Below are 115343 nucleotides of genomic sequence, written 5' to 3' on the forward strand. Positions count from 1 at the left end.
AGTTCGCATGTGCATTTTGTCGACAATAAAATCCTCAGCGTGAATGTGTTAAGTGCCCAGCATCAGCATATTTCTAAAGCGTTCTCATCGAAACTGAGTCCAGAAGAGCGCTTTAAACATGGCGTGTGGTCAGAGCTAGAAACCGGTGCACCTATTTTGGAGGATGCCTTGGTAAATTTCGATTGCGAGATTGAGCAGATTCAGGAAGTGGGAACGCATACGATTTTTATTTGTCGTATCGTCGCAATTCAGCAGAGTGAACATGAGCATAGTCTGGTGTATTTTAATCGTGCCTATCATCATGTCGGGCAGACGGAAACCGTTTAAATCTCCTTCCCCCTATTTTGTGGCTCTATTGATTTAAACCAATTCTTCCAAGAGCTCGTTGCCCGTGTCTCGATGGACACGGCTGGAATCAATTCTGTTTTCAGCAGCTCCGTTTGACCAACCGCCTTTGCCAGTCTAGCCTTGACAGAGTGAATACATTCTCGATCGCCAAACTCACAACGATCTAAACTCGTTCCACCACATGGCCCATTGGCCAAACCTTTCGGGCAGGTTTCAGGACAAATATATAATGTTTCACTTAAACGACATTGCCCACAACTATCACACCCAACCGCATAATGCTTGCTGAAATGTTCAACCTTTAATAAAAGATGGCTGGCTTTGGGGCGCTCCCAAAAAGCGGCTTTAAACACAAAACGGCCAAGCTGCAGCGCCGCATTAGAGCTAAAGAAAACACCATGCAGGAGTTGCATATTTTTATATTTTAAAATTTGAGCGCTGGTTACTTTCTTACGAACAATCTCAACCTTTGGCTGAAACACGCGATGGGTCGTCGTTTGCCACAGCTGATACCAAAGCTGCTCACACTCAGTCAGCGATAAGTGTTGATACTGCTGTAATGCCTGTTCAAGTTGAACCTGTTCTTGCGGTTTATGGCATGAGGATAAATGTACGCCTTTATAACCAAGATGCTTACAGATCAAAATTTGCAAGGCACAACGTGCATATACATTTTTTTCAGCCTGAGCTGAATCGCCCTGATTTTCTTGCTCCAATACCTTTAAGATATGCTCAGAAATCACAATGCCAGCCACCTGATGGCGCAGCATAAACTGTGCTCGACGCAAAGTCAGTGGCATCACACAGGCAATCAAGGGAAAGTCAGGATAATCGGGTGCTAATATGGCTTGAGCGTGCTTGGTCTGCTCTAGGTCAAAACCCAATTGGGTAATTACAAAATCTGCTCCTGCCCTAATCTTTTTATGGAGTTTGAAATACTGTGCATCACGCTCTGCTTCGGTATATTTAAATGGATTAAATGCGACACCAATATGAAACGTCTTGCGTTTTTTCGCTGCGATGACTGCATTCACCGATTCTAAATAGCGTGTCCGATCCGTTGCTAGCCCCTGACCAGAGGAATGCTTTTTAAGCTTATCACCTGTGAGCAATAACAGATTTTGCTGCCCTGCTTGCTCAGCCTGATCCAAGAATGTTTCAAACTCGGCAATATCTCTGCCCTTGCCTGAAAAATGTAATAATTTTTCAATTGTTTCAGGATAATGCTGTGCAAATTCAATCGGTGCAGGATCTTCATCAGTTTGCACCCGATCAGCCAACGTCATCATTGCAGGAAAGCCCGCAATTGATTGTGGTACAGGCAGAATACTTTGAGTAGAACATAAGTATTCGACTAAAATACAGAAGCGATCTTGAGCTAAGTGCTGAGCGAATAGAGACAACATAGAAAGGAGATAAATAACAAGGCAGGATGGCGATCCCAAACTACTAGTATAATTTATCTATTTAGAAAATAAAGTGTCCCTCAATAGGTCTGAAGCGCCGACAAGTACACAAATTTCGAAGTCTGCTTAGGTCATTTTCAAACCTTTCATTGTGAATGGAGCTATTTTACTGAGAACAACGCAGTCAGCATGTTCAACTTTAGCTTGTACAATGATTGGGGTAGGATGGGTGTCGTCTCATCAAAAAGCGAACCTTTTCTCACTGCAATAAGAGTAAAAATATGTCACAACAAGATTATGAAAATGGCTTAAAAGTGCGTACCGAAGTTATGGGTGAATCCTTTGTCAAACGTGCGCAGGACAATACTGTACCCTTCACTCAACCTTTACAGGACTGGATTAATGAGCATGCTTGGGGTTCAACTTGGCAACGTGAAGGTGTACTACCCCGTAAATACCGCTCTTTGGTGACGATTGCATTTTTAACTGCATTGAAGAGTCCAACCGAGCTTAAAGGCCATATTCGTGGCGCATTGAATAATGGTGCAACAGTCGAAGAAATTCAGGAAGTATTACTACACAGCTTGCCCTATTGTGGAGCGCCAGCAACCCAGGAAGCCTTTAGAGCTGCACTGGAAGTTATTAATGAGTTTCAAGAATAGAACCAGCCTCAGTACTTCTAGGTTGATGTATAAAGCCCGTGATCTAGATTTGGGCTTTGTACAGCAGTTTCATCATTGGAAATAATGATTCTTCACAATTTCGATAAACGCATTTGCTTCATCCACACCAATCTGCTGAGACTTGATCACCCCGACTTGCAATGAAAGAGAGAAATCGTTCAGTTCAACAATTTCCAGATCATCATGCTGTAACACAAAGCTATCGAAGAAAGATTTCGGATAAAGTCCCAGACCTTCCCCCCTCAAAATACTTTGCAATTGAAGTTCAATACCAAAAATCTCTTTATTAATATAAAACCCCAGTTTTCGGTCATATAAGAGTTGAGCCAAACTTTCTCTAAAACAGCAACCATCAGGATGAAGGATCCAGCCTCGTTTGCTACACATTTCCAAATTATGATATTTACAGGCTTCACCTTTTCTCGTCACGATCACAAAAGGAAGTGTGCCTAACTCAAAGAATGCTATATCGCTGATTAAACCAAGATTTGATGGAATCATCAAAGCAGCTAAATCCAACTCTCCTTCATAGACTTGCTGTATCAGACTGCATCCCCACCCACTATAAATATCAATCTCATAATACGAGCTCAACTTTTTGGATTCATAAACAACATGATCCAAAATGTCATCTATGAATGTTTGTGTAATACCAATCCGAATCTTTTTTTTAACCTCGCTACTGCCTTCACTACTAAAATTTTGAAGTGACTCTAACTGCTTTAAAATAAAACAGCTTTTTAAATACACTTTTTTCCCTAAACTTGTGAGCTGTAATGGCCTAGTCTTTCGATTAAACAATGTGCCTTTAACAAGCTCCTCGATATTGCTAATACGTTTCGTCACTGTTGACTGATTAACACCAAGCTTTTTAGATGCAATCGTGATTGACTGATGATCAACGACATATATAAAAGTTTTTAAGTCCCTAATATCCAAAACTTTATACCTCAAATTGAATTATTTTAAATATTTTCTAAACTGACAAGGCGAACATCCTGTCCATCCTCTAAATGCACGTGTAAAAGCACTATGCTCTGTATAGCCCAGTGTGTATGCAATATCACACAAACTTACATTTTCGTTTTTCAATAAAAATAATGCCTTTTCATGTCGTATTTGCTTGACCAATAATTTGAATTCTTCGCCTTCACTTCTTATTCTTTTCGATAATACCCTGGGTGTTAGTCTCATTTTTTTTGCGACTTTGATTAAATATGGCTCGCCTTCTGACAAGGTATGACCAATTTGCAGATTTACTTTTTCAATAAAGTCGATTGTTGCCTCGATCTTACGTGGACATGATGCAAAAAAGGCTTGCAAGCAAAGCTCATCAAACTTTTTAGAAACCGTAACTGAATCAAATAGGTCACTGGAAAATAAAGCATATTTATAAAAATCGTCTATGTTTGGCTCGAATATGCAATGCACATTATCCATATTAAATTGAGTAGTTAAGCACCTGATCTCATTGGAAAAATCAAGTACCGCTAAATCTTGGTCGACTATCTCGCATCGATATATCAAAATAATTCTAAAATGCTCGACAGATAGGTTATTAATGAGGGAAAAGAACTTATCAACTTCTAAAAGAAAAAAAATAACTGCGTGTTTTAAATCTTTATTCCCGACCTCAATAAGGTGCAGCTTTATATTTTTCCCATGCTGTGAGAAAGTATGAAACATATAATCCATCTCATATTTCAATTCATTCAAGCTTATCAAACCTTAGTCTTAATTTTTTAACACATTAAACTCTTTAAATAATCATTTTAGGAAAATTAAACAAACAGATCATTTAGAGCTGCTTGTTTAATTAACAATCAAATCAATGAGCCTGTCATACAGATAAAATGACAAGATTTTTGCTTAAAACTAAGTCATTTCCTGCTGGCATTCATGTTCTTTCCAAGATAATTTCTCTACTTTATAGGCTCGATCGAAATCAATGCGTAACTGACAACGTTTATATTGTTGCGTATTAGGGATACGGATATCCAAGACATAATTCCACGTTTTGACCAGCATCACGCCTTCATTAAAATGCGGATTTCCTAAAATATGACGAAGCTGGTCTTTATTCATACCCACACTTAAACGTGCAATATCATCGACTTCATAGCGTTTCACCAATTTAAGATAACTCTGATTGACTGCTGGAAAAGTGACATCCTGCGTATGTTTGGCGTCTACCTTACCATTCGCTTGGCTTAGCAATACAACACTCAATAGTGTGGTCATGATCAAAATCTGCATCTTCTTCATCTTTTTTCTCACTTTATTATGGTTTAAACCAAAGAGAGTCCAGAGGACTCCCCTGAATTAAAATCAATCAAATACACCACTTAGACCGATACGGAAACTCGGATCGCCCTGCGAAGCAGCAGCAACGCCTGTAGTCAATGACCAGCGACCATTATCCGCTGTCTTACGCAGTGTTACACCGACAGCATTTTCACCACCGTGATAAGCCGCTCCAACTGCATAAGTATATTTGCCAGAGATATATGGTGCTGTTTCAAGCGCCATCGCTGCGGCTACCCCAGCATTGGCATGCTTTTTAACATCATCAATCCGTTGATTGGTGTCATAAAATGCTTGCTGCATTTGGTCACCTAGATTGGTAATCCGATCACCGAGGGCCTGATCGGCATTGTTTAAAGCATTGAGTGCATCACCCACATTGTCATGTTTTCCACCAGCAACCTCGTAGTTCGGTGGTGTCCATCCACTCACTGGATCATAGCCTGCACCACCACCCAATGCTTTGCCCACATTTTCATAGGACTGGTGCAATTGACTACCATTAATTGCATCTTTTGAATCTGGCGCAATTGTACCTTCGGAAACACCCGTGACCTTCCGACGTCCGGCATCAATACCAGCTTTGGTCATGCTTGGACCTTCGGCGATACGCACACCATCTGCGGCAATCGTGGTTCCTTCACTCCCCCCTACATTGACTTGATTGGCAGCTGTTACACTATCGACCTTAATATCTTTGGCTAAGCCGACTTCATAGTCCTTGCTACCATCCGCCTTGGTCGTTGGCGTGACTGAAATATTGCCATCCTTATTGCTCACCGTCGATTTAGCTGCTGCAGCCGCACCTCGAACTGAGTTAATCGCATCATTAATGTTGTTTTGACCTGTGCCACCAACATTACTGGTCGTGATTGATCCATCTGGATTCACCGTGGCATTACCACCTACAACGTTTTTGACGCTGTCGGCAACACCATGTAACTGACCACCATTAATCGCATCTTGTGATCCCGCAGCAACCGTACCATCTGCTACGCCTGTGACTTTATTGTCTCCTGCATTGATACCGGCTTTGGTCACGCTTGGGCCACCGGTAATATGTAAGCCATCCCCATCAACTTTAGTACCACCTGCTGTCACACTATCAACATTTATGTCCTTCGCTAAACCAACTTTATAATCCGTACTACCGTCCGCATTGGTACTACGATTAATCGTAATATTCTCATCACCCTCCGCCTTGCTGACCGTGGTTTTGGCTGCTTGTGCCGCTTTACCCACTGCACCAATTGCATCATTGATATTGTCTTTGCCTGTTCCTCCAATGTTACTGGTGTTGATCGTACCGTCCGGATTGACTGTGGTATTGCCACCTATTGCATTCGATACACTCTCTGAAACGCCTTTTAATTGGCTGCCATTGATGGCATCTTGTGAATCAGATGCAACTCGGCCAGCTGCGACGCCCCCTATCACCGTATTGCCTGCATTAATGCCACCTGCAGTAATTCGTGGCCCTATAGGATTGCCAGTTGAGTCAACAAAACCGAGTCCGTCCTGACCAAGAACAGTGGTATTTCCTGCCTGGTCTTTTAGACTTACTCCTTTAGCTGTCAGGATGCTTTCATTACCATCTGCATCTGTTGCTGTCACACTGTCAAATTTCACATCCTTCGCAGTAGCAACCTCATAGTTGCTACTCCCATCTGGATTGGTCGATTTGGTCACAACCATATTGTCACCCTCAGTGACCGTCGTCTTGGCTGTAACTGCATTTTTACGCACTGAGTCAATCGCATCATGGATATTGTTCTGACCTGTATTACCAACATTACTGGTCGTCACTGTACCATCTGGATTTAAGACTGTTTCACCGCCAATTGAGCTTCGAACACTATCCGCAACACCATGTAACTGACCACCATTAATCGCTTCGGTTGAGCCTGCTGCGATGGTGCCATCGGCAACACCACTGATCTTGCCCGTTGTTCCATCAATACGGACTCCATCTACACCACCAACCGTGACGTTGTTAAAATCGACACTGTCTTTTGTGGCAACGTTATAGATATCTTGTCCATCTGTGCCCGTAGTTTTGGTTACGGTGATGTTTTTACCTTCAGTCACTTCGGTTTTAGCGGCTGCGGCTGCATTGTCGAGTTGACCTTTATTCACAGCATCAGTGCCATTAACACCTGCACCAACATTGGTAATTGGGTTACCTGCGGCATTAATCCCCGACTTGGTCATGCTTGGCCCATTGCTGATGGTCACGCCATTGTCATTAATGACGGTATCACCTGCAGTTACACTATCAACTTTCAGATTACGGTTTAAACCATATTGAATCGTCTTGCCATTTTTAGTGACCGTCAGGTTTTCTTCATTGGCAACGGTACCGATATCAACCGTATCACCCGCTTTGATTGCACCTGCATTGGCACCATTGCTTTGTAGATTCCAGCCTTTATCCAACTCAGTGATGGCATCGCCAACATTGCTCAGGTTATTGCCATTGACGCTATAGCTTGGTGCACTGACCGTACCATCTGGATTGACAACTGAGCCACCACCTAAAGCATCCGATACGCTCTTCGCTGTTCCTGCCAATTGACTGCCATTGATCGCTTCGGTTGAAGTCGCAGTCACATCACCTGCGGCAACACCGCTGATCTTGCCCGTTGTACCATCAATACGGACTCCATCTACACCACCAACCGTGACGTTGTTAAAATCGACACTGTCTTTTGTGGCAACGTTATAGATATCTTGTCCGTCTGTGCCCGTGGTTTTGGTCACGGTGATGTTTTTACCTTCGGTCACTTCGGTTTTAGCGGCTGCGGCTGCATTGTCGAGTTGGCCTTTATTCACCGCATCAGTGTTATTGACACCTGCTGCAACATTGGTAATTGAATTTCCTGCGGCATTAATCCCCGACTTGGTCATGCTTGGGCCATTGCTGATGGTCACGCCATTGTCATTAATGACGGTATCACCCGCAGTCACACTATCGACTTTCAGATTACGGTTTAAACCATATTGAATCGTCTTGCCATTTTTAGTGACCGTCAGGTTTTCTTCATTGGCAACGGTGCCGATATCAACCGTATCACCCGCTTTGATTGCACCGGCATTGGCACCATTGCTTTGTAGATTCCAGCCTTTATCCAACTCAGTGATGGCATCGCCAACATTGCTCACGTTATTGCCATTGACGCTATAGCTTGGTGCACTGACCGTACCATCTGGATTAACAACTGAGCCACCGCCTAAAGCATCCGATACGCTCTTCGCTGTTCCTGCCAATTGACTGCCATTAATCGCCTCTGTTGAAGTCGCAGTCACATCACCTGCAGCCACCCCACTGATCTTGCCCGTTGCGCCATCAATACGGACTCCATCTACACCACCAACTGTGACGTTGTTAAAATCGACACTGTCTTTTGTGGCAACGTTATAGATATCTTGTCCATCTGTGCCCGTGGTTTTGGTTACGGTGATGTTTTTACCTTCAGTCACTTCGGTTTTAGCGGCTGCGGCTGCATTGTCGAGTTGGCCTTTATTCACCGCATCAGTGTTATTGACACCTGGACCTACATTGGTAATTGGGTTACCTGCGGCATTAATCCCCGACTTGGTGATACTTGGGCCATTGCTGATGGTCACGCCATTGTCATTGATAACGGTATCACCTGCAGTCACACTATCAACTTTCAGATTACGGTTTAAACCATATTGAATCGTCTTGCCATTTTTAGTGACCGTCAGGTTTTCTTCATTGGCAACGGTACCGATATCAACCGTATCACCCGCTTTGATTGCACCGGCATTGGCACCATTGCTTTGTAGATTCCAGCCTTTATCCAACTCAGTGATGGCATCGCCAACATTGCTCACGTTATTGCCATTGACGCTATAGCTTGGTGCACTGACCGTACCATCTGGATTAACAACTGAGCCACCGCCTAAAGCATCGGATACGCTCTTCGCTGTTCCTGCCAATTGACTACCATTAATCGCCTCTGTTGAAGTCGCAGTCACATCGCCTGCTGCGACACCACTGATCTTGCCCGTTGCGCCATCAATACGGACTCCATCTACACCACCAACCGTGACGTTGTTAAAATCGACACTGTCTTTTGTGGCAACGTTATAGATATCTTGTCCATCTGTGCCCGTGGTTTTGGTTACGGTGATGTTTTTACCTTCAGTCACTTCGGTTTTAGCGGCTGCGGCTGCATTGTCGAGTTGGCCTTTATTCACCGCATCAGTGTTATTGACACCTGCACCTACATTGGTAATTGGGTTACCTGCGGCATTAATCCCCGACTTGGTGATACTTGGGCCATTCCTGATGGTCACGCCATTGTCATTAATGACGGTATCGCCTGCAGTCACACTATCGACTTTCAGATTACGGTTTAAACCATATTGAATCGTCTTGCCATTTTTAGTGACCGTCAGGTTTTCTTCATTGGCAACGGTACCGATATCAACCGTATTGCCTGCTTTGATTGCACCGGCATTGGCACCATTGCTTTGTAGATTCCAGCCTTTATCCAACTCAGTGATGGCATCGCCAACATTGCTCACGTTATTGCCATTGACGCTATAGCTTGGTGCACTGACCGTACCATCTGGATTAACAACTGAGCCACCGCCTAAAGCATCCGATACGCTCTTCGCTGTTCCTGCCAATTGACTGCCATTAATCGCCTCTGTTGAAGTCGCAGTCACATCACCTGCGGCAACCCCACTGATCTTGCCCGTTGTGCCATCAAGATTGATATCACCTACTTTCACTGAATCAAAGGCAACATCATTGGCTGTGGCAACGTTATAGATATCTTGTCCATCTGTGCCCGTGGTTTTGGTTACGGTGATATTTTTACCTTCGGTCACTTCGGTTTTAGCGGCTGCGGCTGCATTGTCGAGTTGACCTTTATTCACCGCATCAGTGTTATTGACACCTGCTGCAACATTTGTAATTGAATTTCCTGCGGCATTAATCCCCGACTTGGTCATGCTTGGGCCATTGCTGATGGTCACGCCATTGTCATTAATGACGGTATCACCCGCAGTCACACTATCGACTTTCAGATTACGGTTTAAACCATATTGAATCGTCTTGCCATTTTTAGTGACCGTCAGGTTTTCTTCATTGGCAACGGTACCGATATCAACCGTATCGCCTGCTTTGATTGCACCTGCATTGGCACCATTGCTTTGCAGATTCCAGCCTTTATCCAACTCAGTGATGGCATCGCCAACATTGCTCACGTTATTGCCATTGACGCTATAGCTTGGTGCACTGACCGTACCATCTGGATTAACAACCGAGCCACCGCCTAAAGCATCCGATACGCTCTTCGCTGTTCCTGCCAATTGACTGCCATTAATCGCTTCGGTTGAGCCTGCTGCAATGGTGCCATCAGCAACACCACTGATCTTACCCGTCGTGCCATCAATACGGACTCCATCTACACCACCAACTGTGACGTTATTAAAGTCCACACTGTCTTTTGTTGCGACATTATAAATGTCCTGCCCATCTGTACCTGTGGTTTTGGTTACGGTGATGTTTTTACCTTCAGTCACTTCGGTTTTAGCGGCTGCGGCTGCATTGTCGAGTTGATCTTTATTCACGGCATCTGTGCCATTAACACCTGCACCAACATTGGTAATTGGGCTACCTGCGGCATTGATGCCTGATTTAGTGATACTTGGGCCATTGCTGATGGTCATGCCATTGTTATTAATGACGGTATCACCTGCAGTCACACTATCGACTTTCAGATTACGGTTTAAACCATATTGAATCGTCTTGCCATTTTTAGTGACCGTCAGGTTTTCTTCATTGGCAACGGTGCCGATATCAACCGTATCGCCTGCTTTGATTGCACCTGCATTGGCACCATTGCTTTGCAGATTCCAGCCTTTATCCAACTCAGTGATGGCATCGCCAACATTGCTCACGTTATTGCCATTGACGCTATAGCTTGGTGCACTGACCGTACCATCCGGATTGACAACTGAGCCACCGCCTAGATGATTAGCTGTGGATTCTGCAAGGTTTCCTAAGGCTTGTTGTGTCGAATAAAGCTGAGAACCATTAATTGCATCGGTACTTGTTTCGCTGACACGACCAGCTGCCACATTGGTCACTTGACGTTCATTACCAGCACTACCCACACTAACCACACTGCTTGGGCTTGTACCTGCATAGTTATAAGTGACACCACCTACCGTACCATTGGCAGTTGGATTGGCTGCATCAGTCACAGAACCCGAGCCCAATGCAACGTCACTGGCATTGGCTGCCGTTGCACCCGAACCAAGCGCTATACCACGCACTGCCTGTGCACTCGCATTATCGCCCAATGCGATTGCACCTGCCGCCGCTGCCACAGAAGTATTCCCTAATGCGACTGAACCCTGACCAATGGCTTGGTTTGCATTACCTACCGCAACCGCACCATTGGCAGCTGTTGTTCCAGCTGTATCTCCGGCAGCGGTATTGTTACGGCCTGTCGCAACAGCACCATCACCATTCACAACATTTGGATCACCAATGGCAACAGCTCCATCTCCAGTCGCACGCTGACCACGGCCAATAGAAACAGCTCCACCATCGCCAGTTCTAGAATTGGCTGTGGTGCCATCCGAACCAATGGCAACATTTTTGCCAGTTGCTCCAGTAGTGACACTATTCCCCATAGCAATATTATCGCCACCCGATCCTGCAGCTGTCGCGGCATTACGCCCAATGGCAATATCATTATTACTTATTCCTTTTGCACCTGTCCCTAATGCAATGCTATCCATTCCGATTGCATTGGGTGCCGTAGCGGTATCATTCTGCGCCCCACCCGTGCTGCTGCCAATCGCAATACCGCGTATGCCAGTGGTGTTAGCAGAATTACCTAAAGCAATACCCCCTGTCGCTCCAGCTGCCACTGTCGCTGTATTACCCTGTGCAATTGCAAAATCAGCCAGTGCCTGTGTACCACGCCCCATGGCAATACCCGTATTACCACTAGCAATATTATTCACCCCAATTGCGGTACTACTTATCCCTTTTGAAACATCATTACCAATACCAATACCTGTATTGTATGCTTGACTTGCCAAGTTACCCTGACCAATCACAACATTATAACCTGCAAGAGCAGGATCGCTGGCCGCCGTAATGCTGTTATTACTCCCTATTGCAGTTCCTGCGCCACGATTGCTTATTTTATTGTTTTGACCAACGGCAGTACCTCGACTGAGTACATTATCTTTACCGTCTGGATATACATTAGTTGCCCCAACTACATTACTGCGACGGTCTGCCAACCGTTGCTGCATGCCAATATCTGTCCCTGTTACTTCACTGCCAGCACCAATTGCAACAGATTCAAGTGTACTTGCATTGGTTCGTGTTCCAACAGCAACAGAGTCCTCTGCCGCATTTGCAGATGTCGCAGGGTCATAGTTCCGAATTCCTGAAGCACTTCCAATTGCTACCCCATGCTTGCCTGAAACTGTAGCTGAAAAGCCCAAGGCTATCCCCCCAGTTGCCCCTCGCTGCACTGTTGCAACATTTCCTTGGGCAATTGAGTAATCTGCATCGGCATAACTTTGACGTCCAAAAGCAATTGACGTTTGCCCTGTAACACGGTTTGCAACTCCAATCGCAATACTGTTAGTACCAACTCCTGTACCATCGGTTTTAGCAGCAGCATCGTCCACAATCTGGTTACCAATCCCCATTAATGTATTATAGCCGCCAGTCCCCACTGTACTATTACCTTGGCCCATAAGTACATTATGAAATTGACTGCTACTCTGAGATACATTTGCCGTCCCAACGACAGTCGCCCCACCTTGACCAAGGATGTTATTTTGCCGTCCTACGGCTGTGGAGCCAGTAAATACCCCATTTTTATCTCCTATTGGTACCTGAGCACCATAAGCAGCATTTCCTCCGCCACGGCGATTCACAACAAATTGCTGCCAAGTTGAATCAGTTCCTGAAATCTTATTACCACATCCCAACGCGACACTATTCCCCCCATCTCCCGTATTCCCATTAGTAATACTCGCTACTCCACCTGTACCGCATTGTGCAATCGTCGGTGAAATCGCCATACTGGAACCATTACTGGAGTCTCCTCCACCTGTATTGACACCAGCAAGCGCCCCTGTACTAAAAAAAACCGAGCTTAATGCAAGAGCAATAAGAGTCGGTTTAAGTTGGGCTTGTTGATCTGTAACAGCAGAAGAGTTGATCTTTGTTTTAATTGAGATATTTGTGTTTACATTGCGTTTTTTAGTTGTACCACGTGCATTTTCAGAAACTACAGTCCATAAATTTAGACTCTTATTCCAAACTAAACGATAAATTTTATTCATAATAAGTACTACTTTAGAGGATTCTAACCTGTACAAATCTAAATAAATAAAACCTACATAAACTTAACAACCAATACACAATTTTAACAATCACATCACATATTTGTTTAATTACATGAATCATTCCTCAAAAGAATATTATTAAACATGATTGTCATAAATCTTTAACAAAATGGGACTTTAAATCTCAAACTCATAAAAATATATTCAGCTGATGTATAAGTATTTTAGATCTATCTCTTAATTTTATTTTTAAAATGTATGAAAAAACAAATGCTTAACATTCACAACGATTATCTAAAAATACTTGTGGATACTGCAACCACATTTGGTGTCCCAAAAGGTGAAGTCATTCGATATTGTCAAATTCCTTTATCTTTGCTAACAGATAATAACAACAATGACCGTATAACTTTTGATCAATGGACCGATATTGTGATTCGGTTACTTGATTTATTACCTAACAAAGGAGTTGGCTATCAATTAGGACTAAATTGTAAATTGACTGCCCATGGTGCGATCGGATTTATACTCTTGAGTAACAGTACAATTGGGAGAGTACTGATTGATTTACAAAAATATTATAGTATGCGCATTCATAAAATGGATTTAGCCATCCTTAACAAAAACAATAAAATTATTATTCGACTTACCCCACTCTATCAACTACCCGATCATTTAAACGAAGCCAAAAAAATATGATCAATAAGTTCTTCATAGAAAGTGCATTGATTGACATTATTACTAATTTACAAATGATCACTAACTTTAATTTAACCGGGATTAATATTCATGTGACATGGGATAAAGAGGAATATCACAATCTCTATGAAAAACGTTTACCTGCTTTTCATTTCAATCGGGATCATAATCAAATTATTTTTGACCTTAAATGTCTAGATCTTCCTCTGACTTTTAGTTCAGATACTGCTTACCAACTTGCAATGGAACTGGTCAATAAAGAGTATCTTTTTATAGAGATCAAGATAATAAAATTATTTTAAAGGTCAATCAGCAACTCAAATTTACACCTGGTCTAGGTTTTCCTAGTCTCGTTGATGTTGCAAATAAACTAAAAATATCAGAAAGAACCTTAAAAAGAGAATTGGCACTCGCTAATACAACCTTCTCGGCATTGCTGCAATCCAAAAAATTTGAATTGGCAAAAAAGTTAATTGATTCAAATCGAAATATTCAAGAAATATCTGATTTATTAGGCTATAGCCATATTAGCGCATTTTCCAGAGCATTTTTTGGCTGGACGGGGAAAAAACCGAGTGACTATATTCGTGAACAAAGGGTTTCTATTAAAAACTATTATCTAGAACCACCACAAAAACCATATTAATCGTTTTTAATTATTCCTTTTTCACCGACTGACTAAACATATTAACTCTTAAAATTAAACAGATTATGCCTTTTCAATAAAAGTCATTTCTTTATTTTAAAAATGAGGTTAGATTATAAATACTCAGTTTCCCCTCAGTTGTCGATACCCCGAATTAGGCAACTGAGGCTTTTATTTTCAGGCATATGGTTTTATAATAGCTATTTAATGCGATATATCTATCAACATAAAGCAAGTCGTTTAAATTCCCTGTAAATGCAGTCGAAATTTTCAAATCTTTATCTTTATATACTCTCAATCGTAATATACATTTCTGGCTAAAAAGAACTAAACTTTTCTAATTCATCAATCAGTTGCTTCTTTAATTCATCATCATAAATTTTAAATTTTAGGTTTTCAGTATAACTTTCCGCAAAAATTAAACGGCTAAACTCACTGTTCGCCAACCCCTTGGTCAGCAAGAATGCCTGATAGGCTGCCAGTAAAGCACTTACACGATGATTGAGTGGCTTTTTATCTCGTGTGTTAACCCTTTCATTCTGCATATAAATATCTCCCTAATCTTCAAAATCCCCATATCCACAGTGATTTAAAGTTCTCAAGATATAGCTTCATCTTTTTATCATTGTTTTTATTATGTAAATTACCATAATATTTTTACATGACATTTTTATGACAACCAACACATTCATAAAAAGCAATTAAGATCAGCTAGATAAGTTTTCTTATATAGACTATGCTGTATAAGCCTCTTATATGTGATCTATAACAATGAGCGATACCAGTCTGTTAATCGAATTGAATCAAATGATTGATTATTATATTTCGCGTAACGGCTATCGTCCGACTCGGATTCTCTTGGGCTATAAATCCTATACTGTACTGATGCAAGATCAACATTTTGCTCAAGATGTTATAAATTCTGCTTTAGATCCGAATAAGCGAAAATATAAGAAGCTAAAAATCAAAGTCACCAAAGATGATCATCAATTAGAACTTGAATAATCAAAGTGATCACTTTTATGTCGAATTCAAAGGATAGAAATCTCTCATAAAATGCTTGAAAATAGCCCCCATAAGACAGCCTGCTTGAAGTGAATCCATGATTATAAAAGCAACCCAACACGATCATTCTACGTTAATAGAAATATGGGAAAAATCGGTTAGAGCGACACATGACTTTTTACCTGAAACCATGATTTCAGAACTCAAACCGCTGATCCTGAATGAATATTTTCATCATGTTACACTGCATAAATATGTGATTGAGCATAAAATTGTCGGCTTTTTAGGCTGTAGTAGCGACAATATTGAAATGCTGTTTATTCTGCCAGAATATCGAAGATCAGGGATCGGCAAAGCTTTACTCGATTTTGCAGTTAAACAACTTCAGATCTATAAAGTTGATGTCAATGAACAGAATCTCCAAGCTGTTAACTTTTACCAAAAAATGGGATTTCATACGGTAAGTCGCTCAGAACTCGATGGCCAAGGTAATCCCTATCCGGTTTTACATCTACAAATGACCCCTTAAGCAGCAATGCTTAGGGGGCTATTCTCCCTCATAGATAAACACTTGTTCAATGCTCAATCCAAAGGCATGTGAAATCTTAAAGGCAAGCGTTAGACTTGGATCATAACGCTCCTTTTCAATCGCATTGATGGTTTGCCGCGACACGCTGACATAATCCCCCAAGTCACTTTGCGACCAGCCTTTGTGTTTTCTCAATTCAGGTAGATTATTTTTCATCTATATTTCCAAGTTCCAACGATGGTCGCAATCGACCAAAGCATTGCCATCATTGGCCAAATGATAAACATTGTGAGTTTTGGAAATCCAACATTTTCCAGAAAACCATAACTAAAGGTGATCAGTGATGTTCCGATAAAACTCATACCCAAGGCTTGTAATTGTATCTTCTGTTGCAGCTCATCAAAGCGCTTGAATTGTTGAATAATCACCCATGCAATGACCAATGCAGGTAACATCGGCGTTAATGAAACAACAATTTTAAGCCATTGTATATCAATAAAATTTAAGGATTTTAAAGAGCCAATCAAAACCACCATATAAATTGAAATTGCGATGAGCAATTGCAACAAGTTTCGAGAATGATTCATACTGCACCATGTAAAGTAAGCTTTACAACAATATATAAACCACTCCGCAAAATGTAAAGTACACTTTACATTATTTTTTATTCAATCCTTAACATTTTGTGTTTATCTCCTTACCGAATTGATCATTTTGAAAGACAAGTTAAGCAAATGAGTCACTGAGCAAATTTATTTTTTCTTCTAATATGCCGCTATTGAATAGCAACCTTCGAGCTTTAGGTTCACATGACTCAATCACCAAAAGTTAAACGCAGTTTTCTTCACAGTCCAACTGCACAAAAAATGCTAAATAGCCGCAATGGACGTCAGGCACGCCAAATTATCGCCAACGCAACAGATCGTATCTTGCGTGGTCCGCAACTGGCACTTTCAGGCAGAACACCTTTTGATATTGTGTATCAACGTGAAATTATTAGCTTACGCCACTATACGGTTGCAACAAACAGTAGCGTCAAGCATCGTATTCCTTTGGTCATCGTGCCACCGCTTGCCGCGAATATGCTGATCTATGACTTATTCCCAAGCCGTAGTCTGGTGGGTTATTTTCTCGCACAAGGTTTTGATGTTTATCTGATTGATTGGGGGACACCAAGCCTACGCCAAGCCAAATATAATCTGGGTACATATGTGAAAACCTTTATGCCAGACTTTATTGAGAAAATCCGTGCGCATAGTGGTCAGCAACAATTATCGCTGTATGGTTGGAGCTTGGGTGGTGCGTTATCACTCTGCTATACCGCGCTGTTCAAAGATAAAAACATTCAGAATATGGTCATCTTGGCATCCCCGATTAATACCCATAAATCGGGTTATATGGGTAAGTTCTACCAACGCCTGACCGTTCCAGCACAATGGATTCGTAGCAATACCAAGTTTCGTATCCATCAAGTGCCTAGTCGCGTGTTTCATATTCATGGCTGGCAAAATACCTTAGGGTTTAAATTGACCGATCCAATTGGCAACTTTAAAAATTATTGGGAACTGCTAAAAAATCTGAATGATCGCCAATTTGTGATTAACCACGCCACTTCCAGTTCTTTTGTCGATCATATGCTGGCTTATCCAGGTGGCGTGATGCGCGATATTATTCTACGTTTCTGGATTGATAATGAGCTATCTACAGGCTCAGTCCAATTTGGTGAGCAAAGTGCCAACCTGAAAGATATTGATTGTTCCGTACTGGCAGTAGGCGGTCGTACCGATATTATTGTAACGGCGGAAGCAGTGCGCCCTCTTATGGATTTAATCAGCAGTACCGACAAACAGTTTGAAATTGTTCCTGGAGGGCATATGGGCTTGGTTTCAGGAAGTCAGGCACCCGAATTGGTCTGGCCTGTCGTCACTCAATGGTTAGCGCAACGTTCTGACTAAAATTATCCTTAAAACAAAAAGGCTGCCGATAGGGGCAGCCTTTAACATAAGCCGATCTTCGATTTATCCATCATGCAAAGTGCTGATAGCGATGCAATACCAGACCTTCTATATTGACGGGCGTACCTAATAAATAGCCTTGTAGTTGATTGCATCCCAAACTGGTCAGGATATCCGCTTGCTGTTGTGTTTCAACCCCTTCTGCTGTCACGACTAAGCCCAATTTTGCAGCCAGATGGATAATACTTTCTAAAATGGCCTCTTCTTTTGAATTCGGTTTCAGATCAATCAGGAAACCTCGATCAATTTTCAATTCATCGACTGGTAAATCTTTTAAATACAAGAAACTTGAATAGCCTGTACCAAAGTCATCAATTGCAATTCGAATCCCAAGTTTACGTAAACGTTCCAAGGTACGAATACTGGAATCAATATGATGCATTGCTGTAGATTCAGTAATTTCAAGAATGAGATGATGCGGTTGGATCTGATATTGTTCTAATAATTGTTCTAATACACTAAAAAGCTTTTTATTTTCAAATTGCAGAGCAGATAAATTAACAGCGATTGGATAAAAAGGACTGCTACTTCGTTCCCACTGCTGAATCTGTATACAGGCCTGTTCAAGTGCCCAATATCCCATCGGAATAATCAATCCAGTTTTTTCAGCACCCTCAATAAACATTTGCGGTGTCAATAAGCCCAGTGTTGGGTGTTTCCATCGAATTAAGGCTTCTACCCCACAGACCTCATAATTCGAGGTAAATTTGGGTTGATAAAACAGCACAAATTGTTGCTCATCAACCGCCTTATAGAGATCATTGATCAGTTTGGACTGACTGCGTACATCTTGCTGATCTGACATTGAGTGGAACATAGTATAGGTGTTACGGCCCTGATCTTTGGAAATCAGCATTGCAACATCCGCATTAATCAACAGGTCTTGAACATTGGTACCATGTTCAGGGTACATTGCAATCCCGACGCTGGCAGAAATATTAATATCTTTTGCCGCAATCAGATAAGTTTCCTGAATGTAATGCAAAATATCTTCTGAAAGCTGCATCGCTTCATTGATATCGGTATTCTCAGAAATTAAGACGAACTCATCTCCACCAATCCGAAACAGCTTATGACTTGAGCCCAGCTTATTGTATAAACGATTCGCCATCTGAATCAGTAACTGATCACCAATATGATGACCAAAGGCATCATTTACTGATTTAAAGCGATCTAGATCGATATATAAAAATGCCGCTTTTTGCTTATTTAAGCGATGATGATTGAAGACCTCTTCTGCATGCTCAGTCAGGTATAAGCGATTGGGTAATTTGGTCAGTGTGTCATGTAAAGACTGGGTGGCTAGTTCTTTATTAATTAAAGTGAGTTGCTCATTCCTTTCTTCAAGTCTAGCCTCCAGTATCGCAACGGCAAAACCAGCAACAAAAACCAGACTGGTAATAAAAATAATCGTAAACAGTAAAACGCTTTGCCCTGTCTGCTCTGAAGTCAAAACTTGCGCCAGACTTTCATCAAAGTAGGTTGCAGCCATCCCTGTATAGTGCATTCCCACAATACTAAAGGCCATGAGTACAGCAACAACCCCCTTGAGCAAGGTACGATATTTGACTGCTGTTTTATATTTAAAAATAAAAAAGAAACTTAGACCTGAACCACTAATTGCAATTAAGACTGAACACAAGACCAGTAAAGGGTCGTAATGCATGGCATGATGTTCAACCGTCAGTGCCGCCATACCCGTATAGTGCATTCCGGATATGCCAAGTCCCATAAACACGGCACCGAGAATCAAGCGCGGGATAGGCAAAGTCGGTCTTGAAGTCAGCCAAACAGCAAAGGTAGAAGCAACGGCCCCCACTAGGTAGGAAAGAACGGTCAAATTAACATCAAAAAGATAGCCTTCTGGCAAATGGCTAGCCAGCATTCCCACAAAGTGCATTGACCATATGGCTAATCCTAAAATCAGCCCACTCGCCATTAAAATGCTTTTTTCAAACTTTTTATAAGCAGCTTTAAAAACGAGTTCTTCCATCGAAACTGCAGCGTAACATGTCGCGACTGCAACCAAAATGGAAACGATGACCAATGTGCTATCATAATCAACGTGAACCATAAAGGACTTCCATGATTATTCAGTACTTTTTTTTATATGATGAGCAAAAATGCCCGAAATCCGAACGACGTTTCACACCCAAAGAAGCCATGAAGACTGGATTCATAAACTTTCCTTAACAATAACATCATCTAGCATAAGGTCAAGTCTTTTTCACTTTATAAATCAATAGAATAAAAGCACATAATCATTTCAAACCAATGAAAAATCTTGTTTTTTATTACATTTTTTTACCAAAAGACTCATTTATTTTTACTAGATCATTTTAATTTTTAAGTCATGACAAATTCTTTGTTTTTAATCGTGCAGATACCCCAAAGCATGCAACACTTTTTCTATTTAATCAGAACCTCTTACAGCAATCAAGCTGATTAAAACACCAACAATATAAGCTTATTTTTTTATCTATATTGTTATAACTCTGTTATTGACTGGCATAAAAAAGCGCGCTTATTTCAACATGTTTTTTTGCTGAAATGAGCACCTAACCTCGTTCTTGTTTTTACCTACGGTTTTGTTCGCTGGAATCCTGAATAGGATCTTTTTCACAACGGTGGTGATATGCTTCGCTAACGCATGTAGCAGCTCGATTATCCAATAAAACCCCCCTGTACAAACCGGGGCTTTTAAAGATTAGAGCAGAACTTAGTTCTTCTCTTTATCTACGATTTTGTTTGCTTGAATCCAAGGTATGAACAAAAATGGGAAGCGTTGCTTCCCATTTTTTGTGTAAGGCACGTAACCTTAGTTCTTTTCTTTATCTACGATTTTATTCGCTTGAATCCAAGGCATCATCGCACGTAACTTGTTACCTGTTACTTCAATACCATGCGCAGCGTTTTGACGACGACGTGCTGTCATTGATGGGTAGTTTAATGCACCTTCTTGGATGAACATCTTCGCATATTCACCAGACTGGATACGTTTCAATGCATTACGCATTGCTTCTCGAGACTGTTCATTAATGACTTCAGTACCCGTCACATATTCACCATATTCAGCGTTGTTAGATACTGAATAGTTCATGTCCGCAATACCGCCTTCGAACATCAAGTCAACGATTAACTTCAATTCATGCAAGCATTCGAAGTAAGCCATTTCAGGTGCATAACCAGCTTCAACCAAAGTTTCGAAGCCCATTTTAACCAATTCAACAGCACCACCACAAAGAACTGCTTGCTCACCAAACAAGTCAGTTTCAGTTTCTTCACGGAAAGAAGTTTCGATGATACCGGTACGACCACCACCTACACCAGAAGCATAAGAAAGCGCAACGTTACGCGCATTACCAGAAGCATCCTGGTGGATCGCGATTAAATCAGGAACACCTGAACCACGTTGATATTCCGAACGTACAGTGTGACCTGGTGCTTTTGGAGCAACCATAATCACGTCTAGGTCTTTACGTGGAACAACTTGGTTATAAAGAATAGAGAAACCATGCGCAAATGCTAAAGTTGCGCCTTCTTTGATGTTTGGTTCAATCACGTCACGATAAAGTTGCGATTGAAACTCATCAGGAGTCAAGATCATCACGAGGTCAGCTTGGGCAACAGCCGCTGGAACTTCAGAAACTTTAAGACCTGAGTTTTCAGCTTTTTTCCAAGAAGTAGAACCAGCACGTAAACCAACAGTTACGTCTACACCAGAGTCTTTCAAGTTAAGTGCATGCGCATGGCCTTGTGAACCATAACCAATGATTGCAACTTTCTTGCCTTGGATGATTGATAAGTCACAGTCTTTATCGTAAAAAATTTGCATCTGTTTTCTCCGCTAAAATTTTTGTCATTTCCCTTGTTCTGCAAGGACAGATCTTTTGTAGGCTCCCCCATGATTACCGTTCTGGGTGATCCCCCCTCTTGTTCAAAGAGGGGTTGGGGGAGATTTTTTAAATTGTTAAAACTTTTTCACCGCGCGCGATGCCTGATACACCAGAACGAACAACTTCTAGAATGGTATTTTCTGCCAGCGCATCAATAAAACCATCAATTTTTTCAGTTGTTCCTGCGATCTGAATCGTATAGGTCGTCGGCGTCACATCCACAATCTGAGCACGGAAGATGTCAGCCGTACGTTTGATTTCCGCACGTGCCGCACCCAATGCCTTGACTTTGATCAGCATCAATTCACGTTCAATGTGTGAACCTTCAGACAGATCAACCACTTTCACTACTTCAACCAATTTGTTCAATTGCTTGGTGATCTGCTCGATTTTGTGGTCATCGCCATAAGTGGTTAAGGTCAAACGCGATAAGGTTTCGTCTTCTGTCGGTGCAACATTGAGGGTTTCAATGTTGTAGCCACGTTGACTAAATAAGCCAACCAGACGAGAAAGCGCACCAGCTTCGTTTTCAACGAGTACTGAAATAATATGTCTCATTATGTACGCTCCCCTTTACCTAACCACATATCCTTCATGGACTGACCTGCAATCAACATTGGATACACATGTTCTGTACGATCAACCATGACATTAATGAACACGCATTTATCATTAATTGCCATCGCTTCAGCTAATTTAGAATCGAGCTCGTCAGCATGGTTAATCTGAATGCCCACATGACCATAGGCTTCCATTAACTTGGCAAAGTCAGGTAATGAATCGACATAAGAACTTGAATGACGTCCTTCGTAGTTCATGTCTTGCCACTGCTTCACCATGCCTAACGCCTGGTTGTTCAAGCAAAGAATTTTCACATTCAAGCCATATTGCTTGCAGGTCGACAATTCTTGGATACACATCTGAATTGATGCTTCGCCTGTAATACACACCACCTGCTGGTCAGGGAATGCCAGCTTTGCAGCCATCGCATACGGTAAACCAACACCCATAGTGCCTAAGCCACCAGAGTTGATCCACTGACGTGGACGTTTGTATTTGTAGTAGTTCGCACCAAACATTTGATGCTGACCTACGTCAGATGTAATGATCGCTTCACCATTGGTCGCACGATCCAATGCTTCAACCACTTGTTGTGGTTTCATCACACCATTTTGACCTGCTTCATAACGTAAGCCATGTACTTTACGCCACTCATTAATTTGAGACCACCATGCCGCAATTGCTTCAGGGTTTGGCTTCGATACATTCATTTGTTTCAATTGCGCCAACATTTCTTGAAGAACAGGCTCTACTGCACCCACGATTGGGATATGCGCCATAATGGTCTTCGAGATGGTTGCCGGATCGACATCAATATGAATGACTTTTGCATTGGTACAGAATTTTGCTGGGTTATTGGTCACACGGTCATCGAAACGTGCACCAATCGCTAAGATCACATCGGCATTATGCATCGCCATATTGGCTTCATAAGTACCATGCATCCCCAACATTCCCACGAATTGCGGGTCGTTACCCGGGAAAGCACCTAAGCCCATTAAAGTATTGGTGACTGGGTAGCCCAACAAGTGTGCAAGTTCAGTCAATAATCCAGAGGCATTACCTTGAACTACACCACCACCCGTATAAATCATCGGACGTTTCGCGGTAATTAGCTCATCAATCGCTTTGCGAATTTGACCCGAGTGACCACGTGAAGGCGGCTGATATGAACGCATCTTCACTTTTTCAGGATATTCGTAGGCAAATTTTTCCGCAGGATTCGTTGCATCCTTTGGAATATCAACCACAACTGGACCCGGACGGCCAGACGCAGCGATATAGAAGGCTTTCTTAATAATTGCAGGTATTTCACTCGCGTGACGCACTTGGAAACTGTGTTTTACGATTGGACGAGAAATACCCACCATATCGGTTTCTTGGAACGCGTCCTCTCCAATCAGATGGCTTGCAACCTGACCAGACAAAATCACCATTGGGATTGAGTCCATATAGGCTGTTGCGATTGGAGTGACGGTATTGGTTGCGCCCGGCCCTGAAGTGACCAGTACTACACCAGTCTTACCTGTTACGCGCGAGTATGCATCTGCCATGTGACCAGCAGCTTGCTCATGACGAACGAGGTAATGGTTAATTTTGTCTTGTTGAAATAGCGCATCATAAATATGTAATACAGCGCCGCCTGGATACCCAAAAACATGCTCTACGCCTTCGTCCGCAAGGGCACGAACGAGCATTTCACCACCAGATAAAAGTTCCAACGTGATTCACCCTAGTGTTAGCACAATTTATGGGAGACATAAATTGTGTGTTATTCATTAACTTTTGCACTTCTTATAAGTGTGCGTATTCTACTCGTTTTTGCTGCAATAGGAAAAATTTTCTGAGACTCATCAGCCGTATAAACTTGATGACATCTCGAATCAAAATGTGCTGGGATAAGCAGATTTCAAAACGTCATTCTCTCGGCTAGAAAGAATGTCCATTGCAAGCCATGACATTTATTCGAAGGGTGATCAAATAAACACATATAAAACTTGAGAAAGCATTCTTGTTTCTTTCATAAGCAATGTCAAGAACAAAGAAAAGGTTTTTAACGAATATTTTTTGGCTGTTGTTTTTTTAAACACATTTCACGAAATATTTTGGTCTTTTTAAATGCCCTTTTATCAAAAAACTATTTTCTTTTTATTGAAAACTAGGCATTGTAAACTACTTGATTAGGCACTTTGGTCGAATATAAATATATTTTCTTGGGGAGATCAAACATGAAGTCATCTTATTTAAAAACAAGCTTATACACACTTACAGCAACTGTACTATTGCTCTGTTCTAGCCAAAACCATGCACAGCAATATTATAAATGGGTCGATGCCAATGGCTCGACCCATTACACCACTACACCACCACCGAAAGGTGCAAAACGGTTGGATAAAGTTTCGACTTATGGCAATAGCCATCAAACCACCACCCCAACCACTCAGCAAGGGCAGCAAGCCAATCCTGAAGCTGCGCCCAATATACCGCAACAGACATCTCAAACAGCACCTGTAGCACCAGCAAACACAGTTAAACCGCAGAGCCCGCCACCTGCCTCTGCTGTATCTGCTAAATAAACACAACGACAATCCTGCAAGGTCATCTTCAATACAGTGGCCTTGTAGATAAAATCCCGATCTAAAAACTGACAATTACTACAATTTTGCGCTATGCTGTGCAGCAATCTTAACTTTACTTTTTTGTTGTATCGCATATCCCTATGACGACTTCTCACATTGACTCCGAATATCAAGCAAGTGCCATTGAGCCCCAAGTTCAACAAGACTGGGACAATCGCAAAGTTTTTAAAGTTGCAGACACTGTAGAGGGCAAACATCGCTATATCCTGTCGATGTTCCCGTACCCAAGTGGCAAACTGCATATGGGGCATGTGCGTAACTATACCATTGGTGACGTGATTAGCCGTTTTTATCGTTTAAAAGGCGAAACCGTATTACAGCCGATGGGTTGGGATGCATTTGGTTTACCTGCTGAAAATGCAGCGATTGCGCATCAGGTAGCACCTGCAAAGTGGACCTTTGAAAACATCGCTTATATGCGTGATCAATTAAAAAAATTGGGTTTGTCTGTGGATTGGGATCGCGAATTTGCGACCTGTACACCAGAATACTACCACTGGGAACAATGGTTATTCGTACAACTTTATAAGAAAGGCTTGATCTATCGTAAGCTTTCACCTGTCAACTGGGACCCTGTAGACCAGACCGTGTTGGCCAATGAACAAGTTGAAAATGGTCGTGGCTGGCGTTCAGGTGCATTGGTAGAAAAACGTGATATTCCAATGTACTACTTCCGCATCACTGACTATGCACAAGAATTATTAGACGACCTAGATACCTTGCAAGATGGCTGGCCACAACAGGTCTTGACCATGCAACGTAACTGGATTGGCCGTTCGACGGGGATGGAGATTACCTTCCCTTCTGCCAATACTGAAATCTATGCAGATGGCTTAACGGTTTATACCACACGTGCTGATACCTTGATGGGGGTGACTTATGTTGCTGTTGCAGCAGAGCACCCTCTGGCCCTCAAAGCAGCCGAGAACAACCCTGAACTTGCTGCATTTATTGAAGAATGCCGTATGGGTTCAGTCGCAGAAGCTGATTTAGCCACTGCTGAAAAGAAAGGCATGGCAACAGGCTTATTTGTGAAGCATCCAGTGACAGGCGAAGACCTCCCTGTTTGGATTGCCAACTATGTCTTAATGTCATACGGTTCAGGCGCGGTGATGGCGGTGCCTGCACACGATGAACGTGATTTTGAATTTGCCAATAAATTTAACTTGCCAATCAAGCAAGTGATTGATGCCAAAGGCGCCGATGATGCTGAATACTCAGCAACTGAATGGCAAGAATGGTATGGTTCAAAAGAAGGCAAACTGGTAAATTCTGGCGAGTTTGATGGTTTAGCATTCCAAGCTGCTTTTGATGCTTTCCTTGCAAAATTAGAACCACAAGCTTTGGCCAACTCTAAGGTTCAATTCCGTTTACGTGACTGGGGGGTTTCCCGTCAACGTTACTGGGGTTGCCCAATTCCAATGATCAACTGTAACAGCTGTGGCCAAGTGCCAGTTCCAGAAGATCAATTGCCTGTGGTATTACCAACCGACGTGGTTCCAGATGGTTCTGGTAACCCATTGAACAAGATGCCAGAGTTTTACGAAACCAAGTGCCCAAGCTGTGGTGCCGATGCGCGTCGTGAAACAGACACCTTGGATACCTTTGTAGAATCATCTTGGTACTATGCACGTTATGCCTCTCCTGATTTCACTGGTGGTATGGTAAAACCTGAAGCGGCGCAAAACTGGCTTCCTGTGAACCAATACATCGGTGGTGTTGAACATGCGATTCTGCACTTACTTTATGCACGTTTCTTCCATAAATTGATGCGTGATGAAGGCGTAGTACAAGGCAATGAACCATTCACCAACTTGCTCACCCAAGGCATGGTGTTGGCCGATACCTTCTATCGTGAAGCGGAAAGTGGCAAGAAAACCTGGTTTAACCCTGCTGACATCGAATTAGAGCGCGATGAGAAAGGCCGTATCCTTTCAGCCAAATATTCAGGTGATGGTCAGGAAGTTGTGATCGGCGGACAGGAAAAAATGTCCAAGTCGAAAAACAACGGTATTGATCCACAAGCCATTATTGACCAATACGGCGCAGATACTGCACGTGTCTTTATGATGTTTGCGGCACCACCGGATCAATCATTAGAATGGTCGGATGCCGGTGTTGAAGGCGCCAACCGCTTCCTGAAACGTGTCTGGCGTTTGGCAGCTGGTTTCTTGGAAAAAGGCAATCAAGCAACGGCTATCGACAGTGCAAACCTGTCGAAAGATGCGCAAGACTTACGTCGTAAAACCCATGAAACCATTCAGAAAGTGGGTGATGACATCGAGCGTCGTCATGCCTTCAATACGGCGATTGCTGCATTGATGGAATTACTCAATGCCAGCAACAAGTTTGAAGCAAAAGATGACAACGATGTTGCTGTTGCACGTGAAGCCATCACCACCTTGTTAACTTTGCTTGCTCCATTTGCACCGCACTTGAGCCAGACCTTGTTAACCCAGTTTGGTTTGGAGTTAACAACGGTTGAATTCCCGCAAGTGGATGAGTCAGCGTTAACCCGTAATACACAAACGATTGTTGTACAAGTGAATGGTAAACTTCGTGGTAAGTTAGAGGTCGCTGTCGATATGTCTAAAGAGGACGTATTGGCTTTGGCAAAAGCATTACCTGAAGTTCAACAATTCTTGACTGGTCCAACCAAAAAAGAAATTGTGGTACCGAACAAACTCGTTAATTTAGTTGTTTAATAATTCGTTCTTGCCTCTCTTTGTAAAAAGAGAGGCATCCCCTCGTGAAACCAGAGGGATAAGAATAGATTTCATTAGAGGAATAAATATGCACTTAGCGCAACGTGCAGCTGCTATCGTTCTCACTTTAGGCCTAAGTGCAGGCTTAGTCGGCTGTGGCTTTCACTTAAAAGGAAGCAACACTACAGCAGCACCATTGGTTTATAACAAACTAACTTTAGTATTGCCTGATAATACCGATGAGTTGGAAAATCGTCTCAGTATCTATCTCAGTGCGACAGGTGTACAGCTCAGTAACGCGAATGATGCTTATGTACTTCGTATTCTGGATTACACGCCGCGTCGCCAATTGTTGAATGGTAAGTTGACCGAAGTATTGCTACGTTTAACCGTGACCTTCCAGATTGAAGACCGTCAAGGCAAGAAAATCACTGAACCACGTACCTTAACCGCCTCTCGTACCTATCAATACGATGTGGCTACAGTGAACACGGATAACCAACAAGAAATCTATCTCAATCGAATTATTGTTGATGATATTGCACAGCAAGTGACTCGTCAGATTGCGGCGAACCGTTTACCCAAAGCTCAGCCATAATCACGCTTTATGAAACTGGATTATGTTCAAGCCTTAAAACGTGTGGGTGAGGCTCGCGGTGCATGGATTATCCATGGACAAGAGCCTCTACTGGAGCAAAACCTGCTCGATGCATTCCGTAAGAGCTGGCAACAGCAAGAAGTTGAACGGCAACGCTATGATATCAATAGCGTGAATGACTGGAAAAATGTCTTTAACGCACTGAATAGTTTATCCCTGTTTTCACAACAACTTGCGATTGAAGTACATGGCAATATCAAGCCCGATGCCAATGGCTTGAAACAGCTGAAAAGCTATATTCAACATAATGAACATAACCTCTTATTGGTTGTTTTACCCAAACAGGACAGTAGCAGCTTAAAGTCTGCCTTCTTCCAAGTGGTTGAGGCCAATGGTGTGGTGGTTCCACTCACCGCAACCTATCCACAAGATCGACAACGTATCTTAGCCTTAGAAGCAGAAAAGCTTGGTATTCAGCTCAATCATGATGCATGGCAATGGCTGATGCAGCATCATGAACATAATCTTCTGGCTGCCAAAAATAGCCTGATGCGTGTTGCCGATACCTTTCCCGATATTCAACAGATTCAGATTGAACAGCTTTATGCCTGCTTGCAGGATCAATCGCGTTATACCACCTATGATCTAAGTGATGCTTTACTGGCAGGAAATCTGGCACAGTCCGTCAAGATTTATCAATATCTGATTGCTGCGGGTGAACCTGATAGTCTGATCTTATGGACCCTGAGCAAAGAAATGCGCTTATTGATGCAATTGTTTGAACAACCGCATAATGCAATTCAACTCGGGATCTGGAAAACCAAAGTTTCACAGTATCAACAAGCGCTACGCCGTTTAAATCCAAGACAGTTTCTGACTTGGTCTGATTTATTATTGCGTATTGATGCAGCAATTAAAGGCATGTCTAAGGAAAACCCAGAACAACTAATGCTACAAGCTTTAGCTGAACTCTGTGGTACGACCTTATTCACACAACCTAGTTAAGCCTAAGCATCCAAAAATAAAAATAAGGGATGACATAATGTCTTTTGATTTAAATCCCCTCTACATTGAGCAGATAAAAAGTCTATTTAAACATGCAGACAGCCTGATCATCAGTGCTGGTGCGGGTATGGGTGTCGATTCAGGTTTACCTGATTTTCGGGGCAATCAAGGCATGTGGCAAGCTTATCCTGAGCTGGGCAAGCAGCGCATCGATTTTAGCGAAATTGCCAACCCTGCTGCGTTTAAACGGCATCCACATTTAGCCTGGGGTTTTTATGGGCACCGCTTGGCACTCTATCGTCAAACCACGCCTCATCAAGGCTTTGCCCTGCTGAAGCAATTGGCTGAGCAATTAGAACTGCCCTATTTTGTATTTACCTCGAATGTCGATGGGCAATTTCAAAAAGCAGGCTTTGCACCTGATCAGATTTATGAATGCCACGGCAGTATCCATTATTTGCAATGTCTGAATGTCTGTCAGCAGCATATCTGGTCAGCGAATGAATTGAGTCCAGACATTGCTCAGCACGATTGCCAATGGCAAGGACCATTACCGCAATGCCCTGCCTGTGGCCATTTAGCACGGCCCAATATTTTAATGTTTAATGATGCGGCTTGGATCAGCCAACGCCAGATGCAACAAGCAAAACGCCTCGATAGCTTTTTAAAAAACCACCATCAAGCTGTTGTGATTGAAGTGGGAGCAGGTACCGCCATCCCTACCGTACGTTATTTTAGTGAGCGATTTGTACCGCGGCTGATTCGAATTAATCCACGCGAATCTGCGATCCCGTCACAAGCAGGTATTGCCCTTCCTTCAAATGCGCATGCAGGTATCTCTAGTATTTATCGGATTTTTATAGAATAACTTTGCCGCAAAAAGGAAAATAATTCTCATTATAGTTTAAAAATATTCACGCTTTATCCTCATTTCACTTTTATACTAGCTCCAGTTTCTCACTTTTGACCTGTTGACATGCCAAAAACAAACACTAAAAAGATTCAGCCTCGTAAAATCATCATGATTGCAATCGGGGTATTGATTATTGCAGCACTCGGCTGGATGTTCTTCAAACCGAAAGCCCAAGCACCTCAATATATTAGTGCCGAAGTTTCTCGTGGCGATATTGAAAACTCGGTCTTGGCAACAGGGGTACTTGAAGCCACCAAAATGGTCAGTGTCGGGGCACAGGTCTCTGGTCAGGTGAAGAAAATGTATGTTCAATTGGGTGACCAAGTAAAACAAGGTCAGTTGATTGCACAAATTGATTCAATTCGTCAGGAAAATGAACAGAAAACTGCCGAAGCCAACATTAAAAACCAGCAGGCACAATTGGCCGTACAACAAGCCAATTTGGCCAAAGTTGAGGCAGAATATAAACGTCAGCAAGCCATGTTCAGTCAAGATGCAACCTCACGTGCCGAGCTGGAAGCGGCATTAGCCAATTTTAAAACAGCACAGGCACAGATCACATCGATTAGTGCGCAGATTGAACAGTCCCGCTTAACCTTGGCAACAGCGAAGGAAAATTTAGGCTATACCCGTATCATTGCACCGATGGACGGAACCATTGTGGCCATCGTGACTGAAGAAGGTCAAACGGTAAACGCGAACCAAACGGCACCGACCATTGTCAAATTGGCGAAGCTCGATACTATGACCATCAAGGCGCAGATTTCTGAAGCGGATGTCATGAAAGTTGAAAAAGGCCAAACCGTTTATTTCACCACCTTAGGGAATAGTGACAAGAAACATTACGCAAAATTGCGTCAAGTTGAACCCGCACCAAATTCAATTAATACCGAAACCAGCAGTAGCAGCAGTTCATCAACCTCCAACGCTGCGGTTTACTATAACGCGCTATTTGATGTCCCAAATGAAGATGGCAAACTCCGTATTGATATGACTGCACAAGTGTATATTGTGCTGGCAGAAGCGAAGAATGCACTGACCGTTCCTGCTGCTGCCATTCAGACCCAACGTGGCAACCGTGGTAGTGGTAAAGGTAATTCAGCCAATGCCAACAAATCAGAACAAGCGAAAAAACCAGATGCTGACCAGACCCAACGTCCAAAACGTCTGGAGTTGAGCGAAGAAGAAAAAGCCTTGATTGCACAAGGTAAAGCATCAACAGGTATGGTTCGAGTCCTACAAGCCGATGGTACAGCTCAACCACAGCCTGTACTCATTGGTCTGAATAACCGTGTTACAGCACAAGTGCTGAAAGGCTTAAAACTGGGTGATCAAGTGGTGATTGCCGATGCATCTGACAGCTCAAATGAAGCAGCCAAACGTAGCAGCCAACGTGCAATGAGAATGTAATATGACTCAAGATCAAATACATTCATCACAGCCACTGCTTGAGGTCAGTCAGCTCACCCGTGAATTTCCGGCAGGTGAAGGAACAGTACAAATCCTGAAAGGGATTGATCTCAAGATTTATGCAGGTGAACTGGTTGCCATCGTTGGACAATCCGGTTCTGGTAAATCGACCCTGATGAATATCTTGGGGTGTCTGGATAAACCGACTGCAGGCAGTTATCAGGTCAATGGTCGGGAAACACGCCAGCTTGAACCGGATGAACTGGCACAGTTACGCCGTGAATATTTTGGTTTTATTTTCCAGCGTTATCATTTACTTGGTGATTTGAGTGCTGCGGGCAACGTTGAAGTCCCTGCCATTTATGCTGGCGTAGACAGTCACATTCGCCAAGAACGTTCTGCGGAACTGTTATCTGAACTGGGCTTGGCTGAACGGTTGCACCATCGCCCGAGCCAGCTCTCAGGCGGTCAGCAACAACGTGTTTCGATTGCCCGTGCGTTAATGAACGGTGGGGATGTCATTCTTGCCGATGAGCCCACAGGTGCCTTGGATAAACATAGTGGTATTGAGGTGATGCGTATTTTGCGTGAACTGAATGCCAAAGGTCATACCATTATTCTGGTCACCCACGATCTCAATGTTGCCAAAAATGCGACACGTATCATCGAGATCAGTGACGGAAATATTATTTCAGACCGTGCCAATACGCCCGAAAATACCGATCCTGACCTAGAACGCCAGCCACTGCAACGCACAACACAGAAGAAAACCTCTGCTTGGCGCTCTTTCTTCGACCGTCTGGGTGAAGCCTTCCGTATGGCGCTGCTGGCCATGAATGCCCATCGCATGCGTACGTTTTTGACCATGCTTGGGATTATCATCGGGATTGCATCTGTGGTCTCGGTAGTGGCGCTCGGCAATGGCTCACAAAAACAGATTCTGGAAAATATCAGTAGTCTGGGAACCAACACCATTACCGTCTATCAAGGACGTGGTTTTGGTGATAATTCACGTGCCTCCCAAGTTAAAACACTGGTTCCCGCCGATGCAGAAGCACTGGCTGAACAACCTTATGTTGATGGGGTCAGCCCTTCAGCCAATACCAGTGTGACCTTACGTTATAAAGATACCGAAGCCTCAGCAACGGTCAATGGTGTGAGTGCTGACTTCTTCTATGTTCGGGGTCTGACCTTTAAATCGGGGCAGCCTTTTGATAAAAGCAGCGTTACCCAACGTGCACAAGATGTGGTGATTGATACCAATACGGAAAAGACCTTCTTTGCAGATGGTACCAATCCTGTTGGTCAAGTCCTGCTCTTGGGGAGCGTGCCGAGCCGTATTATTGGCGTGATTGACGCACAGCAAGGCTTCATGAGCTCAGACAGCCTGAATGTCTATCTGCCCTACTCGACCGTGATGAGCCGGATGTTAGGACAATCCAATGTCCGTAGCATCATCGTGCGGATTAAAGATGAATATCCAAGCAGTGCTGCCGAGAATGCGATTTTAACCCTGCTTGAACAGCGCCATGGCGCACAGGATGTGTTTACCCAAAACTCTGACAGCATTCGTGAAACCATTCAGCAAACTACAGCCACCATGACCTTGCTGATTTCAGCAATTGCCGTCATTTCTTTGGTTGTTGGTGGTATTGGCGTCATGAATATTATGCTGGTCTCGGTGACCGAACGTACACAGGAAATCGGGGTGCGTATGGCAGTGGGTGCACGACAAAGCGATATTTTGCAGCAATTCCTGATCGAAGCAATTCTGGTCTGCTTATTAGGCGGCGTGCTTGGTGTTCTCCTGTCTTTGGGGATTGGACAAATCATTGGCCATTTTGCCAAAGGGGTAATTGAAATGAGTTATTCAACCACCTCCATTGTCGCAGCCTTCGTCTGTTCAAGTCTGATTGGTATTGTATTTGGCTTCTTGCCTGCACGAAACGCAGCACAACTCGACCCAGTTGCTGCCTTAGCGAGAGAATAAGGAATTTGAGTATGTCTTTTCAATTCACAAAATTAGGACTCGCCCTGGTACTTACTGGTTCCTTAGCTGGCTGTTCTGCTGTGGTCAAAACACCCTATAACGCACCAACAGTCCAAGTACCGCAACAGTTCCAATACGATGCACAGAAAAACAAGAGTCTGAATCTAACCGATCAATGGTGGACCCTGTTTAATGACGCTCAACTAAATCAGTTGGTCTCTCAAGTCTTGGCTAAAAACAGTGACTTAAGCGTTGCAGGGATAACCCTCAAGCAAGCACGACTACAAGCAGGTCTGGCTGAAAACAGACAAGGGATTCGAACCAGTTCCAGTGTTTCCGCAGGGCATAATATTGATCTACGTTCCGGCGATGGCTCTGACCGCGGTTTATCCACCAGCGTCGGTGTCAGCTATGAACTGGATTTATTTGGCAAACTGGCCAATCAAACCGAAGCCAGTCGTTGGGAAGCGCTCGCAACTGAACAGGACTTACAAGCAACTGCTCAAAGTTTGGTAGCAACCACAGCCAAACTGTATTGGCAACTGGGTTATCTGAATGAACGTTATCAAACCATTCAGCAAAACTTGGCATCGACCCAGAAAATCTATTCTTTGGTTCAATCACAGTATAAAGCGGGTGCCGTATCTGGTTTGGATTTAACCCAAGCTGAGCAATCGGTACAAAGCCAGAAAGCCAGCCTTAGCCAGATCGAACAGCAACGCGTCGAAGCACGTACCGCGATTGCCGTTTTGCTACATGAACCTGTACAGCAACTGAATATTCAAGAGCCTGCTCAGTTACCTCGCAATGCCCTCCCGAATATTGCTGTTGGCTTGCCTGCCGATATCCTATCGCGTCGTCCAGACTTACAAGCTTCTGAATTGCGCTTGCGTAAGACCTTAGCCAATAAGGACGCGACCAAAGCCAGCTATTACCCATCCATTAATTTGACGGGTAATGTTGGTTCTTCCAGCACTTCTTTAACCCAACTGTTAAAGAATCCTGCTTTGACTTTAGGTGCGAGCCTGAGCCTGCCCTTTCTTCAATATAACGATATGAAGAAAGACATTGCGATCAGTGATCTTGAATATGAAAAAGCCATAATCCAATACCGCCAAACGCTATACCAAGCTTTTGCCGATGTAGAGAATGCGCTATCCAATCGTACTCAACTGAATCAGCAAGTACAGTTACAGCAACGTAATGTTGAGCTGGCAGATAAAACTGAACGTTTAACCGAAGTGCGTTATCGCAATGGTGCGATTGCCTTAAAGAACTTACTGGATGCGCAGGAAACCACACGTAATGCACGACTGAGTTTGGTTGAAACCAAGCAGAATCAATATATTGCTTATGTGACTTTAATGCAGGCCTTAGGTGGCAGCCCAGTAAAAGAACTGCCATAACCCTAATTTAGACTGCTATGTTTTTGTATTCACTCTACAACAGGCGTTGCAGCATTTTGAATGAGCTTGGCACTTTTGATATTGTCTCGATCATCAAAAACAACCTCATATGAAAGTTGTTGACCATTGAAATATATTTCTGTGGGAGAACCAATAATCTCCCACAGACCAATGGTCGCAATATCCGCGGTGGTATGCCACAGTGTACGGCTGATTCTTGCCCCTTTTGAATATCCCTGCTGGAAGGTATAGATCTCTTTTCGTTCACCATTCTGGATTTCAGATGTGACTGGCGCGCCAAGTTCAGAAATCACATTATTTCGATGTTTGCCAACTTCTAAAACCGATAGATTCTTTTTATGCGGTTGGTTACTTGCCATCACCGCAGCACAACCTTGCAGTGAAAGTACAATTACCAGTCCTAAAGCCACATATGTTTTCTTCATGTTTAAATTAACTTCCCCGAACGCTAAAAAATAATATGTTTATCGAGATTCTCTTTAGAATTTTCGACTCAAACAAAACCAGCATTAATTAGCATATAAAGTATTTGATGACAAATGATTAATTATACTTATCGATATATTTTCAACTGATCGCTTATTGTTGAATTGAATATTATGTTAAAAATTATGAAACAAGGCTTACTAGTTTTTTATTGACGTAAATATTACTGTTGCATACGCTAATCAGAATAAATCTAAGTAAGATCGAAAATTTAATTGGTTATGCATAGTCTATGTTTAACTATGCATTTAGGGAGAGGAGAAAAGCAAAAATGCTTAGAAAGTTAGGAGAGTTTCCAAATCGAAATACTGTAGAGTATGCAACCTTACTTGTTCATATAAAAAACGTTCTTTTGCCGCAACATCTCCGCTCTTATCATTGGGAGCATGATGAAGACTCAATGATCATTGTAGGCGTTTCATCAAACGGACGGTTGTGTAGGAAAAGTGTTTACCTTGATTCATTAGAATTAGCCGAAGATTTTGCCATCTACTTACATGAACTATTTAAAAAAAGAAAATATAATTCAGACTACAAAATTGAATTACTTGTTGAGACTGTACTTCTAGCGGTAAAACCGTATCTCGCTGGAAAGAAATTGACTCTAAAAAGGTAAGAGAAGTACTCTCGTCATAAATACACACCAAGACAAAATATTTAAGTAAAATTTGACATGCGTAGCATTCGCCCAAAAATGAGATCAGAGAAAATCCTATGGCAGCATGGCAATTTAAAGTCTGCTTAATTCCCAAAAGCTGGTTCAATGCCAATGGGATAGACGTTTCTAGATTTTATGATGCAGAAGGTCATTATGATGTCTCTTTTACTTGGAAAAATCGTCCAGTAAATAATGTAAAAGATGAAATTATAAAATATTACCCCTTATCTAAATCATGGCATGAAGACTTAGTTTGTTTCGGGGATGAAGAAAAAACTGATGGGCAAGCATGGTATGAAAAAGGTGAATTAGAAAACATTCAGTTTCGAATAGATATGCGTGGCAATTTTGTTTTAGATATTGAACAAATCATTGCTATTGCGCAGAAGCTTTGTTGTGTATTGTTTATACCTGAACAAAAGCGTATAGCTGAACCAAATGTATTTAAAGTAATCAGTCATATTAAAAATCAAATGCGTATTTATTCGCTAAAGATCCTGAACAATGGTTTAACAGTATAGAAAACCATAATAAATGAGTTCAAAAGATGGGTTATAGTTTTTAGAATTCCATCATATTGTTAAAAAACAAAGCCGCTATAAAAGCGGCTTTATCAAATAATTTAGATTAATCTAATTATTCATCATCCATCATTGACTGGCTCATACCAACCGTATTAAAGCCACCATCAACATACATGATTTCGCCTGTAATACCCGAAGCCCACGGTGAACAAAGGAATAATGCAGCATTACCCACTTCTTCAATGGTCACATTGCGTTTCAGTGGCGCAATTTTTTCATTGGCATCTAACATTTTACGGAATGATTTAATGCCTGATGCAGCCAAAGTACGGATTGGGCCCGCAGAAATTGCATTGACACGAATACCGTCTACACCCAAGCTTGACGCTAAGTAACGAACGCCAGCTTCAAGTGATGCTTTAGCCATGCCCATCACGTTATAGTTCGGCATCACACGCTCAGAACCTTGATAAGTCAAAGTCAATAAACAACCTTGGCGCGCTTGTAATAATGGTTTAGCCGCACGTGCCATCGCGATAAAGCTATAGGCACTAATGTCATGCGCAATTTTAAAACCATCACGATCAGTCACGTCAGTAAAGTCACCATCAAGCGTGTGTGCAGGGGCAAAACCAATTGAATGCACTACACCGTCTAAACCATCCCAGTGTTTTGCCAATTCAACAAAGGCATTGTCAATTTCTGCGTCAATCGCAACATCACAAGGGAATACCAGTGTTGAGCCAAACTGTGCTGCAAAATCATCCACACGTTTTTTCAACTTCTCGTTTGGATAAGTAAACGCAAGCTCTGCACCTTCACGGTGGAGTGCTGATGCAATACCAAAAGCAATCGATAATTTACTTGCAATACCAGCAATCAAAAAACGCTTACCAGCTAAAAGTCCTTGTGACATCTTATTCTCACTCGAAAAATTTTCACCACATCATGCCAATATTCCGTCTAGAGCGGAATTGCATAATCCATCTTTTTTACAATCTTGCATAAAAAAATCGCCTTCAAGTGAAGACGATTTGTATTTTTACCTAAATTGGAACTTAATCATCACCACGAAGTAAGCTCAATAAACGCAGGAATGAATAATACATCCATACCAAAGTCGCCAATAAGGCGATGGCACAGGTCCATTCAAATGCTTTTGGCGCACGTTGTGCAGCCGCATTTTCAATCAAGTCAAAATCCAAGATCAGGTTTAAGGATGCAATCACGGCAACAAAAGCAGCAAAACCAATCCCTAACCAGTTGCTTTCAAAGATATAAGGAATGCTTGAACCAAATGCTAAACGCAAAATGATCTGTACCACAAACACCAAGGCAATCGCAATCGATGCTGAAATGACAATGGCTTTAAACTTTTCAGTGGCACGGATCACTTGGAATTTATATAACGCAAATAAAACTAGAGTTGTGACGAAAGTCGCCAACAACGCTTGTAATGGCACGCCCGGATATTTCAACTGAAAAATAAACGACACACCGCCTAAAAATGCCCCTTCAAATAAAGCATATGGAATGGCCAAAGCAGGTGCGGTATTAGATTTAAAGGTAGTAATCAGAGCCAGAATGAAACCACCTACGGCCCCGATGATTGTCGCAGCATAGGCAATGGAAAGGTTGGCGGTCATCGCACAGTAGAAAAATAAAGCCATGCCTAAAACAGCCGCAATCACGGTTAACAGCACTGACTTCTGGATCGCTCCCTGAATGGTCATGGGTTCAGCCAAATCCTGATAAGTTTCTACCCGCGTTAAAATAGGGTTGGTACTTTGCATGTACGCTCTCTTTTTTATAGTTTGCAATTAAAAGCTGAGTTTAAGCGATTTTTTAATCAATCCCAAACTTTTTGGCGCATTAAAAAAGGAGCGGACGCTCCTTTTAAATATTCTATCAATCGATTAGTTATCGTTGTTCATGATAAAGAAGTATTCCCGATAATATTTCAGTTCTGCGATCGAATCACGGATGTCATCCATTGCCAAGTGTGAAGCATTTTTCTTTAAACCGCTCATGATTTCCGGTCTCCAGCGTTTCGCTAACTCTTTCACTGAAGAAACATCCAGATTACGGTAATGGAAAAACTGTTCCAGCTCAGGCATTAAACGATGCAAGAAACGGCGGTCTTGGCAAATTGAATTACCACACATCGGCGAAGATTTTGGACTCACCCATTTCTTGAGGAACTCAAGCGTTTGCTGTTCTGCATCTTCAGCCTTTAACTTACTGCGGCGTACTCGCTCAATCAGACCCGACTGGCCATGTTGCTTGGTATTCCACTCATCCATCGCATTTAGAATCAAATCAGATTGATGTACCGCTAAAACAGGTCCTTCAGCCAAGATATTCAAATGGTCATCTGTAATAATTGTTGCAATTTCAATAATCTTGTCGTTATCGGTATCGAGACCTGTCATTTCCAGATCGATCCAAATTAATCGTGTATCAGGGGTGCTGCTCATGGATGGCGATTCTAATGTGCTTAAAAACATCAATAGTAGCAAATTAATTACATCTTGGCTGTAATTCTATAGCGGCTTCGTGCTATTTTTGCGGTCCTCTAAGTGTGGATTTTTTGGGATATGAATGGCTTTAATTCGTAAGCGTCGTTTAACCGAACAACAGCAACGTCGTATTGAGAAACAGCATAAATCACGTCAAGACGACATTGATACATCGCAAGATCTGGATGGACTGGTTGTTCAGCATTATGGTCGTCAACTCGAAGTACAAGCTTTATCTGTGCCTGAACAGCACCCTGAAAAACCACACGTGGCTGAAGGTGAACCGGAACCATTCTGGAAACCGATCGAGCTCGACAGCATTTGGCGTTGTCACACCCGTACCAACCTAGAACTTTTGGTCACAGGTGATCGGGTTAAATGGCAAGCCGATCCCATTACGGGCTTGGGCATTATCACCGCGATTTATCCAAGACAGTCATTGCTGACTCGTCCAGACCGTTATCACAAGGTCAAACCCGTCGCCGCCAATATCAGTTTGATTGTGATTGTATTTGCCCCGCTGCCAGAACCGGCACCGACATTGATTGACCGTTATCTGGTCGCATGTGCCGATGCCAATATTCCAGCCTTACTGGTGTTAAACAAATCAGACTTGCTCACTGAAAATGATCCGATTCTGACGCTATTAAGTGAGTATGAGGCGTTGGGTTATGAAACCCTGATTTGTCATTCACGTGGCGATCTCTCTGAGCTATCGGCACGTCTGGATAATGAAACAGTGGCCTTCGTTGGACAGTCAGGTGTCGGTAAAAGCTCCTTGATCAATACCATTGTTCCCGATGCTGCGCAGAAAACCAACGTGATTTCAGAGAACTCAGCGCTCGGTCAACATACCACCACCTCCACCCGTTTGATCAAATTTGGAACAAACGGTGCCTTGATTGATTCTCCCGGAATCCGTGAGTTTGGGCTATGGCATCTGAATCTGGAAAAAGTACGAACTGGCTTTCCTGAAATTGAAGCCCATCTCGGCCTTTGTCAGTTCCGTAACTGCACCCATACCCACGAGAAAAATTGTGCGTTGAAACAAGCGGTTGATGCGGGTGAAATTTTACCGCGTCGTCTAGACAGTTATCTGCGCCTATTGGATGAAATTCAGGAAGCACAACAAAAAAGTTAATTTTCTTCGGCTTCTGCCCTTGAACTAACATTTTTGATCACCATTGAGATAAGTTATACTCAGCATCAATTTTGATTTTAACTTTAGGTGACTTGTGGAACGCTGGTTAGAGTTTATGGGGAATCACCCCTTCTTATTTGGTACGCTCGGCGTGTTAATCGTGTTGTTCTTTATTTTAGAAGGACAACGCAATGGTCGTAAAATTTCACCACAATCACTGGGTATTTTGGTCAAGGCAAAAAATGCCATGTTGATCGACCTGCGTGATGGAAAAGATTTCCGTGATGGCCACATCAGCGGTAGCCGTAACATTCCATATAGCCAGATCACCAGTCATATTGATGAATTAAAAGCAAGTGATCGTCCTTTGGTCTTCATTTGTAACTTAGGGCAGGTTGCAGGCTCAGCCTTGCAAAAAGTTGCCCATGCTGACAGTTACCGCTTAGACGGTGGCATTAGCAACTGGAAAGCTCAAGGCTTGCCTTTAGTGAAAAGCAAAACCAAAGCTTAAGGAGCGATAAAATGACTACTGAAAACGTCACCATTTATTCAACGCTGTCTTGCCCGTATTGTGTGCGTGCAAAACAATTACTCGAGCGTAAAGGTGTGGCTTTTAAAGAAATTAATCTTTCCAATGAAGCACCAGAAGTTCGTCTTGAGTTAATGCAACGTACCAATCATCGTACGGTGCCGCAAATTTTTATTAAAGATCAGTTTATCGGTGGTTTTGATCAACTTTATGCTTTAGAGCGTGAAGGTAAACTCGACCAATTATTAGCTTAACAACATCTAAATCCAAGATTTAAGGAAAAACAATGAGCGAAGAACAAGTTCAACCACAACTCGCGTTAGAACGTATTTATACCAAAGACATTTCTTTCGAAGTTCCCGGTGCACAAGTTTTCACGAAACAATGGCAGCCAGAACTCAACATCAATTTATCTTCTGCTGCAGAAAAAATTGATGCGACTCACTACGAAGTGTCTTTAAAAGTTGTGGTTCAAGCAAACAACGAAAATGAAACTGCGTTCATCGTTGATGTGACCCAATCAGGGATTTTCTTGGTTGATGGTGTAGAAGAAGATCGCCTTCCATACATCTTGGGCGCTTACTGCCCAAATATCTTGTTCCCGTTCTTACGTGAAGCGGTCAATGATTTAGTGACTAAGGGTAGCTTCCCGCAATTGTTGCTTACACCAATTAACTTTGATGCTGAATTTGAAGCAAATATGCAACGCCTACAAGCGGATGCTGATGCACAAGGCCAAGCATAAGCACTCTTGCTGTAAGATAAAAGGACTGATTTTTCAGTCCTTTTTTTCTAAGATCAATATACAATCGTTCTAAAGGTTAAATTAATCCGCGCCGCGCTCACTTTCTTGGTGGGAGGCAGACGGTGTAACCAATACGTCTGCGTGGTGTCTTTCATCACCAATAAGCTGCCATGTTCTAAATAGAGTTCGACTTTTTCTTTGCTCTGCTTATGTTTAAAGGCAAATTTACGCTCTGCCCCAAAACTAAACGATGCAATTGCCCCATCTTTTTTTAAATCAGTTTCACCATCACTATGCCAGGCCATGCCCTCATCACCACTATGATAAAGATTGAGCAAACAAGAGTTAAATGTTTCACCCGTTAGCTTTTCGGCCAGTTGTTTTAATTCAAGTAACTCCGTTGTCCATGGCAAGGCATATTTATTTATATTGGAATAGGTATATTCAAAACGCCGATCGCCATACCAAGCCACTTTGCGCTTAGTCGTTAACAACTTGCCAAAGATCATGGCTTGGTCGTTTTCCCATGCAATCGTTTGCATCAGCTGATCAAAATAATGATCAGCTGCCGCAGTCTGCACCACTTTGCCGTAGTACTGTACCGTACCGTCATAGGGCAAATGATTCTGCTCTGGGTCAGCTTCAATATCAAATAGTTGCATCTTTCCACTTCTTATAGGCCTGCCGCATACAATGTCCACAAGGTCGGTAGCCCTGTGCAATCGCTTCATGCTCATCGACAAAAAAGACTCGATTGTTTTTCAGCATGCGCTTCCCTGAGGCACAGGTCAATCTGCCATAGATTTTAAGCTGTGCGTTTCCAGCATACAAAATTTCCTGCTGTTTCAGTTTCAGATGCAGCTCGGTCTGCGCCAGTTCACAATGTCGCCACATCAGACTAACTCAGCGCATCATGAAAAATAATCCCTAAGCTATAACGCTCCCCTTGATAAACTGGGCTGACCCCATGTTTCATATTGACCCGATAATAGCCCTGACTGCCTTTTTCAGGCTTAAACTGAGTCGTGAAAATCAGGATATCACCTTGCTGTGGCTGCATCACCATGGCTTTAGACTGCGCTCGTGGGTTTTGCTGAGTGAAGACCAACTCTCCACCCGTAAAATCTACATTGGGCTGGCTCAGCACAATCACCAGCTGTAAAGGGAAATACACCTCACCATATAAGTCCTGATGTAAGGTATTAAAGCCCCCTTGCCCATATTTCAAGATCAATGGCGTTGCCAACGTTTGCCCATGTTGATGGCACTGCTGTAAAAATTCAGCATGGGAGGATGGAAAGGAACGTTCTAAGCTCAGCACCCGAAACCATGCATTGGCAATCGGTGCCAAATAAGGATAGAGCTCATGTCGTATCCGTCCAATCAGATTTGGTAAAGGGTAAGTAAAATATTTATATTCACCTAGACCAAAACGATAACGCTGCATCTCTACGGTTTTACGATAGCGCTCTGGTTGCGAATACATCTGTTTTAGCAACTCACATTGCGCACTCGATAAGACCTGCTCAATCTTGGCAAAACCATGCTGATGGAGTTGTTCAGTGATTAGCTCCCAATCTCCCGCATGGATTTTACTGATCGCCGTTTCGATTTGAATCTGTTCAGATAGCAGCATGGGTTTGTGCACCTTCCCAACCGATCAGTGCGGTTTTACGCAATGTTCCCCACTCATAGCCACCGAAAGCACCAGTCGACTGAATCACCCGATGACACGGAATCAAAAATGCCACAGGATTACTGCCAATCGCAGTCCCCACAGCACGAGCCGCTTTAGGATGATCAATGGCTTTGGCCAACTGACCATAAGTTGACAGCTGTCCCATTGGAATCTTGAGCAGGCTTTGCCACACTTTCAGCTGAAATTCGCTACCTTTTAAATGCAATTTAATATCAGCCAATTGCCGAGGTGCTTTTTGAAACAAGGCCAAAGCACTTTGCTGCAAGGCATCAATCTGCTCGATAAACTGAGCTTGAGGAAATTGGCTCTTTAACTGCTGCAAAGCATCAGCCCGATTGTCCACAAAACTCAGCGCACAAATGCCTTTATGGGTGGACGCAATCAGCACTTCGCCAAATAAGGTCTCTGCAAATTGATAATGAATCGTCAGGCTCTGTCCACCATGTTTATATTCGGCTGGGGTCATGCCTTCAATCTGGATAAACAGATCATGCAGGCGACTGGTGCTGGACAGTCCTGTAGCAAAGGTTGCATCAAAAATACTGCCCTGCTCCTGCTTTAAAATCTGCTTGGCATATTCAACACTCATATACTGCAAAAATTTCTTCGGACTGGTGCCGACCCACTCGGTAAATAAACGTTGAAAGTGCGCTGGGCTTAAATGGATATGCGCAGCGACCTCATCCAGTTGTGGCTGTTGCTGAAAGTTTTGTTGGATATACTGAATCGCTTGAGCAATACGCTCATAATTACGTTGTTGTGAGGACATATCATCACCTCTCATCATTCATATTTTCACTGTAGCAACTTTGCCATACAGAGAAAATCTGAATCATGCTCAGTCTGCATTTTGTCTTTCTATCGTCTCAAATATCAATAAAAAAGCTGCACTCTTTTAAGTACAGCTCTCTCATTTCGATGACCAATCTTGATAGATTAATGGGTGTAATACTTATGCCCTTGGTCACGTAATTCAGCAATCTTTTTGCCTTGTTTTTTCGCTTCATCCAGCTTACCCGCTTGAACCAGCAGTTTAGCTTTATCAATTTCTACGACAATCTGGTCAAATAAAACGGTCGATGCTGGCACTTTATCTTTGGTATTCGGCGCCAGTTTATATTGTTTTGAATGGGTCGCAGCTGCACGCATATTATCCAAAGCAGCTGTTGCAGCCTGTGGCGTTGCAGCTTGGTTAAACGCTTTATAATTTTTCCCCAGCGTTTTCATATCATCTTCTAAACCCGCAGCCATTGCCGTATGGCTGAAGGCAAAAGCGGATAACATCACAACGGTGGCTAAAGTTTTTTTAATCATTCGGATATCCTATCAAAAACTGTGGCTATGCTTGATTTGTCTTCAGCAAATACCTCGTACTGTGTATTCCGGCGTACAAGAGAAATTGCTGATTTAGCATACATAAAAAATGCAACGATTTCGTTGCATTTTGATAAATGAGATCAGTCCAATTTTATAGACGACGGCGTAAAGCATCCGCAATCGACTCAACCAACTGCTGCGAAATCTCTTGTTTAGATGCCTTTTCCAGCTCACGCTTTTTCATATGATAAGACTGGGCAAAGAATACAGTCATGGCATTTTCATCTGAGGCAAAGCCAATATCTGGACGTGACACATCATTGCAGGCAATCATGTCCAGTTTTTTCGCCACCAGTTTACCTGCAGCGTATTCTTCAACATTTTGCGTTTCAGCAGCAAAGCCAACCATGAAAGGACGCTCATCTTGCTGTGCAATGGTCGCCACAATATCCGGATTTTTAACCAGCGCAACCGCAAGTTCATCACCTGCTTTTTTAATCTTGTGCTCTGCCACTTGTGCCACACGATAATCTGCCACAGCCGCAGTTGCGATAAAGATGTCACAACCGTCTTTCAGTTGATTCATGCTGACATCCAGCATCTGCATTGCAGAACTGACATTAATACGTTGCACACCATTCGGAGTATCCAGACTGACAGGGCCTGCCACCAAGGTCACTTTTGCCCCTGCGGCATAACAGGCTGCTGCCAAGGCAAAACCCATTTTACCAGTACTGTGGTTAGAAATATAACGGACTGGGTCAATCGCTTCACGGGTGGGTCCCGCGGTAATGGTGACGCGTTTTCCAGCCAGCAGACCAAACTTTTCTGCCAAGGCACGTTGTGCCTTATGAAAATAGGCTGCAACTTGACGCGCCAAATCTTCAGGCTCAGGCATACGGCCCAGCCCAACATCACCACAAGCTTGCTCACCTGCATCTGGCATGATCACATGCACGCCATCTTCCACCAAAGTTTGCAGATTACGCTGTGTCGCTTTTGCTGCCCACATTTGCTGATTCATTGCAGGGGCAACCCAAACCGGTGCTTTGGTGGCCAGATATAGCGTACTGAGCAGATCATCTGCCAAACCATTGGCAAATTTTGCGATACTGTCACAGCTGGCAGGTGCAACCAGAACCAAATCGGCCCAACGTGCCAATTCGATATGTCCCATGCCTGCTTCGGCTTCAGGATCAAGCAATTCGGTATGCACAGGATTGCCTGAAAGTGCTTGAAAAGTCAGTGGGGTAATAAATGCTTGTGCGCCATGGGTCATGACCACACGGACATCAAAACCGAAATCTTTTAAACGGCGTACCAAGATGGCACTTTTATAGGCAGCAATACCACCTGTAACCGCTAATATAATGTTTTTATGGGGAATAACACTTAGATCGAAGCTCACAAACAGGATACCTTACTGTTGCAGTGGCGCTCACAATAGCATTAAATAACGGGATACCCAAGTAGCATCCTCAACATTTCAGCGCAGATCACAAACGAGAATTGTGTTGAGATGAGGTCATATAAAAGGAAAAGGCGCGCAATTATTTTTGCCCGTTAAAACAATAATCACAATAAAATCAAAGGGAAATAAACGATTGAATCAATCTATTAAAACCTGGCCTGAACAAGAGCGTCCAAGAGAGCGACTTTTATCCCAAGGTCCACAAAGCTTATCCGATGCTGAACTGCTGGCAATTTTTCTGCGTTCAGGCTCAAAACAGCATTCTGCAGTGGAATTGGCGCGTATTTTAATTCAACATTTTGGCGGGCTTAATTTGATATTTGATGCCAATCTTGAAGATTTATCCCAATTTAATGGCATTGCTTCAACCAAATATGCACAACTGATGGCCGTAAAGGAACTTGGACGGCGTTATCTGAATAATCATTTTCAGCAACAACGACTTTGTCTGGATACTTCAACGCTGGTGCTCGACTATTTACGTTATGAACTGCAAGGTGAAAAACAGGAAGTTTTTGCGGTGCTGTGTTTGGATGCCGAACTGAGAAAACTGCATTTTAAAAAGCTCTTCTTCGGTTCACATCATTCCTGCACGGTTTCACTGAATCAAACCCTCCGTTATGCTTTGCAACAACAAGCCAGCCAAATTGTGGTGGCACATAATCATCCTTATGGAACAGCACAACCATCAACAGAAGATATTTATCTGACCCAACAACTGAAACAAGCCTGCAAACTGCTGGAAATTCACTTGATCGATCATTTTATTATTTCAGCTGAAGGCTATTTTTCATTTTCTGAACAACAACTACTCAACCCTATTCAAACCAAGCAATCTCGCCTTGACAAAGCTTAATTCAAACAGGAATATCAAGACATAAAATTAACGATTCAAATAACATGATTGTCCGTGACCAGCCGAGTATTTTTAAAGTTTTATTCTCATGGCGGGGGACGATTTTACCCAAAATTTTGCCCTCTCTCGGTTTCGTCATGCTGATCTCTGCCATCATTGGTGGGGTCGAGTATGTTAATCTGTATCGTTTCCCAGAAATCCCCTTGGTCGGCTTCACCTTAATTGGTGTGGTACTGTCCATTTTCTTGGGCTTTAAAAATACCGCATGTTATGACCGCTGGTGGGAAGCCCGTAAACTCTGGGGCGTGTTGATTGCCACGGCGCGCCATTTTGACCGTGATTGCCGCGTGCTGACCCAAGCACGTCGTGAACGGATTATTCAAAACGTAATTGTCTTTGCCAATGTACTGCGTGATCGTCTGCGTCATCAAACCGCCAATCCAACCGAATTGACTGAAACCAGTGGACTGAGCCAGCAGGCACTGACCCAACTATATCAACAGCATAATGCGCCGCAGTACACCTTGAGCCTGATTCAATGGGAACTGTTACAAGCCATGAAAGAAGGCGAAATATCGGATATCATTTATACCCAGATGAACCGTCATGTTGCCGCTTTAAGCGAAATGCAAACTGGGTGTGATCGCATTGCCAATACCCCGATTCCATTCGCCTATTCGGTTTTGCTGAATCGTACCGTGTATTTCTTCTGCTTTATGTTGCCATTCAGTCTTGGTTCGCTCTTGGGCTTAGTTACACCGCTGCTCGTAGGTATCCTCGCTTATACCTTCTTAGGTCTGGATGCTTTAAGTACTGAAATTGAAGAACCTTTCGGCACACAAAGCAATGACTTACCGCTTGATGCGATGGTACGTTCGATCGAAATCGAATTATTGGGGACGCTTGGTCGCCCAACCCCACCGCCGATTCAGGCGCATGACCATAACTTACTCTAGTTGCAATGCCCTCCAATGAGGGCATTTTTTTCAGCTTAACATCACTTAAATAAATTGTGATGGGACGATGGACTTAAAGCGTTCGGTAAACTGTCCATTCCAATAGGGATAATAAGGATAGGGCGGATAAACCGCACTGACCTGATTTAAACGTTCAATCTGTTCAAGCGACAACTGAATATCCTTAGCTTTGAGATTGTCTTGCAGTTGCGTTTGATTACGCGCACCAATCAAGACACTGGATACAGTGGGTCGTTGCAACAACCAATTTAAGGCAATTTGCGGAATCGTATAGCCAGTTTCGACTGCAATCTGTTTGAGCACATCAATCACAGCATAGAGATGTGCCTCATTGACTGGTGGTGCAAATTGCGCGGTCTCATGTAAACGGCTCTGTGCTGGAATCGGATTCTCGCGATCAAACTTACCTGTCAATCGCCCCCAGCCCAAAGGACTCCATACCACCGCCCCAATGTGCTGGTCATCATTTAAGGGCATCAGCTCCCATTCATAATCACGGCCAATCAATGAATAATAAACCTGATTGACCACAAACTTTTCATAGCCATATTGTTCGGCAATCGCTTGGGCTTTCATCAGTTGCCAACCTGCAAAATTAGACGCGCCGATGTAACGCACTTTGCCACTCCGCACCAACTCGTCCAAAGTTTTCATTAACTGAGGCAATGCAGTAAAGCTATCAAACTGATGCAGCTGTAATACATCAATATAATCGGTTCCCAAGCGTGTTAAGGACTGTTCAACTGCGGACAATAAATAACGCCGACTAAATCCGACATCATTGAGATAGTCTGAACTACGAATACCGATTTTGGTGGAAATAATATTATGTTGACGTTCAGATGCCAAAGCCTTGCCCAGCATCCGTTCAGACTCTCCATCAGAATAGACATCGGCGGTATCAAAATAATTAATGCCCGCATCTAAACCAGCACGAATCATTTGATTGGCTTCTGTTTGACTGGCTTGCCCCCAAGCCGCAAAGATTTGTCCTTGTCCACCCAAGGTTCCTGCACCAAACCCCAGCGCTGATACTTTTAATCCTGAATTTCCTAAAAAGTGATATTTCATGATCTGTCTCTTCAACCTGTGATGATTTAGATACAAAAATAGCGCTAGGGATTTATTCGAAAAACCACGATAATCAAGAAATACTTTTCTGATTTTATTGATAATGAATACAGAAGATTTTCAGTTTTTTATTCGTGTTGCAGACTTGGGCTCAATCAGCAAAGCTGCTCAGGATGCTAATCTCTCGGTGTCGGTGGCCAGTCAGAAATTGCAGCGCCTAGAACAAAACCTGCAATTACGCTTATTCCATCGCACCACCCGAAAGTTAACCTTAACCGAAGAAGGCAAAACATTGCTTGAGCATGGACGTGGCTGGATCAACGATTTTGTCCATTTACAGCAAGCTCTAACCTCTCCAAATCAAGCTTTATCTGGGACCTTAAGGATTAGCACCTCAACCACTTTTGGTACTCAGGTGTTAATGCCCGTGATTGCCACATTTTCCCACTTACATCCTCAGCTAAAGATTTACTTAGATTTAAATGATCAGAATATCGACCTGATTCAGCAAGGCATGGACTTGGCCATTCGAATTGGTCAGTTAAAAAGTTCAAGCTTGATTGCCAAACGCTTGAGTACCAATCCACGTTTACTCTGTGCTTCTCCAGCCTATTTACAACAATATGGTATGCCAAAAACCTTGTCCGATCTGAAGTTACACCGCTGTATCTTACAGCAGCATGGTCAGGGTCTCACCGATCAATGGCATTTGGTCAATGCAGAAGGGAAAGTTGAACAGGTTCATGTCGAAGGATATTTTGCAACCAACTCAGGTGAAGGTGTTCGACAAGCCGCCTTAGCCGGTCTTGGCATTTCCAATCATTCGATCTGGCATGTGGTGGATGATCTTGCTTCAGGAAAATTAGTACAAGTTCTACCCGACTATTCTGTAGAAACAACCGCAATTTATGCAGTATTTCCGCATCGAGAGCTGATCGCTCCTAAAGTACAACGCTTTTTGGATTATTTAGTCGATTACTTTCAGCAGCGTGAATCATAAAAACTTTAGTCGTTCAGACGAGCCTTAAGGTTGCAGTACTTATTAGCCCCCTCCTGCAAAACCATGAAACATCCATTGCACGCCCCATACAAGCAGCATGAACAAAACAAGGATGAAGCAAAATTCTAATTTTTTTCATAGCGCAGGTGATTTAAAGCGTTCCCAAATCCCTTTCTGCCCCTCTTTCAGGCGTGGTGTCTGTCCCAATTTAATCCACGGCATATTCTCGCCATGAAAATCACTGCCAATTGAAACCGCCAGATCAAATTGCTGAATCATGCGATCGACCATTTGACGTGTCGAAGCAGGCTCGATACTCGGCGGTAGTTCTACTGCATCCCCCCCTGATTCAGCAAAGAGCTCAATCAAATAACGGATATTGGTGGCAGACAGGTCATAACGGGTCGGATGGGCAAGCACGGCGAACCCCTGACTGGCATGAATCACATCAATGGTTTCTTTAAGGCCCATGCCTTCAAACTTTACAAAGGCTTTTTTGCCTTCTTTCAGGAAACGGTCAAAGGCCTGTTGCGGACGACTGACAATATTTTTTTCGACTAAGGCTTTGGCAATATGAGTTCGGGTGACACGATCTGCTTCACCATCCACTTGTGCAATCACATCAGGATAGATATCAAAATCAATACATTTTTCTAAGAGCTGACAAATCACTTTTGCCCGTTCGGCACGGACTTTTTTCTGCTGTTCCAGCATGGCTTTGATCGGCGCATCATCCTGCATATCCAAGGCCACTATATGTACACCATAGCTCTTTTTGGTATTCGGTCTAGACCACTGACTGGAAACTTCTACCCCAGAAATAATTTGAATATCATGTGCTTGAGCATAATTTTGGGCACGTGACAAAGCATCCATGCTGTCATGATCTGTGACGGCCAAAGTATGAATTTTTAAGTCCACCGCAGCCTGTACCAGTTGCTCCGGAGAGAAGGTACCATCGGAAATGAGTGTATGTGTGTGTAAATCGACACCGAACATGGTTTGTATTATGCTATCTGACCTATTTCATCATCGTACTGTAACATGAAAGCGTTGCTCGACTATCTTCCGATTATTATCTTCTTTTATTTTTATAAAACCACCGATCCTAAAGATAGTCATCACCCCCTATTACAACTGGTGGGAAGTGCTGGAAATACTGATCAAAATCATATCCTTGTTGCAACCTGTGCGCTGCTCATTTCAACCTTGGTGGTTTATGGCTGTCTGTTCTTTTTCCAGAAATTTAAATTGGAAAAAATGCAGTGGTTCATCGTGGGTATGTCCGTTATTTTTGGTGGAATCACCCTGATCTTTAGTGATGTGACCTACATTAAAATGAAGGCGATTATTATCAATATCGGGATTGGTTTGGGCTTTTTAGTCACTCCGTTATTCAATAAAGAACGTATGCCAATTATCCAGAAGCTCTTGGGCTCTTTACTCGAACTTAGCCCAAGAGGCTGGATCAAATTGAACTGGGCATGGTGTGGACAATTCTTTTTACTGGCTGCTTTGCATTTCTTCTTTGGTTTTGTCTATATGCAAGGAAAATATTGGGGTGAATTCACGGCTTTTGGCGATATTATCGTTTCTATGAGTTACCTAGCTGCTATACTGTTTTTCTTAAGAAAGCATTTTAAAACCACTGAATAGATTTTAAATCATCGAGCTACTGCCATGCCATATTTTGTGCTGACTTGTACTGATCGCGAAGGTACTTTGGAAAAACGTTTAGCAACTCGCCCGCAACATATTGAACGACTACAAAAGTTAGATGATGAAGGTCGTTTAATTGCAGCTGGTGCGCATCCTAAAGACCCAAATGATCCACAAGCAGGCTTTTTTGGCAGTACCATGATTGTCGAATTTGAAAATCGTGCAGCGCTAGATGCCTGGATTCAGGAAGAGCCTTTTTTAAAAGAAGGGATTTACTCAAATATCGAAGTAAAACCATTCAATAAAGCTTTTCCAAAAGGGTAAATCATGCAAGTTGTTGTAAAAAGTCTATTCGCATTATCTCTACTCAGTTCGACTGCATGGGCAGTTGAATCACCTGCACCTGCTGCTCCAGCCACGGCTGCTGCAACAGCGCAAACCCAAGCCGCGGCCGTCCCCGCTACAGCCACGACAACAGCAGCAAAACCACTGACTGCTGAGCAAATTGCCAAAGCCAAACAGCAGCAAGATGCAAAAGTAAAGGCCATGATTCAAGATCAGGCCAGTCGTTTGAAACAACTTGAACACGCCAACCTCGAAGCGCTCTCTCAAAATCAAGAGTTGCAGTTAAAAAATGATAATTTGACTGTACAGGTTCAGGTGTTGCAAAGTGAACGCAGTGCACAAATGTTTTTATATGGTGCGATGACCCTTGCTGTCGGTGTGATTCTGGGTTTCTTGATTGCCAGTTATATTCACACTAAACGTCGTCGTCAGTGGTAAAACCTTCTCCTTTATTTATGTCTCACTCAGCAAAATTACAAACAGCCGAATTAGACTGGGAACTCATCGATGGTATTGAAGTTCCCATTTCTAAACAGTTCGGCGATGTCTACTTTTCTAAAGATAATGGTTTACTTGAAACACGGCACGTGTTTTTAAATGGCAATGACCTCACTGAACGTCTGTCGCAACTGAACGACTACCAATACTTTTGTGTGGGCGAAACCGGCTTTGGCACGGGTTTAAATATTCTAACCTTGTGGCAACTTTGGCAGCAGATTCGTCCTGACAATCACAGCCATTTACATGTGGTCAGCGTCGAAAAATTCCCCTTGAGCAAAGTCGATCTGATCCGTGCACTGAATGTCTGGCCTGAGCTCAAACCATTCGCCGATCAGCTGATTGCGCAATACCCTTTGGCCATAGCAGGCTGTCATCGTTTAAGCTTTCCAGAAGAACGCTTTAGCATTGATTTATGGTTAGGTGATGCACAGGATATTTTTCCAACGATCCCCAAGACCCAAGCCGTAAATGCATGGTTCCTTGATGGCTTTGCGCCTTCATGTAATCCAGACATGTGGCAGGAAAATGTACTCAATCACATGGTCCGTTTATCCGACTATGGAACGACGTTTGCGTCCTTTAGTGTTGCGGGTGTACTAAAACGTGGACTCAAGCAACATGGTGTGCAAATTAGCCGCCCACGTGGTTTTGGTCATAAACGTGAAATGCTCAAAGCTATCTGGCTTGATCCTACGCACGTTAAAACTGAAGACTTGGATGCAGCAGCAGAAATTAAGGTTCAATCTGAACGAGCACCAATGGTATCCCGTTCAAGACCTCGTCAGATTGCCATCATTGGCGCTGGGATCGCAGGTTTAAGCACAGCATGGGCCTTTGCTCAACGCGGCCATCAGGTCACGATCTACGAGCAAAATGAGCCACTTTCAGGTGCCTCGGGCAATCCTCTGGCTTTACTGAATCCCAAACTGTGCCCAATTGAACAGGCTCATGCGCACTTAATGACTTTGAGCTGGCAACATGCCTTGAATTTCTATTCAAACTTCAAAGCATTTAGACCGATTCAAGTCCAGCAACTGGCTTTAAAAAATGCCGATGAATTACTCGGCTTAGCGGAACAGTACCCTGAAGCGGTGTTATCTGTACCAGATCAACAGAAAGCTACACCTGAAACAGCTTATCCAAGCTTGACGCTTCATCCAGCAGGGGCTGTGTCGCCACAACAATTGCGTGATGAAATTTTGCAACATCCGAATATCCAATACAAAAAAGCAAAAATTTCTCGCTTAAATACCGCAAACAACCAAACTGAACTTTGGCAAGAACAACAACTCATCGCAACAGCCGATGATGTGATTGTTTGTTGTGCCAAGCAAAGTGCTGAGCTATTTGAAAACTACCCTGTGTTAAAGCCGATTCGAGGACAAGTTAGTTGGGTCAATAATTCCATACAGCCATTAACCTTGGATCAAGCTTATAGTTATGGCGGTTATTGCATGCAATTAGATGCAGCGCAATTGATTCTCGGCGCATCCTTTTATCCGAACCGAGATGATGTTGATGTCTTGGCAGAAGATCATGTGCATAACTATGAACTTATCCACAGCGTGTTCCCAGAATATGCACAACAACTGCCCGCTGTAGACACTTGGCAAGGCCGTGCATCGGTACGTGCTCAAAGTTTGGATTATTTCCCTTTAGTCGGAAAAATACAAAATGATGGACAGGTATTTACCTTTGCAGGTCTAGGCTCTAAAGGGTTCTTATTTGCACCCTTGTGTAGTGAAATATTGGCAGCCTTAGTCTTAGGTGAATTATGCCCAGTACCTCAAAACTTATTGGACAAGCTCAATCCACAACGTTTTCAAAAGAAAACTAAAGTGAAGAAGCCTTATTATTCTGCTTAAATATTTTTTTAAGTTTAAAAATGACTGAGATCTAAAATTTTGAATTGGCCAAAATACCCAAGTATTTTGGCCAATGTTTTGAGTGATTTAAGCGCCTTGTTCTAAAGGCAAGCCCGCATCACGCGCTGCGCGTGTGCCACCCATCAATACAACATATTCACGAGAACCATCAATACCGTCTAGAAGCTCTGCTGCACGCGGTGCTTTGCTGCCACCACCACATAGAATATAAATCGGTTGATCCGCTTTAACTTGAGTCAAACTATCCGCAGTTATTTCAGTAATTGGACGATTCACCGCCCCTTTGACATGAGCCTCTGCATACGCTTTGGTATCTCGGACATCCCAGATGACTGCGCCTTCTGGGAACTCAAATGTTGTAATTTCTTGTTTACGGATCATTGTGCACTCCTTTGATGTAAACAACACTTGGCAAATGAAGAAAACCCCCTTAGCATCTCAAATATTCTTTCCCTTTGTAAAGGTCTAACCATGCCTTCTTTTGATATTGTTTCTGAATTAGAGTTATTTGAAGTCAATCATGCTGTGCAAAACACAGAAAAAGAGATTGCAACTCGTTTTGACTTCCGTGGACAAGACGTTTCAATTGAGTTAAATGAGAAAAATAAAGAAATCAAAATCTCAACTGAAAGTGATTTCCAGTGCGAACAAGTTTATACCATGCTTGAAAACCATTTTTATAAACGCAAGATTGATGTACAGGCTTTAGACCCACAAAAAGCCACAGCTTCGGGTAAAAACGTCGTCCAAGTGATCAAGCTCAAAGATGGACTTGACTCAGATACCGCAAAAAAAATTAATAAAGCCATTAAAGAAAGCGGCATCAAAGCGCAATCTTCTATCCAAGGAGACAAAATCCGTGTCACGGATAAAAAGCGCGATACTTTGCAACAAATCATGAATTTTTTACGTGAACAACAATTTGGTCTGCCACTGCAATTTAATAATTTCAAAGATTAAGCAATAGGTTCACTATGGCAAAAGATAACCGCCTTTATAAGCTGGTTAAAACCACCTCTAAATTTCCAAAAGGCATCCGCAGCACACTCTGGAGCAAGGCCTTTGGTCGTGTGGTTCCGATGGTCGGAACAGCGAATATTCGCTATTTAGAAGTCGACAAAGACCACGTGACTGTACGTATTGAAAACCAGCGCAATATGCAAAATCATATTAAGGGTGTTCATGCGGCAGCCATGGCATTACTCGGCGAGACTGCGACGGGTTTTTTAATAGGTTTACATGTCCCTGATGATCGCATCTTGCTGATCAAATCATTGCATGTCGATTATTTAAAAGTGGCTCAAGGTGGTTTAACCGCAACGGCAACATTGTCAGCAGAGCAACAACAGTTCATTGCAGACAATGAGAAAGGCGAGTTATTGATTCCTGTAACCGTACTAGATGATTCAGGCAATACTCCCATCCAATGCCAAATGCTTTGGGCTTGGTTGCCAAAGCGTAAAAAATAGCACTGAATTCCCTAACAATAAGGCCCAAAGTAATTTGGGCCTTATTGTTATCAAGCGGTTAAATAAATTTTTCAATCAACGGCATGAGCTGTTTCAAGTATTGGGCATCAATTTCATCAAATTGATTGAGTTCATCACTATCAATATCCAATACTCCGACGCACGTCCCATTTTTCATGATCGGCAATACAATCTCCGACTTTGAGGCAGAGCTACAGGCAATATGTCCTGGGAACTGATCGACATCGGGTACAATAACGACTTGCTGTTGCTGCCACGCAGTCCCACATACGCCACGACCTTTAGCAATACGGGTACAGGCAATCGGGCCTTGAAATGGACCTAACACCAACTCATGCTCTTTGACCAGATAAAAACCAATCCAGAACCAGCCAAATTGCTGTTTTAACGCAGCGCAGATATTGGCGAGATTGGCAATTACATCGGTTTCATCTTCAATAATTGCTTGAATCTGTGGAAGGATACTTTGATATTGCTCAGCCTTATGGCCGTGCTGCAAAACTAATTCTTCAGCCATACATCATTCCAAATAAAAGAATATCGGCTTGCTCAACAAAACAAGAGCGAGCCGGCCTTGCAATAGATCAACTTGCGGCAAATGTCTGCTTGATCTCTTCTGAGATCAAACGTTTCTTACCATTTACATCAACTGCCACAAAGGTAAACACCCCTTCGGTAATCCGTATAGGTTCACGTGAATTATCGTGACTATTCCATACCTCAATTTGAACTTGCACCGAACTGCTACCGACTTTCAAAATCTTGGTATAACAGCTAATCACATTGCCGACCTTTACCGGTACAAGGAAAGTCATCTGATTGATCGCAATGGTGGCACAGCGGCCTTTACTAAAACGTTCAACATGAATCGCTCCTGCGAGATCCATCTGAGACACAATCCAGCCGCCAAAAACATCGCCACTCCAATTGGTATCAGCTGGCATGGCAATATTCTGTAGTGATAGAGTCCCTTCAGGATGAGTTGGGCGTTCGCTCATGTTAATGTCCTTGGTGTTGCTGTAATTGCTGATCTAGCCATTGCTGTAATTCAGGGCTACGCAATGCCCCGCTAATTCTTGCCAATTCAGTGGTTTTATTCATTAAGACCAAAGTCGGTATACTACGCACGTTAAATGCAGCACTTAAACGTGGATTGGCTTCAGTATCAATTTTGGCAAAAACCACATAAGGATTTTGCTTCGCCACCTGCGCAAAATGTGGTGCCATCATCTTACAGGGACCGCACCACTCTGCCCATAGATCGATCAATACCGGCAGGTCAGAGTTACTGATAAAGTTGCTAAAATTTTGTTCGTTTAATTCAATCGGGGCCTGCGTCAACAATGCTTGATGACATTGACCACAATTAGGATGAACTGCTAATTTTTCTTCGGGTACACGATTTTTTGCACCACATGATGCACAGACAATAATCATCTACATCACTCCAATATGTTGATGTAAAAATTCTAATTGGGTTGTGACTGCTTTTTCAAACCAAGAACCATGATAAATATCAAAATGTTTCATTTCCCATTCATAATAGCTCACAAATGGCGCAATATTGGTGGCAGCTTCACGACTTGATTCAATCGGAATCAGAGAGTCATGCTTGGCGGCGATAAATAAAACCGGGATATTAATTTTTCTTACAAACTGAATCGGACGATAACGCATGAGATTAAAGAACACCCGTGCAGGGACTTCTCCGCTCCAATAGTAGTCAGGGTTCACAATCGAGTGATAACCAAAATAACTATCTGACGTTGGCAAGAAACAGAGTCGATATTGATCGACCACAGGCAGGGTTTTTGGCGCTAAACCCATCTTGGAACCCATATAATCCTGACTAGAACGTTTTAATGCTTCAGGATAGCGCTGTAGCGGATAAAGCTTGGCTGTTTCAGCTCCATCCACATAGGGAACCTGCACCATCACCGCTTGAATATTTTTAAGATCAGTTGCCAAACTGAGTGCATATCCACCACTTAAAGATGTTCCCCATAAAATAATGCGTCGACTATCAATTAACTTGCAGTTAGATGCGTATTGAACGATGGTCTTCCAGTCATCCAACTGTGCGTTCAGAGAAACCAACTCTCGAGGTTTACCCGTACTCCCGCCCCAATAACGATAATCAAATAAGATAACGGCATAACCCGCTTGTGCAAAACGCTGCGCATACTGGATAAGTTTGAATTGACGCAATCCTGCAAAGCCATGCGCCATAATAATCACTGCAGGTCTGATATTGGCTTTAGGAAGATAGAAGTCCGCAGCGATGGTTTCATCACCACTGGAAACATACAACGGCTCAACAGTGTAAGTATGCATGCGCGCTCCATTGCGTTATCTTTTACTTATCATCAGTTATTTAATTTAGACATTTAAACTCAAGATCGAGCTTAATGCTATGATAGAGCATAAAATGTTTTATTTGTTTTTGGAGTGACAAGATGACAGAGAATGTTGGTTTCGCAGGTCAAATCGGCCCTGAGCATATTGGGCAAGTCGTTGAAAAAGGTTTTAAATCGATTATTAATAACCGTCCTGATCTGGAAGGCGGCCCAGACCAACCCACCAGTGCGCAAATCGAAGAATCAGCGCGTAGTGCAGGTCTAGACTATGTTTATCAACCTATTGTTGCTGGGCAGATCACTGAGCTCGATGTCCGTACATTTGCCAATCATTATAATGAACTGCCAAAACCAATTCTGATGTTCTGCCGTACAGGTAACCGTTCAAATAATTTATATCAGATCGCTAAACAAATGGATTTACTTGACGATTAAATCCATTACATTTCATTACCTGATCAAAATAGTGAAATCCCTCTGTTTATAAGATGATGGTTCTTTTTCACGAGATAAAGAACCATGTCAAAACTCGCGCTTATCCTTTTATGTCTCTTCGCGGTTTCGGCTTGTAGCTCACTACAATTTCGTCCGACTGCCTCCGTTAGTGTAGGTACAGCCCTATAAAAAACAGCACCGAAGTGCTGTTTTTTTAAATTGTGATTATCGCGTAAATCTAAACGTCGTCGTTTTATTTGGTGCTGTTACGGTTACAAGAATATTGTCGCCTGTATCACAACCTTTTAGTTGAACTGCGTATCTTGTAATACTGCTATTACTAAATGTAGAAGGTGTCATCAAATTCATCACTGAAGGAACTGGATTATTGCCACTAATAATTTCAGCCGAACATGATAAATTATTAGCATCAGTATTATCTTTAACCGAAACACTGATTGAAGTTCCTGAAGGCATTGGTACCGTTAACATACTATTGCCAAATAATTGGAAAACAAAATTATCTTTAACAATATCACCATTAATGCCAGAGTTTGCAACGAAAGTTGGTGTATCAGAAGCGAAAGAAAAAATCATTTGCTTACGTAAGGTCGTAGCAAGTTGATCATCACAGGTATAAGGGATATTTGGTTGGTCAATTGAAGATGCGGCACAAGTATCAGTAGTATATGGGGTCGTAACTCGTTTATAGAGGAATTCTCCATTGTTACTATCGTAAATAGCATTTTCATTATCATCGCGGAAAAAGTTACCAATATTACTAACGAGGGTATCAACACCGCCTGCACTGATCGGTGTATAAACACCATCCCCATCTTGATCAAGATATGACTTATCCCCTTCAGCATAAGCAAGTACAGTTACACGCCCATTGGCAGGCCGAGGATTTTGTGTTCTCAACGTCACACTACATTGACCATCGACGGTTTTACAGCTACCGTCAATTTTACCGCCTTCTGCCACAAAATTGACGACTGTTCCATCTGGGACACTGTTCGAGTTACGATCTGCCAACATTGCAGTAACCGTTGCGGTATCACCATCTTTATCCGTTTGTAAAGATTGCTTGCTTGCTGACAAACTAAAACTGTTTTGAGTCGCTCGCCCCGTTGTTACTGTTACATTTTTAGATAATGCACTTAAACCATTAGGTAGAGTTGCTTTAATTTCTACTGGGCCAGGAATATTACCAGGATATAATGTTACAGTAACTTTACCAGAGCTATCACTCTTAACGGTTTGAGCCGTACGATTACCTAAACTAATAAAACTTAAATCTGTAGGCGCTTTCTCTAAACTCAATGTAATATTTTGATTTTTAAGTACTGTACCATTTGAATAAACTGTGAATTCAATTTGACCAGACGAAGATGAACCACTTGTATTAATTCCTAACTGAACAGAATCTTTTGTCGTATATACGACAGAGGTTGCAACTGCTTGTGCGATCGACACCGATGTTGTATTTGATGCCCCTGTAGTTGTTGTCGCTATAATTTTTTGATTACCATCACACAAGTTACCTTTTGAATCGAATGCATAATAGGTTGTTGCTACATTTCCTTGATTTGAAGAAGTTACACTACCGTTGCTAAAGCTACCACAATCAGCTGTAAAGTTTACCGCGATATTATTCTGATAATTTCCCTTAGAATCCTGAGTCACTAGACTCACCAATGTTGATCCGCCAGACTCTAAACTCGTACTTGCGGCAACCATATTCGTCAGTGCAATGTCCTGTTTAGAAAAAACTAAATTCCGTGTTGTAGCAGCAGAAGTCACATTATTATAACTAGCGGTTGCACTCAAGGCATACACACCTGTTACCGTTGCGTTAGTAGGTAAAATGGATATGCTAGCAACACCGTCTGCATTTGTCAGTGCTGTAGCATTAGATGTACCAAAAGTCATATTATCGCCAGTGAAAGTTACAACAGCACCACTGATCGCTTTACCACTTCCATCTTTCACAACAACTTGTGCGGTTACACCTTGATTTGTAATAGTTGTCGCAACATTGCCATTTGAGTCAGTTAAAGAAATATTACCAACATTCACTGCTGTGATCGGTGTCTGACCATTTCCACCGGATGTATTTCCACTGCTATCATTTGAACCATAATAACCGCCCCCACCTCCACCACAACTCGCTAATAATATAGAAACAGCAATTGCAGACAACTTTAAGGTAAGTTGTTTTTTATTCATAATCATTCCTTTTAACCCCGATCAAATCCCCAAATGGAATTAGATTTTCATTATAAAAATACGTCTAATGTAACCATAATATAGATTTTGTGTAAATAAAGTTTATCTTCAAGTAAAGGATATTAAAGTGAACCCTATCAAACTATTTTATTAAATCGAGATATTTTCTATAACTTTTAACAAATAAATAATGAATAAAATAAGTTGAGAACCAAACTGAATTTGAGCATACAAAACGAGTCACCTACTTATAATACTTTTTTCTTATTCTTTCCTTTTTTCCCACACATAAAAAAACACCCCCAACGGTTATGTTAGGGGTGTTTAGTATTTAAAAGCTGGCGATGACTTACTCTCACATGGCAAGTGCCACACTACCATCAGCGCTAAGAGGTTTCACTTCTGAGTTCGGGAAGGGATCAGGTGGTTCACTCTTGCTATTGTCGCCAGCAAACTGTTGTGGTGCTTTCGGGTCTTAATCACGATGTATTCATCGTATGCCTTACTTACGGTCCAAAGAGTTATTAACGGATTAGTTAATTGAGTCGGTATTGTAACTAGTTTTCACACTAAATCAAGTTATGTATTGAATTTACCTTGAATACAACAACTGTTTGGGTGTTGTATAGTCAAGCCTCACGAGCAATTAGTATTGGTCAGCTTCACACGTCACCGTGCTTCCACACCCAACCTATCAACGTCCTAGTCTCGAACGGCTCTTTAGAGGAATAAATTCCTAGGAAATCTTATCTTGAGGTAGGCTTCCCGCTTAGATGCTTTCAGCGGTTATCCCTTCCGAACATAGCTACCCGGCGATGCGACTGGCGTCACAACCGGTACACCAGAGGTTCGTCCACTCTGGTCCTCTCGTACTAGGAGCAGATCCTCTCAAATTTCCAGCGCCCACGGTAGATAGGGACCGAACTGTCTCACGACGTTCTAAACCCAGCTCGCGTACCTCTTTAAATGGCGAACAGCCATACCCTTGGGACCTGCTTCAGCCCCAGGATGAGATGAGCCGACATCGAGGTGCCAAACACCGCCGTCGATATGAACTCTTGGGCGGTATCAGCCTGTTATCCCCAGAGTACCTTTTATCCGTTGAGCGATGGCCCTTCCATACAGAACCACCGGATCACTAAGACCTACTTTCGTACCTGCTCGACTTGTGGGTCTCGCAGTTAAGCGCGCTTTTGCCTTTATACTCTACGCGTGATTTCCGACCACGCTGAGCGCACCTTCGTACTCCTCCGTTACTCTTTAGGAGGAGACCGCCCCAGTCAAACTACCCACCAGACATGGTCCTCGCCCCGGATTACGGGGCAGAGTTAGAACCTCAACATTACCAGGGTGGTATTTCAAGGACGGCTCCATTAGAACTAGCGTTCTAACTTCAAAGCCTCCCACCTATCCTACACAAGTAAGGTCAAAGTTCAATGTCAAGCTGCAGTAAAGGTTCACGGGGTCTTTCCGTCTAGCCGCGGGTACACTGCATCTTCACAGCGATTTCGATTTCACTGAGCCTCTGCTGGAGACAGCGCCGCCATCATTATGCCATTCGTGCAGGTCGGAACTTACCCGACAAGGAATTTCGCTACCTTAGGACCGTTATAGTTACGGCCGCCGTTTACTGGGGCTTCGATCAAGAGCTTCGCTTACGCTAACCCCATCAATTAACCTTCCAGCACCGGGCAGGCATCACACCCTATACGTCCACTTTCGTGTTTGCAGAGTGCTATGTTTTTAATAAACAGTTGCAGCGGCCTGGTTTCTGTGGCTGCCAATAGCTCAGGGAGCAAGTCCCATCACCGTCAGCAGCGTACCTTCTCCCGAAGTTACGGTACCATTTTGCCTAGTTCCTTCAGCAGAGTTCTCTCAAGCGCTTTGGTCTACTCGACCTGACCACCTGTGTCGGTTTCGGGTACGATTCCTGTGTAACTGAAGCTTAGAGACTTTTCCTGGAAGCATGGTATCAGCCACTTCACTGTACAAGTACAGCTTGCTATCAGCTCTCAGCATAGAGCACCCCGGATTTGCCTAAGATGCATGCCTACTGCCTTCCACCTGGACAACCAACGCCAGGCTGACTTAACCTTCTCCGTCCTCTCATCGCATTACACAGAAGTATTGGAATATTAACCAATTTCCCATTGACTACGCCTCTCGGCCTCGCCTTAGGGGTCGACTCACCCAGCCCCGATTAACGTTGGACTGGAACCCTTGGTCTTTCAGCGAACGGGTTTTTCACCCGTTTTGTCGTTACTCACGTCAGCATTCGCACTTCTGATACCTCCAGCATACTTCTCAATACACCTTCATCGGCTTACAGAACGCTCCCCTACCACTTGACTTAAAGTCAAATCCGCAGCTTCGGCACATAGTTTTAGCCCCGTTACATCTTCCGCGCAGGCCGACTCGACTAGTGAGCTATTACGCTTTCTTTAAAGGGTGGCTGCTTCTAAGCCAACCTCCTAGCTGTCTATGCCTTCCCACATCGTTTCCCACTTAACTATGATTTTGGGGCCTTAGCTGGCGGTCTGGATTGTTTTCCTCTTGACTACGGACGTTAGCACCCGCAGTCTGTCTCCCGGATAGTACTCATTGGTATTCGGAGTTTGCATCGGTTTGGTAAGTCGGGATGACCCCCTAGCCGAAACAGTGCTCTACCCCCAATGGTATTCGTCCGAGGCGCTACCTAAATAGCTTTCGGGGAGAACCAGCTATCACCAGGCTTGATTAGCCTTTCACCCCTATCCACAAGTCATCCCCTGGCTTTTCAACGACAGTGGGTTCGGTCCTCCAGTTAGTGTTACCCAACCTTCAACCTGCTCATGGATAGATCGCCTGGTTTCGGGTCTATACCCAGCAACTAAACGCCCTATTAAGACTCGATTTCTCTACGGCTCCCCTATGCGGTTAACCTTGCTACTGAATATAAGTCGCTGACCCATTATACAAAAGGTACGCAGTCACCGAACTAGTCGGCTCCCACTGCTTGTATGCATGCGGTTTCAGGATCTATTTCACTCCCCTCACAGGGGTTCTTTTCGCCTTTCCCTCACGGTACTGGTTCACTATCGGTCAGTCAGGAGTATTTAGCCTTGGAGGATGGTCCCCCCATATTCAGACAAGGTTTCACGTGCCTCGCCCTACTCGTCATCATTGTGTGTGCCCTTTCGTGTACGGGAATATCACCCTCTACGTTCGCACTTCCCAGAGCGTTCCACTAGAACACACACAACTTAATGGGCTGCTCCCCGTTCGCTCGCCGCTACTAAGGGAATCTCAATTGATTTCTTTTCCTAAGGGTACTGAGATGTTTCACTTCCCCTCGTTCGCTTCATAAGCCTATGTATTCAGCTTATGATACCCGCCTTGTAGCGGGTGGGTTCCCCATTCAGAAATCTCCGGATCAAAGGATATTTGCCGCCTCCCGGAGCTTTTCGCAGGCTATCACGTCTTTCATCGCCTCTGACTGCCAAGGCATCCACCACATGCACTTAATTACTTGACTATACAACCCCAAACAGTCGTTACACCTACAAGTGGGTGTAGCAACAGAATCAATGTAAACATTAATTCATACAGCTTGTTGTTTCGTGAACTTAATCACCGTACAGCTTCAATCTAAATTCATATACCAAAACGCTTGATTCAGTGTTTTTGCTAGTTCTCAGATTAACTCTTCATCTAACTGAAATACTTACGTATTACCGTTAGTGTCAAATTAATCGAGTTTGAACAATTTATTTCAGACTCAATTCTACTAATCTGTTAATGATTAACTACCACCTCGTCGGTGCGTAGTAAACTGTGATAAATCACAGAGATTAATAAACCAGTCAACTTGGACTGTATTCACTAAACTCTATAATCTTCTTAGCTTTGAATTAATTTCGTTCTTACAAACTCTTTTAATTCATGGTGGAGACTAGGAGAGTCGAACTCCTGACCTCCTGCGTGCAAAGCAGGCGCTCTACCAACTAAGCTAAGTCCCCAGCTTATCACTTAATGAACGACATATCTTTTAATCTAAGCTTCAGCAATCAGATTTGGTGGGTCTGACAAGACTTGAACTTGTGACCCCACGCTTATCAAGCGTGTGCTCTAACCAACTGAGCTACAGACCCTCAGATACATCTTCGAAGAACAACTTGTTGTGGATTCTTACCAGTCACCAATCTTTCGTTAAGGAGGTGATCCAGCCGCAGGTTCCCCTACGGCTACCTTGTTACGACTTCACCCCAGTCATCGGCCACACCGTGGTAAGCGTCCTCCTTGCGGTTAGACTACCTACTTCTGGTGCAACAAACTCCCATGGTGTGACGGGCGGTGTGTACAAGGCCCGGGAACGTATTCACCGCGGCATTCTGATCCGCGATTACTAGCGATTCCGACTTCATGGAGTCGAGTTGCAGACTCCAATCCGGACTACGATCGGCTTTTTGAGATTAGCATCCTATCGCTAGGTAGCAACCCTTTGTACCGACCATTGTAGCACGTGTGTAGCCCTGGCCGTAAGGGCCATGATGACTTGACGTCGTCCCCGCCTTCCTCCAGTTTGTCACTGGCAGTATCCTTAAAGTTCCCGACATTACTCGCTGGCAAATAAGGAAAAGGGTTGCGCTCGTTGCGGGACTTAACCCAACATCTCACGACACGAGCTGACGACAGCCATGCAGCACCTGTATCTAGATTCCCGAAGGCACCAATCCATCTCTGGAAAGTTTCTAGTATGTCAAGGCCAGGTAAGGTTCTTCGCGTTGCATCGAATTAAACCACATGCTCCACCGCTTGTGCGGGCCCCCGTCAATTCATTTGAGTTTTAGTCTTGCGACCGTACTCCCCAGGCGGTCTACTTATCGCGTTAGCTGCGCCACTAAAGCCTCAAAGGCCCCAACGGCTAGTAGACATCGTTTACGGCATGGACTACCAGGGTATCTAATCCTGTTTGCTCCCCATGCTTTCGTACCTCAGCGTCAGTATTAGGCCAGATGGCTGCCTTCGCCATCGGTATTCCTCCAGATCTCTACGCATTTCACCGCTACACCTGGAATTCTACCATCCTCTCCCATACTCTAGCTTCCCAGTATCGAATGCAATTCCCAAGTTAAGCTCGGGGATTTCACATCCGACTTAAAAAGCCGCCTACGCACGCTTTACGCCCAGTAAATCCGATTAACGCTCGCACCCTCTGTATTACCGCGGCTGCTGGCACAGAGTTAGCCGGTGCTTATTCTGCGAGTAACGTCCACTATCCTAGAGTATTAATCTAAGTAGCCTCCTCCTCGCTTAAAGTGCTTTACAACCATAAGGCCTTCTTCACACACGCGGCATGGCTGGATCAGGCTTCCGCCCATTGTCCAATATTCCCCACTGCTGCCTCCCGTAGGAGTCTGGGCCGTGTCTCAGTCCCAGTGTGGCGGATCATCCTCTCAGACCCGCTACAGATCGTCGCCTTGGTAGGCCTTTACCCCACCAACTAGCTAATCCGACTTAGGCTCATCATTTAGCGCAAGGTCCGAAGATCCCCTGCTTTCTCCCGTAGGACGTATGCGGTATTAGCATTCCTTTCGGAATGTTGTCCCCCACTAAATGGCAGATTCCTAAGCATTACTCACCCGTCCGCCGCTAGGTTAGGTAGCAAGCTACCCTTCCCCGCTCGACTTGCATGTGTTAAGCCTGCCGCCAGCGTTCAATCTGAGCCATGATCAAACTCTTCAGTTTAAAATCATTAGTAGCTTATGGCTACAAATCTTGGCTCATCAATTTTCTGACTAAAAATTCGCTCAAATAAACTTCGAGAAATTTCTACTCTTCAATCAATGAAATATTTTCGATTGATCAACTAGTAAAAATCCACACAAGTTGTTCTTCTATTCTCTTAATGATCTTCTCGATGATTCGTCATCATCAAGCTAGGTCGGCTATATTACTCTCAATTTCTTAAAAGTCAACAGGTAATTTAGATATTTAGCAAACTTATCAATCAACTCAAGAATCTAACCTTTTCAGCCAAATCCTTGTTTCTCAACAAGTTTTTATCTGCATCACCGCCGATGGATGTGCATTCTACAGCATTCCTGACCCGTTGCAACTGCTTTATTCAAATTTATTTAAATTATTGCATCGACCGATTATTTTTTACACAAATACGGCTGAAAATGTGCGATTTGGTCGATTATTTGCTCAGTTTTATTTTTTTCTTGCCAGTGTAACGGCCTGCAATCAATATATTCACAGTATCCAGTGCCCTCATAGTTTTCATTTCCCCATAAGAGTTGATAGTGAAAGCTGCCCACATAGCCTGCAGCCAAACCAAATTTATAATCGCCCCGACTTTGAGCTTTCAATTGAAAGACAACTTCATCCTTTTCCGAATATTGCCAGATAAATTCTCGCGGTAAATACATGTCACGTCCATTGGGTGTTTGCACCTTTGGATAAACACGGCTGACATCAAAAATCACTTGATGATCATAAAGTACCGAATGTTGTTCATTCGACTGAATTTCAATGCGAGAAAAAATGATGTTATTCCATTGATTTCTAAGTTCAGACAAGATGATCTGAAAGTCTGAATTTACCTGAATAATTTGATAGGTAAAAAAGTGAAAAGCAATAAAAGGTAAATAGATGGCTCGGGCATGTTTTAAAATTCCTTGCGCCTCAATTTGATATTTTTGTTTTTTATAAATGATTTCACCTTCACATTGGCAACGCACATACCAGTAATCCCCGACTCCCCATTGCAAAGCCGAATGGTTTTCAATGTCCTTGCCAATATTTACTTTGAGTTGGCAACTAAGTTCTTCATCATTACGCTTAAAATAATAATTAGGGAAATCAACCTGGATATGATCGACATCCAAAAACTGATAACGATCTTGCTCTAATTGACACTGCTCTTTAGCGCTATAACTTTTAAGATGTCCAACAGTGGATAAACTACTGGCAACTAGAACCGTCGCAGTGTCGATTGCAGTCGTAGTAATGGCACTGGCGTTATAACAAATCGGAATACGGGGTTGCCCAATCAGGCTAATGAAATTTAAGTAATGAAAAGGTTCAGGCAAATTGGGCAAGATCAACGCTTGATAGACGATCTTAAATAAGCCTTTAGGCGGGTGAAACGTTAAAGCATCTGACTTATTGAGGTTCAGCTGCTTTAATTGATTGTTATTCATCAATATTGGCATACTGAACCTCCATATTTTAAGTTGTTATTTTGGCATCATTCTTTTTGGCAAATAGTGTCGTTACAAATCCTGAAAGGACATAAAGGATACAGACAATCAATATCCCTACAGGAATGTTGTACGTGATTGCAGCAAAAATCAAGACCACAGGTAACATCACGACGAAAGGTACACGCTTACGATCCATTTGTTTAAATGAATAGTACTTGATGTTGGAAATCATCAATAAACCCACCGCAACCATGACCACTGAGTTAATCACCTGAATCACAATATCTTTTAAATCAAAGATGAATGGGTAATCACGCCCTACCCAGACCAATGAAATCACGGTCACCGCTGCAAGTGGACTGGCGATACCAATAAAGTACCGCTTATCGACCACACCAATCTGTACATTAAAACGCGCTAGGCGGAACGCTGCACAAGCCGTATAGATAAAGCAGCAGGCTAAACCGATACGTCCCAGATCATGCAAGCTCCAGCTATACATCAAGATCGCAGGAGCAACACCAAAGGCCAACAGGTCAGAAAGCGAATCATATTGCTCACCGAATGCACTTTGTGCACCAATGGCACGTGCTACACGACCATCTAAACCATCCAGCAATGCAGCCAAGAAAATGGCATAAATCGCTTGGTTAAAATTTCCATTCATGCTGGCAATAATGGAATAAAAACCAGAAAGCAGTGCAGCCGTTGTAATGAGATTCGGCCATAAATAAATACCACGGCGTTTCACTTTTTGTCCTTCGTGCGTATGCTCTTCTTCTTCTACTTCAAAAGTGATTCCATCAAAAGAATGATCATCTTTATTTAACTCAGAATCAGGTTTAAGAGAATTTGTCATTATTTTCAATTCCTCGAGAATATTTGGATGTTGATGGGTTATTCACCCACCAACCAACGCACAGCGGCATGTCCACCAGTTTCATTCATACGTAGATGTGGAAATAACCATTGTAATGCTTGATCCGCATCTTCCGAGAATTTCCAAGGCGGGTTAATTACCAATAAACCACAACCATTTAATCCAACTGGCGTGTCATCTGGCCATACACAAATTTCACAAATCAACTGACGGCGAATTCCAGTTTTAAGCATTTTCTTTTCAAAACGCTCAATCATCGCGCGATCTTTAATTGGATACCATACGGCAAATACACCCGTTGGCCATTTTTTATGTGCAGCCTGGAGTATTTCAACCAATTGTGGGAAATCTTTACGCTCGATTTCGTAAGGAGGGTCGATCATGACCAATCCGCGCTTTTCTTTAGGCGGAATAACGCCCATCAGACCTTCATAAAAATCACGTTCATGTAAGCCCGCACGTTTATCGCGAATATTAAAATACAGCTGTTGAAATACATCACGCTGCATTTCAAATATAGTCGCTTTATCCATCTCACGCATGCCTTCAAGAGCAAACCAAGGTGAACCTGGATAAGCACCTTTACCCGAACCTGCTCGCATATCTTCAACAATTTTAAGATATTGTTTTACACCTTCAGGCGCATTGCGTTTAATCGAATCGTCAAGCTTGACCAAACGATGGATACCCGTTAAGAATTCACCTGATTTTTGTGCTTCAGACGTAGATAAATCATATTTACCTGCACCACCATGGGTATCGATATATCGATAAGGTTTATCTTTAGCATTTAAACGAGCGAGTAGTTGAAGCAAAAGTACATGCTTCATAACATCGGCAAAGTTACCCGCATGGAAATGGTGACGGTAATTCATGTTAACAATTATTCCTCAATTCAGCGGGTAGTTTAACATGAAAGAAAAAAGTATTCTTTAGCGTTGATGTGATCGTCTAAAATTGTCCTGTAATCAAACCGATGCCACTGGAGTGCCATGCAAGCAACCTCTTTTCCCCAAGCATTCAATCTTCAGTCTTGGAATTTGGACCACGTCCTGAATGATTTAAATGAATTTGGTTTTGCCTTGATTGATCAAGTGTATTCAGATGAATACGTACATGCACTTGCACATGAATGTAGCGCTCATCTTGCCGAATTCAGAGCAGCAGGGATACAAAATGGCGTAGTCAGCCATATCCGCAGTGATCACATTTTATGGATTAATGAGCAACTCCCCATTGCACAACAACATTTACAAACCTTAGAACACTTATCGCAAGCCTTGAATCAGGCCTTCTATTTAGGTATTCAAGAAGTTGAGGCCCATTTTGCCTGTTATAACGCAGGTGAGTTTTATGCTTTGCATCGAGATAATCCACAGCAGAAAAATGACCGAATGATTTCCACCGTGTTCTATTTACATGAATGCTGGCAAGAGGAATGGGGTGGGCAATTACGCTTACAAGATAAGCAGGATCAATGGCATATTATCCAGCCACAACCCAATCGTCTGGCTATTTTTCAAAGTGATGTTTTACACGAAGTGTTGCTTTCCAAACAGCAACGCCTGTCAATCACCGCGTGGTTACGTAGTGGCAGTTCAATCTGGAATAACTAGGCTGTATTGATATTTCAGCCTTTAAATTGCTAAAAACAGCCTTATATACCTCGCATAACTGACGATTTTGGATCAATACATGTCGAATGAAACTAAACAAGTGATTGCTCGAATTGGTGAAACTGACCAACGCTTTTTAGAGGGCAATACACCTGAACTTGCTTTAGAACGTGCAGACCTGCGTTTACAATTGGTCATGCTCAGTCATGTTCGTCAGGAACAACTGCATTTCTTACAAGAAGCAATTGTGCTGCTTGAACAGGCGCGCATCGAATATGATGAAATGCCGTTAAGCTTATATTTAAATCTGTCGTTATATTTAGCCAAAGCCTATATGATTTATTTCGAGCTGACCAAGGAACAGCGTTTTGCGCTGATCACTCAGCAAATTTTAAAGCCTTTGGCGCACCATGAGCATTTAGATGTCTATTTCTTTTTGGCTTATGCCTCTGCAACCAAACAGGAACAAGCATTAACTCGCCACTGGTTAAAGAAATATACATCTTGCCTAGACCACGATCTGGAGTTACTACAGCTTCATCCTGCGTTTATTCAACTTCGTCAGGAAGACTGGTTTAAAACCCTCATTCAAAATAAAGCTCACTAATGTGAGCTTTATTTTTGCTTGGGCGAATCAATTATCGGGTACTGTCAACATGAAGTTGCTGATTCAGTTCATCAATCACAATCGCCCATTCATCATCTTTATCCCAATGACTCTTGAGAAAATCACGCTGCCCCGCACTCCAAAATTCAGCTTCATGCAACTTTTGGTCGGCACTCAGTTGATGAGTTCTCACAAAGTTTTCGATTGCTGCCTCATCTGCTCCAAGCCCGAGTTGCTCAAATAAAAGCTCAAGTGTCGGTTGCTGTTCAAACATTGTTATTCTCCAAGTGATGTCCTTTATCAAAATAATCTAACAGTAAATCACCTAGGTATGCAGCGCTAGGTCCATATTTTCTTGTTGTTTTTTGTTTTAACCGGTATAAAAAAAGCACTCTCATCGAGAGTGCTTTTCAATTTATCCAAAAGATAAATTATTTAACCATGTCAGCAATTGCTGCACGTTCTTCTTCAAGCTCATTCAGCGTGAAGTTGATACGCTCACGGCTGAACTCATCAATTTCTAAGCCTTGAACGATTTTGTATTCACCGTTTTCAGTCGTCACAGGGAAACCGAACATTACGCCTTCTGGAATACCATAAGAACCATCAGATGGAATACCCATAGTTACCCATTTGCCGTTTGTGCCCAACGCCCAATCACGCATATGATCGATTGCAGCATTTGCAGCTGAAGCCGCTGAAGACAAACCACGCGCTTCGATGATCGCAGCACCACGTTTACCAACAGTTGGAAGGAACACATCTTTGTTCCATGCCGCATCGTTGATTTTGTCTTTTAAGCTTACGCCATTTGCAGTGGCAAAACGGTAGTCTGCATACATTGTTGGAGAGTGGTTACCCCAAACTGTCATGTTTTCGATGTCAGAAACTGCCACGCCTGCTTTTTGAGCAAGTTGAGTCAAGGCACGATTGTGGTCAAGACGCAACATTGCGGTAAAGTTTTTCGCTGGAAGATCTGGAGCAGATTTCATTGCGATGTATGCATTGGTGTTTGCCGGGTTACCAACAACCAATACTTTAACGTCACGACTTGCAACTTCATTGAGTGCTTGGCCTTGACCGATAAAGATTTCGCCATTCACTTTTAACAAGTCCGCACGTTCCATACCTGGACCACGTGGGCGAGAACCAACCAATAACGCGTAGTCAGCATCTTTGAATGCAACTTTAGGATCATCAGTCCCGATCATGCCTGCCAATAATGGGAAAGCACAGTCATCAAGTTCCATCATCACGCCTTTAAGCGCTTGTTGAGCTTTCTCAAAAGGAACTTCAAGCAATTGTAAAATGACTGGTTGATCTTTGCCTAACATTTCACCGCTTGCGATACGGAATAATAAGCTATAACCAATTTGACCAGCAGCGCCTGTAACGGCAACACGAACGGGTTGCTTCATGTGATATTCTCCAATGAGATGCGTTTGCACGATTGAACGCTATTATTATTCAATCGAATTATCATAAACGGCAAAGATTGTACTCTAAAGCGAATACAGATGCATGTAAAAGAGAATGAATTTCAACGAAAGTCTAATAGAAAATACAAATCAAACTAGGTAAATACCTAGTAACTGCCTTTAATTGTAAATTCACTTGGACAGCCTGTTACAATATGGCTTGCGCATTGTTTATATTGACCATTTTTCTGATAACACACCCGAATTTCGGTCAAGACCGAATCAAATCTCGATGACTGACAAGTAAAGCGAATTCCATTCGGTGGTAATGAAGGATTCAATTTGACAAATTGCTGTCTAAGATTTTCTTTCTGTACTTCAATCGTATTGGGGCTGGTCAAATCTGCAGGAATTTTCAAACGTTCTGCAAAGTTAATAATGGTTCTAAAATATTGGCTGGCATTCATTGGCATACAACCACCCACATCTTGCCATAACTGTATGCGCGCATTTTCATCAGGCATGACACGTGCAACTACTTTTGCCTGCAACGGTGATAACTTGGCAGAAGTTTTAGTTGAGCAATCCCGGTTTAAAGGTACTTCAGGCAATAGGCTGGCAATAGTCAGCGAATAACCTTCCAGACATTTCCGTTGCTTTTGTCTTGACGAGTCAAAAGAGCATGCTGCCGGTGTCATTTGTACATGCATGACATAACCAGCAACATCAGGATTACTCGCAGCGTGCGATGGCGCAGTAAAAGAGAAGATTGCAGCACAGCTTAATATCTGTGCCACGCTCATCAACTGCGTTTTGAGTAACTGGATTGATTTCATCAAATGCAAAAACTTCATTGTTTCACTTAAACATCTGGCTGTGTCTTAAGGCCCACTGCGTACCGGAATCGTGCTCATGCGTTTTTCCAACGATTGTGCACCTTGCCCTAATACCACACCATAATGGGTAGCATTGGTCATGACATGTTTTACATAGTCACGTGTTTCCAGTAATGGAATGGTTTCTGTGTATTGATCCGCTGCCATATTCTGGGCATCAGGTTGCCAGCGACGTGCACGATTTGGGCCCGCGTTATAACCTGCTGTTGCCAATACCGCATTACCGCTCAACTGACTTTGAATCATTGAAAGATAATAGGTGCCATAACGAATATTGGTATTCATCTCACTCAAGGCTGCCGGGTTATAAGTTTCACCCATTTGTCTTGCGATCAGTTTGGCAGTGTTCGGCATAATCTGCATTAAACCTCCTGCCCCAACATGAGAACGTGCAGAAGTGACAAAACGGCTTTCTTGGCGCATTAAACCATAGGCCCATGCTGGATCAATACCGGCATTGTAACTATGGCTAGTCACATTGCTACGATGTGGTGTGGCAAAACGATAGGTGTCATTATGCCGCGATGTGGTACGATCAGCGGCATAAATGGCACGATCATACCAACCCATATCATGCGCACGTTTTGCAGCGGCTAAAAGCAGACCATCGTCGTGTTGCAAATACGCTTGACGCACTGCCCAGTTCCATTCACGGTTGGTATAGTTCGCAGGTGCATTCACATCTCTAAGGGCAAATGCACGTCTAAAATGAATATTTTGATTTAAACGCTGTGTATCTTGCGTACTTGGTTGTTCGTTATATGGCTGATGATTATAGCGCTCACCTAAGCGGTCTTTTGCCAACAGGTTATGGTAATCATCGCCAGCCTGTGCCAGTTTGCGATAGATCTGTTGCGCTGCCTGTTTTGACCCACCGTCAGAACGTTGCTCCGATGCACGTGCTAACCAATACTGCCAACGATCTTCCTGCTTTTGCGTGACTGACATGGCATCAATCGCACGAATCAAACTTTCCCAAGCGCCAAAGCGAATCGCCTGACGTGCATAAATTTCTGCTTCTTCTGGACTTAATGGATAACCATAACTTTGGTCGTAGGCATTTAGGACTTCACGATTAAAGCCATTTTTCATTACGGTAGTACCACCAACATAACCAATGGTACGATACAAATATTGCTGGACTGGCTGCGGCACACCTTGAGCAGCACGCTGTACATTGCCCAAAGCATTGGTTAAATCGCTATCTGCAACACGGCCTAAAGCAAAAATCAAATAGGCATAATCGGCATCATTTGATTTCGGTGCGCTCCACAAATAACCCAATGGATTGGCTTGAATTTGATTGAACTGTGCTAAAGAAAGGTTCAAACCCATGGTTTGAGCAGTGGCAATCGCAGGGCCTGATTGCCCTGCTCGTAGTTGTCCCCAAAGTCTTTGTTGACGATCTTGAGTAGTCATTAAAGGACTAGACAACATCAAGCGACCTAAACCATTACACGCTTCAGGCTGAGAATTAGTGGTAAGCCAAACGTCTTTGTATTCAGCAAAAACCAGACTATCGCCTGTTTTGGCACGGACTTGCGCAACAGCACAACTTTCTTCTTGGTCTGGATTGGTGACATAACTCAGTACAGGCTTGGCATCGGCAAAGCTACCGAGTTTGACTTTTTCTTCGACATAATCCGCAGAGAGTTTTTCTGCCATCGCCGATTGTGGATAGCGCTGCGCATAGCTAATAATTGAAGATGCAGGTTGAAAACCCAGATTGGTATTGAGTTTCCAATATTCAGGGTAGTAACCTAAAACATCATTTTGCATTTCAAATTGGTATTGATCGAGCAATGCCGTATTATTGGCATTAGCAGCACGCAATGCATCATTAAATTGTTCATCTAAAGCATAGACAGACGAGCAGGCGATCACTCCCCCCACTGCAATAAAACAACGGAAGCTCTTCTTGTTATTCAATTTATGAGTTAGGGTTGTTCTAAAATCACGCTGCTTTTTCATCTTCATCAATATCTATGCCTAATTTTGCCCAGCCATTATAGTGTAATAAGTCTCGCCTTCCACTATTGTTGTGTTATGTAAATTACTGATTCATATTCATTAAAATTCACACAATTTTATTCACAAACTGTCCATTTTTGTCAGTTTTTTATTCTCTCCGTTCCGTTTAAAATACTGCTATAATCCGCCGTTTATTTAAATCCACCCTGTTTAGGAGCCTGCATGACGGTTCAAACATTCATTCCCAGTGCTGTAAAAGCTGCTTCAGAAAACACTGTTACCCAGCCAATGCACACCGCTGATGTTTCAATCAAGAAATTGTTTATTGAAACTCAAGGGTGTCAGATGAATGAGTATGACAGTCATCGTATGGCAGATTTATTGGGTGATTCACATGGCTATGTGCTGACTGACAATCCAAATGAAGCAGACATTCTGCTGATGAATACCTGCTCAATTCGTGAAAAAGCACAAGAGAAAGTATTTAGTGGTCTAGGTCGCTGGCGCAAATTGAAAGAACAGAATCCCGACCTCGTGATCGGCGTGGGAGGATGTGTTGCTTCTCAAGAAGGTGACAACATTCAAAAACGTGCCCCTTATGTGGATATGGTATTTGGTCCACAAACCCTGCATCGTTTACCTCAAATGCTGGATCAACACCAGGCACAAGTGGAAAAACCAAAGAAAGAAAAAATCAAATTGGTTGATATTTCTTTCCCCGATATTGAAAAGTTCGACTTTTTGCCAGAACCACGTGTCGAAGGCTTCAAGGCATTCGTTTCAATCATGGAAGGTTGCTCGAAGTACTGTTCATTCTGCGTAGTTCCTTATACCCGTGGCGAAGAAGTATCTCGTCCATTGGATGATGTGTTGGCAGAAATCGCTGGCTTGGCTGAAAAAGGCGTGCGTGAAATCAGCTTACTGGGTCAAAATGTAAATGGTTATCGTGGCGAAACCTTTGAGGGTGAAATTTGTACCTTCCCTGAATTATTGCGCCTCGTTGCAGAAATTCCAGGGATTGGTCGTCTACGCTATACCACTTCTCATCCACTTGAGTTCTCTGATGAACTGATCCAATGCTATCGTGATTTACCACAGATGGTTTCTCATTTACATCTGCCGGTACAAAGTGGTTCAAATGACGTACTTCAAGCGATGAAACGTAACCACACCATTGATGTCTATATCGATAAAATTGCCAAGTTACGTAAAGTCCGTCCGGATATGCATTTATCCAGCGATTTCATTATCGGTTTCCCAGGTGAAACAGATGCACATTTTGCTGAAACCTTACAGTTCATTAAAGATCTAGATTTCGACCACTCTTATAGTTTTGTCTATTCTAAGCGGCCAGGTACGCCAGCTTCTGACTTACCAGACAGCACGCCTGAGCAAGTGAAAAAAGATCGTTTGGCTCAAGTACAGGAAGTGATTAAACGCTCTAGTATCGATAAAACAGATGCCATGCTCGGTAAAATTGAGCGTGTGCTGATTGAAAAGGTTTCTGATAAAGATCCAAATGTTTTAATTGGTACAGCAGACAATACACGTTTAGTGACATTTATCGGTGATGCCGCGTGGATTGGGCGTTTCGCAGAGATTGAGATCACGGAAATTAAAACTTTAAATTTAGTTTACGGAGAACTCTTGAATCTTGAACCTGACGTGGCGTAATGTAAGGGTATTCCTACAGAGCAACAAAAAGGGTTTATCTTGACTGCAGCGATTCGACGTACAGTAACGTTCCCTGAGATTCAATTGGAACGTTTGAAAAGCATGCTCGGTGCGTATAACGGGCATTTAAAACAAATCGAACAACGTTTAGATGTCAAAATTACTCACCGTGGCGATGCCTTTTATCTCGATGGTGATATAGAAGCGGTCGAAAGAGCCGAAGCACTATTGCAACGGCTCTATCAAGAATCAGAAATTTCCTCACAAATTAGTGCCGATGTGATTCATTTGATGATCCAAGGTTCACAGACAGATCGTGAACTGATGGATGATTCAGATCAGGAGCATACTGGTGTCGATAGCGTTTGGTTACAGACCCGCAAAGGGCGAATTAATCCACGCGGTGCCAATCAAAAACGCTATGTACAACGTATTTTACAAAGCGATATTTCCTTCGGTATTGGCCCAGCCGGGACAGGTAAAACTTATCTGGCGGTTGCTGCTGCGGTTGATATGCTGGAACGCAATGAAATTCAGCGGATCTTACTGGTTCGTCCAGCTGTTGAGGCGGGTGAAAAGCTCGGTTTCTTACCTGGTGATCTTACCCAGAAAATTGACCCCTACTTACGCCCGCTTTACGATGCGCTGTATGAAATGCTGGGCTTTGAAAAAGTCGCCAAACTGATTGAACGTCAAGTGATTGAGGTTGCTCCGCTCGCCTACATGCGCGGACGTACCCTGAACCACTCATTTGTCATTTTAGATGAAGCACAAAACACCACTCCTGAACAGATGAAAATGTTCCTGACCCGTTTAGGTTTTGGTTCACGTGCCGTGATTACGGGTGACGTGACGCAGGTTGACTTACCGCGTGGGCAACAATCAGGTTTAGCACAAGCATTACGTGTCCTTGAAAATGTCCATGAGATTCATATCACCCGTTTCCATTCACGTGATGTAGTTCGACATCAATTGGTACAAAAAATTGTTGAAGCTTACGAAGGTTGGGACAGTGAACAGCAACGCCTGTCTGCTGAAGCCCGTGCCGAACGCAAAGCCAAACAAGAAGCGCTGATCGCAGAAAATGATGAGAAAGCGGATGCTCAGTATTAAACAATATTGACCTAATTCGATACTCGGAACCGTCATTCGCAACCTGAGCGAAGATAAACTAAGCGATGCTTTGTCTGAGCGCAAGATGAACAGCTATGCTGTGAAGGAAGGATGCGGATCTGACCTTATAATCATGTAAAATCAGGTTTTACCTACTTTTGCCAAAACAAAAGTAGGTCACGCCGAAGGCTTATCCCAAACATGGATAAGCATGTGGCAGGATTCCACCGTGATCTTTATCTACATTTTTAGATTCAATCTAAGAATGTAGATGTCATTTATATCTAAGGATCTACTTTGAAAATCAATTTAAGTCTTCAACAAGACTTTCAAGCTGCTGAATTGCCACTCAAACGTGGTCAAATCAAAAAAAATATTGAAACTGCACTGCGTCACGTCGGTTTTGATGTCAATTGTGAAATTGGAATTGCCTGTGTTGATCTAGCTGAAAGCCACGAGCTCAATCTGCAATATCGCGAAAAAGATAAACCGACCAATGTACTGTCTTTCCCTAGTGATATTCCGGAGGAAATGCTCAGCTTACTCGATGCAGAGCCTTTAGGTGACTTGGTCATTTGTATTCCTGTGGTTTTACAAGAAGCTGCAGAACAACAAAAAATACCAAGTGATCATTTCACTCATCTACTGGTTCATGGCATTTTACATTTACTCGGTTATGATCATGAAACCAGTGAAGCTGAAGCAGAAGAAATGGAAGCTTTAGAAATTGAAATTCTAAAAAAACTCGGCATTGCCAATCCTTACCAAGCCGATGAAAACTAATTTAGGCTTCTATGTATATCGTTATTTTTAAAGCCACCATCAAACAGCTTGATGCAACTTACTCAGACATGGCTCAGAAGTTGAGAAATAAGGCTCTGAGTGAGTACCACTGTATCAAGTTTGAAGCCTGTAATGAAAATGGCTTTGAAATTGCGTTGTCTTACTGGAACAGTCTTGAAGATATCAAGCAGTGGCAACGCGATGCAGAACATCTGGTTGCTCAGCGCTTAGGTAAAGAAAAATGGTATCAGGATTTTAGTGTCGAAATCTGCACAGTTGAACGTGCTTATTCAAGTCAAAATGGCTTGTGAATAAACGCAAACTTATCCACACATTAAATAAAAAACGGCTAAATCTAGCCGTTTTTTTATTTCTCAAAGTCGAAGAAAGACCAAATGCTCTATGCTACATCACCCTTCAAGAATGCTATTAATGCACTTCAAACTCAGCATCCACAGGATCAAAACGCCAGGTCCGAATAATCCTCAACTCAGAAATATCTTTTTTCATGGCCGCATCAAATGGACCAAAGGGTGCACCACGACGCACAGAAGCCTTTGCCGCCTCATCTAAAATTGCATGACCCGAGCTTTCAATTAAACGAATGGCCCGAATACCCCCTTCAGCATTGAGAATCACCATCAAACGAACCTCACCTGCCAAGTGCTGCTGTTTCGCCTCATCTGGATAGTAACGGTTGCCATAAAGTTCGACTTTTTGACGGAATTTATCCAGATAAGCGGCGGATGCATCTTGCTTGGCTTGAATGCCATCGACGGTTTTAATGCGCTGTTTACGGCTAAAATTCTGTTGGCGTTGTAAATATTGAGCTTCCAAGCTCGCGACCATGGCCGCTTTAGCTTGAAACTGACTTTGTAAATCATCCAAGGTCTTTTTACGTTCACTCTGTTCTGCTTGTTTTTGCCAGCTTAAAACCGTCATCAACACTTTTTCTTCAAATTTTAATTCTCGTTTTTGCTGAATTTTTTCCAGACTTTCTAACTCTTTCTCACCCGCAGTCGCATCGGCTTGCATCGGCGTAGGCATATCACTCGACATCCGATGCGCTTCGCGAAAGTCACCAGAACCGTGTTGATCGGCTTGTGCTAAAAAATCAGCCTCTTTGACTTTTTCTTGGCTCGGACGAACGGTTACTGCAATTTCTTTGGTTGATGTATCAGATGGCGATGGCATGGTAAATTGGATGGCAAGCACAGCAGCATGCATTAGCATCGCTAACAGCACCGCCCCAATAAAAATGGGATCTTGCCACCAAGAAGGAGACAATTCTGAACGAAAATTTATTTTATTCCACATGGTATTTAAGCGACAAAGAATGTCCCATCCCCAACGGTAGCACCGTACAAAACCCAACTAATATTCAATTTTTTACAAAAATGTGATCCACTTATGGTTACAGTGTTTCCATACCATCATTTTATGAAAATGTAGCAATTAATTTTGCTACACTGCAAGTCAGAAATTTATTTTTTATTTTTTAGTGAATACAACGATTGCGGCATTACATGGCTCATCAATTCACTTTCTGGAACAACTTTTATGCAAACGCTAATTTCATCCGTTGCTAAACGTCTACGTAAAGTTTACCAAAAAGCAGAAGAATTCATCGAAGAAGAAAGAGAATTTTCACTTTCCCAAGTTTTTGTAAATGCGACCATGGAGCGTTATGTCACCGAAAATGTCGGCATTATGCAAGACCTGCATGCCGATCTATATGATGGCTGGTTACGTTTATATACCACTTTAGATGTGAAAGGTTTGCATACCACGCTTTCGGTCGATTTGAAGTTGATTCAAATGGAAATGAATCAAAATGTCCAGCTAATGGTATTCGAGCAAATCAGTAACACGCAAGTGATTGAAGCCAAATTCAAAAATATCTTGCAGAAGTGGGGCTTTTATGTCGCGATCTGGTACTACCAAAAATTTCGTGAAGAAGATCCACTCGGTAAAATATTAGAACACTTTGAAGTGGTCAAAGTGAAAGATGACTTGCTTTATCTTGACCTAAACCGCTGGCTGGGTAAAAAAGCCAGCATTATTGAAACGCTGAGCAAAGTCCATGTCAATCGTGCCAGAGTTCGTCCTGCCGAGCTGATTGTTTGGGGCAACGTCAATCTCGCTGCAATTTTATCGCCCTCCAATGATGATGTCCTTGATGAGGATGACTTATCAGACAGTGAAGTCACACCTATCCAGCAAAAAGACGGCAAAAAGTAAATTCGATGCGTTGTGGCATATCTTCAAGGTGCACAATATGCCACTGAAAAATACACATCTTCATGATTTATACGAAAAATTAACACGCGCTTAGTAAAAAACCTGATCTTTTCTACATAATCTACAGGCATAATATCTCTAAATCGTAATGATAAATGAGTGGTTCACTTATCACATCACTCAAAGGATAAAGTGTTATGACAAAGAAATTAATGAAAGTACTGGGTATTACTTCCGCAACCCTTCTCAGTGCAGGCTTATCTAGTCATGCACTGGCAATGGCACCCTTCCAAGCCAGCTATCAATTCAGCTACAACAATAAAAACCTAGGTTCGGCAACACGCACCCTGTCACAGCAAGGCAATAACTGGACCTATCAATTCAGTGCCAAAGCAGGAGGTATCGCCTCTGCTTCTGAAACCAGCCAATTTAGTTTTGCTGACAATAAAATCAACTCCCAAAAATTTAACCGTAGCAGCAAAATCCTGATTCATAGCAATAGCATGAGTATTAATTTCAACCCAAGCACCAAGGTTGTGAATACCAAAAAAGATGATACGGCGCGCTCATTTGCATGGCAGGCTGGAGCGCTGGATGAGCTGAATGCAGAGTTGCAAATCCGTGAGGACTTGAAAAACAATTCGCTGAAAACCAAATATCTGATTGCCGATGCCAAAGCTATTGATGAACGTCGCTTTGTGAAACAAGGTACTGAAAACATCAAGACCCCTTATGGTACATTTAGCACCATCAAAGTGGTGATGCAGCATGATAAACCTGAGCGCAATACGGTGTTCTGGTTAGCACCAAAACTTGACTATTTACCCGTCAAAATGGCGCATAACGATGGAAAATCATCATATGGTCTGCTTTTAACAGGCTATTCAGGTAAAACAAACTAAGCATCTGGTCAATTTTGGCTTGCATTTTTTTTGATGCTTTTTAAAATATGCCTTTGCTTGAACAAGCATCCGTTTAGAGGATTCTCCCGTGTACGCTTTAGAACAGAAAATCTTAAATGAAGGTATCGTTCTATCTGATCAGGTTTTGAAAGTTGATGCTTTCTTAAACCACCAAATCGATCCTGTGTTAATGCAGCTGATTGGTAAAGAGTTTGCCGCTCGCTTTAAAGATGCAGGTATTACTAAAATCATTACTATTGAAGCTTCAGGTATTGCACCTGCAATCATGGCAGGTTTAGAACTTGGCGTTCCTGTCATTTTCGCGCGTAAGTACCAGTCATTAACACTGAAAGACGACCTTTACCGTTCTAAAGTGTTCTCGTTTACCAAACAAACTGAAAGTACCATTGCCATTTCAAACAAGCACATCAGCTCAAGTGATAAAGCACTGGTGATTGATGACTTCTTGGCCAATGGTCAAGCAGCACTTGGTTTAATCGACTTGATTCACCAAGCCAAAGCAGAAGTGGTGGGTGTCGGTATCGTGATTGAAAAATCATTCCAGCCAGGCCGTGACGTACTGCTGGAAAAAGGCTATCGCGTTGAATCCTTAGCACGCGTTAAATCACTGGAAGGCGGCAAAGTTACTTTTGTTACTGAATAAGATTTAAGACCAATCAAAAAAGCGGATGATTACTCATCCGCTTTTTTATTTAACAACAATCCCAGTTATACAGCACTTTGGAAAAATCTCGTTTCTTTAGGTCTTCAGGATGAATAAAGAAATTCCCCACGCCTGAATCTCCCCACATAATCTCGTTTTCCGCATCATCAGTATCCAGCTGGAACAGCAGCACATAATCTTGAACTTTTTCATTATATTGACGTGGATCAGTTTGGGTAAAATAAGGATAACCGCCTAAACGATGCCCACTTGCGGAAGCGACTTCATCATAAGGTTCGATAAAATCATCTTCGAAATCACCACCTTCAAATTGATCTTCAAAATCATAAAGGTCTTCAACCCCTAAAATTTTCGGCGCAAAAGCAAAATCACCCAAACTGATCGACTGAGTGCTTAAAGCAAACTCAATCGAGTATTGTCCGGTAAAGGGCAAATAATCATCTTCGCCCAACTGAACTTCAGCGAAGTCTTGTTTTAATTGTGACGCATCCTCAAGCACTTGATCAAAGTACAACACTTTAAAACCCGATTGCTGCTGTTGGTCATCAAAGTTCATTCCATACAGATCATCAGCAGCGATATAGAACTGTAAAATTCCTTGATTAGGAAAGTCAGGTAAATTGGGGATTTCGGCAAAATTCAATTGCGCCAATAAAGCCAACGGATTGCCATTCGAATCGACTGGATAAGTCACATCCAGCGGTAAGTAAGGTTGTCCCCCAATTTTACTTTGCCATAAAGTTAACTCATCGCTGGGGGTTAGTTGCATGGTAACTGTTGGCAGAATAGTCGCCGAGATTTTTTCTAGGTAGGGCTGCACACTGTTCGGCAAAGTTTCTGGTTTAAAATTCATTCTGTTGGTTATCCCTCTACTTATTTATAGAATGTAATATAAAACAAGTAAATAAATTCAGATAGCGGTTAAACATCCTTCTGCGACAATAACTGACGCTCAATTGCAGCATTATTTCTGACATAAATTCTGATAAGATGAGCCCAGGCAAAATCTGCGGTAGGAATGACAATGCGTACATATTTAGACCTTTTACAACATATCTTGGACAATGGCGGCGACAAAGGTGACCGCACAGGCACAGGTACACGTTCAGTATTTGGTCATCAGATGCGTTTTGATCTTTCTAAAGGCTTTCCACTGCTCACCACCAAGAAAGTCCACTTCCGTTCGATTGTGATTGAGTTGCTTTGGTTCCTCAAAGGAGATACCAACGTTCAATATCTCAAAGACAATAAAGTAAGCATTTGGGATGAATGGGCAACTGCTGAGCAAACCGCACGTTTTGGTCGTCCTGAGGGTGAGCTTGGGCCAGTGTATGGTCATCAATGGCGTAACTTTGGCGCAACTCAAAATGAAGATGGTAGCTATCAACAGAATGGTTTTGATCAGATTCAATGGTTGATCAATGAAATCAAGACCAATCCAAATTCTCGTCGTTTGATCGTGTCTGGCTGGAACCCCAATGAAGCAGGCAAAGTGGCCTTACCACCTTGTCATACCTTGTTCCAGTTTTTTGTGCAAGACAACAAACTGTCATGCCAGCTCTATCAACGCAGTGCCGATGTATTCTTAGGTGTACCGTTTAATATTGCCAGCTATGCCCTGCTGACTCATATGATTGCACAAGTCTGTGGCTTAGGTGTGGGGGACTTTGTCTGGACAGGCGGAGATACTCATCTCTATGCCAACCACTTTGAGCAGGCACAATTACAGCTTAGCCGCGAGCCACTACCGTTGTGTCAATTAAAACTCAATCCTGAAATTACCGATATTTTTGACTTTAAATTTGAAGATATTGAAATTGTCGGTTATGAGTCACACCCTGCAATCAAAGCACCTGTCGCAGTTTAAATTGCTTAGTTAGAGAGAATATAAAAATGGCATGGCAAGGCACTGAAGTAGTCCACGTAGTCGCAATGGATAAAAATCACTGTATCGGCAAAGGCAATGCTTTGCCGTGGCATATCTCTGCTGATCTGAAGCACTTTAAAGCCATTACCCAAGGGGGTGTGGTAATTATGGGACGTAAAACGCTTGAGTCAATGGGCCGTACCCTGCCAAATCGCGTAAATTGGGTGATTACCCGAGATCCCGCTTGGCAATTTGAAGGCGTTAAAGTTGCACATAGTATCGAAGCCGCACTCAATGGCGCACTTACAGACGTGCAACATTCAGAAAAAGCAGCCTTATTTATTATTGGAGGTGGAGAGATTTTTACTCAAACGCTGGCCATTGCCGATCGTCTCGAGTTGACCCATGTGGATCTGGATGTACAAGGTGATGCACACTATCCAAAAATCTCTGAAGATTTTCATAAAGTAAACTCTGAACAGCACAACGATGAAAAATCAAATATTGCCTTTGAGTTTGCAACCTACCAAAAATAAAAACGGATCGCACTTGCCATGCATAATATTGGATCACGTGAATTTTTTATTGCCTTAGGTGTTGGACTATTACATAGCCTATTTACCTTATTCGTGGTTCTTTCCAGTGTATGGCTCTGTCTTGCCTTATGGATTCAGCAGCCACTCGGCACATTGTTTAGCCGAGTCAGCATTATTCTGTGGAGCCTATTTGCACTCAGTTTGCTCGGTGTTTATGTGAGTGGTCATCTGGTCAGTCGCCGCACCGATATTATCATCTACTGTGTTGCGTTTGCCTGTTCACTGATTTGGTATTTCTCCCTCGAAGCCCGACAAGACCGGGACTGGAACCCTGAGGTTGCCGAACAGCTCAGCTATGAAAAGAATGGTGATCTTGTACAACTCCACAATGTGCGTAATTTTAACTGGCATGCGGATGGCAGCTACGACATTCACTGGGAAAATCGCACAATTGATCTGAATAAAATTACCGGGATCAATGTCATTACCTCCTACTGGATGGGACCACAAATTGCCCACACCTTAGTTAGTTTTGATTTTGTCGATCAAAAACCGTTGGTATTCTCGATTGAAATCCGTAAAGAAAAAGGCGAAGACTTTTCCGCGATTGGTGGCTTTTTCCGTAAATATGAGCTCAGTTTGGTGGCTTCAGATGAAAAGGATATCGTGTATACCCGTAGCAATATTCGCCACGAACAAGTCTACCTCTTTCCAATCAGAATGCCTGCAGCTGAACGCAAAGCCCTGTTTATTGAATATCTGCATAAGGCCGATGAACTGCGTGCAGAAGCCAAATGGTACAACACGCTCACCAGTAATTGCACCACACTGGTCTTTGATATGGTACAGGCCATTAATCCACAACGCTTACCCAAAGATTACCGTTTATTGGCCTCAGGTTATCTCCCCAATTACCTCTATGACTTAAAAGCACTTAATCAAAACTACAGCATGAAAGAATGGTATCGCTTGGCGCATATCAATCCACGCGCCGAACAATATGAGCAGCAAGCCAACCAGAGTAGCGAATATTTTTCAACGGCCATTCGTGCCGGGATTCCAAAAAATGAATAATATTTCTACTCATTTTATTAAAAACACCTGAACATTTACAAAAGGATACGCAATATCCTGTTCCACTCCATGTTGTTTTATTCTAATACCAAACATAGAAACACAATGATTTGGACTTAAATTTTATGTTAAAGCCTTTTTTAACAACATGTACTTTGGCAATTGCGGTCGCAATGACGGGCTGTGCAACCACAGAATCGCTCCACACCTCACCGAATGCCTCACAAAAAGAAAGCATCGGCCTCTATAACCGTAATTGGATTGCAACCCAGATCAATGGTGTAGAGATTAAGAGCAATGATCTTTCTGGCAAACGCCCTGCAATTCAGTTCGATGCCAAAGGCAAACGTTTCTTTGGTGCAGACGGCTGTAATCAGATTCAAGGTAGCTTTGAAAGCCAGGGTTCTATCTTACGCCTAGGCCCAATTGCTTCAACCATGATGGCCTGTATCGGCAACGACAACAGCGCCCTCTCTCGCCAATATGCAAATGCTTTGGCTAGTACCACAAGCTATGAGCTCAAAGGTCATGAGCTTAAATTCATGGATCCATCAGGCAAGGTTCTGGTGAGCTTTGTTACGGTGATTCAACCACTGCCGTAATTTACAGATCACAAAAAAGTAAAAGCTCGTTGCAAACACGGGCTTTTACTTTTTAAGCACTTCGTTTACTTTAATAACATTGTTAAAATTAAAAATTGGGGAGTTGTATGCAACAGGCACTATTTGGTGGTGGATGTTTTTGGTGTGTCGAAGCCGTATTTCTACAACTCAAAGGTGTAGAAAAAGTGGTGAGTGGTTATGCGGGTGGAGTCAGTCAAAACCCGACTTATGAACAGGTCTGCCAAGGCACGACTCAACATGCTGAAGTCATTCTGGTTGATTTTGATGAACAGCAGATCAGCTATACACAATTGTTGAATGTGTTCTTTACCACACATGATCCAACCACGCTAAACCGTCAGGGCAATGACATTGGAACGCAATACCGCTCTGTGATTTATTACTTCAATGATGAACAAAAGCAGCAAGCTGAGCAGGTCATTCACAGTCTGGAAAATGAAGGACTAAATATCGTAACTGAGCTCAGCCCAGTACCAACGTTCTACCCTGCGGAAGAGTATCATCAGAACTTCTTTGCACGTAACCCGTCACAAGGCTACTGCAACTTTAGTATTCCGCCCAAGCTGTCTAAACTCCGTGCCAAATATCTTGACCTGCTCAAAGATGAATAAGCATAAAAAAAGCAACTCACCGAGTTGCTTTTTTTATGGGCTATGTTGTCTTAGTTTTCACTGACAAACGCAATATCACTTAAACCTGCTTCACTAGCACGCGACATGACTTGTGCAACCGTATCATATTTTGATTCTTTGTCAGCACGTAACTGAACCGTCGGTTTTGTCTCAGCCTGACCCGCTTCCTGGAAACGCTTCTCTAGCTCATCCAAGCTAATGATTTGCGCATCCCAAGCCACTTCACCTTTACTATTAATACTGATGGTAATGGCTTTTGGTGGCGGATCAACAATTTCAGCAGTTGTTTTTGGTAAACTTAATGGAATTGATGGGTTAGCAACCGTAGCTGTGACTAAAAAGATAATCATCAATACCAACATAATGTCGATCAGAGGAATGAGATTCATCTCATTCATGCCACTGTCGTGGTCTTCACCCAATTGAAAGCCCATCTTAAGCTTGACCTCCAACTAAACTTTGTTGAGTCGCTTTAGTTTCTGTTTTTGTCGCTGTTTCTTGCTGCAACATGGTATCAATTAACAGGCCATGCGCTTGATCTTGTAAATCATGTGCCAAACCACGGTTAAAACGTACACAAATGTTATAAGCCATTACCGCTGGAATCGCCACTGCAAGCCCTAGCCCCGTCATAATCAAGGCTTCACCTACGGGTGTTGCAACCTGAGCTAAACCAGCCTGTCCGCTTTTACCTACTGCAACCAGCGCATGGAAAATTCCCCACACAGTACCGAATAAACCCACAAACGGTGCCAGTGAAGCAATTGTTCCAAGCACAGAAACGCCTTTTTCTGCTTGAGATTTCTCAGCAGAGATCTGGCGAAGCAAGGCTTGTTCAGCCACAGCTTTACGTTGTTCAAACGATAAAGGTTGTAACTTTGATTTAAGTGCCACCAGCGCTTGCACAAGTTGGTTATAAGCCTGTTGTTTTAATTGGCGTGTTCCTAATAGGCGCAGAATGAAAATAGTCCACGTCGCAATCGACATTGCTAATAGGATGAAATACAGTGTTTTACTTACTGCATCTGCATGTTGCCAATAAACTGAAAAGTTCATATACGAACTCCTGATTTAATCTGTCGCAAGGACTCAAATTTATTAAGGACTAAGATCAAACGGTTGCTCTGCTCGAATTGGGTAAGCAACACCATTTTCCATATACGGTTTAAATTTCGCACTTCTGACAGCACGTAAAACTTTTTCATCTAAACTCGGTAAACCACTGCTACGAGTTACCCGAGCATTGGTAATTTTACCTTTTTCATCCGCTTCAATCAGTACCATCACGGAACGTGCCTGATTATCTAAATCTTTTGCTGTTACAGATAATTTCGGTGAACGACTCCACTGTACGCCTGAACCACCAATCGATACACGTTTTGGCGATGGATCAGCAGCTGGTTGCGGTTTGGCAACTTCCTGAACAGGTTGCGGTTTTTCAACCACTTTTTCAGTTACTGTTGTCGTAATTTTGGTTTCAACTTTTGGCTCAACCTTGGGTTCAGTTTTCTGAAGCACAGGTTTTGGCGCTTCTTTAACCTGTTGCACCTTTTCAATTTTTTTCGGTGGTGGCAACGGTTTTTCAACAACCTTCACTTCCTTCACTTCTTTTTTAGGTTCAGGCTTTGGCTTTTCTTTCGGTTTTGGTGGTTCTGGCTTAGGTGGCTCTTTAATTTTAACGAACTTTACCTTAAGCGGCTCTTTCTCGACTGGTTTTAACTCAATCGTTTTCATGTGGCTCACCGCCCACAGAACGCCTACATGTCCAATCACAACTGCAACTAAGGCAGCGATGATCTTCTTTTTCATCGGGTGTGGCGTGTTGAATGTAGCAGGAGATTGACTCATAAGAATCTAAGTACCTAATAGATGGTGACGCTTTGAAAAAAACGATTTCACTCATCGGATAGAACAATGAAAGTGCCGTAATAATAAATGAGAAGTGTTTTCATTTGCAACCGTTTTTTCTTGTATATTTGCTAAGCTTTTAAAAATAGACATAAAAAAACATGCCTTTCGGCATGTTCTGTTTAAATAGAATCAAGGCAGCGATTTAGAAAACAACGGTCTTGTTTCCGTCGACAATAATACGGTCTTCTAAATGCCATTTCACAGCGCGCGCCAAGACATTACGCTCAACGTCTTCACCCAATTCACGCAGCTGTTCAACGTTGTAATCATGGCTCACACGTTCTACATCTTGCTCAATGATCGGGCCTTGATCGAGATCAGCCGTGACATAATGTGCTGTCGCCCCAATCAACTTCACCCCTTTCTCATAGGCTTGCTTATATGGATTTGCTCCTACAAAAGCCGGCAAGAATGAATGGTGAATATTGATAATTTTCATTTCCCATTGTGATACAAAGTCCTCACTCAGGATCTGCATATAACGTGCCAAGATCAACAGGTCATTGCCTTGCATCATCTCATTGATCTGTGCATAGGCTTCAACTTTATTGTCTTTATTGACAGGGACCACATGGAATGGGATACCAAAATTTTCAACTGATTCACGTAAATCTGGATGATTTGAAATCACTTGGGTAATTTCACACGGCAATGAACCACGTGCATGGCGCCATAACAACTCCAAGAGTGCATGGTCAACTTTAGAAACCAGAATACCAACTTTTTTCAGTTCACCGACAAAATTTAGTTTCCATTGCATACCATAGCGTTCAGCAACATTTGCAGCAAAGGTCTGCATTAATGCTTCTTTACGCGATTGCAAATGATCAAGTTCAAACTCAACACGCATAAAGTAACGCCCGCCTTGAGCTTCTGTCGCGTACTGATCAAGTGCGGTAATGTTTGCTCCCTGATGATACAAAAAGCTCGATACGGCTTGCACGATCCCCGGCTTGTCTTCACAAGTAATCAGTAATCGTGCTGTGTGGGCTGTAGTCGTGTTCATTTGGTTAATATCACTTATTCGAATCAAATTAAAATCAAGCCGAGCATTCTAACCCTTTTTTGCGGTTGACTAAATAGCTGCTGTCGATCTATTCATCATCATTTTTAAGATTAGATAAACTGGCAAACAAATCTGATGGTCCCAGTGATTTCAATAATTGCTCATAAGTTTGACGGCTTTCACCCATTAAATATGGACCTTCCAAGAACACCATTTGGCGTAAGGCCTGCCAGACCCACTTTTCTTCAAGACGATTGTTATCGCTAATATGCCCCGACATATATAAGAAGTTGGTCCAGTTAGTCAGTACAATCCACAAGTTGATGATCAAGGCTTCAATTTCCGAGTCAGTCATGTTCATCAAACCGGCATCCACGAAGGCACGATAAATTTTCTGACCCTGCTGCATGACCTGACCAGCAAAACGCGGGTAAATCTTCCGAAAGTCGTCATTATTTTCAACAAGATGATAAACATCACGGTGAATAAAGCGGTAAGCCCAAAGCTGATTACTCAGCACCTGAAAATAACTGATTTTATCGTTGGCATTTAACGGACGATCTGTTGGTAAAGCCAACATTTCCAAAGTTTCAGCCTGATACTGCTGTGCCAGTTCCTTAATAATTTCCTGCTTATTACGGAAATGATAGTACAGATTGCCAGGACTAATCCCCAACTCAGCCGCAATGTGATTGGTTGTAACCGAACGCTCTCCACGCTCATTAAACAACTGCAAACTGATTTGCAAAATTCTATCTTTTGTTTTGTTCGGTTTAGCGTGCGACATTGATTGTAACCATCTATAACATTATCAATAGGTTATAAAACAAACCTATAAAGCGACTTGACACTTTAGAGTATTTACTCTAAAAATTAAAAATAATAAGCTTTCTTTTGGTCCACTCCTATGAACAGTCAAACAAAAACAACCGCTATGACACCTCATGCTGATGTGAAACGGCTACATGATTTGCTTGAGCAGCAAAAAGCAGCTTACCAACGCCATCCTGTGCCAAGCGCCAAAGAACGTATTGAACGCTTAGCTCGACTTAAAAGTATCTTGGTAAAATATCAAGATCAATTTGCTAACGCAATTAGCCAAGACTACGGCAATCGCGCCGTGATGGAAACCAAAATTGGTGAAGTTCTGACGTGTCTAGAACATATTAAATACTATAGCAAGAACTTAACCGAATGGATGAAACCATCTAAACGCCATATCAGCATGTTACACCAACCAGCAAAAGGGTGGGTAGAATATCAACCGCTGGGCGTGATCGGCATCATTGCACCATGGAATTATCCTTTATTACTTTCATTGGGCCCGTTGATTTGTGCCTTGGCTGCAGGCAACCATGCCATGATTAAAATTTCGAGTGCATCCTCAAACTTTGGCTATGTACTTGAAAATGCATTGGCAGAAGCCTTTCCTCAAGAGTTGGTTGCGGTTGTCAACGGTGGTGGTGTCATTTCAGATGCATTCAGCCACCTTGCTTTCGATAAAATGATTTTCACAGGCTCAACCTCGGTGGGGAAAACTGTGATGGCTGCGGCAGCAGAGAATCTTGTCCCAGTGATTTTAGAATTAGGTGGCAAGTCCCCTGCACTGGTTCATTCAGCCATGAACATTCGTGATGTGGCACAACGTATTGCTGTCGGTAAACTCTGGAATGCGGGTCAAACCTGTGTTGCACCAGACTATATGTTCCTGCCTAAAGGCAAAACTGCCGAGTTCACCAAGCATTATAATGACTTTGTGACCACCATGTATCCAAGCCTACGTGACAATAACGACTATACTTCGATTGTGAATGACAAGCAGTACAACCGGCTACAAGGCTATTTAGAAGATGCGCGCGATCAAGGTGCGACCATTGTTGAACTGAATGCCAAAAATGAATCTTTAACTGAAGTTCGTAAAATTGCACCAACCTTATTAACCGGTGTGACCACGGAAATGGAGATTATGAAGAATGAGATCTTCGGTCCAATTCTGCCTATTTTAGAGTACGAACATATCGAAGAAGCACTTCAATTTATTAATCATCGTCCACGTCCACTGGCTTTCTATTATTTTGACATTGATAGTGCGCGTGCAGATTATGTGGCTAGCCGTACCCATTCAGGGCACTTCGGGATTAACCAGACCCTGACTCATGTGGCACAGGATGACCTCCCATTTGGCGGCATTGGTGCATCAGGTATGGGCAAATATCATGGTAAAGAAGGGTTCTTTAGCTTCTCACATGAACGCTCAATGATGTCGAATCCAGTCAGCCCTAAACTTTACAGTTTAAAATTCATCCTTCCGCCATATAATAAAGCCACACATAAACTGCTTTTGAAAACACTATTTCGCTAAGCTGGTTAAGGCATGAGCTATCACACCAGTTCATGCCTTGTTTTTACCAAATTCGCTTGTCTTTTAATCGTATTTTTGGTATAAAACGCCCCTTGAATGATTTCATCCGTTTACTTGAATGGCTAGTTGCACGAAATTGTGCTGTATAAACTAGCAATGGAGTTCACCATGTCTAAGGTTTGCCAAGTTACCGGCAAGCGTCCTATCGTTGGTAACAACGTGTCGCACGCAAACAACAAAACCAAACGCCGGTTCGAGCCGAACCTGCACCACCACCGTTTTTGGTTAGAAAGCGAAAAGCGTTTTGTACGTCTTCGTTTAACCACTAAAGGTATGCGTATTATTGATAAATTGGGTATCGAGAAAGTTGTTGCTGATCTCCGTGCTCAAGGTCAAAAGATCTAAGGAGTCTGAACAATGCGTGATAAGATTCGCCTCGTTTCTACAGCTGGTACAGGTTATTTCTATACCACTACTAAGAACAAACGTACTATGCCGGAAAAAATGGAAATCAAAAAATTTGATCCAAAAATCCGTCAACACGTCATTTTCAAAGAAGCTAAAATTAAATAATTTTAGTTCTTTAAAAAAAGCGGCTTCATTTGAAGTCGTTTTTTTTGCCTAAAAAAACAGCCATAATAAAAAACATGAAAGCACGATTTACATGATTTTTTTTGATAAATAAAAAAATTGTCATCAACAAATTCGATTTTAGTTGCTACACTTTATTCGCTGTTTTCTTGGCATGTTTTATGCTCATTTATTTCTACCTTAACCGCAACGATTAAGGAGCTCGAATGCCACATGATGTTGATTTAATTATATTACTTGCTGTTGGTTTTGGTATGGCCCTTATTTTTGGCTATATCGCAGCACGTTTACGCTTACCTCCTTTGATTGGTTACCTCGTTGCAGGCATTATTATTAGTCCAAATACGCCTGGTGTGGTTGGTGACATCCAACTCGCTAACCAGTTGGCTGAACTCGGGGTCATGTTCCTGATGTTCGGCGTAGGGATGCACTTCTCCCTCAAAGATCTACTGCAAGTACGCCGTATTGCCTTACCTGGCGCCATTTTGCAAATTGCGGTTGCAACACTGCTCGGTATTGGCGTGTCCATGTTTTGGGGCTGGAGCTTTGGCTCAGCGTTAATCTTTGGCCTCAGCTTATCCTGTGCCAGTACTGTAGTGCTGCTGAAGGCATTGGGAGATCGCGGTTTACTGGACTCGGTGAACGGCAAGATTGCGGTTGGCTGGCTCTTGGTTGAAGATCTGGTGATGGTTCTGGCCTTGGTGCTTTTACCTGCAACAGCCGTGTTACTGGGTGGACAAGCACTACCGGGCACAGATACCTCACAAAGTATCTGGATTACCATTGGCATCACCTTGCTTAAAGTCACAGGCTTTATTGCCTTTATGCTGATTATTGGTAAACGCTTAGTACCAATCATCATGCAATTTGTGGCTCGTTTAGGTTCGCGTGAACTATTCACCCTTACTGTCGTTGCCGCTGCAGTATCCATTGCCTACGGTTCTTATGCCGTGTTTGGGGTTTCAATGGCACTGGGTGCCTTCTTTGCGGGAATGGTGGTCAAAGAGTCTGACTTTAGTCACCGAGCGGAAGAAGAAACCCTCCCCTTACGTGAAATCTTCTCGATTTTGTTCTTTGTTTCGGTCGGTATGCTGTTTGATCCGAGCATTTTAGTTGAAGAACCATTACGTATTTTAGCCGTGGTTGCCATCATCATGGTCGGCAAAACACTTGCTGCAATGGCACTGGTGCTGTTCTTCCGTTACCCAATCAATACCGCCTTAACCGTAGGTGCGAGTTTGGCACAAATCGGTGAGTTCTCCTTTATTTTGGCAACATTGGGCTTATCACTTGGTTTACTGACACCTGATGCTCAAAACCTGATTCTTGCCGGCGCCCTATTCTCAATTACCCTAAACTCATTTGTGTTCTCTGCAATTGAGCCTGCGCAACGCTGGATTCGTGAGCGCTCGCATTTGGCCCGTTTACTAGAGCGTAGTGGTGACCCACTGGCCATGCTCCCAGATGAGGTCGATCAGGCTTACCTGCGCGATCAGGTGGTGATTATCGGCTATGGTGGCGTTGGTCGACGTATCAGCGAAAATCTGATGCAACAGAATATCAAAGTGGTAATTGCCGAAGAAAATCGTGAAATCGTTGAAAAATTGCGTGCCGAAGGCATTGCTGCTGTGAGTGGTGAGGCAACCGAACCGAATGTCTTGATTCAGGCCCACATTCAACATGCTCGTCTGCTGGTGATTTCACCAATGGACATTTTAGATATTCATCGTATTGTCGATATTTCCAAACAGCTTAATCCCGAAATTCAGGTGTTGATCTGCGCAGAAACGAAAGAAGAAGCAGCGGTGATTCGAGAAGAAAATATTGGTGAAGTCTTCTATGCCAAAGAAGAAATGGCCAAGAATATGAGTCATCATATTCTGAACCAGATCGAATTGGCGCATCAGTCAGAAACCCACTAATTCATTGTGGAAACATAAAAAAAAGCGTACTTCAAATACGCTTTTTTTTATGTGTTTGAATTAGCTCAAATGAGTCGGCTGTACGTCCATGACTTCCGCTTGCCATTGGTTCATCTGCTTTTCTAAAAGACCAAACAAAGCTGCCTGAATCATGTGTTGCGCAACCGTTGGGGTCTGATCACCCAAAATCGCTTTCACTTCATCACTAAACTGAATCTTGACTAAAGGCTCATTTTCTTCAGAACCCGCATTGCGCAAAGCCAGCTCACCACCCTCGAGTTGAACCAATTCAAGAACGGCTTCTTGATTACCAAATAATTCTTTTAACTGTTGCATTGACATAAATTTTCTCCATGCTTCAACATGGTGGCAAAGTATTTTGCGCTCACGTCTTATTTATATAAGTACTGTTGGCAAAGATTTCAAGTCATCTTCAAGATTTGACTTAGAACTCCACCATTTCATTACGAAAACCATCAATTAAATGACTTAACTCGCGATGCCATTCACGTAGAATTTTGGCATCCGGCAACCACGCCTGTGGGCTTTGGGTCACTTTAATAATCAGATTGGAAGAAGTCTCGTTTTCCGGTTCTGGCGCTGTTGGCTCAGGCGCATATTGGCACATACGATAAGCACGCTTCAATTCAGCCACAAAACCATCTTTTGCCAATTGCTGCAACACCAGCACCTCAGGTGACACCTGCCCTTTATCTGCCATGTGCTCTTCAATGGACTTAAAGGTTGGCTGTAAGTCATTGAGACGGTAATAGCGTACCAATTCTTGTAAGAAAGCTAAAATTGCACCATGTAAATGAAACACTGCTGCTTCACGATAAGCTTGTGCCTGCTGGATATGTTCAGTTTGCTCCGCTTGTTGACATGCCAGACGAGCAAAATACAGTTTTTGATTGGTGCGATCAGCATGGTAACGAGCAACACGGGACATAATATTTTCCTTCAAGATCCTTTCGCTTGGATAGCTTAAGATTAAATGCTTTAATGATAAAATCAATATCTTTTGAGCCTGCCCATGCATCATATTCAACAAGCCATATTGAGCTTAATATGCTGTATGGCTATTCCCCTCTCGCATAGCTGTGAACCTACTGCCTTGGATTGGGACAAGCTCTATGCCGATTACGATCTCAATCATGATCAAATGATTGATCAAAATGAATGGAAACAACTGATTCACTTAAAAGACCAACCCGTTTCTTGGCAGAAAAAAGCTTTCGCAATTGACCCCAACCGAATGAAAATTTTTAAAGCACTCGATCAAGATCATAATGGTTTAATTGACCAACAAGAAATCAACAATATATATGGCTATTTCATCAATCCTTGTCTAGGCTGGGGTTCGACTTGGGGTAAATGAGACAAGGTCCATGAGCGAATCTCAAGGATTTTAAGCCCTTATACAATCCGCTCAGCACTTGGAGCGACAATTCGATAAAGCCTTATATTGCTTGCGCATTTAAACTTAAGCGTTATCTTCTGCTATTTTCACACGGATGCCATAACCTTTGACTTTCAAGGTATTGAGACCTTTAACGGCTTTGATCGCTTCACGTGGATTTGGCATTTCGACAAAACCAAAGCCCTTGGACTTACCTGTTTCAGCATCTTTGACCACCACGCAAGACTCGACTTTGCCATAGGCTTTGAATAAATCGAGAATCTCCGCATCAGTCACGCTACGATCTAAATTACGAACTAAAATTTTCATGCTAAAACCTAAAAGATGATTCATTCTGTCATGGAAGAGTGCTGTATTTACTGCCCCACAACATCAATCAAGAAATTGAATCTGCTTAGTCTAATCGAAATCAATGCCAAAACCTAAATTGATTGCGGTTTGATGCGAACGCTTGGCTTGCGCATAAGCACGTGGGACATCGCGATGGATCTGCGTATCCACTAAATGTTGAGGTAAATCATTTAGAAAATAGCTTTCTATTTTTCTACCCAGTTCATCATATTGATCATGTGACCATAAATTTAAATTTTGTTTGGTCAAAATCAATTCATTCTCGGCACGGGTTAACGCCACGTACAGTACACGGCGTTCTTCTTCGACATCATCAAAATCACCTTGCGCACGTGCATGTGGATATTGATTGGGAGAGACATGCGGTACATAACAGACTTTTTGTTCCGCTCCTTTGGCGGAGTGGATGGTAATCAACGTCACTAAATCTTGATCAGGACTTTTATCAATTTCTGACACTGAAATTGGATCGAGTACATATTCCTCCAAAAACTCTCCGAGTGAACTATGCTTTCGCGCCAGTTGCTTGACCAGATCAAAGTCTTTGATCCGACGCGTCCAGTCTTTGGTCTTATAGTTATTTTCTAACTGCTCGTTCAAGGCATCCAAGGCTAAACCAATACAGGCTTCAACATGTTGCTGCAGCACATCCAGTTGCATCAAGATCAAAATTGCCTGTTGTGGTACTTTGCCATGTCGCTCTAATCGCTGACAACGTGCCTCAATATCAGGCAGTTGAATCAGCTCCTGTGCCAACTTGCTGGCACCAACATCCCCTACGCCATCCCACAGCGTCAGAAAACGCATCCAAGCCAAGTCATCCTGCGGATTGACACTGACCCTGAGCAAGCTCAAAACATCTTTAACATGCGCTGATTCTAAAAGCTTCACCCCACCAATAAACCGATAAGGGATATTCGCGGCAATTAAAGCCCCTTCCAAATAGCGACCACTAAAACCTGAGCGCAGTAACACCATATGTTCTGCCCAAGCCGCACCTTGCATATGGCGCCGATTCAAATCTTGGATAATCCAATTGGCCTCTTCAAACTCATTGCTCAGAATATGCAGTTGTGGTTTTAAACCTGTGCCACGATAAGCTTGCAAATGCTTGTCATATTCAATCTGACTTTGATCCAGCAACCAATTGGATAAATCTAAAATGCCTTGCGTAGAACGGTAGTTCATTTCTAGTGTCAAGACTTCAGCATCAGCTACACGTTCTTTAAAATGATGGATATTTTCAAAATCTGCACCACGGAAACCGTAAATCGACTGTGCATCATCCCCTACACAAAACAGTTTTACCTTCCCCACCAAGGGCTGTAAGAGTGCCCATTGCAAAGGGTTGGTATCCTGCATTTCATCGACCAATAGCGCCGAACAGAAACTGGTGACCCACTTCACTAACTCAGGTGAATTCTGCAAATGCACTGCCACGATAGACAGGATGTCATCATAATCGAGAAAATTACGTTCTTGCTTACGTTGCTCGTATGCTTTCATCAACTCGGCAATCTGCGCCTTATACTCCACTGCTTGCGGTAATTGCTCAAGCAAAGCATCCGACAATTTGGTTCTGGTATTGCGCGCATAGGAATAGAGATCGCACAGCTCCGCGGCTTTCGGCAACACATTGCCCTTATCTTTGCCACGCAACAGACGGAACATCAACAATTGATCATCTCGATCAATAATACTGAACTGACTCAGACCAAAAGCAGTTGGGTTGCGACGTAATAGATACATACAGAAAGTATGAAAAGTTGAAGCACGCAAGCCTTTGGCCTGTGATCCCATATGCTGTTCAACACGGGTAACAATTTCACTGGCCGCCCGACGGGTAAAGGTCAAAATTTGAATCTGCTGTGCAGGCAAGCCCTGATCAATTAAATAGGCTGCTCTGGCCACAATGGTCTTGGTTTTACCACAGCCTGCCCCTGCCAAAACCAGACAATTCTGTGCAGCCGTTGTGGCTGCTTGTTTTTGTTGCGGATTCAGTTCATCAATTAGCTTGGCAAGCGTCATACAATCGGTCAATTAGAAATGAACCGCTATTTTAGCAGACTCCAGCGATTGAATTGTTCTCGACTACAAAAACAAAAAGAGCATGTAAATACATGCTCTCAGGTTTAAACCAAGACTTTAGACTGTGGTTGAACTATGCGGCAACTGTTTGATTGCACCTGCAAAAGTAAGATAGTTAATCCCTTGAAACAAAATATCAATCGCAAGGAACATGCCCAACACCCAAAATGGTGAATCAGGCGATGATAAAATCAGAATACCGGTTAATAGAGTCAAGATCCCTGAAAACAGTACCCACCCCCAACCTGAAATCGGTCTCAGGATAAAGGCATTTACGGTACGAATAATTCCGGCAACAATTAAGGCAATGGCCAAGAAACTGGTGAGCACCACCGCAGTAATCACTGGTGTGGTAAAGGCAAAATAACCCGCGGCCAGATACAACACACCAAATAGCGCCCACAACCACCGTGTGCCCCCTTTAAACACCATAAATGCGGCCACAAAATGCAGAATACCACCCAACATCATCAATACACCAAACAACAAGACTGCTGATAATGTTGCAAATGGTAAGGCAGCTAAAAGAACCAAGCCGAAAATCACCAAGAGTACACCTAAGAACAGATACCATTTACGATCGGCATGCAGTTGGTTGCGAATCAGATCATTACCCACTGTTTTCATCATTATTTACTCTTTTATCATCAATGTTATATCTCTATATTGATCGTGTTTATCCGCAAGTTCTGTATAAGGCATGTTGAAAATTAATGACGGAATGTCAGAAAACAGATGTTTTATTTGATCTTTTTTCAGTTGAATGATTTTTTCAAAGATAGGGATAAGTCAAAACTTATCCACAATTTACTTGATCCAGCCGACTTCTTTTGCAGTCCGTGTACCAATAAGTGTTTGTTCTAAATCATCGGGCATTTTACTTTTATGTTCGGACAGCGCAATCCGTCCACCCATAATTTCAGCTTCGGTTTGCGGATAGAGCGGCTGTTTATCTGCCTGTGCATAGCCAATCGGGAAAATAGGCTCGCCATTGACTAAGTTATATTTGTCAGTCGCGCCAAAACCATGCAGTAACTCATGTACCAATACCACATTATTTTGTTGGGCCTGTTTGACTGAAGCAAATAAATTAACGGAACCGATCCGCCCACGTTCCAACGCAGTGGAATGCTTGAGTTCCCGGCTTTGCTTCGGATCATAGTAATTCAGATACAGGGTTAAACTTGGTGCACCATCAATCGATTGATGTTGTTTCCATGCATAGAATCTAAACTTTAAACTCCATAGAATATTATTCAGAATACTGGATTGCTCTGACATCTTCGGCGGTGCTTGATTTAACTCACGCCCAATTTCAATGATAAAATAGCTGCTCTGTCCGCGATATTGCTGACTATTTTTTTCCAGATATTGTTTCACCCCAACAAAATCATCTTGCTGTAAGTGCTGAATATACTGTTGCGTAGCGGCTGAACCATCGGCATTAATCGGATGCAGCAGAACACGAATCGGCTGATTCCAATCTTGATTCTGATCCCGATAGGCATTGATCGCAACAATCAACAGCACCACCAACAAGCAGGCAATTCGGATATTTTTCCACATGTTGCTTCCCCAATTTAAAAATCATTGTTGTTTTTCTTTCTTCAATAAAAAATGCCAGCAATCGCCAGCATTTTTTCAAACTTAAAGGGTTAAGCCTCTACCCATTTTCCATCCTGAAACACCAGACTCCACTTGGTTTGTTTACCTTCAGCGGTCTCTGAACCTACATATTGCGCTTGGTTCTTACGGCTGAATTTCACGACCGTTGGGTTGCCTTCAGGATCCACATCGGGTGCTTGCAACAAGAACTGATATTTCGGATCAAGTTGCTCTGCCACACTGCGTAGTTCAGCGACCTTCGGTGCACGTGTTTCACGAATTTTCGGGAATTTGCTTGCAGCCAAGAATAACCCTGCAGCACCATCACGTAACACAAAGAAATCATCATGTTTAGCAGAACGGAGATGTTCCATTTTGATTGGATCCACACGTGGCGGCGCAGGTTGCCCACTCTTCAATACTTTACGGGTATTGTCACAGCTTGAACAAGCGAAATATGGACCAAAACGCCCTGTCTTCAACTGCATTTCACCATCACATTTATCACATGGAATGGTTGGACCATCATAGCCCTTGATCTTGAATTCGCCTTCTTCAACTTCGTAGCCATCACAATCTGGGTTATTACCACAGACATGTAATTTACGACCACCATCAACCACATAGCTGTCCATTGCGGTACCGCACTTAGGACAACGATGTTTCGACATGAGGTCAGCCGTTTCAGCACCATCATCATCAGACAAAGCAGCCAAAGACTCGACTGGGGTTAAGTTGAGGGTGCCTTTACACCGTTCTTTCGGTGGCAAGTTATAACCTGAGCAACCCAAGAATACGCCTGTCGTACCGGTACGTACCTGCATTGGACGTGAACATTCAGGACACGGCACATCAGGCACTTCCACAGGCTGATTGCGACGCATGCCGCTTTCACCCTGTGCGTTGGTTAAACGATTTTTGAAATCACCGTAGAATGTATCCAACAGCTCTTTCCAGTTTCGCTCACCCATCGCAACGCGGTCGAGCTGACCTTCTAAATCCGCAGTAAATGCATAATTCATCAGGTTATTAAAACTTTCATCCAGACGATCAGTGACAATCTCGCCCATCTTCTCGGCAAAGAGACGACGGTTTTCCAATTTGACATAACCACGTTCTTGAATGGTCGAGATAATCGCCGCATAGGTTGACGGACGACCAATGCCTTTTTTCTCTAATTCTTTCACCAACGATGCTTCGGTAAAACGTGCAGGTGGCTTGGTAAAATGCTGACTTGGATCAAGTTTTTCCAGCTTAAGTACTTCACCCACTTTCACCGCAGGCAATAAAATATCATCATCGGACTTGTTGGCCCCGCGCACGCGAGTAAAACCATCAAATACCAAGGTACGGCCTTTGGCCTTTAATTCAACATTTGACGCTTCAACCGTTAAGGTTGAAGACAGATATTCAGCGGGTGTCATTTGACAAGCAACAAACTGACGCCAGATCAAATCATATAAACGCTGTGCATCGCGCTCTACGCCAGCCAGCTTGTCACCGGTTAAGCCAACATCAGATGGGCGAATGGCTTCATGGGCTTCTTGTGCCCCCGCCTTATTGCCGTAACGATTTGGCTTGGCTGGTAAGTATTTATCACCAAAGTTTTGCTGAATATGATTACGCACCATATTCACGGCGTCATCGCTCAAAAACGTTGAGTCGGTACGCATATAAGTAATAAAACCACCTTCATACAAACGCTGCGCCAACATCATGGTTTTCTTGACTGAGAAACCTAAGCGTGTACTGGCCGCTTGTTGTAAGGTTGAAGTGATATAGGGTGCACTTGGATTAACCTTGGTTGGTTTATCTTCGCGTAATGCAACTTTATATTCCGCATCTTTTAATACGTTCAATAACGCATCAGTTTCTGCTTTATTTTTTAGTTTAAGGGTTTTGCCCGCTTGCTTAACCGCTTCAAGGCGAATGTCATCTTTCTTGGAAATCGTGTCTGCAAACACTTGCCAGTATTCTTCAGGGATAAAGGCACGGATTTCACGTTCACGCTCGACCACCAGTTTCACTGCAACCGATTGCACACGACCTGCCGATAATCCACGAGCAATTTTTTCCCAGAGCAATGGCGAGACCATAAAACCCACTACACGATCAAGGAAACGGCGTGCTTGCTGTGCATTAACTCGGTTTAAATCGAGGCGTGTGGGCTGTTTAAACGCTTCCTGAATGGCATTTTTGGTAATTTCGTTAAACACCACACGGTGATAACGACTGTCATCGCCACCAATCACTTCTCTTAAATGCCAAGCAATGGCTTCCCCTTCTCTATCCAAATCCGTTGCGAGATAAATGGCATCGGCATCTTTGGCGAGTTTTTTGAGTTCAGCAACCACATGTTCTTTGCCTGGCAGTACTTCATAATGCGCAATCCAGTCATGCTCTGGATCAACCCCCATACGGTTGATGAGTGCAGACTGTGCTTTTTCAGCCTTCTGTTCATCGGTCAGTTTGGCGCGGGTTGCAGGCTTCTTTTCAGTGGATTTTGCCCCGCCTCCTGTAGGTAAGTCACGGACATGCCCTACAGATGACTTCACCACGAATTGTGAACCCAAATATTTATTAATTGTTTTCGCTTTTGCAGGCGACTCCACAATCACTAAGGCACGTTTCTTTGCAGCAGATGCGGAAGCTGCTGTGCTTTCTGAAGCAGAGCGTGGAGTTTTCGCCATAATAAATCGTTTTTCCTGTGTTCAATCAAATAATTAGCGTTGTGCTAGTTCATGTAAATAAGCTTTCATCGCTTCAAGCTGTGTGGCTTTTAAGTCAGTTTCTTCATCCCAATATAGCCCGACACAGTTTGCCTGCATATCAATAGCATAAACTCCTTTTAATGCAATGGTTAAATCATTAAATTTCTGATCACCTTGCACCACCTGAAGCTTGCCATCCACCACTCTTGCGCGCATTAAACTTAAACGAGCATCTGGAATCAATACACTATAATAGGCCACCATGCTGGCACGCTTTTCCGAGGCCATTGGGATCTTGGTCCATTCTGGCGCGGCAATTAAACGTGGATGCAACCCCATCTTGCGAGCTTGATCACGCATCATGCCCAATGCTTTTTCTCGTGGACTGACACGTAAGCCAAAAATTGAGCCAAGTACAAACAGTACAATCGCAACTGTGATCCAAATTCCAATATTACTCATAAGGCCGTCCAAAACTTCCTTTTATTAGCGTTACATAAGTTGAATCCAAAAGGCAAGTTTTCCTTACATGTAGCTATTCAGGACATTGGTTTAAAATTCAAACTTGAATATATCGCCATAATCTAACCTTATTATTCTAAAGTTTAAAATATTATTCATACCTTAAATACATAATAAATACATCACTTAATTTTGACTGTAAACCATTCATCAAAACAGTCACAGTTTGAATGGCTTAATAATGCGGTGGTTTATCACTCATTGGGTCAAACGGAGCAATACCTTCGGATAAATCTGAAGCCTCGACCCGTTGATAAAGTATCTGCATTTGTTTTTTCAAATCTGCAATCTCTTTGGCCTGAATCGCAAGTTGATCATTCAATTGTTCAACTAATTCATCCAAAAATGCAATTCGGACTTGCAAATCTTCAATGGGTGCGGAAAATGACGCGTGATCATCAAAATTTTGTGGTTTAGTCATTTCAGACCTCATCTGAACTTTTAGGAAACATTATGGCCTATATTACTTTAAGGGATGTCCATCTCGCATTCGGCGGACCTGCCTTACTCGACGGCGCGAACTTTAACCTGGAACGTGGCGAACGAGTCTGTTTAATTGGTCGTAATGGCGAAGGTAAGTCTACTTTATTAAAACTGATTGAGGGAAGCTTGTTACCCGATAACGGTGAAGTTTCGATTCAAAATGGTTTAACTGTTTCAATGTTAGCCCAAGACGTGCCAATGGACTCGGGCAAAGTTGCCGACATCGTTGCCGATGGTGCCGGTGAAGCTGCCATTGTGTTAAAAGAATACCATGAAGCAAGTGATGCCTGTGTCCTCGGTGATATGGATGCTTGCGACCGTATGGGCATGCTACAGCACAAACTGGATCAACTGGATGGTTGGGCATTAGAAAACAAGGTTAACTCCATTCTAAGTAAAATGGGACTTGATCCCAATGCCGATTTAGCCGATCTCTCAGGCGGTCGTAAACGCCGTGTACTGTTGGCGCGAGCCCTGCTCACGCAGCCAGATGTGTTGTTGCTGGACGAACCAACCAACCATTTGGACGTTGAAAGTATCGAATGGCTAGAAAAGTTCCTGCTCGATCAAAACAATCTCACGTTATTGTTTATTTCACATGACCGCTCATTTGTCGACAGTATTGCGACCCGCATTGTCGAACTTGATCGTGGTATTTTACGTGGCTACGAAGGGAACTATTCGCGCTATCTCGAACTGAAAGCGCAGCAAATGGAAGCTGAAGAAAAACAAAATGCTTTATTTGATAAAAAGTTAGCGGAAGAAGAGGCTTGGATTCGTCAAGGCATTAAAGCGCGTCGGACCCGTAATGAAGGTCGTGTCCGAGCCTTAAAAGACTTACGTGAGCAGTCTAAAGCCCGTCGTTCACAACAGGGCAAAGTCAGTATGGCAACGCAAGAAGCCAACCGCTCTGGTAAGTTGGTGTTCGAGATTGAAAACCTAAGTGTCGGTTACGACAACAAAGTTCTGATTCATGATTTCTCGGCAATCGTGTTACGTGGCGACCGTATCGGTCTGGTCGGTGACAACGGTGTCGGTAAAACCACCTTGATCAAAGCCATTTTAGGCGAGATTGAACACGGCGGGTCAGTGAAAACTGGTACGCAACTGGAAGTTGCCTATTTTGATCAGTTGCGTAATGCACTCGATCTGGAAAAAACCGTGATGGCCAACGTGTCTGAAGGTTCCGACTTTGTCGATGTGAATGGTAACCGTCGTCATATCTATAGTTATCTGCAAGACTTTTTATTCTCCCCAGAACGTGCCCGTACACCAGTTAAAGCCCTGTCTGGTGGTGAGAGAAACCGTATCCTGTTGGCAAAACTGTTACTCAAGCCATCAAACTTGATCGTCATGGATGAGCCAACCAATGACTTGGATATGGTGACACTTGAGTTGCTTGAAGAAATGTTGTCTGACTACAAAGGCACTTTGCTACTGATCTCGCATGACCGTGCCTTCATGGACAATGTCGTGACCTCAACTTGGGTGTTTGATGGTAAAGGTCAGATTGATGAATACATCGGTGGATATCAAGATTACTTGGAACAGCGCCCTGACCAAAAAGTGGTTGATCAAAAAAGTGATGTAAAAAAAGCACAAGCCAAAGCTGAAGCAGCGGCTGCCGCAGCAGCACCGAAAAAAGTGAAGCTCAGTTATAAAGATCAGCGTGAGCTTGAACAACTGCCTGCTGAAATTGAAAAACTGGAAACTGAACAAGCAGAGTTGTCAGCGAAACTGGCGGATGGTTCATGGTTTGTTTCGGATGCCAATGCCGCAACAGCAGCCAGCCAACGTTTAGCAGAAATTGAAGAGTTACTGTTGGAAAAGCTAGAGCGTTGGGACATTTTAGAAAATATGTCGAAAGGCAGCTAAGCAGAGTAAGCATTTACCCTTTCGAGGGTAAATGCTTATTTCCCATATATTCGATTTACTCTAAATTAAAATCATCTTTAATTTGTTGGTAAATATTCAAGTTTTCATCATCAAAACAAACAAAAATCACTTCTTGTACAAACTGGCTTTGACTTAATTCTTTACTGATTGTAGTTAAGGCAATTTCGGCAGCAAGTTGCTTAGGGAAACGATAGATTCCTGTTGAAATATTTGGAAAGGCAACATGCTCCAGTTCCAACTGCTCTGCCAATTTAAAGCAATTCCGATATGCATTTTCGAGCAATCTGGCTTCCTGATGTTGTCCATCTACCCATGTTGGTCCAACAGTATGAATCACATATTTTGCAGGTAAATTTCCAGCCGTCGTCACCACAGCTTCTCCAACAGCACAGCCCCCTTGCTTAGCACGAATCTTCTGACAATCAGCCAAAATTGCAGCTCCACCCTGCCGATGAATCGCCCCATCAACACCCCCACCGCCTAATAGTGAAGTATTCGCTGCATTGACAATCGCATCGACAACAATTTGAGTAATATCACCTTTTATAATATTGGTGCTTTTCAATCTTTTCTCCTTTTATTTTAGCTAAACAATTATAAAAACCAACTTCATTTAATATGACATTTAAAGTCGCCACCCACACTTCATGCTACACTGCTGCAAAATTCAACGTTATTCATTTTTCGCATTTATGAGTCAAAAACAGCCTTATACCCCTGGCGAATTTCAATGGGAATTTCTCTTACCCAAGTATTGGAAAATCTGGATCGCCATTACTTTTTTAATGCTATTGGCCGTCTTACCTTGGGCAATTCAGTGGCGCTTGGCTCATGGCTTGGCGGCTTTGTGTTGGCGCCTCCTTAAATCACGCCGTAAAACCACACTTCGGAATTTAGAACTCTGTTTCCCAGAGTGGTCTCCTGCGGAAGTTGAAGCACAAGCCAAACAGGTGTTTGTGGATATGATGCTGGGGGTATTTGAAACCCTGAATGCATGGTACTGTCCAAAGTGGTTTAAAGGTCGCCACAGTGTTGAAGGCTTAGAACATATCACCCATGCACAGGCGCAAGGCAAAGGCGTATTATTACTCGGTACACACAGTACTTTGCTCGATGCAGGCGGTTATATTTCAGCTCAATACTTTGAACCTGATGTCGTATACCGACCACAGAATAATCCGCTGTTAGATATGCTGATTTATCGTTGCCGCGCGACGATTTATCAACATCAGATTGACCACGATGACATGCGTGGCTTAATTCGTCGCCTCAAAGACGGCGGTGCAATCTGGTACAGCCCAGATCAGGATTTTGGTTTAAAACAAGGCGTGATGGCGCCCTTCTTTGGAGTGCCGGCAGCAACCGTAACGGCCCACCGCCGTTTGTTAAAAATATCAAAAGCCGTCGCAGTTCCCTTGTATTTTTACCGTTATGGCGATATTCGCAATCCGCAATATAAAGTGTTGATTGAGCCAATGGTGGAAAATATGCCAAGTGAAGATGAAGTGGATGATGCAGTTCGCGTCAATCAGATTATTGAAGCACAACTGCGCATCGCACCCACCCAATGGATGTGGTTCCACCGTCGTTTTAAAACCCGTGCCGAAGGTTACGACAAAATTTATTAATGCATTAATGCAAAAAGAGCCGCTTCATTCTTTAATGAAGCGGCTCTAGATTCAATCAAGAACAACAATTAATTCGGGAAAATCACACCGGTATTTAAATCAAAATAGGTTGGCGTGTTGCTATACACTGAACCTAATTTAACATTAATGAACCAGCCTAAATTGCCCTGATCTTGTAAACGATTTTGGACTTCACTTGGCAGATCCAGTTTATAAATCGCATCTGCTTTAAAAACTTTTGATTCAATGCTGGTTGTGCTTTCACTATCGCGTTCAAATAAATAGCCTTTAGTATTGAAGAACTGAATCGCATTGTCCTTATCAATTAGGTGATAACCTTCAGCAGCTTGTTGCTTCAGCAATACATCCAGCTTGGTTGGATTGTCATCATAAAATCCCGCATCGGACTTGGGCATTTCAAAATAACGATAACTATAGGTTCCATTATGAGCACTACTGTTGACACAGGTAGGTACATAGAATGTTCCTGTGGTCGTTCCATTATTGGTAAAAGTACTGCCTGCATAAATCAATTTACAACCTTGCGCTCCGAGTTCATTGAAGGCTGCCAAAATATTGGTGCGATTTGCATTACCACTCACAATAAAGCGATTATCATAACTATAGGTTACTGATTTTTTATCGTTTTTCACGAATAGATATTTATAATTATTGCTTGGATCTTCACCTAATGAAGACTTATAGGCAAAACCAGACTCGCCTTGCTTTTTAATTTCAGCCAACCAGAACAAATAAACATTGGCGACCACATTAGTTTTAACATCCGCAATTTTATAACTATAAGTATCGGTTGAAGCATTATTTTTTATATATAAATTCTTCGGCTCAGGGAAATCACTATTGGCTTTTTTCACATCCAAAGACGTAGCTGCCAAAGCAAAACCTTGACTCCCCTGCTCATTGGCTTGCGCCAAGAAGTTTGTCCACGCCGCTTGATTATCGAGTAGACGATAACTTGCGGTTGCCTTAGCCACCGTCGGTTTCAATAAGCTATAGCCTTCAACATTGGTACGGGTATAACACGTGACAACTGTAGATGGATCGACTGAATCCATATAGGTTTGAATATCTTTGATACTCGCTGTTTCACTCACAGCACACATGCCGTCACCTTTAAAGGCATAAGCTGAAGCAATCCCATTTGGTCGGTAGCGATCACTATATTTCACTCGGTTCGCTGTAGTTGTGCCACTGGTTTCAGTCGCAGCAATCTCCGTCAGTAATGCATCATCCGTAGCAACTGCATAATTTTTAACCACAGCCCCAGTACAGTCCTGTTTTTCGAACTGACGGGTTTCCGTGGTAAAGCGAACACTATTATCTGAAGCCTTATAGACCGTCAAATTTGAACGACGCCCTTCAAAACAAAAGCCTCCCAACCAAGATCCCACAAAACGATCCGCCACAACAGGCGTTGGAGTCGGTGTTGGGGTTGGCGTGGGAGGCGTTGGGGTCGGTGGTGTCGGCGTAGGTGGTGTTGGGGTTGGTGGCGTTGGAGTTGGGGTTGGGGTTGAATCCCGATCATTATCAGATCCACAACCAACTAAAAGTGCGCAAGTTACGCTAAGTGCAAGTTGAGTCCATATATTTTTCATTGCATCACCCTCTGTGTGATTTTTTCACATATTGTGTATGTGAAAATTTAACACTTTTATTCTTGAGTGCAAATATGTTTCTGCGTAAATTAATAACGAAAGGTCAAAATCATTTTGTATGGATGGTTCGAATGTATGGATGCTCAACAGAACTTAGCAAGACAATTCAGTGCTTTACCTGAAGCATGGCGTGCATGGTTAGAGGAGAATTTAGCGCGCGGTTGTGCTCCGATCGACTTAGTCAATATTTTGTTGCGTGAAGGTTTAATTGACCTGAATAAAGATTTCTCTGCTTCAACACAGGCTGAAGAGCAACATTACAGGGAACTTGAACAGGCCGCAGCAGCAAACCCAACCCAACTCAACAGTGTGTTTCCTCCTGAACAAAAGAAATGGCTGGCTCAGGCGGTACTCGATGGTTTAAGTAAAGCGGATATTTATCAAACTTTAAGCCAACAAGGACTGAGTGAAATTGATATTGCGCTGGAATGGGTGCAACTCAAGCAACATCCTTATTTTCAAATTGCTCAAGAACAACATTTTCTGCTCAAAAAACGCAATTGGCTCTTGGATACCCTCGATCGTTTTGCCCGTTTAAATCCTGACTATCAGCAGATTAAGCGAATTTCAAAACCTACCTTCTCAGAATTTATTCAAGATTATTACAGCCGTAACCTCCCTGTGATTTTGACCGATGCCATCCAACATTGGCCTGCTTTGCACAAATGGTCGCCCCAATATTTCAAACAAACTGTCGGTACACAAGAAGTCGAAGTCCAATTCAATCGGGAACAAGACCCTTTATTTGAACGAAATTCAACTCAACATAAAACCAAGATGCAGATGCATGACTTTGTCGATTTAGTCGAGCAGAGCCAACATTCCAATAATTTTTATATGACCGCAAACAATGCCAAGGCCAGCCACGCCAGTCTAGCAGCTTTGTTTCAGGATATTGATCATTTTCATGGCTATACTGACCATACTCAGGTCTATGATCGTAGCTTCATCTGGTTCGGGCCCAAAGGGACATTTACGCCTCTACATCATGACTTAACCAATAACGTTCTGGTGCAAATTTATGGGCGGAAAAAAGTTACCCTGATTCCAGCCTTACAAACACCGCATCTCTATAATGATGTGGCCGTATTTAGTAGAATTGCCGATCCTCATCAACCCAATTTAGTTGAAGCATTCCCTGATTTTATCCATAGCAATAAAATCGAATGCATCCTGAACGAAGGGGAATCCTTGTTCATTCCGCTGGGTTGGTGGCATTGTGTCGAAAGTCTAGATATTTCGATGAGTGTTTCTTTTACTCATTTTAATATCGATAATGGGGGCGCTGAATCGTTCCCATCTCCAAGCTGATGCTTAAAGTAATTTATGTCGAATCCATTGTTAAGGTGATTTAATGGTCAAACCCGCAGCCCCAGTCATAATAAACAATGAGCAACCTCTGCCGAATGCATCTGGCGTGATTCCACAAGATGCAGAAACCACATTGGAAAGCATTTTTCCAATGATGCAACATATTGCGCGTTGGCTGATTCATTCGGGGGTCGGTTATACTGATTTTGTTGCTGCACTGAAACCGATTTTTTATCAACAGGCATTGGCTGAGTTAGAACGCATCAAACAAAATAAAACCGATTCAGCGGTCAGTTTATTATCAGGGTTACATCGCAAAGATGTCAGTGCCTTTAGACAGCAAGCCAATCAAGCCAGCACTGAAGCCCCTAATTTTGCCATTAGTGTCCCTGCCCGTGTGATTGCACGCTGGATTGCCTTGGATCTTCCTCATCAAATTCCAATCTCTGGTGAGGAAAATAGCTTTGAGGCGTTGGTGAAACATATTTCTACTGAAAAACATCCTCGTTCAATTTTATTCGAATTACAACGCTTAGGTGTCGTTGAGCAAATTGATCAGCAAGTTGTATTACAACAAAATAGCTTTACTCCAGATAATCAGATGCAAGAAAGCAAAGCCCTCTTCTCTGCAAATCTCAGCGACCATTTGGCCGCAGGGGTTGATAACTTTATTAGTGAAAAACCTTTTACCCATCTCGAACAAGCCGTACATGCCGAAAAATTAACAGCAGCATCGGTTGAAGCACTTCGACAGTTGAGTATCCAACTTTGGCAAGACATGGCAAAACAACTCTTAAATGCGGCGATCCAGCATTGTGACCAAGACCAAGAAAAAGATGATGCGGATTATCAATTTCGCTTTGGTGTCTATCAGTACGATACTCAGATAACACTACAAGTGCCTTATATTTTTAAGGATAAATAACAATGAGAAGCTTATTGCTCGTTACGATTTCTTTCATTTCAGTGGTTGTGTTAACTGCGTGTGGAGAAAACTTTTCTGTTGCCAATGTCAGTCTGGGTGGGAGCGGTTCCGGTACACAAAAACCATTGCCCGGTGGAGGCAATGGTGGGGGTTCTAATCCTTCGACCGGCGACAAAGATGAAGCTTATGAATATGTGGTCACTGTTCCACAAGAAACCCAAAATACCTGTATGGGAATACAGCGCAATTTGCGACTGATCGATGCAGAGTCAAAACAACCTCTGCCTCTTGGTCATGTTCAGCCACTCAACATCACCCCACTACAAATCGAAATTAAAAACACCACACCGAATTATGTCTATCAATTGACTCCGCTCTGTCGTCCAATTGAATATCAAATTGATCAAACTACAATGTTTCATGGTCAAGCTCTACGGTGTGGCGCAGATCAAGACGAACTTCAAGTCTTGCGTCCATATGAAACACGTATATATGAGCTCGATCTTAACTTTGCACAAACCGAACTTCCCTTCACTGTAAAATATAATGCTTTTTATCAGACTGAATTGCCGAAGAATGATATCCCTTGGGAAAAATGTGATGTAGCCAAAATTACTGTTCCTATTCACAAACGCCGTATTTCAAAAGATATTGGAACAGAGCAACCTCCTATCACACTTCCTGAAGTGCCAAATGGTGAACACCCTGAAATACCGAAGGGAGAAAAACCCGAATAGAATATTGTCATATCACAAAATTAAAACCCGAGTTCTGCATCCTGCAAAACTCGGGTAAATGAGGTTGTGCTTTCACTTTATTTTTATTTTCCTGCGTCCATCGCATGCATCATATCCATGATGACTTTTCCATCTCAGCGTTGCTATCCTTAAACGGAAATCCATTCCTGCATCCTTGTGCTGATGTATTTAGAATAAACCTTTTAGGCATGTCCGACTATTCGTTACAGACTTAAATCTATGTACGAAATAACGTACATTAATTAGTTAAACTTTAAAATCAAGCCATTGCCCAAGTCCCTCTCGGATAACATCAGTTTTGCATGCGTTGCTTATGCGGTTGAGCTAAAGAATCGGTCACTGCTTTCTCTTCTTGTTCAGCCTTTTCAATCCCCTCCTGTATCGCTTCTTGCGCCTCTTGTTCATCCTCAACAGACTGCTCCAACGCCTGTTGTTGTTGCTCAAACACCCGCCCTGTTTGTAAGACCACATATACGGGGAAATGATCTGAACCAATATGAGCGACGCGTTTCATTTCCACCAACCCAAAATCAGTGCTATGAAAGATATGATCCAGCGACCATCTCAATAACGGATAATCTGCATGAAAGGTATTTATAAAATAACGCCCGACGCGTGGATCAAGCAAACCACTGATGCGCTGAAATAAACGGGTTGTTCTGGACCACGCCACATCATTTAAATCTCCCATCACAATACAGCTCTGATCAATATCTTTGATCTGATCCCCTACAATCAGCAACTCGGCATCTCTTAAAGTTGAGTCTTTGGCTTCTGTTGGACTCGGTGGTTTGGGATGTAAACAATACAACTGCACTTGTACGCCAGAAGGCAATGTCACCGTGGTATGAATTGATGGAATTTCATCACTCAGAATAAATTTAACTTCCGTATCATTTAAGGGCAAACGACTATACAGGTGCATGCCATATAGATTTTCTAAAGGTACAGGGACACGGAAGGGATAATCAGCTTCAATTGGACTAAGGGCTTGCTGCCACGCTGCATTCGATTCAAGCGTCAGTACCAAATCGGGTTTCAAGCGATTAATCTGCTCAATCAAAAGATGGTATTGATGGTTTGGGGTTAACACATTCGCCACCAGTAAAGAAATTTGTTGCTCAGGATTGAGTTGTGCCTTTTTGACTTTCTTCACCTGTTTGCGCCATAACGGTGTATAAGGCAATACCATTTTGAGTTGATAGGCAATTGCCGCCACCAAGCCTATAAACAGCAACTCGGTACTTAAAGTCCAATTGGGGAGTACAAATAACATCAGAAAAAATACGATGATCCCCAATGCCAATATTTGTAATCTAGGAAAATCTGCTCCTCGAATCCACCATTCATCTCGGGGAATCAAGGACCAAAATGAAAGCCATATCACCAGCACCGCACCAATCTGAATCCCGATCATGTTGTTTTTTCTCTTTGGGGTAGCATACATTTACAATAAAGTTTTCGCTTTATCAATTTTCTATCTAATATAAACAAGTTATTTCACTCAATAAACGCACTGTTTTATTTCAGTAAAGCTTGCAGTTGTGGGCACTTTTGATACACTCAAACCCCTTTTAATTTTTTTACATACCGAGGCACAATGACATGAAAGTAGGTCTGGTCGGTTGGCGTGGGATGGTGGGTTCTGTCCTGATGCAACGTATGGTTGAAGAGAATGATTTTGCTCATATTGAGCCATTCTATTTCTCTACCAGTAATGCAGGTGGTGAAGCACCTTCATTTGGTGGTAAGACTGCCCCAGCACTTATGGATGCAACGGACATTAACAGTCTGAAGCAAATGGATGTCATTTTAACCTGCCAAGGTGGTGATTATACCTCTGAAGTTTTTCCAAAGCTGAAAGCTGAGGGTTGGAATGGTTACTGGATTGATGCAGCATCAACACTGCGTATGGCAGATGATGCGATTATCGTTCTTGATCCAGTCAACTTAAACGTGATCAAAGATGGTTTAGTCAATGGCACTAAAACTTTCGTGGGCGGTAACTGTACCGTTTCATTGATGTTGATGGGCTTAGGTTCACTGTTCCAAAATAATTTAGTGGAATGGGCAACCTCAATGACCTATCAGGCTGCATCGGGTGCAGGTGCGCAAAACATGCGTGAACTGATCACAGGTATGGGCTATTTGTATAACAATACTAAAGAATTATTGGATGATCCTAAATCTGCAATTCTTGATATTGACCGTCAAATCGCAGATTTGCAACGTGGCGAAGGCTTCCCTAAAGCTAACTTTGGCGTGCCACTGGCAGGCTCATTGATCCCTTATATCGACAAACAACTCGAAAGCGGTCAATCGAAAGAAGAATGGAAAGGTCAGGTTGAAACCAACAAGATCTTAGGCAACCAGCAGATCGTTCCGATTGACGGTCACTGTGTTCGTATCGGTGCAATGCGTTGCCACTCTCAAG

109 protein-coding genes, 3 tRNA genes, 3 rRNA genes and 2 pseudogenes (2 of these 117 cut by a window edge) are annotated in these 115343 nt (G+C 42.8%); 56 read left to right on the plus strand and 61 right to left on the minus strand.

The features are described 5' to 3' along the window. On the plus strand, window positions 1-327 hold the 3' portion of the coding sequence (locus NQU59_RS00520; protein ID WP_257064522.1) for a flavin reductase. It extends 165 nt beyond the left edge of the window; only the last 327 of its 492 coding nucleotides appear in the window; its start codon lies beyond the left edge, outside the window; it ends in the stop codon at window positions 325-327. Here NQU59_RS00520 and NQU59_RS00525 read toward each other — a convergent pair. Beyond that, the gene (locus NQU59_RS00525; protein ID WP_257064523.1) at window positions 324-1754 is read right to left on the minus strand and encodes a methylenetetrahydrofolate reductase C-terminal domain-containing protein; all 1431 of its coding nucleotides are present in this window, start codon (window positions 1752-1754) and stop codon (window positions 324-326) included. The genes NQU59_RS00520 and NQU59_RS00525 overlap by 4 nt on opposite strands. 281 nt (window positions 1755-2035) lie before the next feature. Here NQU59_RS00525 and NQU59_RS00530 point away from each other — a divergent pair, with 281 nt between their 5' ends. Beyond that, entirely contained in the window at window positions 2036-2416 is a 381-nt protein-coding gene (locus NQU59_RS00530; RefSeq protein WP_005239707.1) for a carboxymuconolactone decarboxylase family protein, read from the plus strand. 72 nt (window positions 2417-2488) lie between these two features. Here NQU59_RS00530 and NQU59_RS00535 read toward each other — a convergent pair whose 3' ends face one another. From NQU59_RS00535 to NQU59_RS00550, 4 genes are all read right to left on the minus strand, one after another. Beyond that, entirely contained in the window at window positions 2489-3376 is an 888-nt protein-coding gene (locus NQU59_RS00535; RefSeq protein WP_257066078.1) for a LysR family transcriptional regulator, read from the minus strand. A gap of 21 nt (window positions 3377-3397) precedes the next feature. Then, a complete protein-coding gene (locus NQU59_RS00540; protein ID WP_005239710.1) occupies window positions 3398-4123 on the minus strand; it encodes a helix-turn-helix domain-containing protein in 726 nt (241 codons plus the stop codon). A gap of 189 nt (window positions 4124-4312) precedes the next feature. Next, entirely contained in the window at window positions 4313-4702 is a 390-nt protein-coding gene (locus NQU59_RS00545) for an outer membrane protein assembly factor BamE (RefSeq protein WP_257064524.1), read from the minus strand. Between the two features lie 63 nt (window positions 4703-4765). Continuing rightward, a complete protein-coding gene (locus NQU59_RS00550) occupies window positions 4766-13099 on the minus strand; it encodes an ESPR-type extended signal peptide-containing protein (RefSeq protein ID WP_257064525.1) in 8334 nt (2777 codons plus the stop codon). A 261-nt stretch (window positions 13100-13360) separates the two neighbouring features. Between NQU59_RS00550 and NQU59_RS00555 the strand changes: the two are divergent. Further along, window positions 13361-14447 (plus strand): annotated as a pseudogene (locus NQU59_RS00555) (helix-turn-helix domain-containing protein). Window positions 14448-14764: 317 nt separating this feature from the next. Here the strand turns inward: NQU59_RS00555 and NQU59_RS00560 are convergent. Continuing rightward, a complete protein-coding gene (locus tag NQU59_RS00560; RefSeq protein WP_005239715.1) occupies window positions 14765-14992 on the minus strand; it encodes a hypothetical protein in 228 nt (75 codons plus the stop codon). Between the two features lie 226 nt (window positions 14993-15218). Here NQU59_RS00560 and NQU59_RS00565 point away from each other — a divergent pair, with 226 nt between their 5' ends. Beyond that, a complete protein-coding gene (locus NQU59_RS00565; RefSeq protein WP_257064527.1) occupies window positions 15219-15452 on the plus strand; it encodes a hypothetical protein in 234 nt (77 codons plus the stop codon). A 97-nt stretch (window positions 15453-15549) separates the two neighbouring features. Continuing rightward, entirely contained in the window at window positions 15550-15981 is a 432-nt protein-coding gene (locus tag NQU59_RS00570) for a GNAT family N-acetyltransferase (protein WP_005239720.1), read from the plus strand. 18 nt (window positions 15982-15999) lie between these two features. Here the strand turns inward: NQU59_RS00570 and NQU59_RS00575 are convergent, their stop codons facing one another. Next, window positions 16000-16197 carry a helix-turn-helix transcriptional regulator gene (locus NQU59_RS00575; protein WP_005239721.1) on the minus strand — a complete coding sequence of 66 codons (198 nt, stop codon included), beginning with the start codon at window positions 16195-16197 and terminating at the stop codon, window positions 16000-16002. Next, on the minus strand, window positions 16194-16568 hold the full coding sequence (locus tag NQU59_RS00580) for a hypothetical protein (RefSeq protein WP_005239722.1): 375 nt from the start codon (window positions 16566-16568) through the stop codon (window positions 16194-16196). Before NQU59_RS00580 ends, NQU59_RS00575 begins: the two co-directional genes overlap by 4 nt. A 222-nt stretch (window positions 16569-16790) precedes the next feature. On the opposite strand from NQU59_RS00580, the gene NQU59_RS00585 reads away from it, so the two are divergent. Then, the gene (locus tag NQU59_RS00585; RefSeq protein WP_257064529.1) at window positions 16791-17936 is read left to right on the plus strand and encodes an alpha/beta fold hydrolase; all 1146 of its coding nucleotides are present in this window, start codon (window positions 16791-16793) and stop codon (window positions 17934-17936) included. A gap of 70 nt (window positions 17937-18006) precedes the next feature. On the opposite strand, the gene NQU59_RS00590 is transcribed toward NQU59_RS00585, so the two are convergent. From NQU59_RS00590 to NQU59_RS00605, 4 genes are all read right to left on the minus strand, one after another. After that, on the minus strand, window positions 18007-20070 hold the full coding sequence (locus tag NQU59_RS00590) for a putative bifunctional diguanylate cyclase/phosphodiesterase (protein WP_005239724.1): 2064 nt from the start codon (window positions 20068-20070) through the stop codon (window positions 18007-18009). 744 nt (window positions 20071-20814) lie between these two features. Further along, window positions 20815-21831: a ketol-acid reductoisomerase gene (gene ilvC / locus NQU59_RS00595; RefSeq protein ID WP_004655853.1), complete on the minus strand. Its 1017-nt coding sequence runs from the start codon at window positions 21829-21831 to the stop codon at window positions 20815-20817. Window positions 21832-21958: 127 nt separating this feature from the next. After that, the gene (gene ilvN, locus NQU59_RS00600; protein WP_004655854.1) at window positions 21959-22450 is read right to left on the minus strand and encodes an acetolactate synthase small subunit; all 492 of its coding nucleotides are present in this window, start codon (window positions 22448-22450) and stop codon (window positions 21959-21961) included. Continuing rightward, window positions 22450-24174: an acetolactate synthase 3 large subunit gene (locus NQU59_RS00605; RefSeq protein ID WP_004655856.1), complete on the minus strand. Its 1725-nt coding sequence runs from the start codon at window positions 24172-24174 to the stop codon at window positions 22450-22452. The genes ilvN and NQU59_RS00605 overlap by 1 nt, the downstream gene beginning before the upstream one ends. Before the next feature lie 507 nt (window positions 24175-24681). On the opposite strand from NQU59_RS00605, the gene NQU59_RS00610 reads away from it, so the two are divergent. From NQU59_RS00610 to NQU59_RS00645, 8 genes are all read left to right on the plus strand, one after another. Next, window positions 24682-25029: a DUF4124 domain-containing protein gene (locus NQU59_RS00610; RefSeq protein ID WP_257064544.1), complete on the plus strand. Its 348-nt coding sequence runs from the start codon at window positions 24682-24684 to the stop codon at window positions 25027-25029. Window positions 25030-25172: 143 nt separating this feature from the next. Further along, window positions 25173-27797, plus strand: a complete 2625-nt coding sequence (leuS, locus tag NQU59_RS00615) for a leucine--tRNA ligase (protein WP_257064545.1) — start codon at window positions 25173-25175, stop codon at window positions 27795-27797. Between the two features lie 88 nt (window positions 27798-27885). Further along, window positions 27886-28395 (plus strand): LPS-assembly lipoprotein LptE, encoded by a 510-nt coding sequence (locus tag NQU59_RS00620; RefSeq protein ID WP_005239730.1) that lies wholly within the window; start codon window positions 27886-27888, stop codon window positions 28393-28395. A gap of 9 nt (window positions 28396-28404) precedes the next feature. Beyond that, the gene (gene holA, locus NQU59_RS00625) at window positions 28405-29400 is read left to right on the plus strand and encodes a DNA polymerase III subunit delta (protein ID WP_005239731.1); all 996 of its coding nucleotides are present in this window, start codon (window positions 28405-28407) and stop codon (window positions 29398-29400) included. A 37-nt stretch (window positions 29401-29437) separates the two neighbouring features. Continuing rightward, entirely contained in the window at window positions 29438-30268 is an 831-nt protein-coding gene (locus NQU59_RS00630; protein ID WP_257064546.1) for an SIR2 family NAD-dependent protein deacylase, read from the plus strand. A 108-nt stretch (window positions 30269-30376) separates the two neighbouring features. After that, on the plus strand, window positions 30377-31723 hold the full coding sequence (locus tag NQU59_RS00635) for an efflux RND transporter periplasmic adaptor subunit (RefSeq protein ID WP_043973080.1): 1347 nt from the start codon (window positions 30377-30379) through the stop codon (window positions 31721-31723). 1 nt (window position 31724) lies between these two features. Further along, on the plus strand, window positions 31725-33713 hold the full coding sequence (locus tag NQU59_RS00640; protein ID WP_005239735.1) for a MacB family efflux pump subunit: 1989 nt from the start codon (window positions 31725-31727) through the stop codon (window positions 33711-33713). An 11-nt stretch (window positions 33714-33724) separates the two neighbouring features. After that, complete coding sequence (locus NQU59_RS00645; protein WP_005277281.1) at window positions 33725-35119, plus strand: efflux transporter outer membrane subunit; 1395 nt, start codon at window positions 33725-33727, stop codon at window positions 35117-35119. Between the two features lie 29 nt (window positions 35120-35148). On the opposite strand, the gene NQU59_RS00650 is transcribed toward NQU59_RS00645, so the two are convergent. After that, complete coding sequence (locus NQU59_RS00650; RefSeq protein WP_005239748.1) at window positions 35149-35565, minus strand: hypothetical protein; 417 nt, start codon at window positions 35563-35565, stop codon at window positions 35149-35151. 293 nt (window positions 35566-35858) lie between these two features. Between NQU59_RS00650 and NQU59_RS00655 the strand changes: the two genes are divergently transcribed. After that, window positions 35859-36242: a hypothetical protein gene (locus NQU59_RS00655; RefSeq protein ID WP_257064548.1), complete on the plus strand. Its 384-nt coding sequence runs from the start codon at window positions 35859-35861 to the stop codon at window positions 36240-36242. Between the two features lie 98 nt (window positions 36243-36340). Continuing rightward, window positions 36341-36822: pseudogene (locus tag NQU59_RS00660) on the plus strand (hypothetical protein). A gap of 98 nt (window positions 36823-36920) precedes the next feature. On the opposite strand, the gene NQU59_RS00665 reads toward NQU59_RS00660, so the two are convergent. The 3 genes from NQU59_RS00665 to orn all read right to left on the minus strand — a co-directional run bounded on the left by NQU59_RS00665 (window position 36921) and on the right by orn (window position 39285). Next, complete coding sequence (locus tag NQU59_RS00665; RefSeq protein ID WP_257064552.1) at window positions 36921-37724, minus strand: enoyl-ACP reductase FabI; 804 nt, start codon at window positions 37722-37724, stop codon at window positions 36921-36923. 142 nt (window positions 37725-37866) lie between these two features. Then, on the minus strand, window positions 37867-38601 hold the full coding sequence (locus NQU59_RS00670; RefSeq protein ID WP_257064553.1) for a Bax inhibitor-1/YccA family protein: 735 nt from the start codon (window positions 38599-38601) through the stop codon (window positions 37867-37869). 123 nt (window positions 38602-38724) lie between these two features. After that, window positions 38725-39285, minus strand: a complete 561-nt coding sequence (gene orn / locus NQU59_RS00675; RefSeq protein ID WP_005239763.1) for an oligoribonuclease — start codon at window positions 39283-39285, stop codon at window positions 38725-38727. 124 nt (window positions 39286-39409) lie between these two features. On the opposite strand from orn, the gene rsgA reads away from it, so the two are divergent. The 4 genes from rsgA (at window position 39410) to secB (ending at window position 41742) form a co-directional block, all read left to right on the plus strand. Beyond that, window positions 39410-40468, plus strand: a complete 1059-nt coding sequence (gene rsgA / locus NQU59_RS00680) for a ribosome small subunit-dependent GTPase A (RefSeq protein WP_043973677.1) — start codon at window positions 39410-39412, stop codon at window positions 40466-40468. Between the two features lie 94 nt (window positions 40469-40562). Next, window positions 40563-40979 (plus strand): rhodanese-like domain-containing protein, encoded by a 417-nt coding sequence (locus NQU59_RS00685; protein ID WP_005239768.1) that lies wholly within the window; start codon window positions 40563-40565, stop codon window positions 40977-40979. 11 nt (window positions 40980-40990) lie between these two features. Further along, a complete protein-coding gene (gene grxC / locus NQU59_RS00690) occupies window positions 40991-41251 on the plus strand; it encodes a glutaredoxin 3 (protein WP_005239771.1) in 261 nt (86 codons plus the stop codon). A gap of 32 nt (window positions 41252-41283) precedes the next feature. Then, complete coding sequence (secB, locus tag NQU59_RS00695; RefSeq protein WP_004804306.1) at window positions 41284-41742, plus strand: protein-export chaperone SecB; 459 nt, start codon at window positions 41284-41286, stop codon at window positions 41740-41742. Between the two features lie 53 nt (window positions 41743-41795). Here the strand turns inward: secB and NQU59_RS00700 are convergent, their stop codons facing one another. The 6 genes from NQU59_RS00700 to coaBC form a co-directional block, all read right to left on the minus strand. Continuing rightward, window positions 41796-42404: an alpha-ketoglutarate-dependent dioxygenase AlkB family protein gene (locus tag NQU59_RS00700; protein ID WP_005277294.1), complete on the minus strand. Its 609-nt coding sequence runs from the start codon at window positions 42402-42404 to the stop codon at window positions 41796-41798. Next, window positions 42391-42636, minus strand: a complete 246-nt coding sequence (locus tag NQU59_RS00705) for an Ada metal-binding domain-containing protein (protein ID WP_005239774.1) — start codon at window positions 42634-42636, stop codon at window positions 42391-42393. The genes NQU59_RS00700 and NQU59_RS00705 overlap by 14 nt, the downstream gene beginning before the upstream one ends. 4 nt (window positions 42637-42640) lie before the next feature. Continuing rightward, window positions 42641-43378, minus strand: a complete 738-nt coding sequence (locus NQU59_RS00710; protein WP_257064555.1) for a 2OG-Fe(II) oxygenase — start codon at window positions 43376-43378, stop codon at window positions 42641-42643. Then, the gene (locus NQU59_RS00715; protein WP_005239776.1) at window positions 43365-44210 is read right to left on the minus strand and encodes a methylated-DNA--[protein]-cysteine S-methyltransferase; all 846 of its coding nucleotides are present in this window, start codon (window positions 44208-44210) and stop codon (window positions 43365-43367) included. Before NQU59_RS00715 ends, NQU59_RS00710 begins: the two co-directional genes overlap by 14 nt. Before the next feature lie 167 nt (window positions 44211-44377). Continuing rightward, complete coding sequence (locus NQU59_RS00720) at window positions 44378-44755, minus strand: cytochrome b562 (protein ID WP_005239777.1); 378 nt, start codon at window positions 44753-44755, stop codon at window positions 44378-44380. Window positions 44756-44909: 154 nt separating this feature from the next. Continuing rightward, window positions 44910-46166: a bifunctional phosphopantothenoylcysteine decarboxylase/phosphopantothenate--cysteine ligase CoaBC gene (coaBC, locus tag NQU59_RS00725; protein ID WP_005239779.1), complete on the minus strand. Its 1257-nt coding sequence runs from the start codon at window positions 46164-46166 to the stop codon at window positions 44910-44912. Between the two features lie 196 nt (window positions 46167-46362). On the opposite strand from coaBC, the gene radC reads away from it, so the two are divergent. Beyond that, on the plus strand, window positions 46363-47085 hold the full coding sequence (radC, locus tag NQU59_RS00730; RefSeq protein WP_373462951.1) for a RadC family protein: 723 nt from the start codon (window positions 46363-46365) through the stop codon (window positions 47083-47085). Between the two features lie 44 nt (window positions 47086-47129). Further along, window positions 47130-48041, plus strand: coding sequence for a bestrophin family protein (locus NQU59_RS00735; protein WP_004655906.1), 912 nt, complete (start codon window positions 47130-47132; stop codon window positions 48039-48041). 45 nt (window positions 48042-48086) lie between these two features. On the opposite strand, the gene NQU59_RS00740 is transcribed toward NQU59_RS00735, so the two are convergent. Beyond that, window positions 48087-49133: an aldo/keto reductase gene (locus NQU59_RS00740; protein WP_257064562.1), complete on the minus strand. Its 1047-nt coding sequence runs from the start codon at window positions 49131-49133 to the stop codon at window positions 48087-48089. 103 nt (window positions 49134-49236) lie between these two features. On the opposite strand from NQU59_RS00740, the gene NQU59_RS00745 reads away from it, so the two are divergent. After that, on the plus strand, window positions 49237-50133 hold the full coding sequence (locus NQU59_RS00745) for a LysR family transcriptional regulator (protein WP_257064563.1): 897 nt from the start codon (window positions 49237-49239) through the stop codon (window positions 50131-50133). Between the two features lie 135 nt (window positions 50134-50268). Here NQU59_RS00745 and NQU59_RS00750 read toward each other — a convergent pair whose 3' ends face one another. Further along, complete coding sequence (locus NQU59_RS00750; RefSeq protein WP_257064564.1) at window positions 50269-51132, minus strand: PHP domain-containing protein; 864 nt, start codon at window positions 51130-51132, stop codon at window positions 50269-50271. Between the two features lie 45 nt (window positions 51133-51177). Here NQU59_RS00750 and NQU59_RS00755 point away from each other — a divergent pair, with 45 nt between their 5' ends. The 4 genes from NQU59_RS00755 to mnmC are packed head-to-tail and all read left to right on the plus strand — an operon-like array spanning window position 51178 to window position 54503. Then, window positions 51178-51789, plus strand: a complete 612-nt coding sequence (locus NQU59_RS00755; RefSeq protein WP_005239785.1) for a septation protein IspZ — start codon at window positions 51178-51180, stop codon at window positions 51787-51789. A gap of 24 nt (window positions 51790-51813) precedes the next feature. Next, window positions 51814-52116, plus strand: a complete 303-nt coding sequence (locus NQU59_RS00760; RefSeq protein ID WP_257064568.1) for a YciI family protein — start codon at window positions 51814-51816, stop codon at window positions 52114-52116. 3 nt (window positions 52117-52119) lie between these two features. Then, window positions 52120-52575: a hypothetical protein gene (locus NQU59_RS00765; protein WP_257064570.1), complete on the plus strand. Its 456-nt coding sequence runs from the start codon at window positions 52120-52122 to the stop codon at window positions 52573-52575. 17 nt (window positions 52576-52592) lie between these two features. Further along, on the plus strand, window positions 52593-54503 hold the full coding sequence (gene mnmC / locus NQU59_RS00770) for an FAD-dependent 5-carboxymethylaminomethyl-2-thiouridine(34) oxidoreductase MnmC (protein WP_257064572.1): 1911 nt from the start codon (window positions 52593-52595) through the stop codon (window positions 54501-54503). Between the two features lie 87 nt (window positions 54504-54590). Here the strand turns inward: mnmC and NQU59_RS00775 are convergent, their stop codons facing one another. Next, window positions 54591-54905, minus strand: coding sequence for a rhodanese-like domain-containing protein (locus NQU59_RS00775; RefSeq protein ID WP_096911318.1), 315 nt, complete (start codon window positions 54903-54905; stop codon window positions 54591-54593). Between the two features lie 90 nt (window positions 54906-54995). Here NQU59_RS00775 and NQU59_RS00780 point away from each other — a divergent pair, with 90 nt between their 5' ends. Together NQU59_RS00780 and NQU59_RS00785 are read left to right on the plus strand one after the other, a co-directional pair. Then, window positions 54996-55484 carry a YajQ family cyclic di-GMP-binding protein gene (locus NQU59_RS00780; RefSeq protein WP_005239796.1) on the plus strand — a complete coding sequence of 163 codons (489 nt, stop codon included), beginning with the start codon at window positions 54996-54998 and terminating at the stop codon, window positions 55482-55484. A gap of 14 nt (window positions 55485-55498) precedes the next feature. Further along, window positions 55499-55993 (plus strand): DUF4442 domain-containing protein, encoded by a 495-nt coding sequence (locus NQU59_RS00785; RefSeq protein WP_257064574.1) that lies wholly within the window; start codon window positions 55499-55501, stop codon window positions 55991-55993. Between the two features lie 58 nt (window positions 55994-56051). Here NQU59_RS00785 and NQU59_RS00790 read toward each other — a convergent pair whose 3' ends face one another. From NQU59_RS00790 to NQU59_RS00805, 4 genes are all read right to left on the minus strand, one after another. Next, entirely contained in the window at window positions 56052-56531 is a 480-nt protein-coding gene (locus NQU59_RS00790; protein ID WP_257064576.1) for a GAF domain-containing protein, read from the minus strand. A 67-nt stretch (window positions 56532-56598) separates the two neighbouring features. Then, window positions 56599-57012: an acyl-CoA thioesterase gene (locus NQU59_RS00795; RefSeq protein WP_005239802.1), complete on the minus strand. Its 414-nt coding sequence runs from the start codon at window positions 57010-57012 to the stop codon at window positions 56599-56601. Window position 57013: 1 nt separating this feature from the next. Further along, a complete protein-coding gene (gene trxC, locus NQU59_RS00800) occupies window positions 57014-57451 on the minus strand; it encodes a thioredoxin TrxC (RefSeq protein WP_005239804.1) in 438 nt (145 codons plus the stop codon). Beyond that, window positions 57452-58348 (minus strand): alpha/beta hydrolase, encoded by an 897-nt coding sequence (locus NQU59_RS00805; RefSeq protein WP_096911406.1) that lies wholly within the window; start codon window positions 58346-58348, stop codon window positions 57452-57454. A 122-nt stretch (window positions 58349-58470) separates the two neighbouring features. On the opposite strand from NQU59_RS00805, the gene NQU59_RS00810 reads away from it, so the two are divergent. Then, on the plus strand, window positions 58471-58806 hold the full coding sequence (locus NQU59_RS00810) for a TIGR01244 family sulfur transferase (protein WP_005239808.1): 336 nt from the start codon (window positions 58471-58473) through the stop codon (window positions 58804-58806). 225 nt (window positions 58807-59031) lie between these two features. Here NQU59_RS00810 and NQU59_RS00815 read toward each other — a convergent pair whose 3' ends face one another. The 9 genes from NQU59_RS00815 to NQU59_RS00855 all read right to left on the minus strand — a co-directional run bounded on the left by NQU59_RS00815 (window position 59032) and on the right by NQU59_RS00855 (window position 69980). After that, complete coding sequence (locus NQU59_RS00815; RefSeq protein ID WP_005239810.1) at window positions 59032-61035, minus strand: Ig-like domain-containing protein; 2004 nt, start codon at window positions 61033-61035, stop codon at window positions 59032-59034. A 336-nt stretch (window positions 61036-61371) separates the two neighbouring features. Then, a 5S ribosomal RNA gene (gene rrf / locus NQU59_RS00820) occupies window positions 61372-61486 on the minus strand. A gap of 174 nt (window positions 61487-61660) precedes the next feature. Beyond that, window positions 61661-64549, minus strand: a 23S ribosomal RNA gene (locus NQU59_RS00825). Window positions 64550-64957: 408 nt separating this feature from the next. Continuing rightward, window positions 64958-65033 (minus strand) — tRNA-Ala (locus NQU59_RS00830). A gap of 55 nt (window positions 65034-65088) precedes the next feature. Next, window positions 65089-65165, minus strand: a tRNA-Ile gene (locus NQU59_RS00835). A gap of 59 nt (window positions 65166-65224) precedes the next feature. Next, window positions 65225-66762, minus strand: a 16S ribosomal RNA gene (locus tag NQU59_RS00840). The 16S, 23S and 5S rRNA genes sit together here with 2 tRNA genes alongside, the layout of an rRNA operon. 410 nt (window positions 66763-67172) lie before the next feature. After that, window positions 67173-68234 (minus strand): DUF6670 family protein, encoded by a 1062-nt coding sequence (locus tag NQU59_RS00845; protein ID WP_096911398.1) that lies wholly within the window; start codon window positions 68232-68234, stop codon window positions 67173-67175. Between the two features lie 16 nt (window positions 68235-68250). Next, complete coding sequence (gene pssA, locus NQU59_RS00850) at window positions 68251-69084, minus strand: CDP-diacylglycerol--serine O-phosphatidyltransferase (RefSeq protein WP_096911397.1); 834 nt, start codon at window positions 69082-69084, stop codon at window positions 68251-68253. Window positions 69085-69122: 38 nt separating this feature from the next. Then, window positions 69123-69980: a 23S rRNA (adenine(2030)-N(6))-methyltransferase RlmJ gene (locus NQU59_RS00855; RefSeq protein WP_005239816.1), complete on the minus strand. Its 858-nt coding sequence runs from the start codon at window positions 69978-69980 to the stop codon at window positions 69123-69125. Between the two features lie 117 nt (window positions 69981-70097). On the opposite strand from NQU59_RS00855, the gene NQU59_RS00860 reads away from it, so the two are divergent. Together NQU59_RS00860 and NQU59_RS00865 are read left to right on the plus strand one after the other, a co-directional pair. Continuing rightward, complete coding sequence (locus tag NQU59_RS00860) at window positions 70098-70721, plus strand: 2OG-Fe(II) oxygenase (protein ID WP_005239817.1); 624 nt, start codon at window positions 70098-70100, stop codon at window positions 70719-70721. A gap of 79 nt (window positions 70722-70800) precedes the next feature. After that, window positions 70801-71328 carry a hypothetical protein gene (locus tag NQU59_RS00865; RefSeq protein WP_005239819.1) on the plus strand — a complete coding sequence of 176 codons (528 nt, stop codon included), beginning with the start codon at window positions 70801-70803 and terminating at the stop codon, window positions 71326-71328. 31 nt (window positions 71329-71359) lie between these two features. On the opposite strand, the gene NQU59_RS00870 is transcribed toward NQU59_RS00865, so the two are convergent. The 4 genes from NQU59_RS00870 to NQU59_RS00885 form a co-directional block, all read right to left on the minus strand. After that, window positions 71360-71602, minus strand: a complete 243-nt coding sequence (locus tag NQU59_RS00870; protein ID WP_005278893.1) for a DUF2789 family protein — start codon at window positions 71600-71602, stop codon at window positions 71360-71362. A 157-nt stretch (window positions 71603-71759) separates the two neighbouring features. Next, window positions 71760-72746: a malate dehydrogenase gene (locus tag NQU59_RS00875; RefSeq protein WP_005226708.1), complete on the minus strand. Its 987-nt coding sequence runs from the start codon at window positions 72744-72746 to the stop codon at window positions 71760-71762. A 167-nt stretch (window positions 72747-72913) separates the two neighbouring features. Then, window positions 72914-73582, minus strand: a complete 669-nt coding sequence (locus NQU59_RS00880) for a ribonuclease T2 family protein (RefSeq protein WP_005239824.1) — start codon at window positions 73580-73582, stop codon at window positions 72914-72916. 45 nt (window positions 73583-73627) lie between these two features. After that, window positions 73628-75619 carry a lytic transglycosylase domain-containing protein gene (locus tag NQU59_RS00885; RefSeq protein ID WP_096911396.1) on the minus strand — a complete coding sequence of 664 codons (1992 nt, stop codon included), beginning with the start codon at window positions 75617-75619 and terminating at the stop codon, window positions 73628-73630. A 216-nt stretch (window positions 75620-75835) separates the two neighbouring features. Here NQU59_RS00885 and miaB point away from each other — a divergent pair, with 216 nt between their 5' ends. The 4 genes from miaB to NQU59_RS00905 all read left to right on the plus strand — a co-directional run bounded on the left by miaB (window position 75836) and on the right by NQU59_RS00905 (window position 79494). After that, complete coding sequence (miaB, locus tag NQU59_RS00890; protein WP_005239826.1) at window positions 75836-77287, plus strand: tRNA (N6-isopentenyl adenosine(37)-C2)-methylthiotransferase MiaB; 1452 nt, start codon at window positions 75836-75838, stop codon at window positions 77285-77287. Window positions 77288-77326: 39 nt separating this feature from the next. Next, a complete protein-coding gene (locus NQU59_RS00895) occupies window positions 77327-78400 on the plus strand; it encodes a PhoH family protein (protein WP_005239827.1) in 1074 nt (357 codons plus the stop codon). 297 nt (window positions 78401-78697) lie between these two features. Next, a complete protein-coding gene (gene ybeY / locus NQU59_RS00900; RefSeq protein WP_005239828.1) occupies window positions 78698-79183 on the plus strand; it encodes an rRNA maturation RNase YbeY in 486 nt (161 codons plus the stop codon). Window positions 79184-79194: 11 nt separating this feature from the next. Further along, complete coding sequence (locus NQU59_RS00905) at window positions 79195-79494, plus strand: antibiotic biosynthesis monooxygenase family protein (protein ID WP_005239829.1); 300 nt, start codon at window positions 79195-79197, stop codon at window positions 79492-79494. Between the two features lie 118 nt (window positions 79495-79612). On the opposite strand, the gene NQU59_RS00910 is transcribed toward NQU59_RS00905, so the two are convergent. Then, window positions 79613-80500, minus strand: coding sequence for an energy transducer TonB (locus NQU59_RS00910; protein WP_005239830.1), 888 nt, complete (start codon window positions 80498-80500; stop codon window positions 79613-79615). Window positions 80501-80743: 243 nt separating this feature from the next. Here NQU59_RS00910 and NQU59_RS00915 point away from each other — a divergent pair, with 243 nt between their 5' ends. The 3 genes from NQU59_RS00915 (at window position 80744) to NQU59_RS00925 (ending at window position 82990) form a co-directional block, all read left to right on the plus strand. After that, window positions 80744-81424, plus strand: coding sequence for a hypothetical protein (locus tag NQU59_RS00915; RefSeq protein ID WP_096911394.1), 681 nt, complete (start codon window positions 80744-80746; stop codon window positions 81422-81424). Between the two features lie 197 nt (window positions 81425-81621). After that, window positions 81622-82326: a DUF3108 domain-containing protein gene (locus tag NQU59_RS00920; RefSeq protein ID WP_005239834.1), complete on the plus strand. Its 705-nt coding sequence runs from the start codon at window positions 81622-81624 to the stop codon at window positions 82324-82326. A gap of 88 nt (window positions 82327-82414) precedes the next feature. Continuing rightward, the gene (locus tag NQU59_RS00925; protein WP_005239835.1) at window positions 82415-82990 is read left to right on the plus strand and encodes a xanthine phosphoribosyltransferase; all 576 of its coding nucleotides are present in this window, start codon (window positions 82415-82417) and stop codon (window positions 82988-82990) included. Between the two features lie 49 nt (window positions 82991-83039). Here NQU59_RS00925 and NQU59_RS00930 read toward each other — a convergent pair whose 3' ends face one another. Continuing rightward, complete coding sequence (locus NQU59_RS00930; RefSeq protein WP_257064581.1) at window positions 83040-83864, minus strand: YwqG family protein; 825 nt, start codon at window positions 83862-83864, stop codon at window positions 83040-83042. A gap of 171 nt (window positions 83865-84035) precedes the next feature. Here NQU59_RS00930 and thyA point away from each other — a divergent pair, with 171 nt between their 5' ends. The 5 genes from thyA (at window position 84036) to msrA (ending at window position 87722) form a co-directional block, all read left to right on the plus strand. Next, entirely contained in the window at window positions 84036-84878 is an 843-nt protein-coding gene (thyA, locus tag NQU59_RS00935) for a thymidylate synthase (RefSeq protein ID WP_005239837.1), read from the plus strand. A gap of 26 nt (window positions 84879-84904) precedes the next feature. Next, window positions 84905-85414: a dihydrofolate reductase gene (locus NQU59_RS00940; protein ID WP_005239838.1), complete on the plus strand. Its 510-nt coding sequence runs from the start codon at window positions 84905-84907 to the stop codon at window positions 85412-85414. Window positions 85415-85432: 18 nt separating this feature from the next. Then, entirely contained in the window at window positions 85433-86488 is a 1056-nt protein-coding gene (locus NQU59_RS00945; RefSeq protein ID WP_257064588.1) for an Lnb N-terminal periplasmic domain-containing protein, read from the plus strand. A gap of 125 nt (window positions 86489-86613) precedes the next feature. Further along, complete coding sequence (locus tag NQU59_RS00950; protein ID WP_096911245.1) at window positions 86614-87090, plus strand: META domain-containing protein; 477 nt, start codon at window positions 86614-86616, stop codon at window positions 87088-87090. A gap of 107 nt (window positions 87091-87197) precedes the next feature. Beyond that, complete coding sequence (gene msrA / locus NQU59_RS00955) at window positions 87198-87722, plus strand: peptide-methionine (S)-S-oxide reductase MsrA (protein WP_257064591.1); 525 nt, start codon at window positions 87198-87200, stop codon at window positions 87720-87722. Window positions 87723-87772: 50 nt separating this feature from the next. Here msrA and NQU59_RS00960 read toward each other — a convergent pair whose 3' ends face one another. The 5 genes from NQU59_RS00960 to NQU59_RS00980 all read right to left on the minus strand — a co-directional run bounded on the left by NQU59_RS00960 (window position 87773) and on the right by NQU59_RS00980 (window position 91447). Continuing rightward, a complete protein-coding gene (locus tag NQU59_RS00960) occupies window positions 87773-88177 on the minus strand; it encodes an ExbD/TolR family protein (protein WP_005239846.1) in 405 nt (134 codons plus the stop codon). Window position 88178: 1 nt separating this feature from the next. Next, the gene (locus tag NQU59_RS00965) at window positions 88179-88799 is read right to left on the minus strand and encodes a MotA/TolQ/ExbB proton channel family protein (RefSeq protein ID WP_257064592.1); all 621 of its coding nucleotides are present in this window, start codon (window positions 88797-88799) and stop codon (window positions 88179-88181) included. A 42-nt stretch (window positions 88800-88841) separates the two neighbouring features. After that, window positions 88842-89591 carry an energy transducer TonB gene (locus tag NQU59_RS00970; RefSeq protein ID WP_005239850.1) on the minus strand — a complete coding sequence of 250 codons (750 nt, stop codon included), beginning with the start codon at window positions 89589-89591 and terminating at the stop codon, window positions 88842-88844. A 205-nt stretch (window positions 89592-89796) separates the two neighbouring features. Continuing rightward, window positions 89797-90660 (minus strand): formyltetrahydrofolate deformylase, encoded by an 864-nt coding sequence (gene purU / locus NQU59_RS00975; protein ID WP_005239854.1) that lies wholly within the window; start codon window positions 90658-90660, stop codon window positions 89797-89799. Between the two features lie 88 nt (window positions 90661-90748). Further along, window positions 90749-91447, minus strand: a complete 699-nt coding sequence (locus NQU59_RS00980) for a TetR/AcrR family transcriptional regulator (protein ID WP_005239855.1) — start codon at window positions 91445-91447, stop codon at window positions 90749-90751. Window positions 91448-91567: 120 nt separating this feature from the next. Here NQU59_RS00980 and NQU59_RS00985 point away from each other — a divergent pair, with 120 nt between their 5' ends. The 4 genes from NQU59_RS00985 to NQU59_RS01000 all read left to right on the plus strand — a co-directional run bounded on the left by NQU59_RS00985 (window position 91568) and on the right by NQU59_RS01000 (window position 95535). Next, on the plus strand, window positions 91568-93022 hold the full coding sequence (locus NQU59_RS00985) for a coniferyl aldehyde dehydrogenase (protein WP_257064594.1): 1455 nt from the start codon (window positions 91568-91570) through the stop codon (window positions 93020-93022). Between the two features lie 168 nt (window positions 93023-93190). Beyond that, window positions 93191-93427, plus strand: a complete 237-nt coding sequence (gene rpmB / locus NQU59_RS00990; protein WP_004649871.1) for a 50S ribosomal protein L28 — start codon at window positions 93191-93193, stop codon at window positions 93425-93427. 12 nt (window positions 93428-93439) lie between these two features. Continuing rightward, complete coding sequence (gene rpmG / locus NQU59_RS00995) at window positions 93440-93595, plus strand: 50S ribosomal protein L33 (protein ID WP_003654787.1); 156 nt, start codon at window positions 93440-93442, stop codon at window positions 93593-93595. 224 nt (window positions 93596-93819) lie between these two features. Beyond that, window positions 93820-95535, plus strand: a complete 1716-nt coding sequence (locus NQU59_RS01000) for a cation:proton antiporter (protein ID WP_257064596.1) — start codon at window positions 93820-93822, stop codon at window positions 95533-95535. Window positions 95536-95595: 60 nt separating this feature from the next. Here the strand turns inward: NQU59_RS01000 and NQU59_RS01005 are convergent, their stop codons facing one another. Together NQU59_RS01005 and NQU59_RS01010 are read right to left on the minus strand one after the other, a co-directional pair. Beyond that, on the minus strand, window positions 95596-95877 hold the full coding sequence (locus tag NQU59_RS01005) for a hypothetical protein (protein WP_257064597.1): 282 nt from the start codon (window positions 95875-95877) through the stop codon (window positions 95596-95598). Window positions 95878-95980: 103 nt separating this feature from the next. Then, on the minus strand, window positions 95981-96484 hold the full coding sequence (locus NQU59_RS01010; RefSeq protein WP_004655987.1) for a DUF6586 family protein: 504 nt from the start codon (window positions 96482-96484) through the stop codon (window positions 95981-95983). Window positions 96485-96568: 84 nt separating this feature from the next. On the opposite strand from NQU59_RS01010, the gene NQU59_RS01015 reads away from it, so the two are divergent. Then, window positions 96569-96913: an EF-hand domain-containing protein gene (locus NQU59_RS01015; protein ID WP_257064598.1), complete on the plus strand. Its 345-nt coding sequence runs from the start codon at window positions 96569-96571 to the stop codon at window positions 96911-96913. 105 nt (window positions 96914-97018) lie between these two features. On the opposite strand, the gene NQU59_RS01020 is transcribed toward NQU59_RS01015, so the two are convergent. The 7 genes from NQU59_RS01020 to NQU59_RS01050 form a co-directional block, all read right to left on the minus strand. Further along, window positions 97019-97264, minus strand: a complete 246-nt coding sequence (locus NQU59_RS01020) for an RNA recognition motif domain-containing protein (protein ID WP_004655993.1) — start codon at window positions 97262-97264, stop codon at window positions 97019-97021. A gap of 90 nt (window positions 97265-97354) precedes the next feature. Beyond that, entirely contained in the window at window positions 97355-99334 is a 1980-nt protein-coding gene (locus NQU59_RS01025) for an ATP-dependent helicase (protein WP_257064599.1), read from the minus strand. Between the two features lie 117 nt (window positions 99335-99451). Next, entirely contained in the window at window positions 99452-100024 is a 573-nt protein-coding gene (locus NQU59_RS01030) for an HdeD family acid-resistance protein (protein ID WP_005239869.1), read from the minus strand. 177 nt (window positions 100025-100201) lie between these two features. Further along, window positions 100202-100960 carry a hypothetical protein gene (locus NQU59_RS01035; protein ID WP_257064601.1) on the minus strand — a complete coding sequence of 253 codons (759 nt, stop codon included), beginning with the start codon at window positions 100958-100960 and terminating at the stop codon, window positions 100202-100204. Between the two features lie 89 nt (window positions 100961-101049). Continuing rightward, the gene (topA, locus tag NQU59_RS01040; protein WP_005239880.1) at window positions 101050-103689 is read right to left on the minus strand and encodes a type I DNA topoisomerase; all 2640 of its coding nucleotides are present in this window, start codon (window positions 103687-103689) and stop codon (window positions 101050-101052) included. 33 nt (window positions 103690-103722) lie between these two features. After that, complete coding sequence (locus tag NQU59_RS01045) at window positions 103723-104172, minus strand: hypothetical protein (RefSeq protein WP_005278815.1); 450 nt, start codon at window positions 104170-104172, stop codon at window positions 103723-103725. Between the two features lie 235 nt (window positions 104173-104407). Continuing rightward, complete coding sequence (locus tag NQU59_RS01050) at window positions 104408-104653, minus strand: SlyX family protein (protein WP_005239882.1); 246 nt, start codon at window positions 104651-104653, stop codon at window positions 104408-104410. 32 nt (window positions 104654-104685) lie between these two features. Here NQU59_RS01050 and NQU59_RS01055 point away from each other — a divergent pair, with 32 nt between their 5' ends. Then, on the plus strand, window positions 104686-106590 hold the full coding sequence (locus NQU59_RS01055; protein ID WP_257064603.1) for an ATP-binding cassette domain-containing protein: 1905 nt from the start codon (window positions 104686-104688) through the stop codon (window positions 106588-106590). A 55-nt stretch (window positions 106591-106645) separates the two neighbouring features. Here NQU59_RS01055 and NQU59_RS01060 read toward each other — a convergent pair whose 3' ends face one another. Continuing rightward, entirely contained in the window at window positions 106646-107176 is a 531-nt protein-coding gene (locus NQU59_RS01060; RefSeq protein ID WP_257064604.1) for an O-acetyl-ADP-ribose deacetylase, read from the minus strand. Window positions 107177-107303: 127 nt separating this feature from the next. Between NQU59_RS01060 and NQU59_RS01065 the strand changes: the two genes are divergently transcribed. Next, the gene (locus NQU59_RS01065; protein ID WP_096911269.1) at window positions 107304-108239 is read left to right on the plus strand and encodes an LpxL/LpxP family acyltransferase; all 936 of its coding nucleotides are present in this window, start codon (window positions 107304-107306) and stop codon (window positions 108237-108239) included. 68 nt (window positions 108240-108307) lie between these two features. Here NQU59_RS01065 and NQU59_RS01070 read toward each other — a convergent pair whose 3' ends face one another. Further along, the gene (locus NQU59_RS01070; RefSeq protein WP_257064605.1) at window positions 108308-109855 is read right to left on the minus strand and encodes a PT dipeptide repeat lipoprotein; all 1548 of its coding nucleotides are present in this window, start codon (window positions 109853-109855) and stop codon (window positions 108308-108310) included. Window positions 109856-109990: 135 nt separating this feature from the next. Between NQU59_RS01070 and NQU59_RS01075 the strand changes: the two genes are divergently transcribed. The 4 genes from NQU59_RS01075 to NQU59_RS01090 all read left to right on the plus strand — a co-directional run bounded on the left by NQU59_RS01075 (window position 109991) and on the right by NQU59_RS01090 (window position 112888). Continuing rightward, window positions 109991-111226, plus strand: coding sequence for a cupin-like domain-containing protein (locus tag NQU59_RS01075; RefSeq protein WP_257064606.1), 1236 nt, complete (start codon window positions 109991-109993; stop codon window positions 111224-111226). A 43-nt stretch (window positions 111227-111269) separates the two neighbouring features. After that, window positions 111270-112151 carry a DUF6502 family protein gene (locus NQU59_RS01080; protein WP_257064608.1) on the plus strand — a complete coding sequence of 294 codons (882 nt, stop codon included), beginning with the start codon at window positions 111270-111272 and terminating at the stop codon, window positions 112149-112151. A gap of 86 nt (window positions 112152-112237) precedes the next feature. Next, window positions 112238-112322 (plus strand) — tRNA-His (locus NQU59_RS01085). Between the two features lie 23 nt (window positions 112323-112345). Next, the gene (locus NQU59_RS01090) at window positions 112346-112888 is read left to right on the plus strand and encodes a hypothetical protein (RefSeq protein WP_257064610.1); all 543 of its coding nucleotides are present in this window, start codon (window positions 112346-112348) and stop codon (window positions 112886-112888) included. 313 nt (window positions 112889-113201) lie between these two features. On the opposite strand, the gene NQU59_RS01095 is transcribed toward NQU59_RS01090, so the two are convergent. Next, on the minus strand, window positions 113202-114326 hold the full coding sequence (locus NQU59_RS01095) for an endonuclease/exonuclease/phosphatase family protein (protein WP_096911257.1): 1125 nt from the start codon (window positions 114324-114326) through the stop codon (window positions 113202-113204). A gap of 188 nt (window positions 114327-114514) precedes the next feature. On the opposite strand from NQU59_RS01095, the gene asd reads away from it, so the two are divergent. Then, window positions 114515-115343, plus strand: the 5' portion of a protein-coding gene (asd, locus tag NQU59_RS01100; RefSeq protein ID WP_005239899.1) for an aspartate-semialdehyde dehydrogenase. 290 nt of this gene lie beyond the right edge of the window; the window shows 829 of its 1119 coding nt (coding positions 1-829); it begins with the start codon at window positions 114515-114517; its stop codon lies beyond the right edge, outside the window.

Origin of the sequence: Acinetobacter colistiniresistens (assembly GCF_024582815.1) — a bacterium.
GTDB lineage: Bacteria > Pseudomonadota > Gammaproteobacteria > Pseudomonadales > Moraxellaceae > Acinetobacter.

What these genes read in the sequence shown, in the direction of transcription:
- NQU59_RS00525 (WP_257064523.1), bottom strand. Translation starts at nt 1,754, where the DNA reads ATGTTGTCTCTATTCGCTCAGCACTTAGCTCAAGATCGCTTCTGTATT.
- NQU59_RS00530 (WP_005239707.1), top strand. Translation starts at nt 2,036, where the DNA reads ATGTCACAACAAGATTATGAAAATGGCTTAAAAGTGCGTACCGAAGTT.
- NQU59_RS00540 (WP_005239710.1), bottom strand. Translation starts at nt 4,123, where the DNA reads ATGTTTCATACTTTCTCACAGCATGGGAAAAATATAAAGCTGCACCTT.
- NQU59_RS00545 (WP_257064524.1), bottom strand. Translation starts at nt 4,702, where the DNA reads ATGAAGAAGATGCAGATTTTGATCATGACCACACTATTGAGTGTTGTA.
- NQU59_RS00550 (WP_257064525.1), bottom strand. Translation starts at nt 13,099, where the DNA reads ATGAATAAAATTTATCGTTTAGTTTGGAATAAGAGTCTAAATTTATGG.
- NQU59_RS00560 (WP_005239715.1), bottom strand. Translation starts at nt 14,992, where the DNA reads ATGCAGAATGAAAGGGTTAACACACGAGATAAAAAGCCACTCAATCAT.
- NQU59_RS00565 (WP_257064527.1), top strand. Translation starts at nt 15,219, where the DNA reads ATGAGCGATACCAGTCTGTTAATCGAATTGAATCAAATGATTGATTAT.
- NQU59_RS00570 (WP_005239720.1), top strand. Translation starts at nt 15,550, where the DNA reads ATGATTATAAAAGCAACCCAACACGATCATTCTACGTTAATAGAAATA.
- NQU59_RS00575 (WP_005239721.1), bottom strand. Translation starts at nt 16,197, where the DNA reads ATGAAAAATAATCTACCTGAATTGAGAAAACACAAAGGCTGGTCGCAA.
- NQU59_RS00580 (WP_005239722.1), bottom strand. Translation starts at nt 16,568, where the DNA reads ATGAATCATTCTCGAAACTTGTTGCAATTGCTCATCGCAATTTCAATT.
- NQU59_RS00585 (WP_257064529.1), top strand. Translation starts at nt 16,791, where the DNA reads ATGACTCAATCACCAAAAGTTAAACGCAGTTTTCTTCACAGTCCAACT.
- NQU59_RS00590 (WP_005239724.1), bottom strand. Translation starts at nt 20,070, where the DNA reads ATGGTTCACGTTGATTATGATAGCACATTGGTCATCGTTTCCATTTTG.
- ilvC (WP_004655853.1), bottom strand. Translation starts at nt 21,831, where the DNA reads ATGCAAATTTTTTACGATAAAGACTGTGACTTATCAATCATCCAAGGC.
- ilvN (WP_004655854.1), bottom strand. Translation starts at nt 22,450, where the DNA reads ATGAGACATATTATTTCAGTACTCGTTGAAAACGAAGCTGGTGCGCTT.
- NQU59_RS00610 (WP_257064544.1), top strand. Translation starts at nt 24,682, where the DNA reads ATGAAGTCATCTTATTTAAAAACAAGCTTATACACACTTACAGCAACT.
- leuS (WP_257064545.1), top strand. Translation starts at nt 25,173, where the DNA reads ATGACGACTTCTCACATTGACTCCGAATATCAAGCAAGTGCCATTGAG.
- NQU59_RS00620 (WP_005239730.1), top strand. Translation starts at nt 27,886, where the DNA reads ATGCACTTAGCGCAACGTGCAGCTGCTATCGTTCTCACTTTAGGCCTA.
- holA (WP_005239731.1), top strand. Translation starts at nt 28,405, where the DNA reads ATGAAACTGGATTATGTTCAAGCCTTAAAACGTGTGGGTGAGGCTCGC.
- NQU59_RS00630 (WP_257064546.1), top strand. Translation starts at nt 29,438, where the DNA reads ATGTCTTTTGATTTAAATCCCCTCTACATTGAGCAGATAAAAAGTCTA.
- NQU59_RS00635 (WP_043973080.1), top strand. Translation starts at nt 30,377, where the DNA reads ATGCCAAAAACAAACACTAAAAAGATTCAGCCTCGTAAAATCATCATG.
- NQU59_RS00640 (WP_005239735.1), top strand. Translation starts at nt 31,725, where the DNA reads ATGACTCAAGATCAAATACATTCATCACAGCCACTGCTTGAGGTCAGT.
- NQU59_RS00645 (WP_005277281.1), top strand. Translation starts at nt 33,725, where the DNA reads ATGTCTTTTCAATTCACAAAATTAGGACTCGCCCTGGTACTTACTGGT.
- NQU59_RS00650 (WP_005239748.1), bottom strand. Translation starts at nt 35,565, where the DNA reads ATGAAGAAAACATATGTGGCTTTAGGACTGGTAATTGTACTTTCACTG.
- NQU59_RS00655 (WP_257064548.1), top strand. Translation starts at nt 35,859, where the DNA reads ATGTTTAACTATGCATTTAGGGAGAGGAGAAAAGCAAAAATGCTTAGA.
- NQU59_RS00665 (WP_257064552.1), bottom strand. Translation starts at nt 37,724, where the DNA reads ATGTCACAAGGACTTTTAGCTGGTAAGCGTTTTTTGATTGCTGGTATT.
- NQU59_RS00670 (WP_257064553.1), bottom strand. Translation starts at nt 38,601, where the DNA reads ATGCAAAGTACCAACCCTATTTTAACGCGGGTAGAAACTTATCAGGAT.
- orn (WP_005239763.1), bottom strand. Translation starts at nt 39,285, where the DNA reads ATGAGCAGCACCCCTGATACACGATTAATTTGGATCGATCTGGAAATG.
- rsgA (WP_043973677.1), top strand. Translation starts at nt 39,410, where the DNA reads ATGGCTTTAATTCGTAAGCGTCGTTTAACCGAACAACAGCAACGTCGT.
- grxC (WP_005239771.1), top strand. Translation starts at nt 40,991, where the DNA reads ATGACTACTGAAAACGTCACCATTTATTCAACGCTGTCTTGCCCGTAT.
- secB (WP_004804306.1), top strand. Translation starts at nt 41,284, where the DNA reads ATGAGCGAAGAACAAGTTCAACCACAACTCGCGTTAGAACGTATTTAT.
- NQU59_RS00700 (WP_005277294.1), bottom strand. Translation starts at nt 42,404, where the DNA reads ATGCAACTATTTGATATTGAAGCTGACCCAGAGCAGAATCATTTGCCC.
- NQU59_RS00705 (WP_005239774.1), bottom strand. Translation starts at nt 42,636, where the DNA reads ATGTGGCGACATTGTGAACTGGCGCAGACCGAGCTGCATCTGAAACTG.
- NQU59_RS00710 (WP_257064555.1), bottom strand. Translation starts at nt 43,378, where the DNA reads ATGCTGCTATCTGAACAGATTCAAATCGAAACGGCGATCAGTAAAATC.
- NQU59_RS00715 (WP_005239776.1), bottom strand. Translation starts at nt 44,210, where the DNA reads ATGTCCTCACAACAACGTAATTATGAGCGTATTGCTCAAGCGATTCAG.
- NQU59_RS00720 (WP_005239777.1), bottom strand. Translation starts at nt 44,755, where the DNA reads ATGATTAAAAAAACTTTAGCCACCGTTGTGATGTTATCCGCTTTTGCC.
- NQU59_RS00735 (WP_004655906.1), top strand. Translation starts at nt 47,130, where the DNA reads ATGATTGTCCGTGACCAGCCGAGTATTTTTAAAGTTTTATTCTCATGG.
- NQU59_RS00740 (WP_257064562.1), bottom strand. Translation starts at nt 49,133, where the DNA reads ATGAAATATCACTTTTTAGGAAATTCAGGATTAAAAGTATCAGCGCTG.
- NQU59_RS00745 (WP_257064563.1), top strand. Translation starts at nt 49,237, where the DNA reads ATGAATACAGAAGATTTTCAGTTTTTTATTCGTGTTGCAGACTTGGGC.
- NQU59_RS00750 (WP_257064564.1), bottom strand. Translation starts at nt 51,132, where the DNA reads ATGTTCGGTGTCGATTTACACACACATACACTCATTTCCGATGGTACC.
- NQU59_RS00755 (WP_005239785.1), top strand. Translation starts at nt 51,178, where the DNA reads ATGAAAGCGTTGCTCGACTATCTTCCGATTATTATCTTCTTTTATTTT.
- NQU59_RS00760 (WP_257064568.1), top strand. Translation starts at nt 51,814, where the DNA reads ATGCCATATTTTGTGCTGACTTGTACTGATCGCGAAGGTACTTTGGAA.
- NQU59_RS00765 (WP_257064570.1), top strand. Translation starts at nt 52,120, where the DNA reads ATGCAAGTTGTTGTAAAAAGTCTATTCGCATTATCTCTACTCAGTTCG.
- mnmC (WP_257064572.1), top strand. Translation starts at nt 52,593, where the DNA reads ATGTCTCACTCAGCAAAATTACAAACAGCCGAATTAGACTGGGAACTC.
- NQU59_RS00775 (WP_096911318.1), bottom strand. Translation starts at nt 54,905, where the DNA reads ATGATCCGTAAACAAGAAATTACAACATTTGAGTTCCCAGAAGGCGCA.
- NQU59_RS00780 (WP_005239796.1), top strand. Translation starts at nt 54,996, where the DNA reads ATGCCTTCTTTTGATATTGTTTCTGAATTAGAGTTATTTGAAGTCAAT.
- NQU59_RS00785 (WP_257064574.1), top strand. Translation starts at nt 55,499, where the DNA reads ATGGCAAAAGATAACCGCCTTTATAAGCTGGTTAAAACCACCTCTAAA.
- NQU59_RS00790 (WP_257064576.1), bottom strand. Translation starts at nt 56,531, where the DNA reads ATGGCTGAAGAATTAGTTTTGCAGCACGGCCATAAGGCTGAGCAATAT.
- NQU59_RS00795 (WP_005239802.1), bottom strand. Translation starts at nt 57,012, where the DNA reads ATGAGCGAACGCCCAACTCATCCTGAAGGGACTCTATCACTACAGAAT.
- trxC (WP_005239804.1), bottom strand. Translation starts at nt 57,451, where the DNA reads ATGATTATTGTCTGTGCATCATGTGGTGCAAAAAATCGTGTACCCGAA.
- NQU59_RS00805 (WP_096911406.1), bottom strand. Translation starts at nt 58,348, where the DNA reads ATGCATACTTACACTGTTGAGCCGTTGTATGTTTCCAGTGGTGATGAA.
- NQU59_RS00810 (WP_005239808.1), top strand. Translation starts at nt 58,471, where the DNA reads ATGACAGAGAATGTTGGTTTCGCAGGTCAAATCGGCCCTGAGCATATT.
- NQU59_RS00815 (WP_005239810.1), bottom strand. Translation starts at nt 61,035, where the DNA reads ATGAATAAAAAACAACTTACCTTAAAGTTGTCTGCAATTGCTGTTTCT.
- NQU59_RS00845 (WP_096911398.1), bottom strand. Translation starts at nt 68,234, where the DNA reads ATGCCAATATTGATGAATAACAATCAATTAAAGCAGCTGAACCTCAAT.
- pssA (WP_096911397.1), bottom strand. Translation starts at nt 69,084, where the DNA reads ATGACAAATTCTCTTAAACCTGATTCTGAGTTAAATAAAGATGATCAT.
- NQU59_RS00855 (WP_005239816.1), bottom strand. Translation starts at nt 69,980, where the DNA reads ATGAATTACCGTCACCATTTCCATGCGGGTAACTTTGCCGATGTTATG.
- NQU59_RS00860 (WP_005239817.1), top strand. Translation starts at nt 70,098, where the DNA reads ATGCAAGCAACCTCTTTTCCCCAAGCATTCAATCTTCAGTCTTGGAAT.
- NQU59_RS00865 (WP_005239819.1), top strand. Translation starts at nt 70,801, where the DNA reads ATGTCGAATGAAACTAAACAAGTGATTGCTCGAATTGGTGAAACTGAC.
- NQU59_RS00870 (WP_005278893.1), bottom strand. Translation starts at nt 71,602, where the DNA reads ATGTTTGAACAGCAACCGACACTTGAGCTTTTATTTGAGCAACTCGGG.
- NQU59_RS00875 (WP_005226708.1), bottom strand. Translation starts at nt 72,746, where the DNA reads ATGAAGCAACCCGTTCGTGTTGCCGTTACAGGCGCTGCTGGTCAAATT.
- NQU59_RS00880 (WP_005239824.1), bottom strand. Translation starts at nt 73,582, where the DNA reads ATGAAATCAATCCAGTTACTCAAAACGCAGTTGATGAGCGTGGCACAG.
- NQU59_RS00885 (WP_096911396.1), bottom strand. Translation starts at nt 75,619, where the DNA reads ATGAAGATGAAAAAGCAGCGTGATTTTAGAACAACCCTAACTCATAAA.
- miaB (WP_005239826.1), top strand. Translation starts at nt 75,836, where the DNA reads ATGACGGTTCAAACATTCATTCCCAGTGCTGTAAAAGCTGCTTCAGAA.
- NQU59_RS00905 (WP_005239829.1), top strand. Translation starts at nt 79,195, where the DNA reads ATGTATATCGTTATTTTTAAAGCCACCATCAAACAGCTTGATGCAACT.
- NQU59_RS00910 (WP_005239830.1), bottom strand. Translation starts at nt 80,500, where the DNA reads ATGTGGAATAAAATAAATTTTCGTTCAGAATTGTCTCCTTCTTGGTGG.
- NQU59_RS00915 (WP_096911394.1), top strand. Translation starts at nt 80,744, where the DNA reads ATGCAAACGCTAATTTCATCCGTTGCTAAACGTCTACGTAAAGTTTAC.
- NQU59_RS00920 (WP_005239834.1), top strand. Translation starts at nt 81,622, where the DNA reads ATGACAAAGAAATTAATGAAAGTACTGGGTATTACTTCCGCAACCCTT.
- NQU59_RS00930 (WP_257064581.1), bottom strand. Translation starts at nt 83,864, where the DNA reads ATGAATTTTAAACCAGAAACTTTGCCGAACAGTGTGCAGCCCTACCTA.
- thyA (WP_005239837.1), top strand. Translation starts at nt 84,036, where the DNA reads ATGCGTACATATTTAGACCTTTTACAACATATCTTGGACAATGGCGGC.
- NQU59_RS00940 (WP_005239838.1), top strand. Translation starts at nt 84,905, where the DNA reads ATGGCATGGCAAGGCACTGAAGTAGTCCACGTAGTCGCAATGGATAAA.
- NQU59_RS00945 (WP_257064588.1), top strand. Translation starts at nt 85,433, where the DNA reads ATGCATAATATTGGATCACGTGAATTTTTTATTGCCTTAGGTGTTGGA.
- NQU59_RS00950 (WP_096911245.1), top strand. Translation starts at nt 86,614, where the DNA reads ATGTTAAAGCCTTTTTTAACAACATGTACTTTGGCAATTGCGGTCGCA.
- msrA (WP_257064591.1), top strand. Translation starts at nt 87,198, where the DNA reads ATGCAACAGGCACTATTTGGTGGTGGATGTTTTTGGTGTGTCGAAGCC.
- NQU59_RS00960 (WP_005239846.1), bottom strand. Translation starts at nt 88,177, where the DNA reads ATGGGCTTTCAATTGGGTGAAGACCACGACAGTGGCATGAATGAGATG.
- NQU59_RS00965 (WP_257064592.1), bottom strand. Translation starts at nt 88,799, where the DNA reads ATGAACTTTTCAGTTTATTGGCAACATGCAGATGCAGTAAGTAAAACA.
- NQU59_RS00970 (WP_005239850.1), bottom strand. Translation starts at nt 89,591, where the DNA reads ATGAGTCAATCTCCTGCTACATTCAACACGCCACACCCGATGAAAAAG.
- purU (WP_005239854.1), bottom strand. Translation starts at nt 90,660, where the DNA reads ATGAACACGACTACAGCCCACACAGCACGATTACTGATTACTTGTGAA.
- NQU59_RS00980 (WP_005239855.1), bottom strand. Translation starts at nt 91,447, where the DNA reads ATGTCGCACGCTAAACCGAACAAAACAAAAGATAGAATTTTGCAAATC.
- NQU59_RS00985 (WP_257064594.1), top strand. Translation starts at nt 91,568, where the DNA reads ATGAACAGTCAAACAAAAACAACCGCTATGACACCTCATGCTGATGTG.
- rpmB (WP_004649871.1), top strand. Translation starts at nt 93,191, where the DNA reads ATGTCTAAGGTTTGCCAAGTTACCGGCAAGCGTCCTATCGTTGGTAAC.
- rpmG (WP_003654787.1), top strand. Translation starts at nt 93,440, where the DNA reads ATGCGTGATAAGATTCGCCTCGTTTCTACAGCTGGTACAGGTTATTTC.
- NQU59_RS01000 (WP_257064596.1), top strand. Translation starts at nt 93,820, where the DNA reads ATGCCACATGATGTTGATTTAATTATATTACTTGCTGTTGGTTTTGGT.
- NQU59_RS01005 (WP_257064597.1), bottom strand. Translation starts at nt 95,877, where the DNA reads ATGTCAATGCAACAGTTAAAAGAATTATTTGGTAATCAAGAAGCCGTT.
- NQU59_RS01010 (WP_004655987.1), bottom strand. Translation starts at nt 96,484, where the DNA reads ATGTCCCGTGTTGCTCGTTACCATGCTGATCGCACCAATCAAAAACTG.
- NQU59_RS01015 (WP_257064598.1), top strand. Translation starts at nt 96,569, where the DNA reads ATGCATCATATTCAACAAGCCATATTGAGCTTAATATGCTGTATGGCT.
- NQU59_RS01020 (WP_004655993.1), bottom strand. Translation starts at nt 97,264, where the DNA reads ATGAAAATTTTAGTTCGTAATTTAGATCGTAGCGTGACTGATGCGGAG.
- NQU59_RS01025 (WP_257064599.1), bottom strand. Translation starts at nt 99,334, where the DNA reads ATGACGCTTGCCAAGCTAATTGATGAACTGAATCCGCAACAAAAACAA.
- NQU59_RS01030 (WP_005239869.1), bottom strand. Translation starts at nt 100,024, where the DNA reads ATGATGAAAACAGTGGGTAATGATCTGATTCGCAACCAACTGCATGCC.
- NQU59_RS01035 (WP_257064601.1), bottom strand. Translation starts at nt 100,960, where the DNA reads ATGTGGAAAAATATCCGAATTGCCTGCTTGTTGGTGGTGCTGTTGATT.
- topA (WP_005239880.1), bottom strand. Translation starts at nt 103,689, where the DNA reads ATGGCGAAAACTCCACGCTCTGCTTCAGAAAGCACAGCAGCTTCCGCA.
- NQU59_RS01045 (WP_005278815.1), bottom strand. Translation starts at nt 104,172, where the DNA reads ATGAGTAATATTGGAATTTGGATCACAGTTGCGATTGTACTGTTTGTA.
- NQU59_RS01050 (WP_005239882.1), bottom strand. Translation starts at nt 104,653, where the DNA reads ATGACTAAACCACAAAATTTTGATGATCACGCGTCATTTTCCGCACCC.
- NQU59_RS01055 (WP_257064603.1), top strand. Translation starts at nt 104,686, where the DNA reads ATGGCCTATATTACTTTAAGGGATGTCCATCTCGCATTCGGCGGACCT.
- NQU59_RS01065 (WP_096911269.1), top strand. Translation starts at nt 107,304, where the DNA reads ATGAGTCAAAAACAGCCTTATACCCCTGGCGAATTTCAATGGGAATTT.
- NQU59_RS01070 (WP_257064605.1), bottom strand. Translation starts at nt 109,855, where the DNA reads ATGAAAAATATATGGACTCAACTTGCACTTAGCGTAACTTGCGCACTT.
- NQU59_RS01075 (WP_257064606.1), top strand. Translation starts at nt 109,991, where the DNA reads ATGGATGCTCAACAGAACTTAGCAAGACAATTCAGTGCTTTACCTGAA.
- NQU59_RS01080 (WP_257064608.1), top strand. Translation starts at nt 111,270, where the DNA reads ATGGTCAAACCCGCAGCCCCAGTCATAATAAACAATGAGCAACCTCTG.
- NQU59_RS01095 (WP_096911257.1), bottom strand. Translation starts at nt 114,326, where the DNA reads ATGATCGGGATTCAGATTGGTGCGGTGCTGGTGATATGGCTTTCATTT.